Genomic DNA, 109,854 nt, shown 5'->3' with positions numbered 1-109,854 from the left:
GGACAACAGCTCGGCCAGCGCCTGCGCCTTCTTGTCCTCGGCCGCCTTGCGCGCCGCTTCCTGGGCCTTTTTCTTGGCTGCTTCGGCTGCGGCCTTCTTCTTGGCCTCTTCCGCAGCTTTCTTCTTCGCCGCCTCGGCCGCCTTTTTCTTGGCTTCCTCGGCCGCTTTCTTCTTCTCTTCCTCGGATTTCTTCTTGGCGATATCGGCGAGCTTCTTCTGCTCGGCCTTCTTGGCTTCCTCAGCCTTCTTCGCCTCGGCCTTCTTCTCGGCCACTTCCGCCTGTTTGGCCGCCTCGGCTTTCTTTTGTTCCGCGGCTTCCTGCTTCTTCTGTTCCTGCTTCTTCGCCTCGAGCTGCTCGACCTCGTACTGGCGCGCCGCGGTCTTCTTGGCTTCGCCGGCGATCTTCTGGTTGGTCTGGGTGGTGGCCTGGCTCTGCGACTTCAGCTGATACAGGGTCGCCTGGACGATCGGCTTGGCCGGCGGCAAGTCGGGAGCGAAATGGAAGCTGACGAACAGCATGGCAAACATCAGGACGTGCAGAGCCACGGCCCAGATGGTCGGCCAGAAATAGCTTTCCGAGGAGGAGCGCGCGCTCTGCTGCATCAGGGCGCCTCGGTGATCAGCCCGACGTTACCCACGCCGGCCTGCTGCAAGCCACCCATCACGGCCATCACCGAGCCGTAGTCGACCGCCTTGTCGCCACGCACGAAGACCTGCACCTTCTTACCCTGGCGGCTGTTCTCGGCCATGATCCCGGTGGTCGCGGCCACCAGTTGCTCCAGGGTGGACGCGGTCTCGCTGTCCTTGCCCTGGTCCGGATCGACTTCCGAACCCATGGTCCAGTAGTAGGTCTTGTCGGCCTTGATGGAAATGGTCAGCACGCGGGCATCGTTGTCCTGCGGCAGGGCTTCGCTGGACACCTTGGGCAGGTCGACCTTGACCCCCTGGTTGAGCATCGGCGCGGTCACCATGAAGATCACCAGCAGCACCAGCATAACGTCGATATAGGGCACGACGTTCATCTCGGAGACTGGCTTGCGTCTGTTGCGAATTCTGGCCATGGGAAGCCTCAGTCCTCGCTGGTATGCACTTTGCGGTGCAGGATCGCCTGGAACTCGTCAGCGAAGGTGTAGTAACGACTGATCAGGCGGTCGCCACCGGCGGAGAAACGGTTGTAGGCGATGACCGCCGGGATGGCGGCGAACAGGCCGATGGCGGTGGCGATCAGCGCTTCGGCAATACCCGGGGCCACGGTGGCCAGAGTGGCCTGCTGCACCTGAGCCAGACCGCGGAAGGAGTTCATGATGCCCCACACGGTACCGAACAGGCCGATGTACGGGCTGGTCGAGCCGACGGTGGCGAGGAACGGCAGGCTCTGCTCAAGCTTCTCTTCCTCGCGCGAGATGGCCACGCGCATGGCCCGCGCCACGCCGTCCATCACCGCATCCGGATCGACGCCGGACTGCTGGCGCAGACGGGAGAATTCCTTGAAGCCGGCACGGAAGATCTGCTCCACGCCGCAGTCCGGGTCCGGATTGCTACCGGCCTGGCGATACAGCTTGGACAGGTCGATGCCCGACCAGAAGCGCTCCTCGAACACTTCCAGCGACTTCTTCGCGGCACGCAGCATGGTGCTGCGCTGGAAGATCATGATCCACGAGGTGACCGAGGCGGCCACCAGAACGAGCATGACCAGCTGCACCACGAAACTGGCGTTGCTGATCAGGCTCCACATGGACATATGGTCTACGGCGGCGTTAGCTTCCACGCTTACTCTCCTGCTGGGGATAGACCCGTGACACTGGCGAAGGCTGCACGCAGCACTTCGGGAATGGCCCGGGGTTTCAAACTGTCGGCGCGCACACAGGCCACCACGAACTGCCCTTCACAGAGCAGCACCTCGTCCGTGACCCGCCTGACCTGTTGACGAAAGCGCAGGCTGGCACGGTTTAACTCGATTACATCGGCCGTCACCAAAAGTTCGTCGTCCAGCTTGGCGGGCGCGTGATAACGCGCCTCGGCCGAATGCACGACGAACAGCAGGTCCTCCGCCACCAGCGACGACTGGGCAAAACCCAGTTCACGCAGACGCTCGGTGCGAGCCCGCTCCATGAATTTGAGGTAGTTGACGTAATAAACGATGCCGCCGGCATCGGTATCTTCGTAATACACCCGACAACGGTGGGCAAAAGGCTGGGCCTCGATTTGCGCGCGCATACTCTAGTGCTTACTCCCGGCCTTGCCAATCGGCGCAGCCTCTGTTTTTAAACTATTCGTCGCTTCCCGCGAACAGGTCGGCAACCGGCGCCTCGACCATGCGCCCCGGCACATTGAGGCCGAAGTGCAGGTAGGCGTGCCGCGTCACCACCCGCCCGCGCGGCGTGCGCATGATATATCCCTGCTGGATCAGGTAGGGCTCCAGCACGTCTTCGATGGTCCCGCGCTCCTCGCCGATGGCGGCAGCCAGGTTGTCGAGGCCGACCGGCCCGCCGTCGAACTTGTCGATCATGGCCAGCAGTAGACGCCGGTCCTGGTGATCGAAGCCACGTTCGTCGACATCCAGCATGTTCAGCGCCTGATCGGCGACGGCGCGACTGATCCGCCCCCCCGCACGCACCTCGGCGAAATCACGCACCCGTCGCAGCAAACGGTTGGCAATACGCGGCGTGCCCCGCGCACGCCGGGCAATCTCGAACGCCCCCTCGGCATCCAGGGCCAGGCCGAGAATGGCGGCGGAGCGACTGACAATGGTCGCCAGGTCGGCACTGGAATAGAACTCCAGGCGCTGGACGATGCCGAAACGGTCGCGCAGCGGATTGGTCAGCATGCCGGCACGGGTGGTGGCACCGACCAGGGTGAACGGCGGCAGGTCCAGCTTGATCGAACGGGCGGCGGGCCCCTCACCGATCATGATGTCGAGCTGAAAGTCCTCCATGGCCGGGTACAGCACTTCCTCGATGATCGGCGACAGACGATGAATCTCGTCGATGAACAGCACGTCACCGGCTTCCAGATTGGTCAGCAGCGCAGCCAGGTCGCCCGGACGCTCCAGCACCGGACCAGACGTGCTCTTGATCGACACGCCCATTTCCTGGGCGATGATGTTGGCCAGGGTGGTCTTGCCCAACCCTGGCGGGCCGAAAATCAGGGTGTGATCCAGCGCTTCCGAACGACCCTTGGCGGCCTGGATGAACAGCTCCATCTGCTCGCGGACGATGGGCTGGCCGATGTAGTCGGCCAGCGACAGTGGGCGAATGGCGCGATCCAGCTGCTCGTCACGCTCGCGGCCAGTAGCGGTTATCAGGCGGTCGGCTTCAATCACGGGTTAAACCATTCCTTTAAGGGCACGGCGAATCAACTCTTCACTGGAGAGGCCGTCTTCCTGCACCGCAGCCACGGCCTTGCTTGCTTCCTGCGGCTTGAAGCCGAGGGAAATCAGCGCGCTCACGGCGTCGCTCTCCGCGCTTGAGACTGCCACGCCGGCACGGGGTTCCACCACCAGGGTGGCGATGGACGGCACGCTTTCCCAGGCCTTGAAGCGATCCTTCAGCTCGACCAGCAGGCGCTCGGCGGTTTTCTTGCCGACGCCCGGGACTTTCACCAGGGTCGAGGTATCGCCGGCCTGCACGCAGCGCACCAATTCGTCCACTTCCAGACCGGACATCAGCGCCAGGGCCAGCTTGGGGCCGACGCCATTCAAGCGGATCAGTTCGCGGAACAACTCGCGCTCGCGCTTCTCGGCGAAGCCGTAGAGCAGATGAGCGTCCTCACGCACCACCAGGTGGGTGTGCAGGGTCACCGGTTCGCCCAGCGTCGGCAGGCGATACAGGGTGGTCATCGGCACTTCCAGCTCGTAGCCGACGCCGTTCACATCGACCAGCAGGTGCGGCGGCTGCTTTTCCGCCAGGGTGCCTTTCAGGCGTCCGATCACGACTTATCTTCCTTTTATCTATTACAGGCGCAGACGGCCGCCGCGCCGCTTGGCGCCGACCAGACCATGGGGAATCAGACTTTGCCGATGATGGGCATGACACAAGGCGATAGCCAGGGCATCGGAGGCATCGATCTGCGGCTTCTGCACCAGCTTGAGCAGGTGCATGACCATCATCTGCACCTGCTGCTTGTCCGCCCCGCCGGTGCCGGCAATCGCCTGCTTGACCTGGGTGGCGGTGTACTCGCTGATCTCCAGCCCCGCCTCGACCCCAGCGACTATTGCCGCACCGCGGGCCTGGCCGAGCTTGAGCGCCGAGTCGGCGTTCTTCGCCATGAACACCTGCTCGATGCCCATGGTCACCGGGCCGTGCAGGCGAATCACCTCGCTGACTCCGCGAAAGACGATCTGCAGGCGCTCGGGCAACGGGCCGTCGCCGGTACGAATGCAGCCCGAAGCGACATACTCGCAGCCACGACCGGTATCGCGCACCACACCATAGCCGGTGATACGAGAACCGGGGTCGATACCCAAAATCAGCGTCATGCCCTGCCGTTCGCTCCGGGTGCCGGCAAACGCCGCCACACTGTCTATTTATCCAGCCCAGGAGTATACGGGCCGACTACCAGTGGCGTCACCCGGCCCGCACAGATAAAAAAGCCGGAAGCGCCTGAGGCGACTTCCGGCTTTTTTACCCAAGGAGAGGATCAGTCCAGCTGCTCCATGATCTCGTCGGGAATTTCCGCGTTGTGGTAGACCTCCTGCACATCATCGAGGTCTTCCAGCATGTCGATCAGCTTCATGACCTTCTTTGCGGTTTCCAGATCGGCCACCGGCGCACTGATCGAGGGGATCATAGCGACTTCCGCCTCCTCGCCCTTGAAACCGGCTGCCGTCAGCGCCTCGTTGACCGCAAGGAACTCGGCAAAACTGGTCGACACCAGCGCCGAACCGTCCTCGCCCATCTCCACGTCATCAGCACCGGCTTCCAGCGCCGCTTCCATCAGCGCATCTTCGCTGACGCCAGGAGCAAAGCTGATCTGCCCCTTGCGCTCGAACATGTAGGCCACCGAGCCATCGGTGCCGAGGTTGCCGCCGCACTTGGTGAAGGCATGGCGCACTTCGGCGGCGGTGCGATTGCGGTTGTCGGTCATGACCTCGACGATGATGGCCACGCCACTGGGCGCATAGCCTTCGTAGCTGAACTCGACGACATTGTCGGCTTCGTTGTTGCCGGCGCCGCGGGCAATCGCCCGATCGATCACGTCACGTGACATGTTGGCGGTCAGCGCCTTGTCCACGGCCAGGCGCAGGCGCGGGTTGTCCGCCGGCAACGGGCCGCCATGCTTGGCCGCGACGGTCAGCTCACGAATCAGCTTGGTGAAGATCTTGCCGCGCTTGGCGTCCTGGCGCCCTTTGCGGTGCTTGATGTTGGCCCATTTGGAATGACCAGCCATAACTCACTCCGTATCGTTCAATCAGGATCGAGCAAATAAAAGCCGAGATGAGAGCCGTCGCGAGCGCCGGTCAGGCAAGACGGAAAGAGGTGAGAAAGCGCAGTTTGCTGTAGCAAATGAGCATTTCGAACCTCTTTCCAACGCCGCATGACCAAGCGCAGCAGGTTATCACTCGGCTTTGGCTTGCTCGCGCAGACGTATATGCAGCTCGCGCAGCGCCTTGTTGTCCACCACACCCGGGGCCTGAGTCATGACACAGGCCGCGCTCTGGGTTTTCGGGAAGGCGATCACTTCGCGGATCGAGCTGGCGCCGGTCATCAACATGACCAGGCGATCCAGGCCAAAGGCCAGGCCACCATGGGGCGGCGCACCGAATTTCAGCGCATCGAGGAGGAAGCCGAACTTCTCCTGCTGCTCGTCTTCGCTGATGCCCAGCACGCGGAACACGGTCTGCTGCATGGCCTTGTCGTGGATACGGATCGAACCGCCACCCAGCTCGGTGCCGTTGAGCACCATGTCATAGGCCCGCGACAGGGCGGCGGCCGGGTTGGCTTCCAGTTCTTGCGGGCTGCAGCTTGGCGCGGTGAACGGGTGGTGCATGGCGGTCAGGCTGCCGTCGTCGTTTTCCTCGAACATCGGGAAGTCGACCACCCACAGCGGTGCCCACTCGCAGGTCAGCAGGTTGAGATCATGACCGAGCTTGATGCGCAGGGCACCGAGGGCCTCGCTGACGATCTTGGTCTTGTCGGCGCCGAAGAACACGATGTCGCCATCGACAGCACCGACGCGATCGAGGATCACGTTGATGTTGTCCAGCGGGATGTTCTTGACGATCGGCGACTGCAGGCCTTCGACGCCCTGAGCACGCTCGTTGACCTTGATGTAGGCCAGGCCCTTGGCGCCGTAGATGCCGACGAACTTGGTGTAATCGTCGATCTGCTTGCGCGGCATGCTCGCCCCGCCCGGTACGCGCAGCGCGGTGACGCGGCATTTCGGGTCGTTGGCCGGGCCGGCAAACACCTTGAAGTCGACGTCCTTGAGCTGATCCTCGACATCCACCAGCTCCAGCGGGATGCGCAGGTCCGGCTTGTCCGAACCGAAGCGACGCATGGCCTCGGCCAGGGTCATGTGCGGCAGCTCGCCGAACTCGACGTCCAGCACTTCCTTGAACAGGTTGCGCACCATGGTCTCGGTGATGCCCATGATGTCTTTCTCATCGAGGAAGCTGGTCTCGATGTCGATCTGGGTAAATTCCGGCTGGCGGTCGGCACGCAGGTCTTCGTCGCGAAAGCACTTGGCGATCTGGTAGTAGCGGTCGAAGCCGGCCACCATCAGCAGCTGCTTGAACAGTTGCGGCGACTGCGGCAGGGCGAAGAAGCTGCCGGCGTGGGTGCGGCTCGGCACCAGGTAGTCGCGCGCGCCTTCCGGAGTGGCGCGAGTAAGGATCGGCGTTTCCACATCGAGGAAGCCGTTCTCGTCGAGGTAGCGGCGGATGCTCGAAGTGATGCGCGAACGCAGCTTGAGCTTCTCGGCCATTTCCGGGCGACGCAGGTCGATGAAGCGATAGCGCAGGCGGGTCTCCTCGCCCACGTCGGTGTATTCGTTGAGCGGGAACGGCGGGGTTTCCGCTTCGTTGAGCACTTCCAGCTCGTAACCCAGCACCTCGATGGCGCCGGAGGCCATGTTGGCGTTGCGCGCACCCTCCGGACGCAGACGCACCTTGCCGGTGATCTTGACCACGTACTCGCTGCGCACGCGGTCGGCCTTGGCGAAGGTCTCGGCGCGATCCGGGTCGAACACCACCTGAGCCAGACCTTCACGGTCACGGATATCGAGGAAGATCACCCCACCGTGGTCGCGACGGCGATGGACCCAACCGCAAAGGGTGATTTCCTGGCCGTCCAGGCTCTCGTTCAACTGGCCGCAATAGTGGCTGCGCATCATGATGGTGGTTCGCTTCTCTAATCAGTCTGAATTCGTCGGGGCGGCCAACTGGCGGCGCCGGGGCCGTTTACACAGCACTCGTAAGCCGCGCGGGGCTTGCCACAAGGGCCAGGACGAGCATTTTCTTCAATTCGGACGCGGAGCAGGTCAAGCAATCGACCAGCGGTGCAGCAGGCAGGCGCATGCCCGCATCCGGGGCAAGGGGCGGGATTATATATGGTTAATCGACCCGGCGCAGCCGCCCGCCAAACCGCTTTCGTCAGGGCTTTCTATACTCAGAGCCCGAGCCTTGCGGAGACCTGCCATGGCCATGCCCCGCCCCGCCGACCTGTCCAGCGACCTGCTGGAGGACTTCCGCCTCGACACCGCCGAGCAGTTGCCCCGCTGCGAACAACTGCTGATTGAGCTGGAGCAGCAGCCCCGGGACAGCGCACGCCTGCGCGAACTGTTCCGCGTGGTGCATACGCTCAAGGGCAACCTCGGCTACGTCGAACTCAACCAACTGCTGCCCCTGCCGCAGGCCATGGAAGACGTGCTGGCGCGCCTGCGCGAAGGCGAGCTGGAGTTCGACAGCCTGCTCGGCGACATCCTCCTGCTCAGCCTCGACCACCTGCGCAGCCTGATCGACGAGGCCCTCGGCGGCCCGCGCAGCACGCTCGAACCGCGCACGTTCAAGAGCCTGTGCCAGGCCCTGCAGGCCCTGGCCGCCGCCCCGACGACACGCCAGGCGGAAATCCGCCGCACCCTGCTGCAACACCTGGACCCCAGCACCCGCCTGCAGCCGGTCGAGCTGCCGGGACAACCGCAGACGCTCGCCCTGCTGGGCGAGCACGCCATCCCGGCCGACGCCGACCTGCTGTTCTTCAGCGAACTGATGGCGGCCGGCGAGCAGCGCTCGCACTACTGGCACGGTCGCGGCCTGCGCCTGCTGAGCCTGGCCCTGAGCATGAACGCAGTCGCCGACACCCCGGTCGAGCCGGCACAGCTCGCCGCCGCCGTGTGCCTGCACGACCTGGGCATGGCCTTTCTGCCGCTAGAACTGCTGCACAAGACCGAGCCACTGAGCCGCGAGGAGCGCCGCCAGTTGCAAGCCCATCCGCGCCTGGGTTTCGACCTGCTCAGACGCATGCCGGCCTGGACCAGCGCCGCGGAGATCATCCTGCAGCACCAGGAGCATGCCGATGGCAACGGCTACCCGAAGGGCCTGCTGGAGCCCGAGATCCACCCCGGCGCACTGATCCTCGCCATCGCCGACACCTTCGATGCGCGCACCCACGAGCGCGCCCACCAGACCCTGAGCAAGCGCCCGCGCCTGCGCGCCATCCTGGAAATCAACAACCAGGCCGGCAAGCAGTTCAGCCCTTACTGGGTCGAGGTCTTCAACCGCACCCTGCAGCAGCGCCCGCAGCTGGCCCATTTGTGAAGGGGCACGCACCACCCGTGTCATAGGCATAAGCCATCGGATCCATTGACATAAGCCAGGGTCGGCCGGATACCACCCCGTGATAGGCTCCTGCCATCAAGGGGGACGCATAACCCCGGACAACCCAAGAGGAGAAACAAGGCATGGAAATCAACATCGGCATCGCCGAACAGGACCGCGCCGCCATTGCCGAAGGCCTGTCCCGCCTGCTCGCGGATACCTATACCCTGTACCTGAAAACCCACAACTTCCACTGGAACGTCACCGGCCCGATGTTCAACACCCTGCACCTGATGTTCGAGGCGCAGTACACCGAACTGGCCCTGGCCGTCGACCTGATCGCCGAACGCATCCGCGCCCTCGGCTTCCAGGCGCCCGGCACCTACGCCGCCTACGCCCGCCTGTCGTCGATCAAGGAAGAAGAAGGCGTGCCCACTGCCCAGGACATGATCACCCTGCTGGTACAAGGCCAGGAAGCCGTGGTGCGCACCGCCCGCGGGATTTTCCCGCTACTGGAGAAGGTCAGCGACGAACCCACCGCCGATTTACTGACCCAGCGCATGCAAGTGCATGAAAAAACCGCCTGGATGCTGCGCAGCCTGCTGGCCGCCTGATATTCTCCGCACACCCGCAAAGGCCCGGCCCGACCGGGCCTTTTGCCAGGCGCACGGCGCCTGTCTACTCTAATCTCTGCCTACTCACCCCACAGCCACAGTGACGTGCATGAGCCAGCCGCCGAAAGTTCCTTCGATTCTCGAACTCTATCCGGAAGAGACCCGCGAGGCTGCCGCCATCCTGAAGCAGGCCGTGCCGCTCATGATGCGCCACGACATCCCGCCCAACCCCATGCACTATGCGCTGTGGTACACCTACAGCCGCGGTTCGGAGCCGGACCTGAACCGCCGCCTGGACAAGATCGTCAAGGATTTCGACAGCTTCCCGCCGGAAAGCGCAGCCAAGCTGTTTCGCGACTTCGTCATTCGCGGCGAGCTGGAAGAAGCCCGCGCCGGCCAGCAGCAGGTGCTCGAACTGGTCGACGATATCGAGATCGACGTATCGCACAGCGTCAGCGGCAGCCAGCACTACCAGGCCAGCCTCAGCCATGGCCTGGCCGCCCTGCAGGAACCGGTCGTTGAGGATCTGCCCAGCGTCCTCAGCGATCTGCAGCAGAGCACCCAGGAAATGCAGGAACAGCAGGAAAAGTTCCTCTACCGCCTGCGCGCCGCGCAAACGGAGATCCAGCACCTGCGCAGCCAGCTGGAACGCGCGCACATTGCCGCCACCCTGGACAGCCTGACCAACGTATTCAACCGCCATGCCTTCACCCGCCTGCTCGAGCAGGCGCTGACCAACGACACCCACGGCCTGGCCCTGATCATGCTGGACATTGACCATTTCAAGCAGTTCAACGACCAGTACGGCCACCCACTGGGCGATCGTGTCCTGCAACATGTCGGGCAACTGCTGCGCGACCTGCTGCCGGCCCGCGGCATCGCCGCACGCTACGGCGGCGAAGAGTTCTGCGTGATCCTGCGCGACTGCTTCGACCTGCACAGCGCCCACGCCTTCGCCGAGCAGTTGCGCCTGAAGGTCCAGGCCCTGCGCATCAAGGTGCGCAGCACCGACAAGATTCTCGACACCGTCACCGCTTCCTTCGGCCTGGCCCTGGCCTGCAAGGGCGACACCTTCGAAAGCCTGCTGACCCGGGCCGACGACGCGCTGTACCAGGCCAAGCGCAATGGCCGCAACCAGATCCACCCCGCCACCCCGGAAGCGGCGCTAAGCGCTTGATTTGAGTAGCCCTGCGCTTTACGGTTAAATACGCTCCGTGTCTCCGGCAGCCAGGCGCTGCCGCGGCATAGGCGAGTCCGTGCGCCGCCATGGCCCAATCCGCATCAGGGCACCCCACATCGTCCCGCTCTTCCTTTTATTGCCAGCTGTTAACCGTGAGTTCATTGAGCATGTTAAAGATCGTCCATCTGTTCACGGGCGCTGCCGCCCTGCTGCTGTCCTTCATTCCCAGCCTGCACCCCGAAGCCCTGCCCTACCTGCAACAGGCCGATGCGCTGTACCTAGCCCTGCTGGGCCTGGGCAACCTGCTGGTTGCCCCGCTGCTGCCAAGTCGCCAGCCGAACGCCCGCCACCCACTGCAGCCACTGGTATCGGCCCTGCTGGTACTCGCCGTGGTGCTGCAAGCCCTGATCCTGCTGGCTCCGCTGCCACTGATCGGCGGCCAGCCGGCCATCCTGCTGAGCCTGGCCACCCTGGTACTGGCCGTGGTCGTGAACCTGGCGATCAACTGCACCCTGCGCCGCCCGCAGCAAGTTGCCACCAGTCAGGACCTCGGCGATCGCGAAACCGGCACCGTGAAGTGGTTCAACACCTCCAAGGGCTTCGGCTTCATTTCCCGCGACGCCGGTGACGATATCTTCGTGCACTTCCGGGCGATCCGCGGCGAGGGCCACCGCATCCTGGTCGAAGGGCAACGCGTGGAGTTCTCGGTCATGCAGCGCGACAAGGGCCTGCAGGCCGAAGACGTGATTGCCGCCCTGCCCAGTCGCCGCTGAGTCGACACGCAGAAAAGCCCGCCCATTCAGACTGCGTGCAGCCTGGCCGTCTGAGGACGAGTTGAAGAAAATGCCCGTATCGATCGATACGGGCATTGTCGTTTATGGGTTACATCCAGGACGAAGGGCGCCAGCAGAGCAGCCTGTTTCCACCGATGCTGGACGAACTGGTTCCCGAGGATCACCTGATGCGGGTGATCGAGGCCAACGTGGCCTGGCCGGACCTGCCAGCGCTGGGCCTCAGCAAAGCGCAACCACAGAAGACCGACCACCCTGCCTACGATCCAGCGGACCTACTCAAGCGCCAACAAGCCAAGCGGAAGGTGCAGCATGCGAGACTCAGCGGGCGTTGATCTGCTGCTGCAGGTTCTGCACCTGGGCCTGCAGGGTGCTGATGTTGCGGGTCATCTGCGCGCGGAAGGCATCGAACTCGGCGGTGTTCTGGGTCGGCGCAGGGCGGTTGTCCAGTTCGCTGCGCAGCACCAGCAGGTCCTGTTCCAAGCGGCCGATGGCCTGGTTCGGGTTGCCCTGCTTCTTCAGTGCCTCGATATCGCCGCTCAGGCTCTTGAGCTGACCTTCCAGCTGGCCGACTCCGGCCAGGCCGGCCTTCTGCTCGCTGGCCAGCTTGTCCAGCCGGCCGTCGAACTGGCTGGTAGCAGTCTTCTGGCTCTTCAGCTCAGTGGCCAGCTGCTCGATGCGCTTGCCCTGGCCGCTCTGCTGGCCGGCCACGTTCTGCTGCGACTTGCTCAGCTCGGCCAGCTTGTTCTCCAGCTGCTTGACCCGCAGCTTGAGCTGCTCGCTGTCGGTGGTGACGTTGGACTCGGTGGCCACCACCTTGCCTGAGATGTCCTGGATACGCCCGGCGGCATCTTCGCTGATCTTGACGAAGCTCTCCTGGGTCGCCACCAGCTGCTGCTCCATCAGAGAGATCTGCTGCAGGCTCCACCAGCTGAGCGCGCCCAGGGCGATGGCCAGGGCGCCGACCAGTGCCCACAACGCGCCGGTGCCGCCGGAAGACTTGGCCGGCGCCGCCTGGGCACGGCCGTGGTGGGGCTGGACATGATCGGCGGGCGCCGCATGCACCGGCGCGAAATCGTCCTGGTTGCGGCCGCCGGCGGTCAGGCTGGGGATATGGTCGAGTTCGTCGCGGGCATCGTTGCGCATGGGTAAACCTTCAGGGAAAGCACGGCGGCAAAAAACAGAGCCGGCAGTATACCGGTTAGTCGGCTGCGCTTCAGCGTCGCGCCAGGGCAGTGCAACACGCACCAGTGGCGGGCAGCCGCGCAGCCATAGACCTGTGAAAGGCCGCACAGTTCGCGGCTCGGGCTTTTTGGTACGGCGCTTGCAGAAGTCCAGGCGTGGCAACGCGCAGAGGCCGGTCGACAGTTGCCGGCGGGCACGCTTGAACTGCTAGGGGGAAACGGGCATGGAACTGAACAAGGCCGTACTGGATTGCATGCAGGCGCTGCGCCGGCGCTTGCGCGACGAACTCGCCGTGGATATCCACCTCAACCAGGCGGACGCAGTGGAAGCCATGCTGATGGCCTGCCTGCGCTCCGCCGACCAGGATACTCGCAACCTCGGCATTCGCCTGGCCGAGCTCAGCGACTTCCAGAGCGCGGCCGAGCCCAGCACCCCGGCCCGGCAATACCGCGGCCAGGCGCTGGCCGACGAGCCGGCCGCGGCCGCCGCCGCGAGCGACGAAACGCCGCGCGGCACCGTGCGCATGTATCGCGGCCAGCGCGTCTACGCCTGAAACCGCGGGGTCTGCCTGCCGACTGGACGAGTCTGATGCCGCGCGCTACAAGCTAGGCATATAGCTCGCCGCTTCAGGAGACCTCGATGACCCCACGTCCGGCCTGGCTCGACTGCCTGCACGCGCAGCCGCCCGCGCTGTTCGAGGCGGCGCTGCAGATCGCCGCCGAGCATGATCCCGAGCTGCAGCCGGCTCAGGTCCTGCGCGATTTCGCCAACCTGCGCCAGCTGGTAGCCGCCGGGCTGCCGCACCTGCCCGTCGCCGAACAGGCCCAGCCGCTGCTGCGCCGCCTGGGTGAGCTGGACTTCCACGAGGACGACGACCTGCCCACCCGGCCCCAGGCCGCGCTGTTGCACCGGGTGCTGCAACGCCGCCGCGGCCAGCCCCTGTCGCTGGCGCTGATCGCCCTGGAGCTGGCCCGCCAGCTGGACATCCCGTTGCAGGCGGTGAACTTTCCCGGCCATCTGCTGCTGCGCGTGCCTGGCGCCGATCACCTGCTCGACCCATGCAACGGCCGCCGCCTGTACACCCGCGACTGCCGCGAACTGCTGCTGCGCGTCGCCGGGCCGGCGGCCGAACTGCACGCTGGCCATCTGCTGACTTGTGACGCCCACGCCCTGCTGCTGCGCCTGTCGCGCAACCTGTGCCACCTGCATGGCGCCGCCGGCGAGCCCCTGGCCGCACTGAAGGACGCCGAGCGCATCCTCCTGCTGGCTCCGCCGAATGTCGCCGACCACCTGTTGCGCGCGGCCATCTACCGCGAGCTGGACTGCCCGCAGGCCGAGCGCTTCGACCTGGAACGCGCCCTGCTGCTGTGCGACGACGAACCCGAACGACTGCGCCTGGGCCAGCGCCTGCGCGAGCTGGGACGCACGCCGGCGCTGCATTGATGCGCTGTAGCTTGAGTTGAGGAACAACGTGACGAAGCCCAACGATTCGGCTGACCATGCAAAAGGCCGGCATCACTGCCGGCCTTCTGGTCCATCCAACCCGCCCTGCGCCCGCCTCAGCCGGCGTACTTCTGCAGGTTGGCCATCATCTCGCGCAGGGCGGTGACGTTGTCGTCCGGGTGCACGGCGCCTGCGAAGTCGCCGATCTGCTTCCAGCTGGCCGCCACATCCTCCGGGCTGAAGCCGGCCTTGGGGTCGAAGCCGGCGCCCAGGCTGCGCTCCCAGCGCACCTTGCCGATCCAGCCGCCACCCACTTCGTACAGGCCGGAGGTGTCCTGGCACTGCTCGCTGCCCAGATACACCACCAGCGGGCTGACCAGCTCCGGCTTGAGCTGCTCGAACACCTGCGGCGGGATCAGGCCTTCGGTCATGCGCGTGCCGCCGGTGGGGGCGATGGCGTTGACCAGGATGTTGTTCTTGCGCCCCTCGATGGCCAGGGTGCGGGTCAGGCCGTACAGACCGAGCTTGGCCATGCCGTAGTTGCTCTGGCCGAAGTTGCCGTAGATGCCCGAGGTAGAGGCGGTGAAGATCACCCGGCCGTAGTTCTGCTCGCGCAGGTGCGCCCAGGCGGCGCGGGTGACCTTGTAGGAGCCTTCGACATGGACCTTGTAGACCAGGTCCCAGTCGGCGTCTTCCATCTTGTGGAAGGATTTGTCGCGCAGGATGCCGGCGTTGTTCACCAGCACGTCGACACGGCCGAAGCTGTCCAGGGCGTTCTGCACAATCTTGTCGCCGTCGGTCACCGAGTCGTGGTTGGCGATCGCGGTGCCGCCGGCAGCGCGGATCTCCGCCACCACCTTGTCCGCCGCCGAGGCGTTGGCCCCTTCGCCGTGGGTGCTGCCGCCCAGGTCGTTGACCACCACCCGCGCGCCATGTTTGGCGAACAGCAGCGCATGGGCCCGGCCGAGGCCGCCACCGGCACCAGTGACGATCACGACCTTGTCTTCGAAACGGATGGCTTCGCTCATGAAACAGCTACCTCGGCAGGTGGAAAAGGCCTCGAGTGTCCAGCAGACGCTGGCACTCGGCAATCATCTGCGCGGCGACTGAATGGTGCTCAATAAGGCTGCAAGATGATTGCTATAAGCCAAGATCAGGCAGATTGATCAGACTCGCGAATCAGGCTCAGGTGGTTGTACAGGTGCAGCACATGGGCCTGGGTGTACTCGGCATGGCTGAGGGCGCCGTAGGCGAAGTGCGGCTGCAGCTCGCCAGTGTGGGCAGCGAAGCGCAGCAGCGCCGCCTGCAGGCGGGCGATGGCGGCCACCGTGCTGGCCGGTTCGATCAGCGGAGCGGCACCGGGAATCACTTCATCGAGCGGGTGGCGCATGGCGCCGCGGGCGTTGAACACGCTGAAAGCCAGCGGCCCGACGCTGTGGCGGAACCAGGCAGATTTGAGCTGCGGGTAGCCGTCCATGGAGTACTCGACGCTCTGCGCGCAGTGGTTGAACACCTCGCTCGGGCTCCAGCCCTTGAGGCTGGTCAGTTCGCGACTGGCCAGCTCGACCAGCACCTGTTGCGCGCCCTCCAGCGTCAGCGCGGCCGGCGCCACGCCGGTGGGCAATGCCCAGAACCCCGCTCCCAGCACCACTGCACCGCCCACGGCGGCTCCCTTCAAGACAGTACGTCGCTGCATGTTTTGGCCTCCAGCCATTCACGGAACTGCAGATAGTGAGCGAGCACCTCTGCGGGTGCCTCGGTCTGCGGATAGTGGCCTATGGCCGGCAGCAAAACCGTGTCGGGGCTCTCGATCAGCTCGCGGTAGCGCGCCACCATGTGCGCCCCGGAAATCGGGTCGAGTGCGCCATCGATCACCCGCAGCGGCACCCCGCCCTTCTGCATGGCCGCCACCCAGCGTTCGCGCTGCTGGCGGCGCTCGGGCATGTAGCGGATCAGCCGGTGCATCACCGCCGGGCCGTCGTTATGGCTGATCAGGCTCCAGAAGGCATCCAGCTCCACCTCGCTGGGCGGGGTGTGCGGGCCGAATACGCGGGTCAGGTTGGCTTTCAGCTTGCCGCGCGAGAACAGCTTGCCGAGCAGCGGCCCCAGCGGGCTGAGCAGCAGTTTCTGCATCAGCACCGGGCGATGGGTTTCCGGAAACAGCCCGCCATTGAGGAACACGCAACTGGCCAGCTGGATACGCCCCTCGTGGTGCCGCGCCAGCAGCTCCTGGGCCACGCTGTCGCCGTAGTCGTGGGCCAGCACATGCAGCGGCCCGCTAATGCCCAGCTGGGCCAGCAGCGCCTGCTGCAGATCGGCCTGCTCCAGCAGGCTGTAGGCATGTCCGCGCGGCTTGGCCGAATAGCCGAAGCCGAGCATATCGCAGGCCACGACACGGTATTGCTGCGCCAGCGCCTGCCACAGACGGTGCCAGTCCCAGCTGGCGGTGGGGAAGCCGTGGATCAGCAGCAGCGGCTCGGCATCCACCGCCCCCGCCACCCAGTAGCGGATGGCGTGGCCCTTGAAGCTGAAGCCCTGTCCCTGCGCCCGCCATTCATCCAGGGCGATGCCGGGTAGCGTCGTCACGCGGCGTAGCCCGGCATCTGCGCATCCAGCTTGCGCAGCAGGGCCGGCCAGGGCAGCGCACCGCCCATGCCCTGCGGACTCTTCATCACCCCAGCAATCATCGCCCGGGCGCCATCGAGAATCTGCTGCGGAATATGGATCAGCTCGGCGCCGCCGCTCTGCGCCATCACCTGGATCTCGCAGGCGCGCTGCAGGATGAACATCATCAGGAAGGTGTCGGCGATGCTGCCGCCGGCGGTGAGCAGACCGTGGTTGGGTAGGATCATGAAGCTCTTGTCGCCCAGGTCGGCCTGCAGGCGGGCCTTCTCGTCATGGTTCAGGGCCACGCCCTCGTAACCGTGGTAGGCCAGGCTGGCGAGGACGAACAGCGACTGCTGCGACAGCGGCAGCAGGCCCTGCTTCTGCGCGGACACGGCGATGCCCGCCGGGGTGTGGATATGCAGCACGCAGGTGGCATCGTGGCGCACCTCATGCACCGCGCTGTGGATGGTGTAGCCGGCCGGGTTGATGTCGAACGGGCTGTCCATCAGCTTGTTGCCGGCCAGGTCGACCTTGACCAGGCTGGAGGCGGTGATTTCGTGGAACATCAGCCCGTAGGGGTTGATCAGGAAGTCTTCGGTGCCAGGCACCTTGGCCGAGATGTGGGTGAAGATCAGGTCATCCCAGCCGTACAGGGCGATCAGCCGGTAGCAGGCGGCCAGGTCGACGCGGGTCTGCCACTCGGCGGCGGAAACCTGGTCGCGCACATTCAGTTGAGGCAGGGCTTGGGCAGCGGTCATCGGACAATCCTCGGCGAGTTATTGTGCCGAGGAGTCTAGCGCTCAGCGGGTGGCGGGCTAGTCGCCTTGCAGGCCAGCTTAGTGGCCCTGGCGGTCACAGCAGTTCGGGATAGTCACGCACCAGCAGCGGCCAGTCGTGCTGGGCCTGCACATCATCGGCGAGCAGGCAAAAACCCTCGAAACGGAACTCCGGCGCCACCGTACAACCGACCAGGCTGAAGGCGCCGAGGCTGCGCGCCGCCTGCCAGGCATGCGCCGGCACCACCCGTTGCGGCAGCTGCCCGGCCGCCACCGGGCCCAGCCGCTCGACCCGCACCTGCTGCGGGGTCGTGGCGCTCAACAGCTGCAGCGGCTCGCCCTCATGGAAGTGCCACAGCTCGTCGGCATCCACCCGGTGCCAGCGGCTGACCGCGCCGGCCGGCAGCAGGAAGAGGATCGCGCTGGACGCCGCACGGCCGTCGGCCAGCAGCTGCGCCGAAGTGAACAGGCGGCGGTAATAGCCGCCCTCCGGATGGGCGACCAGCTGCAGCTCGCGGATCAGCTCGGCGGCGCGCGGATGCATCAGGCGCGCAGGGCCGCGACCAGCTCGCCCAGCCAGGGCTGGGCGTCGTCTTCCGGGGTCACGCTTTCGCTGGCGTCCAGGCGCAGCATCGGCAGCGCCTCGCGCATGCCCAGCTCGGCGAACAGCTCGCGCATCAGCTCGCCACCGCCGCAGAAGGTGTCGTAGCTGGAATCACCGAGGGCCAGCACGGCAAAGGGTTTGCCGCTCCAGGCCGGGAACAGGTCGCGGGTCTCGTAGTAGAAGCCCTGCAGGTTGCCCGGCAGCTCGCCCATGCCGGTGGTCGAAGTCACCGCCAGCAACGCCTCGGGGGCGAAGGCCTGCACCTCGGCCAGGCTGGCCCCGGCCTTGTGCCAGGCCTCGAAACCGGCGGCATTGAGCAACTCGACGGCGCGACGGGCAACTTCTTCGGCGGCGCCGTAGACCGAGCCGGACAGAATGGCGACTTTCATGCAGAACTCCGAAACATGCTGATAAACGCCGGCCATTATGCCGCAAGTGGACAGCCACCCGGGATGCCATAGAATGCTGCATATATGGATGGGAAACTTGCGCGATGATCAATGCGAAACTGTTGCAACTGGTGGTGAATGCGTCCAACGACGGCATCGTGGTGGCCGAGCAGGAAGGCGACGACAATATCCTGATCTACGCCAACGCCGCCTTCGAGCGCCTGACCGGCTATGCAAGCGATGACATTCTCTACCAGGACTGCCGCTTCCTGCAGGGCAGCGACCGCCAGCAGGCCGGCCTGACCGCCATCCGCGAGGCCGTGCGCAGCCAGAAGCCGTGCCGGCAGATCATCCGCAACTACCGCAAGGATGGCAGCGCCTTCTGGAACGAACTGTCGATCACCCCGGTGTTCAACGAAGGCGACCAGCTGACCTATTTCATCGGCATCCAGAAGGATGTCAGCGAAGAAGTGGAGGCCAAGCAACGGGTTCGGGAACTTGAGGCCGAAGTCAGCCGTCTCAAGGACGAGCTCGCAGCACTCAAGGCTTCCGGCTGAGTCCGGCCAGGACGCCGAGCGCCATGCCTGCAACGGATGCAGATCCGCCGGCAGCCAGCAGGGTGTGATTCTTGCTTGCGACAAAGTAGTCCATGCCCCACGGAGGGCAGCATGTCCGAGCACAATGTCCTGTCCAGCGAAGAGCTGGACTTCATCCGTCAGATCTTCAGCAGCCAGCTGAGCGGCAAGCCTTTGCACGCCTCTGCCGTCAAGGTCGAGGGCGGCGCCCTGGCCGACACCCTGCTCGGCCGCCTGGGCCAGCATGCCCGGCTCAATCTGGAAGCGCATCTGGACAACTACCACATGTCCTTCCCGCTGCATCTGGTGGAGGACGAGCTGCACAGCCTGCAACTGGAGCTCGGTGCGCCGGACATCTACGAAGACGGGGCGACCCGCCGCCCCTGGCGCCTGAGCCTGAAGAAGCCGCTGGTCCTGCTGGATCACACGGGTGCGGCTACCGACCTGCGGGTGCATGAACTCGCCCCCGACAGCCTGCTGGTCGGACGGCGTGGCAAGGCCGCGCTGCCGGATGACTTCGTCCTCTGGCTGCCCCTGCCGAAGCAGGAGCCACTGCAGGTCAGTGCCCGGCGCATCCGCCAGGCCAGTGGCCAGCGAGTGGCCTACAGCCTGCAGTTCGAGGATGGCGAGGATGGCGAGCGCATCCGCCAGTTCATTTTCGAGCAGTACCGCCAGCAGAACCCGCAATTGCAGGCCAGCAGCTGAGCCTGCGCACCCGCCGCGCCATGAACTGCCACAGTTTTCTGCCACACTTGGGCCGCGCCCCGGACTAAGATATAGGCCAAAGCAATCACAACCATGCCCTCAATCAATTAAGAGAATCGGGCCAATGCCGTTAGGATGGCCCCCATCAAATTACCAACCCCCTGAAGGAGTTCACTGATGAACCTCATCAACACCCAAGTTCAGCCTTTCAAAGCCAACGCCTTCCACAACGGCGAGTTCATCGAAGTCACCGAGCAGTCCCTGAAGGGCAAGTGGTCGGTACTGATCTTCATGCCGGCAGCCTTCACCTTCAACTGCCCGACCGAGATCGAAGACGCCGCCAACAACTACGCCGAGTTCCAGAAGGCCGGTACCGAGGTGTACATCGTCACCACCGACACCCACTTCTCGCACAAGGTCTGGCACGAAACTTCCCCGGCTGTCGGCAAGGCTCAGTTCCCGCTGATCGGTGACCCGACCCACGCCCTGACCCGCGCCTTCGGCGTGCACATCGAAGAAGAAGGCCTGGCCCTGCGCGGCACCTTCGTGATCAACCCGGAAGGCGTGATCAAGACCGTTGAGATCCACTCCAACGAAATCGCCCGTGACGTGTCGGAAACCCTGCGCAAGCTGAAAGCTGCCCAGTACACCGCCGCCAACCCTGGCCAGGTTTGCCCGGCCAAGTGGAAAGAAGGCGCAGCCACTCTGGCTCCGTCCCTGGACCTGGTCGGCAAAATCTAAAAATGGGTGTAGTGCTACTGCGCTAGGCATTGCTGCGTTGAACTAAGGCTCGGGCTGCTCATTTACAGCTCGTAAACTCCGCGCCCTCGCCTTAGTTCGCCTTGCACTGCCGTCGCTCGCGACGCACTCCATCCCATTTTCGCCTCACGAAGCCTTACCAGGCTTCCGCAGGCGCCCGAACGCCCGGGCGCGATCCGCCCGGGCGTTTGTTTGTCCGCAATTTGTATAAAAGGAACTTCGTCATGTTGGATGCCACGCTTAAAACCCAGTTGCAGGCCTACCTCGAGAAGGTCACCCAGCCGTTCGAGATCGTCGCTTCCCTCGATGACGGCGAAAAGTCCCAGGAATTGCTCGGACTGCTGCAAGACATCGTCGGCCTGACCGACAAGATCAGCCTCAAGACCGATGGCAGCGATGCCCGCCGTCCGTCCTTCGCCCTGGTGCGCCCGGGCGCCGATATCGGCGTCAGCTTCGCCGGTATCCCCATGGGCCACGAGTTCACCTCGCTGGTGCTGGCCCTGCTGCAGGTCGGCGGCCACCCGTCCAAGCTGGACTTGGATACCATCGCGCAGATCAAGAGCATCGAAGGCACCTTCGAGTTCGAGACCTATTTCTCGCTGTCCTGCCAGAACTGCCCGGACGTGGTCCAGGCGCTGAATCTGATGGCCGTGCTCAACCCCAACATCCGCAACGTGTCGATCGACGGCGCGCTGTTCCAGGAAGAAGTCGAGCGCCGCCAGGTGATGGCCGTGCCGAGCATCTACCTGAACGGTGAAGTGTTCGCCTCCGGGCGCATGGAAGTGAAGGAAATCCTCGCCAAGATCGACACCGGCGCCGCCAACCGCGACGCCGAGAAGATGAGCGCCAAGGACGCCTTCGACGTGCTGGTCATCGGCGGCGGCCCGGCCGGCGCAGCGGCAGCCATCTATGCCGCGCGCAAGGGTATCCGCACCGGCGTGGCTGCCGAGCGCTTCGGCGGCCAGGTGCTGGACACCATGGCCATCGAGAACTTCATCTCGGTCAAGGAAACCGAAGGGCCGAAACTGGTCCGCGCCCTGGAAGAGCATGTGCGCGAGTACGAAGTCGACATCATCAACCTGCAGCGCGCCAGCGCCCTGGTTCCGGCCAGCAGCGCCGGTGGCCTGCATGAAGTGAAGTTCGACAACGGTGCTTCGCTCAAGGCCAAAACCGTGATCCTCTCCACCGGCGCGCGCTGGCGCGAGATGGGCGTGCCCGGCGAGCAGGAATACAAGGCCAAGGGCGTGTGCTTCTGCCCGCACTGCGACGGCCCGCTGTTCAAGGGCAAGCGCGTGGCGGTGATCGGCGGCGGCAACTCCGGCGTCGAGGCGGCCATCGACCTGGCCGGCATCGTCAGCCACGTCACCCTGATCGAGTTCGACAGCCAGCTGCGCGCCGATGCCGTGCTGCAGAAGAAGCTGTACAGCCTGCCCAACGTCACCGTGATCAAGAGCGCGCAGACCACCGAAGTGGTTGGCGACGGTCAGAAGGTCACCGCGTTGACCTACAAGGACCGCACTACCGAGCAACTGCACAGCGTCGAGCTGGAAGGCATCTTCGTGCAGATCGGCCTGCTGCCGAACTCCGACTGGCTGAAAGGAGTGGTGGAGCTGACCCCGCGCGGCGAGATCATCGTCGACGCCAAGGGCGCCACCAACCTCCCCGGCGTGTTCGCCGCCGGCGACGTGACCACCGTGCCCTACAAGCAGATCGTCATCGCCGTGGGCGAAGGGGCCAAGGCTTCGCTGAGCGCCTTCGACCACCTGATCCGCAGCTGATACACGCCTCGCTGCCAGCAAACGCAGGGCTCCCCACGGGCCCCTGCGTTTTTTTGCCCGGGCGGCGGTTATCGTCGGGAAGCGGGTCGGATACCCTAGGGTGGATGGTGTTCTTCTCATCCACCAGAACTGCACGCTGCACCCGACCACCCACCGCCAATCCCGAGCCTGCGATGAACCCCGAAGACCTCCTCCTGCTGGTCACCCGCACCATGCCCTTCGGCAAGTACAAGGATCGCCTGCTCGCCGACCTGCCCGGCCACTACCTCAACTGGTTCGCCCGCGAAGGCTTCCCCAAGGGCGAGATCGGCCGCCTGCTGGCGCTGATGCAGGAGATCGACCACAACGGCCTCAAGCCGCTGCTCGACCCGCTGCGCCAGGGCCGGCGCTGATGCCCCGGCTATAAGCGCCGCAGCCGCGCACCTGTGCCGCTACGGCTGGTGCTGGACCGCCAGTTCGGTGAAGTGCACCTCGCCCTGTTCCTCGGAGCCACCCTCCCCGTCCTGCACGTAGGCGCCGGCCTTGAAGTAGAAGCGCACCTCGCGCCAGGCCGGGTCGCTGGCGTAGAAGTCATGCTGGAAGCGTTCGCCGTTGGCCTCGACGCTGAGCACGCCGTCGCGCACGTCGATGCTGTAGGAAAACAGGTCGTGGTTCACCGCGGTGCCGAACAGGTGGCCGAGGTCGCTGTCATCGCCCTGGGGATGGCGCTTGATCAGTGCCTTGAGCCGACCCTTCTGCCACTGCAGCTTGATCAGCGGGCGGGCATCGTAGCCATGGATCTGGCCGACGATGATCTTCTGCGTACTGGGCGCCTGGATCACCCGGCAGCTGGCCTTGAGCCGGTGCAGGCCGCTGGCGGGCCAGTTGCGCCTGTCGTCCGCCGGATCGAGCAGCTCGCGCAACTCGGCGCGCGGGTACTTGGCGTTTTCCGTGGTGCCGCCGGCCACCGGGGCGACGAAGACCATGGCGCCGCTCTCGCTCAGGTGGAAGTAGCGCGAGGCATAGCCGGCCTGCAGTTCGTCGGGACGGATCTCGCTGGCATCGGCATCCGGCAGGGTCAGCTTCCAGTGCGTCAGGTCGTAGTTGCGCCCCGGCGCGGCATAGTCGCGTTGCGGGTCCGTACTGCAGCTGGCGACCAACAGCAGGCCGGCCAGGCCAATCCATGGGTGACGCATGGGTATGCTCTCCTTCCGGGCCATGGCGAACTGGGCGGCGCAGCGTCAGGCTAGCGCCGCCGCCAGCCTGTTCTTATGCAGCGCGGCGAGCGCCAGGGCAAGCAGCAGTACCGGCGGCGAAGACCAACGGTGGCCGCGCCGTGACCACCCGGGCCGCTCCACGCGATGCGTGAGCCACGCACAGGCGTGGCGCACCGGGGTCTCAGCCCTGCTGAGCGGCCTTCAGCGTCTCGTATGCCGGCGCGGCGTAGATGCCCAGCGCGACAGCCAGTTCCATGACCCGCGGCAGGTCGCTGGTGTACACCAGCACCGCCTGCAGCTCATCGTCCAGCGGCTCGCTGATGTCGAGCAGCACGTAACCGCCCTTTTCCTTGTACATGCTGGAAAGCTGCACCTGGATACGGTTGAGCGCCTTCAGCGGCTCGACCTTGGCCAGCTGCTTGGGCTTGATGTTGAACGGCACATCCGGACCGAAGGATTCGATGATCTGCTGCAGCAGCTCCTCGTAGCTGTCGCCCTGGAACAGCACCGTTTCCGGCAGACTGCCGACCACCACCCACTCGCCCAGCGGGATGGGGAAGCTGTCGTCGTAGTTGATGTCCGGGTTGGCGGCGAGGAAGGCGGCCGGATCGGCGTAGGCCTGCGCGGCCTCGTCGGCGATGCGGGCGATCTCCTCCTCGGTCATGCAGCCGGAGCTGATCAGGGTGATGAATTCGAGGAGTTGCTGTTTCATGGGGGCATCCTGGGACGGGCACGGCCGCACAGGATAGCGCGAAATCCGAGGGCTTTCAGAGCCGGCGCCGGCGCCGGCAAGCAGCCCGGGCTCGGCGGGGAAATGCCGTGCGGCAACCCGCCCGCCCCGCGCCGGTAAAATATATCGGCGTGGTTAGACCCTTGTTTGATTGACAGCAATACTGGCAATCAATCAAATGGCCACAATCACATTTCTACTCGCACACCGGCGAAGGCGCTGGTCGCTTGCGTCACCATAAGGAAATGCTGCGTGATCCTAGAGTTGAGCGCAATTCACACGCAACATCGCAGCTCGATGCGTCTGACCCTGGTGGTGCTGGGGTGCATGCTCGCCGGGCTGCTGCTGATCGAAGTGGCCGCCCCCCTGGTGCCCAACAGCCGCCACTACCTGAGCTGGCACCAGCTGCTGGAAACCCTGTCCATCGTGGTCTCCGCACTGATCTTCGCGGTCGGCTGGACGACCTTCCGCATGCACCGCCAGCGCAACATCCTGGTGGTGGCCTGCGCCTTCCTCGGGGTAGCCCTGACCGACTTCACCCACATGCTGTCCTACCGCGGCATGCCCGACTTCATCACCCCCAACGGGGTCGAGAAAGCCATCCACTTCTGGCTGCTGGCGCGCTACCTGGCGGCCCTCGCCCTGCTGCTGGTGGCCTGGCTGCCCTGGCGCCCGGCCGATGGCGAGCCCCAGGCCAGCGACGGCAGCTGGCGCCTGCTGCCGATGCTCGGCATGTTGCTGCTGGTGGTGCCGGCGTACATCCTGTTCCTCTGGTATCCGCAGTGGCTGCCACGCACCTTCATCGAGGGCCAGGGCCTGACCCCGTTCAAGCTGAACGCCGAGTACGGGGTGATCGCCATCAACCTGCTCACCGTCGCCCTGCTCGCCCGCAACCTGTGGCGGCGCACCAGCTTCGACGTGGCGCTGCTGATCTGCGCCCTGCTGATCATGACCATGAGCGAGCTGCTGTTCACCCGCTACGCCTCGGCCACCGACCTCTACAACCTGGGCGGCCACCTGTACAAGGTGCTGGCCTACCTGATGCTGTACCGGGTGATGTTCGTCGAGACCATCTCCGCGCCCTACCGCGCCCTGAGCGAAACGCGCAAGCACTCGCAGGCGGTGATCGAGGCGATTCCCGACCAGCTCTTCGAACTCGACGCCAGCGGGCGCTGCCTGCAGGTACACACACCGCAGCAACGCCCGCTGTTCGGCCTGCAGCGCTCGCCACTGGGCCACAACCTGCTGCAGCTGCTGCCGCCGGACGCCGCCGACAGCTGCCGCCGGGCCCTCGAGGAAGCGCGCAGCCAGGGCTTAAGCACCGGCCAGCAACTGCAACTGCCCGACGCCGACGCCGGCATGCGCTGCTATGAGCTCTCGGTGTCGACCCTCGGCCACGATGCCCAGGCGCACTTCGTGGTGCTGGCCCGCGACATCAGCCAGCGCCTGCACGACCAGCAGCACATCGAGCACCTGGCGCACTTCGACAGCCTCACCGGCCTGCCCAACCGCACCCTGTTCGCCTCCCGCGTCGAGCAGGCGCTGGGCCTCTGCGAACGCAACCAGCAGCCCCTGGCCGTGCTGTTCATGGACCTCGACCACTTCAAGAACGTCAACGACATGCTCGGCCACCCTGTCGGCGACGCCCTGCTGATCGAGGTGGCGCAACGCATCAAGAACCTGCTGCGCGACGAGGACACCCTGTCGCGCCAGGGCGGCGACGAATTCATCCTGGTCATGCCGTACGCCAACGCCCAGGATGCCGCGCACCTCGCCGAAGGCGTGCAGCAACAGCTCGACGCCACCTGCCAGATCCTCGGCCACAACCTCAAGGTCAACGTTTCGGTGGGCATCGCCATGTTCCCCACCGACGGCAACACGTTCGAGGCCCTCGCCCGCCACGCCGAAATCGCCATGTACCGGGCCAAGCAGGACGGCCGCAACCAGCTGGCCTTCTTCACCGAGGAGATGCAGGCGCAGTCCGCGCGCATCCTGCTGCTGGAAAACGCCCTGCGCGACGCCCTCGCCCAGGGCCAGCTGCAGGTGTACTACCAGCCGCAGGTATCCATCGACGGCAGCCGCCTGGTCGGCGCCGAGGCCCTGCTGCGCTGGCAGCATCCGCAACTGGGCTTCATCAGCCCGGCCGAGTTCATCCCGATCGCCGAGAACAGCGGGCAGATCCTGCGGATCGGCGAGTGGGTCCTGCGCACGGCCGCCGCACAGATGCAGCAATGGCTGGAACAGGGCTATTCGACGGAGATGACCGTCGCGGTCAACCTGTCCATGGCCCAATTCCGTGCCCCCGGGCTGTTCGAGCTGATCGGCGAGGTGCTGCGCCAGAGCGGCCTGCCGGCCCATTGCCTGGAGCTGGAACTGACCGAGAGCGTGGCCATGCACAAGCCGGCCAGCGTGGTGCAGATGGTGCAGCGCCTGCGCAACCTCGGCGTGCGCCTGGCGATCGACGACTTCGGTACCGGCTACTCCTCGCTCAGCTACCTCAAGCAGCTGGAAGTGCACAAGCTGAAGATCGACCAGTCCTTCGTCCACGACATCGACCGCGACGGCCACGACCAGCGCATCGTCCAGGCCATTCTCGGCATGGCCCACAGCCTGGGCATGCTGACCATCGCCGAAGGCGTGGAAACCGCCGAACAGCGCCAGCAACTGCACAAGATGGGTTGCCACGAGGCCCAGGGCTACCTGTTCAGCCGCCCCCTGCCGGCCGCCGAGTTCGATACCCTGGTGCGCAGCAAGGGCCTGTTGCCGACCGCCGCGCAAGCCTGACCAGGCTCACCAGAAAAACCCGGGGAGCCCCGGTGCGCACGGCGCACCCCACCTGGCCGGGCTCGCTGCCGCGCGGGGAGCCCGCCCCCTTAGCGCAGCTTTTCCAGCAGCCCGTAATACCACATGCCCACGGCCAGCATCGGGTTGCCGAACACATCGCCCAGCGGCACCTTGATGTGCTTGCAGCTGGCGAAGGTGTCGAACTGGCCGAGGCTGCCGGTCAGGGCCTTGGCCATGATCTCGCCCATGATGTGGGTGGTGGCGATGCCGTGGCCGGAGTAGCCCTGGCAGTACCAGACGTTGTCCGACAGCTTGCCCAGCTGCGGGATGCGGTTCATCACGATGCCCATGGCGCAGCTCCACTGGAACTCGATGTCCACGCCCTTGAGCTGCGGGAAGGTGCGCTCGATGCATGGGCGCAGTTCGCCGGCGATATCGCGCGAATCGCGCCCGGAGTAGTTGGCGCCGCCGCCGAACAGCAGGCGACCGTCGGCCGTCATGCGGTAGTAGTCGAGCACGAAGCGGCAGTCGTAGACGGCCAGGTTGTGCGGGTTGAGTTCCTTGGCCAGCTCGCCCAGCGGCTTGGTGGTGACGATGCCGCCCATGGCCGGGAAGATCTTGCCCTTGAGCTGCTTGGGTTCCAGCTTGTGGTAGACGTCGCCGGCCAGCAGCACCTGCTTGGCGTCGATGCGGCCCTGGGCGGTGATCACCGCCGGGTTGGCGCCGTGGACGATTTCCAGCACCTCGGAATGTTCGAAGATCAGCGCGCCCAGGCTGGCGGCGGCCTTGGCCTCGCCGATGCACAGATTGAGCGGATGCAGGTGCATGTTGCGGGTGTTCTTCAGCGCGCCCAGGTACAGGTCGCTGCCCAGGTGGGCGCGCACGCCCTCGCGATCGAGCAGGGTCACTTCATCACCCATGCCGCGGCGCTGGGCCTCGGCGTAGGTGCTTTCCAGCTCGCTCATATGCACCGGTTTCATCGCCGCATGCAGGTGGCCGTGGCGCAGGTCGCACTGGATGCCGTACTTCTCGACCCGGCTCTTGATGATTTCGTGACCGCGCCAGCGCAGGTGCCAGATAAAGTCGTCGACTTCGTCGCCGAGCTTATTGCGCATCTGCTTGGTCATCGCCGCATCGCCCGACAGGCTGCCGGTGACCTGGCCGCCGTTGCGCCCGGTGGCACCCCAGCCGATCTTGTGCGACTCGACGATGGCCACCTTGAGGCCGCGCTCGGCCAACTCCACCGCACTGGCCACGCCGGTGAAGCCGCCACCGATGATCACCACGTCGACGCTGACCTGGCCCTGCAGGGTCGGGTAGTCGGTCTCCTCGTTGAGGGTGGCGGTGTAGTACGACTGGCAGCGCTCGGCGGCGGGTATCACGGGTTTGATCGCGGCGTTCATGACGGTGTCCCTTGTTGTATGGGGGTGCGCCTGGCGCACCGGGTGAGCTGAGAATGGGGGATCAGGCTTGCGTGAGATACCAGCGCCAGTCCTGCTCGCCGACCTCGCCCATGAACCGGCGGTAGCCGTTCTCACTGGCGCCCACTGGCCACACCACGCAGTCCTGCTGATCACTAACTAAGCAGGCGCCGTGGCGGGCAATAGGGTCGACCGCGGGGCTGCGGGCATGGTGCAGCAGCCTGGTTCAGTACGAGGCTGAAGCGGCGTCCGGTGGGCGCGCGTGGCGGCAGTGCCAGAGCGCCCAGAAGGCGAGGATTTCGGCAAGCAGGGGCTTGCTCCACTCGGCAGCGAGCCGGACCCGGGCCGGGAACCGGCACGGACTGGGCAAAGGCTGCGGATGCGCGATAGGGGAACTCATGGGCAAGCAGACTCGCACGCCGGCGAGCGTTGGTTAAATCGTATTTTTTACACGCTCAGTTGCGCACCGACTAAACAATACAACGCCCTGCCCCGCCGGCCGCCTCCCGCGCGGGACAGCCCGCGCCACCCAGCCAGACCGGGTGACGCCGGGCCGGCTCACTGGCCGGCAGTCAGGGTGCTGTAGCTGGTGATCAGGTTGCGGTAATCGGGAATGTGGTTGGAGAACAGCGCGCCCAGCCCCTCAATATCGTTGCGCCAGTCGCGGTGCAGTTCGCAGGCCACGCCGAACCAGGTCATCAGCTGCGCCCCGGCGGCGGACATGCGCTCCCAGGCGCTCTGGCGGGTGATCTCGTTGAAGGTGCCGGAGGCATCGGTGACAACGAACACCTCGAAGCCTTCGGCGATGGCCGACAGGGCCGGGAAGGCGACGCAGACCTCAGTGACCACCCCGGCGATGATCAGCTGGCGCTTGCCGGTGGCCTTGACCGCCTTGACGAAGTCCTCGTTGTCCCAGGCGTTGATCTGCCCGGGGCGGGCGATATAGGGCGCGCCGGGGAACTGCGCCTGGAGCTCGGGAACCAACGGGCCGTTGGGGCCGCTCTCGAAGCTGGTGGTGAGGATGGTCGGCAGGTTGAAATACTTGGCCAGGTCGCCGAGCGCCAGCACGTTGTTCTTGAACCTGTCCGGGTCGATATCGCGTACCAGCGACAGCAGGCCGGCCTGGTGATCGACCAGCAGAACGGCGGCGTCATTCTTGTCGAGGCGCTTGTAGGGGGTACTCATGATGGTTCTCCTTGCAGTGGGAGGGCGTCACGGGGCGCAAACACGGCGATGCCGGACCTTCCAGACTAGGCCGCGCCGGCGCCGCCGACTGACCGTTGGTCGGCCACGCCCGGTGCCCGCGCCAGCCCGGAGCACCCTGATCGTCGAATATCGACCAGACGGTCATGCACTGCGGATTCCCTGACTACTATGAATCCGATGCCTAAATCCTATTGGCCCGGTCGCCACCCAGAATCCAAGCTGGACTGACCACTCAGGTGAAGACAACAACAGGAGAGAACCATGTCCAACGATGCGAAATGCCCATTTTCCGGCGGTGCAGGCGCGGTCGCCGGCGGCCAGTCGAATGCGGACTGGTGGCCCAACCAGCTCAACCTGAAGATCCTCCACCAGCATTCGTCCCTGTCCGACCCCATGGGTGAGGACTTCAACTACGCCGAGGAATTCAAGACCCTCGACCTGGACGCCGTGGTCAAGGACCTTACCGCCCTGATGACCGACTCCCAGGACTGGTGGCCAGCCGACTGGGGCCACTACGGCGGCCTGATGATCCGCATGGCCTGGCACGCCGCCGGCACCTACCGCATCGCCGACGGCCGCGGCGGCGCCGGCACCGGCAACCAGCGCTTCGCCCCGCTCAACAGCTGGCCGGACAACGGCAACCTGGACAAGGCCCGCCGCCTGCTGTGGCCGATCAAGCAGAAGTACGGGCGCAAGCTGTCCTGGGCCGACCTGTTTGTCCTCGCCGGCAACGTCGCCCTGGAGTCCATGGGCTTCAAGACCTTCGGCTTCGGCGGCGGACGCAAGGACATCTGGGCGCCGGAAGAAGACACCTACTGGGGCGCGGAAACCCAGTGGCTGGCCACCAGCGACCAGCCCAACAGCCGCTACTCCGGCGACCGCCAGCTGGCCAACCCGCTGGCCGCCGTGCAGATGGGCCTGATCTACGTCAACCCCCAAGGCCCGGACGGCAACCCGGACCCGCTGGCCTCCGGCCGCGACGTGCGCGAGACCTTCGCCCGCATGGCCATGAACGACGAAGAAACCGTGGCCCTGACCGCCGGCGGCCACACCTTCGGCAAGGCCCACGGCGCCGGCGATGCGGCCCTGGTCGGGCCGGAGCCGGAAGCCGCGCCGATCGAGGAACAGGGCCTGGGCTGGATCAGCAAGTTCGGCAGCGGCAAGGGCGCAGACGCCATCACCAGCGGCATCGAGGGCGCCTGGAAACCCAACCCGACCAAATGGGACATGGGCTACTTCGACATGCTGTTCGGCTACGAGTGGGAGCTGACCAAGAGCCCGGCCGGTGCCCACCAGTGGGTGGCCAAGGACGTCAAGCCGGAGCACATGATTCCCGACGCCCACGACCCGTCGAAGAAACACCCGCCGATGATGACCACCGCCGACCTGTCGCTGCGCATGGACCCGGCCTACGAGAAGATCGCGCGGCGCTACCACCAGAACCCGCAGGAGTTCGCCGACGCCTTCGCCCGCGCCTGGTTCAAGCTGACCCATCGAGACATGGGCCCGCGTGCCCGCTACCTGGGCAAGCTGGTGCCCAAGGAAGAGCTGATCTGGCAGGACCCGGTGCCCGCCGTGGATCACCCGCTGGTCGATGCCCAGGACATCGCCGCCCTGAAAGCCAAGCTCCTCGCCAGCGGCCTGTCCATCGCCCAGCTGGTCAACACCGCCTGGGCCTCGGCTGCCACCTTCCGCGGCAGCGACAAGCGCGGCGGCGCCAACGGCGCGCGCATTCGCCTGGCGCCGCAGAAGGACTGGGAAGTCAACCAGCCGGCCGAACTGGCCAAGGTGCTCGCGGCGCTGGAGGCGGTGCAGAAGGACTTCAACGCCTCGGCAGCCGGTGGCAAGAAAGTCTCGCTGGCCGACCTGATCGTCCTCGGCGGCTGCGCGGCGGTCGAAGCGGCGGCGAAGAAGGCCGGCGTCAGCGTCACGGTGCCCTTCACCCCGGGGCGCACGGACGCCTCCCAGGCGCAGACCGACGTCGACTCGTTCGCCGTGCTGGAACCACAGGCCGATGGCTTCCGCAACTACGCCCGCAAGGGGCTGGAAAGCATGGTGGCCGAGCTGCTGATCGACAAGGCTCAGTTGCTGACCCTGACGGCACCGGAAATGACCGTGCTGATCGGCGGCCTGCGCGTTCTCAACGCCAATGCCGGGCAGTCCAAACACGGCGTGTTCACCCAGCGCCCGGAGACACTGAGCAACGACTTCTTCGTCAACCTGCTCGACATGGGCACCAAGTGGCAGAAGTCGGCCAGCGCCGAAGGCGTGCTGGAAGGCCGTGAGCGCAAGAGCGGCGACCTGAAGTGGACCGGCACGGTGGTCGATCTGGTGTTCGGCTCCAACTCGCAGCTGCGTGCCCTCGCCGAGGTCTACGCCACCAGCGACGCCCCGGCGAAGTTCGTCAACGACTTCGTCGCGGCCTGGGACAAGGTGATGAACCTGGATCGTTTCGATCTGGGCTGATTGCCCGAGCCAGCTGTCGGCTAGCCAGCCGCCGATGCGCCGCCGCCATCCAGTCGGATTTCCCGACCGGGTGGCGGCGGCGCATTTTTTCAGCCGCGGGCAACCATCAGCAACAGCGGCAACGCCTGCCCATCCGGGCTCAGGACAGCTTCACGTTCATGGTGATCTGCGCAGTAAACACCTGCTTGCCATCGGCGTCGGTGATGACCACCGGCACGACCTTGTCTCCCTCGCTGGCCCAGTCCAGCGCCGCGCCATCGGCGACCGCGGTCACGCTGCTCTTGGCCTTGGCCTGGTACTCGACCGTCATGCCCTTGGGAATCCAGCGCGCGCCGCTGGGAATGGACACGTTGGTCATCATCCCGGCGGCCAGTTCGGCGGCATTGCACATGGCGATCGCATGCACGCTGCCCAGGTGGTTAGTGATCTCGCGGCTGAAGGGCACCTGGACCGTGGCATGGCCTTCACGCAGCTCGGAGACCAGCGGGTTGATGCTGCTGAAATAGGGTGCCATCTGGCAGGCCATCTTGCTGAACGCTTCCGGGCCTGCGCTGGTGAACATGTTGAGAACCTGACTCATGGTTATGCCTCACGGGAATGCTGGAAATTAAACAGAATATTATTCTGTTAAAGAACAATATTCTGTATCGAGAGCCCACGTCAAGCCGAGCACGGCTTACCCCCGGGCGGCCGTCTGCCTTACCATGGGATTTTTGCCTCGTGTCGAGCATGGAAACGTCAGACCTACTAGAGCGTTGCTACCCCGGAAGAAGGGCCGAGCTCAAACGCAGCATCCTTGGAAAGGCGCTTGCCTGCTTCAACGAGCAGGGCATCGAAGCCACCACCATCGAGATGATCCGCGCCGCCTGCGAGACCAGCGTGGGCGCCATCTACCACCACTTCGGCAACAAGGAAGGCCTGGTGGCGGCGCTGTTCCTCACCGCCCTGGATGACCAGGCCGAGCTGCGCGAGCGCTACCTGAACCAGGCCGCGAGCACCCGGGAAGGCGTGCTCGCCCTGGTGCACAGCTATGTGGACTGGGTCGACAGCCAGCCGGACTGGGCGCGCTTCCAGTTCCACGCGCGCTTTGCCGTGACCAAGGGACCGTTCAAGGACGAGCTGGCCGCGCGCAACAGGACGCGCAACCGGCAGTTGCTGGAGTGGCTGGGCGCGCCGGGGCGCAGCGACGAGCTGCAACACCTGCCCGTCGAGCTGATCCCCTCGCTGATCATCGGCCCGGCCGAAAGCTATTGCCGGGCCTGGCTCTCCGGCCGGGTGCGCAACCGGCCAACGGCCTACCGCGATGCGCTGGCCGAAGCCGCCTGGCGCTCGCTCGCCGCAGATTGAGCGGGCGAGGCTCACCCGCACACGGAAGGGCCGCCCTCAGGGCGCGCCGAACAGCATCGTCCAGTAGATGCCCGCGGCGCTGCGCGGTTGCGCCGCATAGGCCGCCCCCACCTGGGTGAAGCGCGGGTTCATCAGGTTGGCGCAATGCCCGGGGCTGGCCAGCCAGCCCGCCAGCGCCTGGCTTGGCGAGCCCTGCCCGGCGGCGATGTTCTCGCCGATCTGCCGGCCGCGGTAGCCGGCGGCCCGCGCCCGATCCGCCGGCGAATCGCCGTCGGGGTCCTGGTGGGCGAAGTAGCTGGCACTGGCCATCGCCCGGCTGTGTTCCTGCGCCGCCGCCCCCAGGGCGGCATTCCAGGCCAGCGGCCGGGTGGCGGCGAAGCGCCGCCGGCCACACTGGCGCGGCTGCGCCCGAGCCGCGTTGACCTGGCTGAGCAGGGCCTTGCCCGCTGCCCGCCAATCGCCCAATTGCTCGGCGAACTGGGGTTTCGCCAGCACCACCCGCCACTCATGCCCGCGCCGGCTGACGCCGATATCGGCGAACTGCGGGTCGAGCAGGGCCGCACAGTAACTGCTGCGCAACCGGGCAAAGGCGGCCTGGGCATCCGCCGCCCCGCCCAGGCGGATGGTGCGCGCCGCCAGCGCCGGATAGCCGGCCGCCTTCAGGGTCTCCCGCAAGCGGCCGGCATAGCCGACCGGCAAGGCCAGGCTCGCCTTCAGCTGCAACGGTGCCAGCGCGCGGACCTGGCGGTTCTCGCAGCGCCGGGGCTGGCCCCGGTAGTCATTGATGGCCGCCAGCAGCTGCCGCTCGCCGCCGGCCTGGACGGGAGCGGCGAGCAGCGGCAGCAGGGGCAACAGGCAGAGCGCAACGAAACGGGAGGTGCGGGCGGCTTGGGACATGAACGGCAAACGACTCGGCAGGACTGACGACGGCAGAGGCGCCTGCTGGCGGCCTCCTGATGCCGGGGTGAGACTGCCGGGCGCCTGCAAGGTTCACCGGCCGAGCAGAGCCGTTCAGCCCCCAGCCGAAACGACGATGCCGGGCGCCCCTGCGCAGGCGGGCGCCCGGCCGCGCTCAGTCGGCAACCGCCTGGATGCGGATGCCTTGCCGCTCGACGCGCTGCCCCAGGGCGAAGCGGGCGTTGGGCGAGCGGATGACCGCGCGCTCGCCCGCCTGGTTTTCGACCTCGTACGCCGGCTCGCTGAGCCCCGTCTCCTGCTGCACCGCGCGCCCGGCAAAGAAGCCGGCCCCGGCGCCGACCAGGGCACCGACCGGACCTCCGGCGGCACCGCCCAGCATCAGGCCGCTGAGCGAGCCGACCGCCGCACCGGCAGTGTTATCGGTGGTCTCGCGGACCACCTGGTCGGCAAAGGAGAACGAAGCGCAGGTAAGGCTCAGGCACAGAACAATCAGCTTGGACGACTTCATGGTGACTCCAGGGAAAGTGGATTTAACTCACCCAGAACAAACCACTAATCGTGCCAGCAACGAAATTGATAAAAATCAATTACTTGAATCGAGCATGAGTCACTATGACCGTGGAACTACCGTGTTGATTTGACCAAATCGGAGTCAATATGACCAACACCCCACTGCTGCAGGCCATGCTCCCGCTGCTCGACGACCTGACCCGCGAGCTGCCGGACAACGAACGCTTCCAGCGCCTGCTCGCCGCCCTGCTCGAACTGGTGCCGTGCGACGCCATCGCCCTGCTGCGCCTGGAGCAGGACCACCTGGTGCCGCTGGCCGTCAGCGGGCTCAGCGCCGACGCCCTGGGCCGCCGCTTCAAGGTCGACGAACACCCGCGCCTGGCCGCCCTGCTCGAACAGCGCGGAGCGACCCGCTTTGCCGCCGACTGCGAGCTGCCCGACCCTTACGACGGCCTGGTCGAATGCCGCCACGGCCGGCTCGAGGTGCATGACTGCCTGGGCTGCCCGCTGTTCATCAACGAGCGGCCCTGGGGCCTGCTGACCCTGGACTCGCTGGACCCGTCGCGCTTCGGCCAGATCGCCCTGGACAACCTGGAGACCGTGGCGCGCCTGGCCGCCGCCACGGTACAGGCCGGCGAACGGATGAACAGCCTGTCGCGCCGCCTGGAAAACGAGGCCCACCTGACCGAAAGCTATCGCCTCGCCGCCGGGCAGCGACAGCCGGCGCAGATCATCGGTCAGAGCGCGGTGACCCAGCGCCTGCTGGGCGAAATCGCCCTGGTCGCCGGCAGCGATCTGACCGTCCTGATCGGCGGCGAGACCGGGGTCGGCAAGGAGCTGGTGGCCCAGGCCCTGCACCGCCAGTCGCCGCGGGCCGAGCGCCCGCTGATCAGCCTGAACTGCGCCGCCCTGCCCGAGACCCTGGTCGAGAGCGAGCTGTTCGGCCACGTCCGCGGCGCCTTTTCCGGCGCGGTCAGCGAGCGCGCGGGCAAGTTCGAGATAGCCAACGGCAGCACCCTGTTTCTCGACGAAGTGGGCGAGCTGCCATTGCCGGTGCAAGCCAAGCTGCTGCGCGTGCTGCAGAGCGGGCACCTGCAGCGGGTCGGCTCCGACCGGGAGCACCAGGTCGATGTGCGCATCCTCGCGGCCAGCAACCGCGACCTCGCCGAGGAAGTGCGCGCCGGGCGTTTCCGCGCCGACCTCTACCACCGCCTCAGCGTCTACCCGCTGCACGTACCGCCCCTGCGCGAACGCGGTCGCGACATCCTGCTGCTGGCCGGCAATTTCCTGGAACAGAACCGCCCCCGCCTGCGCCTGCGTGGCCTGCGCCTGAGCCGGGAGGCCCAGGCGGCGCTGCTCGACTACGACTGGCCGGGCAACGTGCGCGAACTCGAACACCTGATCGGCCGCGCCGCACTCAAGGCCCTGTCCCGCCATCCGGAACGCCCGCGGATACTGTCGATCGCCGTGGAGGATCTGGACCTGCCGGCCAGCTCAAGCGCGGTGCAGGCGGAGCTGCCCGTCGAGCGCAGCGCGAAGCAGCCGGGGCTGCGCCAGGCCTGCGAGCACTTCCAGCGCCAGCTGATCGGCGCCGCCCTAGAACGCCACCAGGGCAACTGGACCGCCGCCGCGCGCGAGCTGGAGCTGGACCGGGCCAACCTCAGCCGCCTGGCGGCCCGCCTTGGCCTGAAGTGATGCGGCGGCGCAGCGGGGAAAGCCGGGAACCTCTACCTGCAGAAGGTGCGCAAACAAGCTGCTCGTTTTTGCTGGCCCAGGCATGCTGGTCTAACCTGCAGCATCAGATGAGACGCCTTGTGATCACGTTGCAGCCGCGATGCTCGTGCACTCCACGCAGAGCGGACGGCAGCAGCGATGCCCGCTAACCGATCAAACGACGCTGCGGCGTTTAGGTTCAATCTGGCGAGGAGGGGAAGCGATGAAGATATTGCGAATGGGCATGCTGGCATTGATAGCATGCCTGGTAACGCTATCGAGCCTTGCCCAGGCCGACGAGGTGCCCCTGATCACTGGCGAGCACTGGATGGAATCATCGGAACAACTCAAGAAGGTTTATCTCATCGGCATCGCCAACGCGTACCAAGTGGAAGCGGCCTACCATGCATCGAAGCCGCCGGCCGACGACCAGAGCCTGATCCCTCGCTTCAGCAAGGGCTTGAAGGGGCACACGCTTGACTCCGTGCGCGAGGGGCTCAACCGATGGTACGCCGCCAATCCCGACCAAGTGAAACGCCCCGTCATCGAGACCATCTGGTTCGAGATGGTCTTGCCCGGCCTTCAATAGAGCAGGTAGCGGAAATGAACATGAAGCGATTTCTATCGTTTGCCGCAATCCTCACCGTAGCGGGGGTGATCGGCTGCACCTCGATGACTCCTCAGCAGCAGGGAACCTTTAGCGGCGCGGCCATCGGTGCTGCGGCCGGCGCCGGCATTGCCGCAATTTCCGGCGGCAATGGATGGACCGGAGCGGCGATTGGCGCCGTCGCCGGTGGAGTTGTCGGCAACATCAAAGGCAGCAAGCAGAAGTAAGCGGGCCAATCCGCGCTATACGTCGGCCGATCTGGTCGGCGTGCTGGTGCTTGAGGCTTTGCCTTGGAGCTGCAGGAGTTAGGGATACACCCGCGGCCCACGCGCGGGGACAGGGCATGCCGCGTGCGAAGGGCTTGCAGAACGATTCGGCCACTACGAGCCTACGATGTCCGTGATCGATGCCCTCGACGAATTTCAGGGCAGACAGTGACCGAGGCTTGTTCTGCTTGAACTGGGTACGGCCCCGTATGCCAATGCCCCCAGGTGCTCGCTGAAAAACGAACCCCGTCTAAGAAGACGGGGTTCGTCAGCAGCCTGATCGCCCATAAGGGCGGTTTTCCATGCTGGCCTGGCGTTCAGCCGCGTTCCAGTTCTTCCTGTTTGGCCAGGAATTCCTCTTGCAGCAGGGCATCGGTGAGCAGTGGCTCGCCCGGAGCTTCGATGCGGCCGGTGGAGACCACCTTGTTCTCCAGGCGACCGGCCAGGTGTTCCAGGGCGTGGCGCATCTTCTCCACGGCGCCGTCTACGGCGATGCCCATTTCCTCGGATTTGTGGGTGACGGAAATCGGCTGGTGGCCTTTCGGGCGGGCCTCGATGTGGCAGCGCTTGTCGTCGGCGCCGGCCTTGTGTGCGTTTTCGTCGCTGATATGGACGACCACTCGGGTCAGGAACTCGTCGAACAGATCGAGTTTGTCCAATACGGCGGAGCTGACCCACTCCTGAAGCCGAGCACTGCCTTCGATCTGGTTAGTGTGCACTTGAACTTGCATAGGGCTTCCTCGTTTTACTGGGTGTTGTTTCGAGGTGGTGCGGCCGCTGAGGTTCAGGCTGGTGCAACGTCTCCCATGGTGATGCCTGCTGCTGCGGGGAAATGCAGCGTAGAAGCCTGAGCACTTCAGATGCGCTGTCGACTTCCAATCCCCCGGCAGTGCCACACAACATCGAATCAGCTCTGGCTCTTGGGCCAAGGCTGGTTGAATTCAGTCCTTGCCTAAGTCTTACTACAGTCGCGCCGGCCAGGCAAACACTGCGTGCTATTACCCTGGTCGCGACTGTGTCGGCAGATTGCCGCCCCTACTCGCCCGGCCCCGCGCCCCGCAGGTTGGCCAGCACCCGCTCGGCGTTTTCCGTGCACGGCATGCCTTCCGGTTTGCTCTCGATGCCGGCGATGATGCCCAGCAGTTGCGCCTTGTTCTGCGCCAGGCGCTGCTGCATGGCCTCGATCTCGCCGACCTTGCGCCGCAGACTGGCCAGCAGTTCGTCGTGGGCCCAGCCCTGCTGCTCGCTGCCCGGCAGCAGGCGGCGGATCTCCTCCAGACTGAAACCGGACTGCTGGGCGCAGGCGATCAGGCCGAGGGTCTGCACCGTCTGTTCCGCATAGCTGCGGTAGCCATTGGCCTGGCGCTGGGCGGCGATCAGCCCGCTGGCCTCGTAGAAGCGGATACGCGAGGGCGCCAGGCCGGTGCGGCTGGCCAGTTCACCGATCTTCATTTTGTCTGCTCCGGGTATTGACCTTGAAGTTGACTTTAACCTTAGGCTTGCTCCACCTGCTACCCCGGAGTCCGCCATGACCGCCTTCCAAGCCCTGCAACTGCCCAACGGCACCTCCCTCCCCAACCGCATCGCCAAGGCGGCGATGGAAGAGAACCTGGCCGACGCCAGCCAGGGCCCTTCCGCCGAGCTGCTGCGCCTGTACCAGGCCTGGGCCGAGGGTGGTGCCGGGCTGCTGCTGACCGGCAACGTGATGGTCGACCGCCGCGCCATGACCGGCCCCGGCGGCGTGGTGCTGGAAGACGAGCGCCAGCTGGACAAGTTCCGCGAGTGGGCGCGCATCGGCCGCGCCCAAGGCGCGCAGTTCTGGATGCAGATCAACCACCCCGGCCGGCAGATGCAGGCCAACCTCGGCCAGCAGACCGTCGCGCCCTCGGCCGTGGCACTGGAGCTGGGCGGCCTGTCGAAGATGTTCCCGCTGCCCAAGGCGCTCGACGACGAGGAGATCGGCGGGCTGATCCAGCGCTTCGCGCGCACCGCACATCTGGCCGAACAGGCCGGTTTCAGCGGCGTGCAGATCCACGCCGCGCACGGTTACCTGCTCAGCCAGTTCCTCTCGCCGCTGAGCAATCAGCGCACGGACAGCTGGGGCGGCCCGCTGGAGAACCGCGCGCGCCTGCTGCTGGAGGTGGTCAAGGCGGTGCGCGCCGTGGTGGCGCCGGGCTTCTGCGTGGCGGTCAAGCTCAACTCGGCGGACTTCCAGCGCGGCGGCTTCGACGCCGCCGACGCCAAGCGCGTGGTGCAGATGCTCGGCGAGCTGCGGGTCGACCTGGTCGAGCTGTCCGGCGGCAGCTACGAGGCGCCGGCCATGCAGGGTGATGCCCGCGACGGCCGCACCCTGGCGCGCGAGGCCTACTTCCTCGAATTCGCCGGGGAGATCGCCGCTGTGGCGAAGATGCCGCTGATGGTCACCGGCGGCATCCGTCGCCTGCCGGTGGTCGAGCAGGTGCTGGCCAGTGGCGTGGCCATGGCCGGCATCGCCACCGCCCTGGCCATCGAACCGAACCTGCCGCGCCGCTGGCAGACCGGCGAACAGCGGGCCAGCGCCGAGCTGGCGCCGATCCGCTGGAGGCACAAGGCCCTGGCTTCGCTGGCCTACATGGCCATGGTGAAGTTCCAGATGCGCCGCCTCAGTCGTGGCGGCCAGCCCAAGCCGAACGTGTCGCCGCTGCGCGCACTGCTCGCGGAACAGCTGAAAACCGCACGACGCACGCGCCTGTACAAGCGCCTGATGGCTGCCGGCTAAGCCGGCAGATGCCCGGTCTTGACCCAGATCAGGCAGCCTGCATCGCTGAACGGCGTGTGTTCGGACAAGTGCGGACTGCGCAGCCAGCTGCCGGCCGGGTAGTCGCCGAACTCGTCCTGGAAGGTGCCTTCGAGCACCAGGATTTCCTCGCCGCCCCAGTGCCGATGACGGTTGAAGCGCGTACCCGGCGCCCAGCGCACCAGCGCCACGTGCTCGCTGCCATGCTGATGCAGCGGCAGTACCTGCAGCCCCGGCACCAGCCCCGGTAGCCAGGCGGCCGAGTGACTGTCGATCACCACCGGCTGCCGGTCATCGGCGGCGAACTGCATGAGTTTGACGAAGATGGTGCAGCCTTCCCGGCTGAACGGTGCGTGATGGCTGCCGATTGGGTTGCGCACGTAGGTCCCGGCCGGGTAGTCGCCGCGCTCGTCGGAGAACACCCCGTCCAGCACCAGGAATTCCTCGCCCCCCGGATGCCGGTGTTCACTGAAATGCGAAGCGGCGGCATAGCGCACGATGGAGGTGGCCCGCGCCAGCTCCTCGCCGATGCGGTCGAGCATGATGCGCTCCACCCCGGGCATCGGCGATGGCACCCAGGGGCTTTCACCGGGACGGATAACGGCGCGTTGGCTGAAGTCGGCGTTGAGCTGCATGGGCGCTGGAAACCTGAAGTTGATGGATCGCGCAGGAGCATTTTGCCGGCACGGATCAATCCGCCCCCACCCAAGGCTCCTGCCTCATGTTAACGCCAGATCGCCAAATGCAAAGGGCCCGGCATGCCGGGCCCTCGGGGCTCATTGCGCGACCTGGTAGCGCTGCAGCCAGTGCGCATAAGGCGCCGGCAGGACCCAGGTGGGCCGCTCGACCCCCAGTTGCTGCGCCGCCTGCAACGGCCAGTGCGGATTGGCCAGGTGGGCGCGGCCGACCATCACCAGATCCATCTGTTCCTCGGCCACCACGCGCTCGGCATTGGCCGGCGCATCGATGCCCCAGGACGACGCCACCGGCAGTTCCGCCTCGCGGCGTACGCGCTCGGCGACCGACGCCAGGAAGGCCGGGCCCCAGGGGATGCTGGTCTCGCCGATGGTGAAGCCGACGCTGACGCTGAGCAGGTCCAGGCCGCCACGGCGCATGGCCTTGGCCAGTTCGATGGACTCGGCCAGGGTCGCCTCGTCGCGACCGTCATACTCGATCACGCCGAAACGCGCCGTCAGCGGCAGGTTAGCCGGCCACACTTCGCGCACCGCCGCCAGGGTTTCCAGGAGGAAACGGCTGCGCCCGGCGAAGTCGCCACCGTAGGCATCGTCACGCCGGTTGGAGTGTGCGCTGAAGAAGCTCTGCGCCAGGTAGCCGTGGGCGAAGTGCAGCTCCAGCCATTCGAAACCGGCATCGCGGGCACGGCGGGCGGCGGCGACGAAGTCGGCCTTGACCCGGGCGATGTCGTCCAGGGTCATGGCCTGCGGCACCTTGGGCAGGTGCGCGCCGAAGGCCACGGCAGAGGGGGCGATGGTCTGCCAGCCGCGCGCATCGCCCGCGGCGATATGGTCGTCGCCTTCCCAGGGACGGTTGGCACTGGCCTTGCGCCCGGCGTGGGCGATCTGGATGCCGGGCACCGCGCCACCGGCCTTGATCGCCTGGGCGATACGGGCCATGCCCTCGGCCTGCTGGTCATTCCACAGGCCGGTGCAACCGGGGCTGATGCGCCCTTCCGGGGACACTGCGGTGGCCTCGACTATCACCAGGCCGGCGCCGCCACGGGCCAGGCCGGCGTAATGGTGCAGGTGCCAGTCAGTGGTAACGCCGTCGATGGCGCTGTACTGGCACATGGGCGGTACCGCGATGCGGTTACGCAGGGTGACATCCTTGAGCTGGAACGGGGAAAACAGGGCAGACATGGTCAATCCTCACGAAAGTGAATCAGGGGCGCCCAGCGCCTCAGAACCTGCTCACGAACTCCTGACTGTCGGCCATACAGCGTTAAAAACGGCCTCGGAATGCTCATTTACAGCTCGTAAACTCCGCTTCCTCGGCCTTTTTTGCCTTGTCTGGCTCTAATTCAGAAGTTCGTAAACAGGTTCTCAGGTATTGAAAGGGGCCAGGTCGAGGGCAGCGGCGCTGCGCACCTCCACCGGCGCGGCCAGCCAGCCGCCGATCTGCTCGCGCAAGGCCTGGTAGTGGGCGCTGGCACGGTGGGCAGCCACCGCCGCTTCGTCGGCATAGAGTTCGAACAGGTCGAAAGTCGCCGCGTCATCGCCGCGTACGAACAGGTCGTAGCGCAGGTTGCCGGGCTCGCGGCGGCTGGCGGCGACCATCTGGCGCAACGCCTGTTCAAGGGCGGCGCGCTGTTCGGGCTGGGCAGTCAGGCTGGCAAACAAGGCAATCGGCATAGCGGGTTCCCTACGGCTGGAATCTGTGGGGGCATCTTAGAGAGCGAGCCGTGCGGCGATAATTCGAACGTCTTGATGACCGGTATCGATGAATTGAATAGTTCGCCTCCGAGCTCAGCTCAGTAACCAGTCATCTCCAGATAGCCGCGCCCACCGACAGTGCCACGCAGGCGCACCGGTCCTTCCCAATAGGGGAAGGTGGTGCCCATCCAGGCCTGCGGCTGCAGGGCCTCGACCTCGACATCCACGCCATGCTCCGCCACCTGCACGCGCCAGCGGGTCGGCACGCGGCGGCCGTTGTCCAGCTCGGTAGTGGCCAGCGGGCTGAGCCGGATCTGCTCGCCGCGCAGCGCCTCAGCGCGACCGTCGGCGCCGATCCAGGTGCCGGCGCGATAGGGTTGGTCCTCAGCCTGGCGCACCTGGAACAGCATCAGCTTGGCGCCGCCGTCCAGGTGCAGGGAGAACCAGTCCCAGCCCTGCTGCTCGGCGGCCAGCGGCTGGCTGCTCCATTCGCGATCGAGCCAGGCCTGGCCGCTGACCCGGTGGCGCTGGCCGCCCCGCTCGATCTCGCCGCGGACCCGGTAGAACGGCTGGCTGTAGTAATAGGAGGCCTGACCCTGGCCGGATTTCTCGCTGTAACCCTGGGCGCCATGCAGCACCAGCGGGCCATCGGCGCGCAGCTGCAGGTCGTAGCGGAAATCCTTTCCGGCGGCCTGCATCTGCAGCTGCTGCAAGTCCGCGCCGCCGGAGCTGTGCAGTGACCAATCGTCGATCCAGGCATGGAACGGCTGCGCCGCCACCCCGGCCTGGCCGATGCCACCCCGGGCCAGGCGCTCGGCGAACTGGTGGCCGAACGGCCCGCTCAGGCCGGCATGGCCCAGCCACAGGTTGGGGCTGTCCCAGCCGGCCTGCTCGGCGCCGGGGCGCAGCGCCGAGCGGAACAGCGTCCACTGCACGCCCCAGTCGCGGCCCTGCTCGTCAGTCAGGTTGGCGGTGACGTACCACCACTCGATGCGATAGCCGTGGTGGGCGCCGTGGTCGGCCGGGAACTGCAGCGCCCGACCCGGCTCGACCGGGACGAAACCTTCCACCGCCTGGCCAAGTCCGGCGAAACCGGCACTCGGCGCGGGCGCCTCATCGCAACCGCCGAGCAGCACAGCGGCCAGCAGCAACAGCGTCCTAGCGTTCATCGGCGAATTGCCTCAAAAGGTCGGCCGGCTGACGGCGCGCCAGTTGCCACAGCGGCCCGGCAGCGGCCAGCAGGCTGGTGAACAGGCCGAGCAGGCCCAACTGCAATAGTTGGACGGGGAACACATGCAGCGGCAGGCGCCAGCCGAAGGCCTGCACATTGACCACCGCCACCAGGCACCAGGCCAGCAGCAAGCCCAACGGCATGGCCAGCAGCACGGTGAGGCTGGCCAGCAGCAGCGTCTGCCCCAGGCTCAGCCAGGCCAGGCGTACACGCCCCAGGCCTAGGGCCCAGAGCGGCGCCAGCTGGCCCAGGCGGCTCTGGCCGAGAGTCAGCAGGCTGATGAACAGCGCCACGCCGGCCACGCCGAGGGTCAGGCTGTTGAGCGCAGCGGTAGCGGCGAAGGTGCGCTCGAACACCCGGGTCGACCAGCGCTTGAGCGAGGCCTGGTCGATCAGCCGGCTGCCATCCAGATCAAAACGTTGCTCCAGCTCGGCCTTGAGCGGGGCGACCTGTGCGGCCGGCAGGCGCAGGCTGAGGTTGCCCAGGCTGGCGTCCGGCCAGTGGCGGCGCAGCCAGGCGGCGCTCAGCAGCAGATGGCCCTTGGGGTTGCCGTAGTCGGCATACAGGCCGAGTACCGGCAGGCGTTGGTCTCCATCCGCCGCGGGCAGCACCAGCGAATCACCCAGGCGCAGTTTGAGCCGGCGTGCCAGTTGCTCGCTGAGCAGCACGCCCTGCCCCGCCGCCAGCTGCGTCCAGGCGTCGGCCTGCTGTTCCAGCAGCGGCCAGTGCTGGCGGTAGCTGGGGTGATCGACGATGCCCTGCAGCTGCGCCGGCCAGCCCTGCAGGCGCAGCTCGACCCGCCAGTTCGGCAGGGTCGTGATGCCCGGCTGCGTATCGAGCCAGGCGCTGATCTGCTCGGCCTGGGCCGTGTCGCGCGGAGCCAGGTACAGCTCGGCGGACAGGCGCTGGTCGAGCCAACCGCTGAAGGTCCGGCGAAAGCCCTCGGTCATGCTGCCCACCCCGACGCTGGCCGCCAGCGCCAGCAGCAGGGCCATCAGCGCCAGGGCCAGGGCCGGCAGCTGCTGGCGGCTGTCGGCGACAAACCATTCACTCAACGGCCCGCGACAACGCCGGGCGAGCAGCGCCAGGGCGCCATCCAGCAAGGCCGGCAGCAGCAGCGCCGCGGCCAGCAACAAAGCGGCGAGCAGGGCGAAGGCAGTCAGCAGGCTGTCGCCGAAACGCCAGCAGGCCAGCGCCAGCACCAGCAGCCCGGCCGCCAACCAGGCCTGGCGCCGCAGCCACAGGCCCTGGGCCAGGCGCCAGGCCTGCGGCTGGGCCAGCGCCAGCAACGGCAGGTTGGCCGCACGCAGCAGGCTGCTGGCGCCGGCGAGCAAGGCACCGAGCAGGCTGATGGCCAGCCCGGCCAGCCACCACTGCGGCGCCAGGCTCAGCTGGCCGGCCACTTCGGCGCCATACAGGCCGCGCAGGCTGGCGGCGACATCGGCCAGCAACAGGCTGGCCAGCCCATAACCGCTGGCCACCCCGGCCAGGCCGCTGAGCAGGGCGAACAGCCCCAGTTCAATGGCCAGCGCGCCGAGCAGGCCGCCCAGGCTGACGCCACAGGCGCGCAGGGTGCGCAGCAGGCCACGGCGCTGTTCCAGGGCCAGGCCGATGGCGGCATGCACGATGAACAGGCCGACGATGAAGGCCAGCAGGCCGAGGGCCGTGAGGTTGAGGTGGAAGCTCTCGGTGAGGCGCTGCAGGTCGTCGCCGGCCGCGGCCGGTTGCAGCTGCAGCACGGCCTGTAGTTCGTCGGGCAGCGCGCGGGTGGCGAAGTCCGCCGGCAGCAGCAAGCGCGACAGTTGCTCCGGCGCCTGCAGCAAGCGCTGGGCCTGGCCGATATCGACCACGATCACCCCCGGTGCCAGTTGCTCCTGCACCTGCAGCGGCGGCAAACGCTGGCCGTCCGCCGTGAGCGCCTGTTCGCCCACGCGCAAACCTAGGCGTTGCAAGGTGTCGGCGGCAATCCAGGCCTGACCCGGACTGCCGAGGAAGCTGGCGATATCCAGGTCATCGGCGGGGCGCCCGCCCACCTCGCTTCCCTGCGGCAGGCTCAGCGGCTCGATGCCGAGCAGCTGCACGCTCAGCGGTTCCTCGCCGGCGAAACGCAGGCGCCCTTCCAGCAGCGGCGACACCGGCCAGCCGCTGCGGCGCAGCTGCACATAGGCGGCCTGGGCGAAGCGCGGGCCCTGCCGTGCCACCAGCTGCGCCTGCGCCGGGCCGGCCAGCACGGCGCTGGCGCGGGCATAGTCGGCGCGCGCCTGGCTATTCAGCGCCTGCACCCCGGTCCACAGCGCCGTGGCCAGCCACAGGCCGGTGAGGATGCTGAAGAACTGCAGCGGATGGCGGCGCCAGTGGCTGAGCAGCGCCTGCAGGCTGATGCGCAGCATGCTCGTCAGGCCTCCTGCGCCGCCGCGACCCGGCCCAGGTGCAGGTACAGGCGGTATTCCAAGCGCTCGGCCAGGCGCGCGCTGTGGGTGACCATCAGCAGGCTGCTGCCGGCCTCGCCGACCAGTTGCAGGAGCAGCTCGAGCACCGCCTCGCTGCTCGCCTCGTCCAGGCTGCCGGTGGGTTCGTCGGCCAGCACCAAGGGCGGGCGGGCGGCCAGTGCCCGGCCGATGGCCACACGCTGCTGCTGGCCACCGGAGAGCTGTTCCGGGTAGCGCTGCAGCAGCGGCGTCAGGCCCAGGCGCTCGGCCAGGTAAGCGACCCAGGCCGGATCATGACGGCCGGCCAGGCGTGCCTGGAAAGCCAGGTTGGCCGCCACGCCGAGGCTGCTGATCAGGTTGTACTGCTGGAACACCAGGCCGATGCCTTCGCGGCGCCAGCGCGCCAGCTCGGCCTCGCGGCGCCCGTCCAGCGGCACGCCATCGACCAGGATGCGCCCGCTGTCGGGCCGCTCCAGGCCGGCGACCAGGTGCAGCAGGGTGCTCTTGCCGCTGCCCGACTCGCCCATCAGCGCCAGGCTGCTGCCAGCGGGCAACTGCAGATCGACCCCGCGCAGCACCGCCAGGCTGCCCTGGGCGGTGGCGAACGACTTGTGCAGGTTCTCGACTATCAGCCTCAACGGCACGGCCTCCTCGCGATGTAGTACCAGCAATCCCCTACACAGCGTAGGAGCGGCTTGAGCCGCGAACCAGGCGCGCACGCAGCGGAGAAGCCATGGCGGGCCATGAGCGGACTTTGCGCCGCCATGGACCAGCCGCATGCCGGCTGCCGTGCGCGGATCGACCAAGGCCACGCGGCAATTGGTTATGATGGCGCCCTTGTCAGGGCGGACCAGCGCCGCCCGTTTCACTCAGCACCAGCCCTTCACAAGGACGACATCATGACCGGCACATTTGCCCGTACCGCCCTCCTCGGCCTCGGCCTGGCCCTGCTCGCCGCCTGCGCCGGCAACCCGGACAAACCCCGCGAACCCGCTGCCGCCAAGGTGACCGCGAACAGCGAGCCGAGCGCCGACTTCGACAGCCGCTGCGATGCCGACCCGATCCACGACCTGATCGGCAAGACCCTCGACAACCAGCTGGCCAGCGAGGCCCGTGACCAGGCCGACGCCCGCTTCCTGCGCATCACCCGGCCGAACCAGCCGGTGACCATGGACTACAACCCGCAGCGCCTGAACATCGACATCGACAATGCCGGGGTGGTCCTGCAGGTCAGCTGCGGCTGAGCCCGCGCCTTACACCACGGGCGTGCCGGGCACGGCGCGCCAGCCGCGCAGGTGCCGCCCCGGCGCCTCGCGCAAGCGAAACCGGCGCTCATCCTCAACACGCCCTTGGCAGGCGCGACCGCGCCGGGCGGCTTCTCGCCTGCCTCTGCATGGCGCCGAGACCGGCAACTTCTTCGCCGCGAGGCGCTTCCAAGCCGCGCATATGCCGTTATGATCGTCGGCGAGAGTGACCGATGATTTGCCCATGAAGGGCCGGTGGCGAACGGCGCGTATAGCCGCGCCAGACCGCGACCCGCCACAACAACAAGACCTAGAGCACGGGGCGAGAGGGACACGCGTGAAGGAGTTGCTGATAGCAGCGCTATTGCTGTTGCCCGCCGGTTTCGCCACGGCCCGCGACTGGCAGGTCTACACCCACAGCCTGGGCGAACAGGCCTACTTCGCCGACGGCAACCTGCACGGCAAGGAACATGCGGGCAAGCGCGCCTTCTACCTGGAGCTGGTGCACCGCCTGCTGGCCGAACTGGGCCAGCCCGCGCCGATCAGCGAGGTGCCCCTGGCGCGCGGCCTGGTGCTGATGGAAAAGCAGCCATACGTGGTGCTGTTCAACCTCAGCCGCACGCCGGAGCGCATCGATCTGGCGCACTGGATCGGGCCGACCCTGCAGGAAACCGACTACCTCTACGAAAGCCGCCGCGCGCCCACTGGCATCCGCAGCCTGGCCGAGGCCCGCGACCTGCCGGTGTGCATCCTCAACGGCAGCGTCCACGATGAACTGTTGACCAGGCAGGGCTTCCGCCAGCTCAAGCGCCATGCCTCCTACGCCGGCTGTTTCCGCATGCTGGCCGCCGGCCGGGTGAAGTTGGTGGCCTCGGCCGACGCCGGCCTGGCGCAGAAGCTGCACGAGGCCGCGGTCGCCAGCGAGGAGATCCAGGCCAGCGCGGTCAGCCTTGGCCAGGATCAGGGCTATATCGCCCTGTCGAAAAGCACTCCGCCGAGCGAGGTGGCACGCTGGCAGGCAGCCCTCGACAAGATCCGCGGCAACGGCCAGTACCAGGCCCTGTACCGGCGCTACGCGCAATAGTCAGCCGATCATGACCAGTCCAGCTTTAGCCGGCTGTCGAAGCTGCGCTCGACGCCGCTGAGCGGGTCGATGAAGCGCAGGGCCTGGGCCAGCAGCTTGAGCGGGCGGCTGTAGTCGTCCGCCGCATCGCGCGCATCGAGCAGCTCGGGATAGAAGCTGTCGTTGCAGATGCCGGCGCCGAGCGCCGCCATATGCACGCGCAGCTGGTGCTTCTTGCCGGTCACGGGAAACAGGCGGTAGCGCCACAGCTCGCCATTGCGTTCGATGACTTCGATGCGGGTCTCGGTATTCGCTTCGCCCACACCTTCCTGCATGCGGAAGAACGGCTCGCTGGCGACCAGGCGGGTGGCGCGTTGCAGGGGGAACTGCAGTTCGGGCAAGGCCGGGGCGATGGCTTCGTAGCGCTTGTCGATGCGCCGCTCGCGGAACAGCGCCTGGTAGGCGCCACGGCTCTGCGGGTTGGCAGAGAACAGCACCAGCCCGGCGGTGTGCCGGTCGATGCGGTGCAGCGGCACCAGGTGCGGATTTCCCAGGCGCCGGGTCAGGCGCGCCTGCAGGGTTTCCTCGACGTATTCGCCGGCCGGCATCACCGAGAGAAAGTGCGGCTTGTCCGCCACCACCAGGTGCTCGTCCACATGCAGCACGGCTTCCTCGAAGGGGATCCGCGTTTCCGCCAACACTTCGCGGTAGTACTGCACGCGCAGGCCTTCGCGGTAGGGATGCCCGGGGCCGATCGGCTGGTGCTCGGCATCCAGCACGCGGCCGCGGGCCATGCGGTCGAGCCAGGTAGCGCGGCTGATCGCCGGGAAATGCCCGCACAGGCAGTCGAGCACGGTCGGCCAGGGGCCGGCCGGAAGGTGCAGGATGCTCGGGCGAATGCTGGGGGCGGACATGGGCGGGCTCGGCTGACAACAGGACGGCGCGCATTATTCCCCAGCCGCGCGGAAAATGCCCGGCCACCCGTCATCCGTTACAGTCAGGGCGGCAAACGCCACGCGACTGTCACTACAGCGATCACGGCGTTTACCGCAGCATGGCCCGACCTGCACACACCGGGAGCACCGCACGGATGAAAACCATCGGCCTGATCGGCGGCATGAGCTGGGAGTCGACCATTCCCTACTACCGCCATCTCAACGAGACGGTAAAGGCACGCCTGGGCGGCCTGCACTCGGCCAAGCTGGTGCTGCTGAGCGTCGACTTCCACGAGATCGAGCGCCTGCAGCAAAGCGGCGACTGGGACCAGGCCGGGCGCCTGCTGGCGGATGCGGCGCAGGCCCTGGAGCGCGCCGGTGCCGAGCTGCTGGTGCTCTGTACCAACACCATGCACAAGGTGGCGCCGGCCATCGAGCAGGCGGTGGGCATTCCCCTGCTGCATATCGCCGACCCGACCGCGGCGGCGATCCAGGCCGCCGGGCTGAACAGGGTCGGCCTGCTCGGCACCCGCTTCACCATGGAGCAGGCCTTCTACCGCGAGCGCCTGGAACAGCGCCACGGCATCCGCGTACTGATCCCCGACGCGCCACAGCGCGAGGACGTGCACCGGATCATCTACGAGGAGCTGTGCCTGGGTCAGGTGCGCGAAGAGTCGCGGGAAACCTATCGCCGCATCATCGCCAGCCTGGTGGCGCAAGGTGCGCAGGCGGTGATCCTCGGCTGCACCGAGATCGGCCTGCTGGTCGGTGCCGAGGATGCCAGCGTGCCCCTGTTCGACACCACCGCCCTGCATGCCCGGCAGGCGGCCGAATGGGCGCTGGCCGCGGGCTAGCTAGCCGATCGGCTGGACCGCGCCCTCGGCATACAGCAGGACCCGGTCACGCCCGGCGGCCTTGGCCGCATAGAGCGCCTGGTCGGCCGCCTGCACCAGTTGCTGCGGACGATCCCCCGGCTGCGGCAGCAGCACATGCACCCCGGCGCTCAGGCTCACGCGCAACCAGGGGCAGCCGGCATGCACTATGGCTTGCGCCTCGACCATCGCGCGCACCTGCTCGGCCACCTGCAAGGCGCCCCGGGCGTCGGTTTCCGGCAGCAGCAGGCAGAACTCCTCGCCGCCGTAGCGCGCCGCCAGATCGGCCGGGCGCTTCTGCCCGCCGCGGATGGCCTTGGCCACCGCGCGCAAACACTCGTCGCCGGCCGAATGACCGTAGATATCGTTGTACTGCTTGAAGTAGTCGACATCGAACAGCACCAGCGCCAGCGGCCGTTGGTAGCGCGCGGCACGGGCGATCTCGTCGTCCAGGGCACGCATCAGGCGCCGACGGTTGGCCAGGTGGGTCAGCTCGTCCTCCAGCGCCTGCTTCTCCAGGCGCAGGTTGAAGGCGCGCAGGGCATCGCGGGTGGCGCGCAACTCGACCTCGGTCCTCTGCCCGCGCTTGATCAGGCGGATCAGGTAGAAGCCGAGCAGCCAGATCAGGCTGACCAGCACGCCGAGCACCATGAGCTGGCGAGCGGTGTCGGCACGCCAGTCGGCCAGGATGTCCTCCTTGGCCAGGCCGGCGATGACCACCAGCGGGTAGCCCTGGATCTGCCGGTAGCTGAACAGGCGCTCGACCCCGTCCAGAACCGAGGCATGCATCGAGCTGCCCACCGGGCGTTGCGGCAACAGGCTCTTGAAGACCGGGCCGTTGGCAATGCTTGAGCCGATGGTCGACTCGAGGAAGGGCTTGCGCACCAGCACGGTGCCGTCGTTCAGCGCCAGGCTGATGGTGCCGTGCTCGCGGATATCGAAGGTGCCGTAGAACTGCTGGAAATAGCCGATGGACAGGGTCGCCAGGGCCACCCCGGCAAAGTTGCCCTGGGCATCCTCCAGGCGCCGTGACAGCGGAATGATCCACTCGTTGGTGGTGCGGCTGCGGATCGGCGGGCCGACATGCGGGTCGTGGTCGTCCGGATGCTCGCGGTGGAAGATGAAGTATTCGCGATCGGCATTGTTGGCGCCGGGCGGAATCGTGCCGAAGGAAGTCACCAGCCAGTTGCCATCGCGGTCATAGGCGAACAGGCCATGCAGTTCGGCCTGCTCGTAGACATGCTGGCGCATCAGGCCATTGAGGCGCTGCAACTGGGGCTCGGCGGTACCGTCGACCTGCAGGCGCTCGACCAGGTCGAGCAGCACCGTATCGGCCTTCTTCAGGGTATCGGCGGCCTGCCGCGCCAGCGCCGAGGCCAGGTTGGAGGTCTCCACCTGCGCCTCGCGCAACTGCACGTCCCGGGCCTTCCAGATCAGCCAGGCATCGGTGGCCAGCAGCGCCAGGCCGACCAGCACCACGAAGACCCGCGCCAACGGCAGCACGGCCGGTTCGAGCAGCCAGCGGCGCCATACTGGCACGGCCTTGCGCTTGACTGTCATCGCTGGCTACCCGCTCCTGAGCAAAAACCCTACTGCCTGAATAGAAGAAAGGGCCGCCCCGGTCAATACGACTGACGGACCAGGTGCACCAGCAGGCCGAGCGCGGCACTGGCCAGCAGCACCTCGATCACCCCACGCTTGAACCCCAGCAGCGCCACCCCCGCCGCCACGGCGAGCAGCGCCGAGGGCCAGTCGAAGGCAGCGGCGAAGCCCGCGGGCCAGAGCACGTGGTAGGCAAAGAACAGCGCCAGGTTGAGGATCACCCCGACCACCGCCGCGGTGATGGCGGTCAGCGGCGCGGTGAAGCGCAGCTCGTTGTGGGTCGCCTCGACCAGCGGCCCGCCGATCAGGATGAACAGGAAGGACGGCAGGAAGGTGAACCAGGTCACCAGGCTGGCCGCCACGGCGCCGCTGAGGAAGGCCGAGTCGCCACCGAACACCGGCTGCAGGTAGGCGCCGACGAAACCGACGAAGGCCACCACCATGATCAGCGGCCCCGGCGTGGTCTCGCCCAGGGCCAGGCCGTCGATCATCTGTGTCGGGGTCAGCCAGCCATAGTGGCCGACCGCGCCCTGGTAGACGTAGGGCAACACCGCATAGGCGCCGCCGAAGGTCAGCAGCGCCGCCTTGGTGAAGAACCAGGCCATCTGCGTCAGGGTGCCGTCCCAGCCGTACAGGGCCGTCAGCAGCCCCATCGGCAGCAGCCACAGGGCCGCACCGAGCAGCAGCAAGGCAAGCAGGCGCGACCAGCGAAAGCGCACATGGGCCGGTGCCGGCGTGTCGTCATCGATCAGCGCCGGGCCGAACGACGAGGCCGCGGCGGCATGCCCGCCGCCGACGGCGAAATACTGCGGCGCCAGGCGCCCGCCGAGCAAGCCGAGCACGGCGGCGCCCAGCACGATCAGCGGGAACGGCAGGTTGAGGGCGAAGATGGCGACGAAGGACGCCGCGGCGATGCCCCACAGCCAGTTATTTTTCAGCGCCCGTGAACCGATGCGATGGGCGGCCTGCACCACGATGGCGGTCACCGCCGGCTTGATGCCATAGAAGATCCCGGCCACCAGCGGCACGTCGCCGAAGGCGATGTACAGCCAGGACAGGGCGATCAGGATGAACAACGAAGGCAGCACGAACAGCGCCCCGGCGATCACCCCGCCCCAGCTGCGGTGCAGCAGCCAGCCGATATAGGTGGCCAGTTGCTGGGCTTCCGGACCGGGCAGCAACATGCAGTAGTTGAGGGCATGCAGGAAACGCCGCTCGGAAATCCAGCGGCGCCGTTCGACCAGCTCCTGGTGCATGATCGAAATCTGCCCCGCCGGCCCGCCGAAGCTGATGAAGCCGAGCTTGAGCCAGAACCACAGGGCCTGCAGCAGGCTCACACTGGCCGGTTTGTCCGTTGCCTCGGTCACTGCTCGCGCCTCCCCCATCGCCTTTGCCCCCATCCGCCCCAGTTGCCATGCATGCTGGCGAATGGTCGCACAAAGCCGTGACAGTCGCTCGACGCGGCAGGCGCGGACGGCAAAATGGCATGTTCGGCAGGGACGCCGACACCGCGGCTGCATACACTATGGTTCTGCCTTTTCTGCCCGAGGTTCCCCATGACAGACGCTGCATCTTCCACCGCCATCATCATCGGTGCCGGCCACGCCGGCGGCGAACTGGCCGTCAGCCTGCGCAACGAAGGCTGGAGCGGACGCATCCTGCTGATCGGCGAGGAAGCCCACCTGCCCTACCACCGCCCGCCGCTGTCCAAGGCCTACCTGGCTGGCAGTGTCGAGAAAGCCAGCCTGGCCATCCGCCCGCAGGCGGCCTACGACAGGGCCCAGGTGGAAATTCTCAGTGGCGTGCGGGTCGAGGCCATCGACCGGGCCAGCAAGTGCGTGCAACTGGCCGACGGCCGCCGCCTGGCCTACGCCAAGCTGGTGATCGCCACCGGCGGCCGACCGCGCCCGCTGAGCGTGCCCCAGGCCAAGGCCGCCGAGGCCTGCGGCAACTTCCACTACCTGCGCACCCTCGACGATGTCGAGCGGATCCGCAGCCAGTTCGCCGCAGGCAAGCACCTGGTGATAGTCGGCGGCGGCTACATCGGCCTGGAAGTGGCCGCCTGCGCCGTGCAGCAGGGCCTGCAGGTACAGGTGCTGGAGGCCATGCCGCGGGTGCTGCAGCGGGTCACCGCCGCCGAGCTGTCGGCCTACTACGAGCGCAAGCACCGTGAAGCCGGTGTAGACATTCGCACCAACGTGCAGGTCAGCGACCTGGAGCTGGACGCCACCGGCCAGGCCGTCAGCGCCGTGCTGTGCAGCGACGGCACGCGCGTCCCGGCCGACCTGGTGCTGGTCGGCATCGGCCAGATCGCCAACACCGAACTGGCCGCAGCCGCCGGCCTTGCGGTGGACAACGGCATCCTGGTCGACCAATACGCACAGACCTCGGACCCGGACATCTACGCCGCTGGCGACTGCACCAACCACCCCAACGCCCTGCTCGGCCGCCGCCTGCGCCTGGAGTCGGTGCCCAACGCCCTGGAACAGTCGCGCTGCGCCGCTGCGGCGATCAACGGCACGCTCAAGGCCTACGCCTCGGTGCCCTGGTTCTGGTCCGACCAGTTTGAGCTGAAACTGAAGATGGTCGGCCTGTCCCAAGGCTACCAGCAGCTGGTGCTGCGCGGCACGCCGGACAGCGACAGCTTCTCGGCCTTCTACCTGAAGGACGGCAAGGTCATCGCCGCCGACACGGTCAACCGCCCCCAGGACTTCATCGCCGCCAAGCGCCTGATCGCCGAGGGCATCGTCCTCGACGCCGCGCAACTGGCCGATGACAGCAGGCCACTGAAGGAACTGCTGCCACCGGCGGCTTGAGCCGGAGCGCGGCGCCCACAAGGAAACCGTCCAATACCGGCAGCAGATCGCGACCGATAGCCAATGGCTGGAAGCCATCTTCATCGACCTGGCGGACGCGGCCCCATGTGGCCAGCGGGCAACAGAACCGGGAAGAGCACTGAACGGACACTTGCGAGGAACCGACCATGCGCATCACGTTACCCAGGCCCCTGCTGTCGAGCCTGTTGCTCCTGCTGCTGGCCCCGCAGGCGGTACAGGCCGCCAAGCCGGAAGGCCAGCTGCTCGATGTCACGGTGGCCGGCAGCATCCGCAGCTACAAGCTGTTCGTTCCCGCCAATGCCGGACAGGGTGAACTGCCGCTGATGATCGTCATGCACGGCGGCCTCGGCAACGCCGACGAGACCGAGCGTACCACCGGCATGAACCGGGTCGCCGCCAGCAACAGGTTCATGGTCGCCTACCCCAACGGCACCGGCTCGCGTCTGCTGCACAATCGTCGCACCTGGAATGCCGGCAAGTGCTGCGGCCCGGCCGTCGAGCAGAATGTCGACGACGTGCGGTTCATCCACGCCATGCTCGCGGACATCGCCCGCCAGCACCCGCTCGACCGCTCGCGGGTCTATGCCACCGGCATGTCCAATGGCGCGATGATGGCCTACCGCCTGGCCTGCGAAGCGCCCCGGGACATCGCCGCGATCATCCCGGTGTCCGGCACCCTGGCCCTGGATAGCTGCGCCGGGGCGCAAGGCGTAGCGGTCCTGCATATCCATGGCTCCAAGGACAGCAACGTGCCCTACGCCGGCGGCATGGGCGAGAACGCGATCGCCGGGGTGGCCCATCGCTCGGTGCCGGAAACCCTGCAGATCATGGCCAAGACCCACAGTTGCGGAGGCTCCAGCGAGCAAGCGCTACCCGACGGCTCGCAGTTGACCAGCTGGAGCTGCCCGAGGCAGGCGCCCGTAGAGCTGCGTCTGATTCCCAACGGCGAACATGCCTGGCCCGGGGGCGACAGCCGCCGCAACCGCAAGCTGTACGCCGGCCACTTCTCCGCCAGCCAGGCCGCCTGGGACTTCGCCAGGCAGTTCCGCAAGAATCACTGAAAACCGCTTCCAAGCCATATCGACGGGACGACATGCTGCACTTATCTCGCCATTGCGTGGCGAACACGAACTGGCGCGCAACTTGGTCGAAGCGGGCGAGTTCATCGAGATATTTGTCGATACGCCATTGGCCGAAGTGCAAAGACGCGACCCCAAGGGTTTGTACAAGAAAGCCCGGCGCGGCGAACTGAAGAACTTCACCGGAATCGACTCTCCCCATGAAGCACCGCAAACAGCGGAAATTCATATTGAAACCAGCTGCTACAGCGCCGAACAGGCCGCCGACTATATAGTTGAACAACTGCGCAAACGTGGCCTGCTGCACTGAGGAGCGCCGCAGCCTTGACGCAGGGGCGGTGCCGGTACCGCCGCTGCATGGGGCAACGAATGAGTTGCGGGCATGTTTTTTCTGCCGACCCGGTCAGTTTAACTGGCACCGATGGGAACTTTGGCGCGCCCAGATAAACACGCGGCAAAATACCGCCCGGCACTATCTGGCAAATATGAAACAGCTGGTTATAATCTCCCCGCGCATTGCAGCAACATTACTTTGTTGCAATGGCCTCGGCTCAAGCAGAGCCCTCCTCGCCGGTTAAAAGCCTTTTATTGGTGGCAGCATAAGCCCCTGGCCGACGAGCCCAGCCAATTTGGCGATCAGCAATATTCTGGATAATCACGTGACGAAAGATGAACTGCGCGCGGAACTAGAGCGCCAGGCACAACGTTACAAGGATGTATACGGCGGAGAAGTCATTACCTACGCCGCTCAACCGGACCCCGAGCGCAAACCCTGGCGCAAGAAACCCAGCCTGCTCGACCAGGCATTCCAGCAAGAACTGCACAAGATCGAACAGGCCCGCGAAAGCGAGTGAGCCTCGCCAGCGAGCCGAGTGCCCGGCATCCGCACCCCGCGACCCCGGCAGGATAAAGGCGCCATCAGGCGCCTTTATCCTCAGGCGAAGCCACTCAGCGCCGTTTACCGCCCAGCAACGAACCCATCAGGCCACGCACCAGTTGCCGACCGAGCTGATTGGCGGCCTGGCGCACCGCGGTTTTCATCACCTGGCTGGCGAGACTGCCAAGCAGCTCGCCGGCCATGCCACCCAGACCGGCGGTGTCGCCCGACTTGTCGGCTGCCTTGGGCTGTTCGCCAGGAACCTCGAGCGACTGCTGCTGGGCTCGCGCCATGAGCATTTCATAGGCCGACTCGCGATCCACCGCCTTGTCATAGCGCCCGGCCTGCGGCGAGGCGCGCAACAGGGCGGCCCGCTCGCCTTCGTTCAGCGGGCCGATGCGCGATTGCGGCGGGGCAATCGCCACCCGCTGCACCATGGCCGGCGTGCCTTTTTCTTCGAGGGTGCCAACCAGGGCCTCGCCGATGCCCAGCTCGGTGAGCACGGTGAGGCAGTCGAACTCGGGATTTGGGCGGAAGCCGTCGGCCACCGCACGCAGGGACTTCTGCTCCTTGGTGGTGAAAGCGCGCAAGCCGTGCTGGATACGCAGGCCCAGCTGGGCCAGCACGTCATCGGGCAGGTCACCGGGGGACTGGGTGACGAAATAGACCCCGACGCCCTTGGAGCGGATCAGCCGCACCACCTGTTCCAGGCGCTCCTGCAGGGCCTTGGGGGTATCGGCGAACAGCAGGTGCGCCTCGTCGAAGAACAGCGCCAGCACCGGTTTCTCCGCATCGCCACGCTCGGGCAGCTGCTCGAACAGTTCGGCCAGCAGCCAGAGCAGGAAAGTCGCATAGACCTTGGGCGCCTCGTGCACCAGCTGGCTGGCATCGAGCAGGTGGATACGGCCGCGACCATCGTTGTCCGGACGCAGGATGTCCTCGAGCTGCAGCGCCGGCTCGCCGAACAGCGCCTCGGCGCCCTGCTGTTCGAGCGTGGCCAGGCGGCGCAGCAGGGCCTGGGCCGAGGCGCCGGCAAACAGGGCACGATCCTCGCCAAGCAGCTCGGGGTGATCCTTGAGGTGGTTGAGCAGCGCCTTAAGGTCTTTCAGGTCGAGCAGCAGCAGACCCTCGCGATCGGCCACCTGGAAGGCGGCATAGAGCGCGGCCTGCTGGCTGTCGGTCAGCTCCAGCAGGTTGGCCAGCAGCAGCGGGCCCATTTCGCTGAGCGTGGTTCGCAGCGGATGCCCACTGCGACCAGCCACATCCCACAGCGTCACGGGATAGGCCCGCGGCTGATGATTCAGCCAGGGCATGCTGGCGATCCGCTCGGCCACCTTGCCTTGCGGGTTGCCTGCGGCCCCGAGGCCACAGAGATCGCCCTTGATGTCGGCGGCAAATACCGCCACGCCGGCATCGCTGAACAGTTCGGCAAGCCGCTGCAGGGTCACCGTCTTGCCGGTGCCGGTGGCGCCGGCCACCAGGCCGTGGCGATTGGTCAGGCGCAGCGCCTGGCTGACGGGCCGTCCCTGCGGATCGGCACCCAGTACAAATGCATCGGAAACAGGCATCTTGCCATCCCTCGGGCTAAAGCTTTACTGCATAGAGGTCGTTATAAGCGGTGTACAGCACGGTCCAGGTGAAAACCACCTGCCGCTAATAACTAGAGACTGCTGCCAGAACTCACCGGACGCAAGCAACCATGACCCAGAATCTGAAGTTCAGCCACAAGATCCTGATCGCCGCCTCATTGGTGGTGATTGCGGCATTTTCCCTATTCACCCTCTACAACGACTACCTGCAGCGCAATGTGATCAAGGCTGATCTGGAAAGTGAATTGCAAAGCCTGGGGACGGTCACCGCCAGCAACATCCAGAACTGGCTGTCCGGACGCATCCTGCTGGTGGAGAACCTCGCCCAGTCGATCGACAGCGCCACCACACCGGACAGCCTGGCGAGCACCCTGGAACGCCGCAGCCTGGCGTCGACCTTCGCCTTCACCTACCTGGGCGCGGCCGACGGCAGCTTCACCATGCGTCCGAATGACGAGATGCCGGCCGACTACGACCCGCGCACCCGCCCCTGGTACAAGGACGCCATGGCGGCCGGCGGTTCGACCCTGACCGAGCCCTATGTCGACGCCGCCACCAGCGAACTGATCATCACCATTGCCACCCCGGCCGGCAGCGCCGGGGTGGTTGGCGGCGACCTGAGCCTGAACACCCTGGTCGAGATCATCAACTCGCTGGACTTCAACGGCATGGGCTATGCCTTCCTGGTCAGCGCCGACGGCAAGATCCTGGTGCACCCGAACAAGGATCTGGTGATGAAATCGCTCACCGAGGTCTACCCGAAGAACACTCCGCAGGTCAGCAGCGGCTTCAGCGAAGTCGAGCTGGATGGCACCCCGAGCCTGCTCACCTTCACCCCGGTCAAGGGCCTGCCCTCGGTCAGCTGGTACGTCGGCCTGTCCATCGACAAGGGCAAGGCCTATGCCCCTCTCAACGAGTTCCGTGCCTCGGCGATCATCGCCACGGTGATTGCGGTGGTCCTCATCATGCTCCTGCTGAGCATGCTGATCCGCGTGCTGATGCAGCCGCTGCACGTGATGGGCCGTGCCATGCAGGACATCGCCCAGGGCGAGGGCGACCTGACCAAGCGCCTGGCCATCCACTCACAGGACGAGTTCGGCCGCCTGGCCAGCTCATTCAACCAGTTCGTCGAGCGCATCCATGCCTCGATCCGCGAAGTGTCCTCGGCCACCCAGCAGGTCAACGAAGTGGCCAAGCTGGTGGTCAACGCCTCCAACTCGTCGATGGTCAACTCGGACGAACAGGCCAACCGCACCAATAGCGTGGCCGCGGCGATCAACGAGCTGGGTGCCGCCGCCCAGGAAATCGCGCGCAATGCCGCGCAAGCCTCGCATCAGGCCTCCGACGCGCGCCGCCTGGCCGAGGATGGCAGCCAGGTGCTGGAGAAGACCATTGCCGCCATGAACGAGCTGTCGAACAAGATCAGCGACTCCAGTGGCAACATCGAGAAGCTCAACGGCAAGACGGTCGACATCGGCCAGATCCTCGAAGTGATCAAGAGCATCTCCGAGCAGACCAACCTGCTGGCGCTCAACGCGGCGATCGAGGCGGCGCGAGCCGGCGAGGCCGGCCGCGGCTTCGCCGTGGTGGCCGACGAGGTGCGCAACCTGGCCCACCGGACCCAGGAGTCGGCCCAGGAAATCCAGAAGATGATCGAGGAGCTGCAGGTCGATGCCCGCGACTCGGTCAGCACCATGACCGAGAGCCAGCGCTACAGCGCGGACAGCGTCGCCATCGCCAACCAGGCCGGCGAGCGCCTGGGCAGCGTGACCCAGCGCATCGGCGAAATCGACGGCATGAACCAGTCGGTCGCCACTGCCACCGAGGAGCAGACCGCGGTCGTGGATTCGCTGAACATGGACATCACCGAAATCAACACCCTCAACCAGGAAGGCGTGGAAAACCTGCAGGCCACCCTGCGCGCCTGCGGCGACCTGGAGCAGCAGGCGACGCGCCTGAAGCACCTGGTGGACAGCTTCCGCATCTGAGCAGCCTACTGGGGCGCAGGTGACTCCTGCGCCCGCTCAGGCTCGCCCGCCGGCGTGCCCTCCTGCAGCTGCGACCACAGCTCGGCGGCACCGGGAAACTCGGTGCCGTCCTCCTCGCTCAAGGCATCCGGATCATAACGACTGGTACAGCCCTCCCCCAGCGTGGGGGGCGGATGGGCCGTGCCCGGCTTGCGAGGATGCGGCATGGTTTCTTAACCCTCGGTCTGCAGCCCCGACTCATGCTGGGCGAATTGTTTGACCGCGCGCAGCACATCCTGGCAACTGATCTGCCCGAGCAGCCGGCCGTCGGCGACCACGGGCAAATGATGGTGACCACCCTGCAACAAGCGCTCGGCCACCTCGATCACGCTGAGCTCGGCCGCCACCGTTTCCACCCGCGTCGTCATGCAGGCGCTGACCGTACCGCCGGTTTCCTCGTAATAGGCACCGGAGAGGATGCCGCGCAGGCAGTCGATCTCGGTCAGCAGGCCGATAAGCTCGCCCTGCCCGTCAACCACCGGAGCAGCCGAAAGCCGGTGTTCGAGGAGCAGATCGATAGCCGTATACAAATCCGTATCGGCATGAAAGGTGACCTGGTGCGTGGTCATGTAGTCGCGCACCTTGATCGACTTGAGCATCGCTGAACGCCTCCATCGCGGCAGACCCGGGGTACCCGCCGACAACCGTCAGTCGAACACCACCGTCTTGTTGTCGTGCACCAGCACACGATCTTCCAAGTGATAGCGTAGCCCACGGGCAAGGGTCATTTTTTCCACATCCCGGCCGAGGCGGACCATGGTTTCGATGCTGTCGCGATGGCTGACGCGCACCACGTCCTGCTCGATGATGGGGCCGGCATCCAGCTCCTCGGTCACATAGTGGCAGGTGGCGCCGATCAGCTTGACGCCACGCAGCGAAGCCTGGTGGTAGGGCTTGGCGCCGACGAAGGACGGCAGGAAGCTGTGATGGATGTTGATCACCCGCCCGGCGAAGTCCTTGCACAGCTGCGGCGGCAGGATTTGCATGTAGCGCGCCAACACAACGGCATCGGCATCGCACTGGCCGACCAGACGCGCCACCTCGGCGAACGCCGGGGCCTTGTCCTTGGGATCGACCGGCACGTGATGGAAGGGAATGTCGTGCCATTCGACCATGCTGCGCAGGTCGTCATGGTTGGAGATGACGCAGGGGATGTCGCAATCCAGCTCGTCGCTGTGCCAGCGGTGCAGCAGGTCGGCCAGGCAGTGCGACTCGCGACTGGCCATCAGCACCACGCGCTTCTTCTGGGCGGAGTCGGTCACCCGCCATTCCATGGAGAACTCGCGGGCAATCGGGGCGAACGCCTGGCGAAAGCCAGCGAGATCGAACGGCAGCGAGTCGGCGCGAATCTCATGGCGCATGAAGAACCAGCCACTCTGGTTATCCGAGTGGTGGCTGGCTTCGCTGATCCAGCCATTGTAGGTAGCCAGGAAATTGCTGACTTTGGCAACGATGCCAACGCCGTCCGGGCAGGCGATGACCAGCCGAAAAGTGCGCATATGGGAGACTCCAGAAACTTCGCGAGGGCGCCATTCTAGCCAGAGCGAGGGAAAACTTCAGTATCCGCTTGCCCCGGTTAAAGTACCCGGTATCAGCCGAACAAACCGCCACGATGTAGCCGACTCCAACCCTGTCACGCCCATGCCGGTGCTGGCGGCATTAGCCCAAGGCCGGCGAAACATCAGCCCGGCGGCATCCGGCAACTGCAAAGCGATTAACCTCAGCGCAAACTTGCACTCCCGGCAGCCGCAACATGCGGCACCCCAGCGATAAGCACCGGCGCGCAAGAACTTGCGCAACCGCCAACTTGCACGGGGCTGCAGTTAATCCGCCAGATATGCAGCAGCGAACGGCAGCAGACTTTCCGTTACCCCCGGAAGGCCCCGGGCATATATTCCACGAAATAATTTCGGCAAAACTTTTCCAACGTATTTACTTGCCTCCGAGTGCCTGTCTATTATTACCTTCAATCCATCTCGTATCCGCCCCTGTCAAGGTAGAGCACAATGTCCCTGATCAACGAATACCGCGCCACCGAAGAAGCCATCAAGGAACTTCAAGAGCGCCTGAAGAACCTCTCGCAAGATGACAAACTGAAAAAAGAACTGGAATTCGAAGGCAAACTGCGCACCCTGATGGGCGAATACCAGAAATCCCTGCGCGACATCATTGCCCTGCTCGACCCGGAAGCCAAGCTGAACAAGGCTCCGCGCGCCGCCAAAGCCACCGGCACCAAGCGTGCCCGCAAGGTCAAGCAGTACAAGAACCCGAACACCGGTGAAGTGATCGAAACCAAAGGCGGCAACCACAAGACGCTGAAAGAGTGGAAAGCCAAATGGGGCGCCGCCGTTGTTGAAGGCTGGGCCACCCTGCTCGGCTAAGTCGACAGCACTTCAGCCAATAAAAAATGCCGGCAACTTGCCGGCTTTTTTTATTCCATCGCCCAAGCCCCTCACAGGCGGTATTTCTCCCGCAGCGCGGCGACATGTTCGCGCCAGACCTGCAATACCTGCTGCTGCGCCGCATCGGCCTGCGGCCATTCATTGATCAATGCCGCCTCGAACTGTTCCAGGGTATTCGGCGCCCCCGCCTCGGCACTACTCAGGCGAGTACGGCAGAAGGCCTGCCACGTTGCCGCCTCCTGCTGCGACAGGGATGCCGGAAAATTGCGGGCCCGGTAGCGAAACAGCAACTCGGGCAAACGGGCATCGAGAAAACCCCAATTATCGCGCGCCAATTGCAAGGCACTGGCCTGGCGCACCTGTTCGCATAAACGTCGATCGCGGTCACCGAGGAAACCGCCATACAGTTGTTGCTCCGGATCATCCAGCGCAGCGAACTCTTCCTCCGCATAGATGTGCGCCAACTTCTCCTGCCATTGCGCCACGCCGTCACGCAACAACTGCGCGCGCGTCTCGCACTCCGCCAAGTTCAACTGCAGGCGCTGAGTATCTTCGGCGCGCAACACCTTGAGCGACGCCACCACCGGGCAGCGATTGATATGCAGCAGTTTCAACGGCACCGGCAACTCGCCTTCGGCCAACTGATCGCGCCGGGTATACAGACGCTGACGCAGGGTCTGGGCATCCAGCTCCAGCAGCGGCCGCACCTCGGCCTGCAAGTCGCAGACGATCAGGGCATTGCGATTGCGCGGGTGCCAGGCCAACGGCAGCACCACGGCCAGGTAATTGCGGCTGCCGGCAAAGCGTCCGGAAACATGCACCAACGGCTGCAGCAGGCGAATCTGCTCCATGACCTTGTGCTTGCTGCGCAACTGGAACAGGTAGTCGTACAGCTTGGGTTGCCGTTCGCGCAGCAGGCGCGCCAGGGCGATGGTCGCGCGCACATCCGATAGCGCATCGTGCGCCTGGCCATGCTCGATGCCGTTGGCCTCGGTCAGGCGCTCGAGCTTCAGCGATGCCCGCCCTTCTTCGTCATGCGGCCACGCGATCCCTTCCGGGCGCAGGGCGTAGGCGGTGCGCACCAGGTCGATCAGGTCCCAGCGGCTGTTGCCGTTCTGCCACTCGCGGGCATAGGGGTCGTAGAAGTTGCGGTACAGGCTGTAGCGCGTCATCTCGTCGTCGAAACGCAGGCTGTTGTAGCCCGCGCCGCAGGTGCCGGGAAGCGCCAGCTCGGCATGCACGCGCGCCATGAACTCGGCCTCGCAGAGGCCCTGATCGCACAGGATCTGCGGGGTAATCCCGGTGATCCGGCAGGCCGCCGGATGCGGCAGGATGTCGTCGCTCGGCTGGCAATAGATGTTCAATGGCTCGCCGATTTCGTTGAGCTGCTCGTCGGTACGGATGCCCGCGACCTGCAGCGGTCGATCGCTACGCGGGTTGATCCCGGTGGTTTCGTAGTCGTACCAGAAGATGCTTGAGCTCACGGCGGTTTCCATCGAGAAGAGGCCCACGCAGTCTAACAGGCGTATACGGCGCACAAAAAACGCGAAAAAGCATGATTGCGCTCACGGGCACACAGGTCCAACTTGCTGCCGCCCCGCCACTGTCGCTAGGATGCGTCGCTGGTAATGGTGTCCCACTACAACAAGGAAGTACTCATGACTGACACAACCCTACAGAACCCCTATGCCATGCCGGGCAGCGCCCTGCAGGAAACCACCGCCCCCGGGCAGGCGCCTTCGCTCGAGCAGGCCCTGAGCCGCGGCTACGACTTCTCCATCGGCAGCCTGCTCGGTGAGGCCTGGAGCAAGACCAAAGGCACCAAAGGCGTGATCTGGGGCAGCTATCTGGTGTTCTGCGGCGCCATGATGGTCGCCTCCTTTCTCCTCTCGATCATCCTCTCCGTCTTCGGCGTACTCGGTGCCCTGGGCGCCTCCAGCCTGGGCGACAGTGCCGGCGGCGGCCTACTGGCCGCAGGCGTGTTCGGCTTCTTCGTGATCGGCCTGGGCGCCGGCCTGGTCATGCTCGCCGTGGTCTACCCCTTCGTGGCCGGCATCAACATGGTCGGCATCCGCCAGGCTGCCGGCCAGCCGGTACGTTTCGGCGAAGTATTCAGCCACTTCGGGCGCACCCTGCCGCTGCTGCTGGCGGCGATCCTGATGGGCATCCTGGTGAATGTCGGCTTCTTCCTGTTCGTCATCCCGGGCATCTACCTGGCCGTCGCGTTCCTGCTGACCATCCCTCTGATCGTCGAGCGCAAGCTGTCGGCCTGGGACGCCATGCTGGTGTCGTGCAAGGCGATCAACCAGCACTGGTTCAAGGTGTTCTTCCTCTACCTCCTACTCGGCGTGATCATGATGATCAGCATGATTCCGCTGGGCATCGGCCTGATCTGGACCGTGCCGATGTTCATCGTGGCCCAGGGCATTCTCTACCGCACCATCTTCGGTGTGCTGCCCGCACCGGCCAACTGATTTGCCAGCCAGCACTCGGGCCGCCGCGGCGGCCCGATTGCCTTCCCTCCTGCTGCTGGCTAGCATCAGGCTTTCTTCGATGCAGTTGACGAATGCAGCCCACCCCGCCGAGCGTCGCCCATGAGCCATCCCGCACCCGCCACAGGCTGCTGGATACGCGCCACCATGTCGAAACCCCGGAAGGCATTGACCTGGTCCTGCGCCCGGCCGGCGCGCTGCCGCGCATCCTGGCCTTCGGCCTCGACCTGCTGATCCGCGGCGCCATCCTGCTGCTGATGTTCATCGTCATGGCCTTCCTCGGCCAGCTCGGCGTGGGCCTGGGCAGCATTCTGCTGTTCCTGGTCAACTGGTGGTACATGGTGCTGTTCGAGGTATTCAACCAGGGCCGCTCGCCGGGCAAGCAGATCATGGGCCTGCGCGTGGTGCATGACGACGGCACCCCGGTCGGCTGGGGCGCTTCGCTGACCCGCAACCTGCTGCGCTTCGTCGACATGCTGCCGGTCGGCTACTGCCTGGGGCTGGTCAGCTGCCTGAGCCATCCGGCCTTCAAGCGCCTGGGCGACCTGGCCGCCGGCACTCTGGTGGTCTACCGCGACGAGAACGGCAGCCGGCCGCTGATTCCGCCCGGCGACAGCGAGCGCCCGCCGTTCCGCCTCAGCCTCGCCGAACAGCGCGCCCTGCAAGGCTTTGCCGAACGCCAGGGCGGCCTGTCCGCGGCCCGCCGCCAGGAACTGGCCGGCATCCTCGCCGAGCCCCTGCAAGTACCGCCGGAGCAGGCCGAGGCCCGCCTCAACAACATCGCCCGCGGCCTGCTGGGGGCGACATGAAACAGCACCTGTTCGAGCAAAAGCACGCCGCCGACTGGCAGCGCTTCACCCAGCTGCTCGGCCAGCTGGAGCGCGGCAAGGCCGACAGCAAGGCCTGCGAAAGTTTTGCCGCCGATTACCGCCATCTGTGCCAGCACCTGGCCCTGGCCGAGGAGCGTGGCTACAGCAGCCACCTGATCGACCAGCTGCAACAGCTGGCGATGCGCGGCCACCAGCAGTTCTACCGCCACCGCAGCCACCTGCTGGCGCAGATGATCCGCTTCCTGATCAGCGGCTTCCCGCAACTGATCCGCAGCGAATGGCGCTGCGTGCTGGCCGGCTGCCTGCTGTTCTTCGGCAGCCTGATCGGCATGGGCCTGCTCACCTGGCAGTTCCCCGAGCTGATCTACGGCCTGCTCGACCCGGCCCAGGTCAGCGACATGGAGCGCATGTACGACCCCGACGCCCGGCGCATCGGCCGCTTCAGCGAGCGCGACTCGGGCGACGACTGGATGATGTTCGGCTTCTACATCATGAACAACATCGGCATCGCCTTTCAGACCTTCGCCAGCGGCCTGCTGTTCGGCCTCGGCAGCCTGTTCTTCCTGCTGTTCAACGGCCTGATGATCGGCGCCGTCGCCGGCCATCTGACCCGCATCGGCTACAGCGAAACCTTCTGGTCCTTCGTCATCGGCCATGGCGCCTTCGAGCTGACCGCCATCGCCTTCGCCGGCGCCGCCGGGCTCAAGCTCGGCTGGGCCCTGCTCGCCCCGGGCCGCCTGCGCCGCGGCGAGGCCCTGCGCCAGGCCTCCGGGCGCAGCATCCAGCTGGTCGCCGGGGTGATCCTGTTCCTCGTCATCGCCGCCTTCGTCGAGGCATTCTGGTCGTCGATGACCTACACCACGCCGACCATCAAGTACCTGGTCGGCACGGCCCTATGGCTGCTGGTGATCGCCTATTTCGTTTTTGCCGGACGCCACCGCCATGCGCCTGACTGACGCCAGCGTCGCCATCCGGCCGCGCAGCGCCTGGGAAGCCGTCGACCTCGGCGTGCTCCTGGCGCAGCGCCACGCCGGCCTGCTGATGGGCAGCTGGGCCATCGTCACCCTGCCGGTGTTCGCCCTGCTCAGCCTGCTGCTGTGGCAATACCCGACGCTATCCGTGCTGATCTTCTGGTGGCTCAAGCCGGCCTGGGAGCGCCTGCCGCTGTATATCCTGTCGCACGCCCTGTTCGGCGACACGCCTTCGCTCAGGCAGGCACTCAAGGCCCTGCCCGGCCTGCTCAAGCCTCAGCTGCTGGCCAGCCTGACCTGGCGCCGGCTCAGCCCGACCCGCAGTTTCGACCTGCCGGTGCTGCAGCTCGAAGGCCTCGCTGGCGAGGCCCGCAGCAAGCGCCTGGTGGTACTGGGGCTGGGCAACAGCGGCGGGCCGACCTGGCTGACCGTGCTCGGCGTGCACCTCGAAGGGGTGTTCTGCTTCGGCCTGATCGGCCTGCTCTACCTGCTGCTGCCGCAACAGATGGAGATCGACTGGGACTGGCAGAGCATGCTCAGCGGCGGCCAGGCCGAGTGGCTGTGGCTGGAACACCTGTCCAACCTGCTCTACGCCCTGGTGCTGGTGTTCTGGGAGCCGATCTACGTGGCCTGCGGCTTCACCCTCTACCTCAACCGGCGCACCGCGCTGGAGGCCTGGGACATCGAGCTGGTCTTGCGCCGCCTGCGCCAGCGCCTGACCGGCAGCGCCTACGCCCTGCTCCTGGTTGGCGCCCTGTTCGCCCTGGTTCCCAGCCCGCCGGCCTGGGCCGAGGACGCCGCCGGCAGCTGCCCGATTCCCGTCGAAGACCCGAACGGCCCGGACGCCCCGCGCCTGCTCAAGCAGCCTTTGACCAGCCAGGCCGCCCACGACAGCATCACCCGGCTGCTCGACCAGCCGCCGTTCGAGCACCGCGAGACGGTGACCCGCTGGCGCTTCGGCGATGAGCAGAAACCGGACAAGAAGCAGGACGACAACCAAGGCCTGCTCGAAGCCCTGCAGAACCTGGGTGCGCTGAGCGACTACCTGAAGAAGCTGGAAATCGTCGCACTGGTCTTCGAAGTGCTGCTGTGGAGCGCGCTGATCGGCCTGATCCTGCTGCTGGTGTGGCGCTACCGCGAATGGCTGGGTACCTTCGCCGGCCGCCTTGGTCTGCCGCAACGCCGCAGCCGCGAGATGCCGAGCCAGCTGTTCGGCCTGGACGTGGCCCCGCAGAGCCTGCCCGACGACGTTGCCGGCGCGGTCGAGCAGCTCTGGGCCGAGCAACCGCGCGAGGCCCTCGGCCTGCTCTACCGCGCCCTGCTCAGCCGCCTGCTGCACGACTTGCGCCTGCCGCTGAAGGCCTCGCACACCGAAGGCGAAGTGCTGCAACTGGTACAGGGCCTCGACCAGGCCGAGCTGAGCCGCTTCAGCACGGTCCTGACCCGCCACTGGCAGAACCTCGCCTACGGCCATCGCCTGCCACCGGCGGCACTCAAGCAAGGCCTGTGCGATGCCTGGCGCCGCCTGTTCCAGACGGGAGCAACGGCATGAGCCGGACCGCCAGATTCGCCCTCGGCGGCCTTCTCGTCCTGGCGCTCGGCCTGCTGGCCATCAATGTCCTGGGCCAGCTGCAACCCTACGAGAAGACCCTCAAGCTCGGCCCGGCACCGGAGGTCGACGCCGATCCCTACCTGGCCGCCGAACACTTCCTGCGCGAGCGCAAGATCGCGGTCAGCCGCGCCGACGGCCTGGCCGTGCTGCGCCAGCTGCCGGCGCCCGGGCAGACCCTGATGCTGCTCAGCAGCCGCGAAGACATGACCCCGCGCCAGGCCCGCCAGGTGCTGGAATGGACGGCCAAGGGCGGCCATCTGCTGTTCGTCGCGGAAAGCCTGTGGGACGAGGAACAGGGCAAGAGCGACGACCTGCTGCTCGACAGCCTGGGCATCCAGCAGCACCTCACCGACGACCTCGACGAGGAACAGGGCGACGAGGACAACGGCACCAGCTCAGCCGACGAGCAGGCCGACGCGGACAGCGAAGCGGCGGAACTCGACGAAGAGCCCGGCGCAGACCAGGAAAACCTCGGCGAGGCGGTCGCCGCCCAGGTCGAGGCCGAGGATGAAGACCGCTATCCGGAGCTGACCAAGCTCTACCTGGAGAACGAGGAGGCCCCGGCCTACGTCGACTTCGACACCGACTTCCACCTCTACGACGCCAAGAACCGCGCCCATGCCTGGGCCAACAGCGGCGCAGCCACACACATGCTGCAGCTGTACCACGGCGACGGCCTGGTCACCGTGCTCACCGACGCCTGGCTCTGGCAGAACGACAGCATCGACGCCTACGACAACGCCTGGCTGCTCTGGTACCTGAGCCAGGACAGCAGCGTCACCCTGCTCTACAGCAAGGTGCGCGACAGCCTGCTCAGCCAGCTGGTCGAGCACTATCCCGCCGCGCTCACGGCCCTGGCCCTGCTGATCGCCCTGCTGCTGTGGCATGTCGGCCTGCGCCACGGCCCGCTGCAGGGCCCGCCCAGCCATGCCCGCCGGCAACTGGAGGAACACCTGCGCGGCAGCGCCGACTTCCTGTTACGGCGTACCAGCCAGCAGCACCTGCTGCACAGCCTGCAACGCGATATCCAGCGCCGCGCCCGCCACCGCCACCCGGGCTTCGAGCGCCTGCCCGTGGCCGATCAATGGCAAGTGCTCGGCCGCCTCACCCGCATCCCCACCAGCGCCATCAGCCAAGCCCTGCGCCCCGCGCCTGCGCACAAGCTGTCCGCTGCCGACTTCACCCGTCAGGTCGCCAACCTGCAAACCCTCAGGAATGCCCTATGAGCGAACACACGCCGGACCAACCCACCGCCAGCCCAGCCCCGGCAGCCCCGGTCGCCACCCCGGCGCCCGCTGCCGCCGCGAGCAACCCGGCCAGCCAGCGCCAGCGCGCCACCCAAATGCTCCAGGCCCTGCGCCTGGAGCTGCAAAAGGCCGTGGTCGGCCAGCACGCGGTGATCGACGACGTGCTCACCGCCCTGATCGCCGGTGGCCACGTGCTGGTCGAGGGCGTACCCGGCCTGGGCAAGACCCTGCTGGTGCGGGCCCTGGCCAGGTGCTTCGGCGGCGAGTTCGCGCGCATCCAGTTCACCCCCGACCTGATGCCCAGCGACGTCACCGGCCACGCCGTGTACGACCTGCAGAGCGAGCAGTTCAAGCTGCGCAAGGGCCCGGCCTTCACCAACCTGCTGCTGGCCGACGAGATCAACCGCGCCCCGGCCAAGACCCAGGCCGCCCTGCTGGAAGTCATGCAGGAGCGCCAGATCACCCTCGAGGGCCGCGCCCTGGCCGTGCCGCAACCCTTCCTGGTGATGGCCACGCAGAACCCCATCGAGCAGGAAGGCACCTACCCGCTGCCGGAAGCCGAGCTGGACCGCTTCATGCTCAAGCTGCGCATGGACTACCCGCAGGCCGATGAAGAAATGAGCCTGGTGCGCCAGGTGACCCGCTCGGCCAAGGCCGACATGCTCGAAGTGGCGCCGCTGCGCACCCTGCTGCAGGCCAAGGACGTGCTGGCCCTGCAGAAGATCGCCAGCGAACTGGCCATCGATGAGCAGGTGCTCGACTACGCCGTGCGCCTGGCCCGCGCCACCCGCACCTGGCCAGGCCTGGCCATGGGCGCCGGGCCGCGCGCCTCGATCGCCCTGGTGCGCGGCGGCCGCGCCCGTGCCCTGCTGCGCGGCGGCGATTTCGTCCTGCCGGATGACGTGAAAGGCTGCGCCCTGGCCGTGCTGCGCCACCGCGTGCGTCTGGCGCCGGAACTGGATATCGAAGGCCTGTCGGTCGACCAGGTGCTGCAGCAGCTGCTCGACCAAGTCCCGGCGCCGCGCCTGTGATGCGGCGCCAACCGCTGCTGCGAGGCCCGCGCCCGGCATGAAACCTTCGCGCCTCCTGCTCGGCCTGCTCGGCGTGCTGCTGGCCCTGGCCATCGTCCTGGGCAGCCTGCCGCTGCTCAGGGTCCAGCTGCCGCCAACCCTGCAACCGCTGTGGTGGAGCCTGCTGCTGTGCCTGCTGCTGGTCGCCGCGGTCGACGCCCTGTGGCTGCGCCGCCTGCCCTCGCCGCGCCTGCAGCGCCAGCTGCCGGGCAACCTGCCGCTGGGACGCTGGAGCGAAGTGCGCCTGACCCTGCAGCACGATTACCCCCAGGCGCTGACCATTGAGCTGTTCGACCATGTGCCCGAACGCATGGACTTCGAATACCTGCCGCAGCGGGTCGAGCTGCGCCCCGGCGAGCAGACCCAGTGCGGCTACCGGGTGCGCCCGCTGCAGCGCGGGCACTTCCGCTTCGCCCGCTGCGAACTCAACCTGCCCAGCCCGCTGCGACTGTGGCAGGGCCGGCGCTACCTGGAGCTGGCGGGGGAAACCCGCGTCTATCCGGACTTCGCCCGCCTCTACGGCGCCCAGCTGATGGCGGTGGACGACTGGCTCAGCCAGCTCGGCGTGCGCCAGCGCCAGCGTCGCGGCCTGGGCCTGGAGTTCCACCAGCTGCGCGAGTTCCGCGAAGGCGACACCCTGCGCCAGATCGACTGGAAGGCCACCGCGCGCAAGCGCACGCCGATCGCCCGCGAATACCAGGACGAGCGCGACCAGCAGATCGTCTTCCTGCTCGACTGCGGGCGGCGCATGCGCAGCCATGACGGCGACCTGTCGCACTTCGACCATGCCCTCAACGCCAGCCTGCTGCTCAGCTACGTAGCCCTGCGCCAGGGCGATGCCGTGGGCCTGGCGACCTTCGCCGGCGACCGCGACCAGTTCGTCCCGCCGGTCAAGGGCCAGGCCCACATCAGCAGCCTGCTCAACGCCGTGTACGCTCTGGACAGCACCCGCCGCCCGGCCGACTACGCCGCGGCGATCAACCAGCTGCTGATGCGCCAGCGCCGCCGCGCCCTGGTGGTGCTGGTGACCAACCTGCGCGACGAAGACGACGAAGAGCTGCTCGGCGCGGTCAAGCGCCTGGGCCGCCAGCACCGCGTGCTGATTGCCAGCCTGCGCGAGGAAGTGCTCGACCAGCTGCGCCAGACCCCGGTCGACAGCTACGAGCAGGCGCTCGGCTACTGCGGCACGGTGAACTACCTGAATGCCCGCGCCGGCCTGCACGAACGCCTGCTGGCCAACGGCATTCCGGTGCTCGACGCGCGCCCCGGCGAACTGGGCCCGCAGCTGGTCAGTCGCTACCTGGAATGGAAAAAGGCCGGGGTGCTCTGAGCACACCGGCCTTCCTGGAACCCTGGAGCGCGCGCTGCTCGCGCGCTTTCCACCTATACGCTAACGGGGAAGCGCCTCAGCCAAGCAGGATCACCGCCCAGACCACGGCGATCAGGCTGAGGGAGACGAACTGCGCCGCGCTGCCCATGTCCTTGGCGTTCTTCGACAGCGGGTGGCGGTCCAGCGAGATGCGGTCGATCGCCGCCTCCACCGCCGAGTTGAACAGCTCGACGATCAGCGACAGCAGACCCACGGCGATCATCAGCGCACGCTCCACCGGGCTCACCTCGAGCCAGAAGGCCAGCGGCAGCAGCACCAGGTTGAGCAGCACCAGCTGGCGGAACGCGGCCTCGCCGGTGAAGGCGGCCCGCAGGCCGTCCAGCGAATAGCCGGCCGCATTGAGGATACGTTTCAGGCCGGTCTGGCCCTTGAATGGCGACATTGCTTGGATACCTGAAGCTGGGGATGCCGGAGCTTAGGCCCGGCCCGGTCAAAAAATCGTGAATATGCCCGGCGCCGGTGCGTGGCGACAACGGCGGCCGCCGTCACTGCCCGGGGATCGACTCCATCTGCTGCAGCAACAGCGCCGCCTGGGTGCGGGTGCGCACGCCGAGCTTGCGGAAGATCGCCGTGACATGGGCCTTGATGGTCGCTTCCGAGACGTTCAGCTCATAGGCGATCTGCTTGTTCAGCAGGCCCTCGCAGACCATGGTCAGCACCCGGAACTGCTGCGGCGTGAGGCTGGCCAGGCCTTCGCTGGCGGCCTTGGCCTCGGCCGAGACACTGACCGCCTCGGCGGACAATGGCGGCCACCAGACATCGCCGTCGAGCACCTGGCGCACGGCCTGCTGGATGGTTTCCAGCGAACTGGACTTGGGAATGAAGCCGCTGGCGCCAAACTCGCGCGAACGCACCACCACGGCCGCCTCTTCCTGGGCCGAGACCATCACCACCGGCACCTGCGGGTATTGCCCACGCAACAGCACCAGGCCGGAAAAACCGTAGGCACCGGGCATGTTGAGATCCAGCAGGACCAGGTCCCAGTCGCTTTTCTCGGCCAGGCGGGCTTCCAGTTCGGCGATGCTGGCCGCTTCCACCAGCCGCACATCCGGGCCCAGGCCCAGGCTCAGCGCCTGTTGCAGGGCACTGCGGAACAGCGGGTGATCGTCAGCGATGAGAATTTCGTAAGCGGCCATTGGTATTCCCTGTTCTTGTTGTGGGCCGAAGCAATCCGGGCAGCACGGCGTTGCGAGCGGCGCCAAGCATGCCCAGCTGTGACGGGGTGGTCAAGTTGCGCGCTTTGCGGCAAAGTCGCGCCTTTTTATTGCCGAGATTTCGCATGCCTAGCCAAGCCCTGCGCGCCGACCTGCTGATGTTACTCACCGCAATGATCTGGGGCTCCGCCTTCGTTGCGCAACGCCTGGGCATGGATGCCATCGGCCCCTTCCTCTACACCGGCCTGCGCTTCGCCCTGGCCACCCTCGCCGTGCTGCCGCTGGTGATCCTGCTCGGCCGCCGCGGCACCGCCAAGGCACCGGAGCCGGTCAACCGCGGCCTGCTGTTCGGCGGCCTGATCATGGGCCTGGCGCTGTCGCTGGGGATCAACCTGCAACAGGTCGGCCTGCTGTTCACCAGCGTGACCAACTCCGGCTTCATCACCGGCCTGTACGTGATCGTGGTGCCGCTGCTCGGCCTGTTTCTCGGCCACAAGACCGGCCTGGGCACCTGGCTGGGCGCCGGGCTGGCCGTGGCCGGGATGTTCCTGCTCAGCGTCGGCGAAGGTTTCCACGTCGCTTCCGGCGACTGGCTGCAACTGGCCGGCGCCTGCGTCTGGGGCGTACACGTGCTGCTGGTGAGCTTCTTCGCCAGCCGCCACGACCCGCTACGCCTGGCCCTGCTGCAGTTCGCCACCTGCGCGGTGATCAGTCTGATGCTGGCCCTGATCCTCGAGGAGATCAAGCTCGATGCCATCCTCGCCGCCGGCCCGGCCATCCTCTACGGCGGCCTGTTCGGTGTGGCGGTCGGCTTCACCCTGCAGGTGGTGGCGCAGAAGCATGCCATCGCCTCGCACGCGGCGATCATCCTGTCCCTGGAAGCGGTATTCGCCGCGATCGCCGGCGCCCTGTTCCTCGGCGAGGCACTGGCGCTGAAGGGCTACTTCGGCTGCGCGCTGATGTTCATCGGCATGCTGATTGCCCAGCTATGGCCGAAGAAGGCCCTGGCCGGCTAGCCGGCCGTTGAAAAACTACCTGCGTTGCCGATACTGCGTTAAAAACGGCCTAAAAATGCTCATTTACAACACGTAAACTGCGCTTTTTCGGCCGTTTCTGCCTTGTCTCGGCGGCCTCGCCAACGTTTTGCAACGGCCGGTTAGTCCTGGAGGAAAGCCTTGACGGCCAGGTGGGCGGGGCTCTGTTCGTCCACCGGCCAGCGGTGCTTGGCGCCCAGGTAGCGCTCGCTGAACAGGTCCAACCAGGCATCCAGGGCCCGTGCCGCGCGCGGCTCGCCGCCCAGTTCCAGGCATAGCGCCGCCACCTCCGCGGTGCACAGGTGCTCCTCGCGCTTGGAGCGTCGCAGGCGGTAGCGCGACAGCTGCTCCGGCTGCAGGCTGAGCACCGGGAAGCGATCCAGGTAGGGGCTCTTGCGAAACATCTTGCGCGCCTCGGTCCAAGTCGCATCGAGCAGGATGAACAGCGGGCGCTTGCCCGACGCCGCCGGCAACTCGCCGATCACCCGCTGCGGCGCCGCATATTCGCCGGGGAACACCACGCAGGGCTGCCACTGCGGGTCGTCGAGCAGCGCCAGCAGGCCGGGGTCGACCGCCGTGCGCTGCCAGGTGAAGGCGAAGGTGTCGGCTACCAGATCGGCGATCAGCCAACCGGTGTTGCTCGGCTTCAACGCCTCGACATCGTGCATCAGCAGGCACACGCCGGCGCGCACCTCGACCTGCGGCTTCCAGGCGCACAGGCAGTAGTTGCCCAGCACCCGGCACTGCGGGCAGCGCGGCGCACGCGAGCCGCGGGCGACAAAGGGCTTGAGGCTGCGCGCCAGGCGTTCGGCACGGAGCCGGGCAACGGCATGGGTCATCGGGAAACCTGCGGACAAAGGCATGGGGGCGCGCAAGTCTAGAGTAAGATGGCACGCGACTGAACCGGCCCGGCACTGGCCGGTCGAAGGATTCAGCCTTATTTGTGGAGATTGTTCATGCTGCGCCTCGCTTCCCTGCTCGTCCTCAGCCTTGCCCTGCCAGCCGTTCACGCGGCCTCCCTGAAGGATTACGAGCTGACCCGCATGCTCGGCCAGGTAGCCAAGGACAGCAGCGTCGGCACGCCACGGGCGATCAACGAGGACATCCTCGATCAGGGCTACACGGTGCAAGGCAACGAGCTGGTCAACCACCTCAGCGTCCGCAGCGCCCACGCGGCGCAGATGCGCGGCAACCCGGACGCCGTGCGCCAGCAGCTGGCCAGCAGCGTCTGCAGCAACACCGGCTACCGCCAGTTGCTGGCACGCGGTGCGGTGCTGCGCTACGAATTCAGCGAATATCAGAACAACCGCCCGGTGACCACCGAGCGCTTCAGCAAGGCCGACTGCGGCCTGCAGTAGGAGCCTGTTCACGATCTGCTGCGCGTCGGCTCTACTGCGTTAAAAACAGGCTCGGAATGCTCATTTACAGCTCGTAAACTCCGCTTCCTCGCCTGTTTTTGCCTTGTTTAGCTCTAGCTCGCGAGATCGTGAACAGACTCTAAGCCGCCTCACGCCTGTTCGGCGCGCGGCGGCTCCTCGTTCGCGCGCAGTTCGGCGAGCAGCGCCTCCATGTAGCGCGAGCGGCGCGCGCCGCCTTCCAGGCGCCGCCGACATTCGTCGGCCAGGCTCAAGCCATTGCTGCCGGCGGCCTGCACCAGCAGGCGATACAGATCGAGATCCAGCTCCAGTACCAACTTGGGCATACCTGCCCCTCCCATCCCTGAGTCAATCCACACCGACTGGCGCCGGCTAGCGCAGGCAGGCCGGGTCACCCTCGCCCTGCACCGCCGCACGTTCCTGCACGTTCAGCAGCTCGTCCAGGCCTACACCCAGCAACTCGCTGGCGGCCAGCAATACATGGGCCCAGCTGCAGCGGTTGGCGAACAGCATGCCCGCCTCGTCCAGCGTGCCGCCGCGGTTGCAGTAGCCCAGCACACGCTGGCGGGCGGCATCGCCGAGGATCGGCCAGAGATGACCGCGCGCCACTTCCGGGCGCATGTGGCTCAGCAGTATGCGCCGGCCATGGCGCTGCGGGAACAGGCGCTCCAGCGTCGCCCCGTCCGCCACCGCGGCGGCCTCCCAGACATCGCGCGGGGCGCGGAAGCGCCCCGGCTCCTGCAGGTAGATCAGCTGCCAGGCATGCCCGGCCGCCGTCAGGCGCTGCGCCGCGCGGCGCATCTCGGCCAGCTGGTAGCTGCCACAGGCGATCAGCAGCAGCGGATCGGCACCGGGCGCCTGCTCTAGCAGGATCGCACCGTCGCGAGCCAGGTCTTCGGCCTGCTGGCGATCGAACTGGACGGGGCGCTCGCGCTTGGGCACTACCAGGCAGGCCAGCTGGCCGCGTGCCTGGTAGATCGCCGGCAGCAGGGCCAGCAGCGCATTGTGGTCGGCGGGGAACAGCACCCGCACCATGTCGCCCATTTCGCCGAGCAGGGCCTCGCAGAACGTGGTGTCCTGGTGCGACTGCTGGTTCTTGCCGTTCTCCCAGGTGTGCGAGGTGGCGACCAGCGGCCAGCCGAGCCAGCCGGCCGGACGCCCGACCTCCTTCTGCTGGCGGGCGAAGATCAGGCTCTGGCGCACGGCGCCGAGCATCTTCACGCAGAAGGCCTCGTAGCTGGCGACCAGGTTCAGGCCGCCCTGGTTGGCCAGGCAGGCGGAGACCACCGCCTCCTCGTTGAGCGCGGTAATGATCGCGCCCTGCACGTCCTCCAACTCGCACTCCGGGTTGCTGACCCGATGCTTGAGCGCCTTCAGCACGCCGCCCAGGCGGTTGCTGGCCAGCTCGTCGGGATTGCCGACCCGCGGCCGCAGCCCCGGGTTGGCCTGCACCAGGTCGACGAAGAAGCGGTCCAGGGCGGCCATCGGCGAACAGCTCTGCGCCTGGTAATGCAGCGCGGGCAGCTGCGGCAGCGCCGGCTGGCGCACGGCCAGGACGTGCTCGCGCTCGGCCGGGCGTGCGCTGCGCGAGGTGATGAACAGCGCGCAGGCCTGCGCCAGCTCGTTCGGCGCCACCCACAGCTGCGCCGCATGCTGGTTGAACAGCGCCCGGGCCGCGGCATCCCCGTGCGGGTTGGCCGGCAGCGGCAGGTTGTGCGCAGCATTGCTGCCGGCGCCGTAGAAACCGAAGCCCTTCTGCGTTTCGGCGATGCCGTAGGGCATCGGCAGCGGGTAATGGAGAATCTCGTTGTGCAGTTCCTGCACGCGATGGCCGAGGCGCTGCTCCATCTCCCACAGCGCGCAGGCAAACGCCGCCGGGTCGCGGCCGTCGAAGCTCAACGGGTCGAAGCCGCAGCGCTGCAGGTGCTGGCGAAAGCCGTCCAGCCCCTCATGGGTGCCCAGCTCGGTGCGCTGCTCGATGCGCCGACCATTGGCGATCATCACCGGCAGCGCCACCCCGCAATCTTCGGCGCGCCACCAGCGCGGCATCCAGTCGCTGCCGCGCTGCTCTTCGGCCGCGCCATCGGAGAGGAACGCCACCAGCTTCTCGCCGGGCAGCGGCATATGGGTGTACTGCAACTCGGCGAAGCCGAGGTAACCGCCCTCGGCAATGCCACCGCCGGTGTGCGGGTTGACGTGGCTGCCCAGCGGCACGCCCGGGCCGCCATCCGGGGCTTGGGCATAGCTGTAGAAGTCGGTCACCAGGCGGCTCATCCCGGCCTCGTCGCGGCTGTAGCGCTGGGCCTGCTGCGGATGCTGGTTGGCGGTGAGCAGGTTGAGCGCCTCGATGGCCGCCACACAGTGGCCCTGCCCCATCAGCCAGCCGCGGGTCTCGCCACTCAGGGCATTCAGGGCCAGATAGCCGGCATAGGCCGGCACCATGTTCAGCGCGCCGCCGGTGTGCCCCTCGGGCTGCGCCTTGAAGTCCTCGGCCGACAGGGCCGTGCCATCCACGCGCACGCGCCGGGCGTAGGTCATGTGTACCACCAGCCACAGCCCGGCGGCATTCAGACGATCCAGTGCCCGCAGGAAGCGGTACACGCTGGCCAGGTCGGGCTGCCGGCCGGCCTGCACCAGCTGATGGGCCAGGCGGTAGACGGCCGCCTGGGTCGCTGGACTATGCTGAACAGGGCCGTAACCTCGCTGCCATTCGGCAAAGGCAGGCTCGTGCAGAGCGTGTTCGGTCAGCTCGGCGATACTGGGAATGATCTGGGACATGGCCTGGCTCCTGACATTTCTAGCAGTCTATAACAGGCAATGGTGCCCCGGCTGACCTGCATCAAGACCGGGCCGCGGCCGGCACGCCAGACTTCGTCCATTCACTCCGCAAGGATACTTCCATGGCTCTGCTCAGCTTCCTCGGCGCCATTCAACAAGTCACCGGCTCCTGCTACCTGATCGAAAGCCGTGACGGTGCCCGCGTATTGCTCGACTGCGGCCTGCGCCAGGGCCGTCGTGAGGAAGAGCAAGGCAACTACGAGCCCTTCGCCTTCGACCCGCTGAGCCTGGATGCCGTGGTGATCTCCCACGCCCACCTCGACCATACCGGCCTGCTGCCCAAGCTGGCCGCCAGCGGTTACCGCGGGCCGATCTTCGCCACCGACGCCACCTGCGAGCTGATGGAGCTGATGCTGCTGGATGCCGCGCACATCCAGGAAAACGACGCCGAGTGGGAAAACAAGTGGCGCGCGCGCCAGGGCAAGGCGCCGATCAAACCCCTGTACACCACCCAGGATGCCGAGCAGGCGCTCAAGCTGCGCCGCCCCCTCGTCTATGGCCAGACCCACGAGGTGGCCAAGGGCGTGCAGGTCACCTTCCACGATGCCGGGCATATCCTCGGTTCGGCCATCGTCGAGATCGAAGTCCAGGACCACCACCTGAAACGCCACCTGGTGTTCTCCGGCGACCTGGGCAACGACTGCTCACCGCTGATGCGCGACCCGAGCTTCCTCAGCAAGGCCGATGTGGTGCTGCTGGAGTCCACCTACGGCGACCGCGACCACCGCTGCAGCAGCGACACGATCGAAGAACTCGCCGGGATCCTGCAGAAAGCCCACCGCGAAGGCGGCAACGTGCTGATCCCGTCCTTCGCCGTCGGCCGCACCCAGGACCTGATCTACTACCTCGGCCGCTTCTACCAGGAAGGCCGCCTGCCGCAGCAGGCCGTGTTCCTCGACAGCCCCATGGCGATCCGCGCCAACGCCATCTACTCGCGCTTCCATGAGCAATTCTCGCCCGAGGATCGCGCGATCCTGGCCGCCAAGGGCGTCAAGCGGGTCGAGGACTGGCTGCCGATCCTGCGCTGCACGCCCACCCCGGAAGACTCCATGGCGATCAACCGGATCAAGAGCGGCGCCATCATCATCGCCGGCAGCGGCATGTGCACCGGCGGGCGCATCGTCCACCACTTCAAGCACAACCTCTGGCGCAGCGAGTGCCACCTGGTGTTCCCCGGCTTCCAGGCCGCCGGCACCCTGGGCCGCAGCATCGTCGACGGCGCCACTTCGGTGAAAGTGTTGCACCAGCGCATCGCGGTCAAGGCGCAGATCCACACCCTGGGCGGCTTCTCCGCCCATGCCGGGCAATCGCAGCTGCTCGACTGGGTCAGCCACTTCGACCATCACCCGGAGCTGTACCTGGTACATGGCGAACTGGAGAAGATGCAGGCGCTGCAGCAGGCCCTGCGCGAGAAGCTCAACTGGATCGCCAACATCCCCGAGCCCGGCGAACAGATCGCCCTCTGACCCCCGCCCCACGCCGCTAGCCCGCAGCCGCGGGCTGCTGCCGATCAATCCGGTTACAAAAGCCAGGTGGCGTCATGCAACCTGCGGCACCGTTCGTCCGTCAAACCGTCACGAGCCCAGCCATACTCAGCATAGGGTCGGGCGTTTCAAGGATGTGAAATGACCCGGTCCGCATCAAGCAAGGAGAAACAACATGCCTTATGAATCGGACGACTATCTATCCAGGCACTTCCAGACCGGCGGGATCGACCTGACCGACAAGATCGAGGAACTCGCCAGCCTGGTGGTGCCACCCGCCAGCCCCAACCTGCCGCTGTACCAGGAAATGCTCACCACCGTGGTACGCATGGCACAGGCCGACCGCAACCGCTGGGACGCCAAGATCATGCTGCAGACCCTGCGCGAAATGGAGCACGCCTTCAGCGCCCTGGAACAGTTCAAGCGCCGGCGCAAGGTCACGGTCTTCGGCTCCGCCAGAACCCCCAGCGACCACCCCGCCTACCAGCTGGCCCGCGAGCTGGGGCAGACCCTGGCCCACCTCGACCTGATGGTGGTCACCGGCGCCGGTGGCGGCATCATGGCGGCGGCCCATGAAGGCGCCGGCCTGGAGAACAGCCTTGGCTTCAACATCACCCTGCCCTTCGAACAGGGCGCCAACGCCACCGTGCATGGCAGCGACAACCTGCTGTCGTTCCACTTCTTCTTCCTGCGCAAGCTGTTCTTCGTCAAGGAGGCCGACGCCCTGGTGCTCTGCCCCGGCGGTTTCGGCACCCTGGACGAGGCCCTGGAAGTCCTGACCCTGATCCAGACCGGCAAGAGCCCGCTGGTGCCCATCGTTCTGCTCGACGAGCCCGGCAGCAACTACTGGGAAGAGGCCCTGCGCTACATCCGCGAGCAGCTGCTGGAGCGCCACTACATCCTGCCCAGCGACATGCAGCTGATGCGACTGGTGCACAGCGCCCAGGAGGCCGGCCAGGAAATCGCCCGTTTCTACCGCAACTACCACTCGACCCGCTGGCTCAAGGGCAGCTTCGTGATCCGCATGAACCACCCGCTCAACGATGCGGCGCTGCGGGCTCTGAACAAGGAGTTTGCCGACCTGTGCCTGAGCGGCGGTTATCTGCAGCAGGGCTATTGCGAGGCGGAAAGCGACGAGCCGGAGTTCTGCGAGCTCACGCGCCTGGCCTTCCGCTTCAACGCCCGCGACCACGGCCGCCTGCGCGAGCTGGTCGACTTCATTAACCTGCCGCAGAACTGGGCGCAGAACAGCTGAGGCGCAGATCTGCCGCCAACCGAGGATCGTCCAAAAAAGAAAGCCCGGGGTCGGGGAGCGCCGGGCTTAAAGGGGATTCAGTCCAGATCGGCGCCGCGCAACAGGCGGCCGATCTGTTCCTGGGAAAAACCGCGATAGGCGAGAAACCGCCCCTGCCTGGCCCGCTCGCGGGCATCGCCGGGCAACTCGCCGGCAAACTTGCGCTGCCAGAGCTCGCGCAACTGCGCCGACCAGTCGACATCGGCGCCAGCCAGGGCCTGCTCGATGGCCGCGCGCGGCAGGCCGCGCTGCGCCAGCTCCTCACGGATGCGCAAGGGGCCGAAGCCGGAACGGGCCTTGCTGCCGACGAAACTGTCGAGGTAACGCGTCTCCGACAGCAAGCCTTCTTCGGCCAGGCGATCGAGGGCGCTGTCGATCAGCTCCTGCGGGGCGCCGCGCTGACGCAGCTTGCGCGTCAACTCGACGCGCCCATGCTCGCGCCGCGCCAGCAGATCCATCGCCGTGCGGCGTACCGCCACCAGGGTATCGAGCATCGCCGCCATATTGAAACGCTACCGGCTGCCGAGGATCAGGCGTCGAGATCGGCCAGGTCGTCGGCTTCGGCAGTTTCCTCGGCACGAGCCGGGCCGGAAGCCACCAGCAGTTTCTCGCGGATGATTTTCTCGATGGCGCTGCCCACTTCCGGGTTGTCTTCCAGGTACTTGGCCGAGTTGGCCTTGCCCTGGCCGATCTTGTTGCCCTGGTAGCTGTACCAGGCGCCCGACTTCTCGATCAGGCCGAGCTGCACGCCGAGGTCGATGACTTCGCCAGTACGGTAGATGCCCTTGCCGTAGAGAATCTGGAACTCGGCCTGGCGGAACGGCGGGGCGACCTTGTTCTTCACGATCTTGACGCGGGTTTCGCTGCCGACCACTTCGTCGCCTTCCTTCACCGCGCCGGTACGGCGGATGTCCAGGCGCACCGAGGCATAGAACTTGAGGGCGTTGCCACCTGTGGTGGTTTCCGGGCTGCCGAACATCACGCCGATCTTCATGCGGATCTGGTTGATGAAGATCACCAGGCAGTTGGCGTTCTTGATGTTGCCGGTGATCTTGCGCAGGGCCTGGCTCATCAGGCGCGCCTGCAGCCCGACGTGCATGTCGCCCATTTCGCCTTCGATCTCGGCCTTCGGCACCAGGGCGGCCACGGAGTCGACGATGATCACGTCGACGGCGTTGGAGCGCACCAGCATGTCGGTGATTTCCAGAGCCTGTTCACCGGTATCCGGCTGCGACACCAGCAGATCGTCGACATTCACACCGAGCTTGCCGGCATAGTCCGGGTCGAGGGCGTGCTCGGCGTCGACGAAGGCGCAGGTGGCGCCAAGCTTCTGCGCTTCGGCGATCACCGACAGGGTCAGGGTGGTCTTACCCGAGGATTCCGGGCCATAGATCTCGACGATCCGGCCTTTCGGCAGGCCGCCGATGCCGAGGGCAATGTCGAGGCCCAGGGAGCCGGTGGAAATGGCCGGAATCGCTTGGCGCTCATGGTCGCCCATGCGCATCACGGCGCCCTTGCCGAATTGTTTCTCGATCTGGCCCAGGGCTGCCGCCAGCGCGCGCTTCTTGTTGTCGTCCATTTCCATCCTCACGTGATCAAAGGGAGCCAACCGCTCACCAACAACTGTATAAGTAGACAGTAGTATTCCATAAGGCAAGTCGCTCGCCTACCCCTATCAGGGTTTTTCTCCTGCCGTCAGTCGGAGCACGCCCTGCAGCGCGCGTTCGACCGTCTGCCGGCGTACTGCGCTGCGGTCGCCGGCAAACTGACAGCGCTGGCTGTACAGCTGGCCGGCGTCGCTCCAGGCCAGCCAGACCGTACCCACCGGCTTCTCCGGCGAGCCGCCAGCGGGGCCGGCCACGCCGCTGACCGCCACGGCGAAACGCGCCCCGCTGCGCTGCTGGGCACCGCGCACCATGGCCTCGACCACCTCCCGGCTGACCGCGCCGACGCGCTCGAACAACTCGGCCGGCACCCCCAGCTGGGCGGTTTTCTGCCGATTGGAATAGGTGACATAGCCGGCCTCAAACCAGGCCGAGCTGCCGGCAATGCGGGTGATCGCCTCGGCGATGCCGCCGCCAGTACAGGACTCGGCAGTGCTGACCTGGGCGTGTGCGGCTTGCAGGCCCTGCCCCAGGCGGGCGGCCAATGCAGTTAGGGAGTCCATGTGCGCTCCAGGGTGAAACGAAACAGGGGGATACCCTACACTACGCGCTTTTGCGAATTAAGCCGGACAGCCAGAACCATGAGCGATCTCTCCGCCCACACGCCGATGATGCAGCAGTACTGGAAGCTGAAGAACCAGCACCCGGATCAACTGATGTTCTATCGCATGGGCGACTTCTACGAGATTTTCTACGAAGACGCGAAGAAGGCCGCGGCGCTGCTCGACATCACCCTGACCGCGCGCGGCTCCTCGGCCGGCCAGTCGATTCCGATGTGCGGCATCCCGCACCACTCGGCCGAAGGCTACCTGGCCAAGCTGGTCAAGCTCGGCGAGTCGGTGGTGATCTGCGAGCAGATCGGCGATCCGGCCACCAGCAAGGGCCCGGTGGAGCGCCAGGTGGTGCGCATCATCACCCCCGGCACCATCAGCGACGAAGCCCTGCTCGACGAGCGCCGCGACAACCTGCTGGCCGCCGTGCTGGGCGACGAGCGCCTGTTCGGCCTGGCCACCCTGGACATCGCCAGCGGCCGCTTCACTGTGCAGGAGCTCAAGGGCTGGGAAAACCTGCTGGCCGAGCTGGAGCGCCTGAGCCCGGCTGAGCTGCTGTACCCCGATGACTGGCCACAGGGTTTGCCTGTCGAGAAACGCCGCGGCAGCCGTCGCCGTGCGCCCTGGGACTTCGACCGCGACAGCGCGCGCAAGAGCCTGTGTCAGCAATTCGCCACCCAGGATCTGAAAGGCTTTGGCTGCGAGAACCTGAGCCTGGCCATCGGCGCCGCCGGCTGCCTGCTCGGCTATGCCAAGGAAACCCAGCGCACCGCCCTGCCGCACCTGCGCAGCCTGCGCCACGAACGCCTCGACGACACGGTAATCCTCGACGGCGCCAGCCGCCGTAACCTGGAGCTGGACACCAACCTGGCCGGCGGGCGCGACAACACCCTGCAGTCGGTGGTCGACCGCTGCCAGACCGCCATGGGCTCGCGCCTGCTGACCCGCTGGCTGAACCGTCCGCTGCGCGATCGCGCCGTGCTGGAAGGCCGCCAGGACTCCATCGCCTGCCTGCTGGATCGCTACCAGTTCGAACTGATCCAGCCGCAGCTCAAGGACATTGGCGACATCGAGCGCATCCTCGCCCGCATCGGCCTGCGCAACGCCCGCCCGCGCGACCTGGCGCGCCTGCGCGATGCCCTGGCCGCCCTGCCGCAACTGCAGGACGGCATGGCCACGCTGGACGTGCCGCACCTGGCCGAACTGGCGGTGAATATCCGCACCTACCCGGAACTAGCCGACCTGCTGGCCCGCGCCATCATCGACAACCCGCCGGCGGTGATCCGCGACGGCGGCGTGCTGAAGACCGGCTACGACGCCGAGCTGGACGAACTGCAGTCGCTCAGCGAGAACGCCGGCCAGTACCTGATGGATCTGGAAGTACGTGAGAAGGCCCGCACCGGCCTGGCCAACCTCAAGGTCGGCTACAACCGCGTGCATGGCTACTTCATCGAGCTGCCGAGCAAGCAGGCCGAATCAGCCCCCGCCGACTACATCCGCCGGCAGACCCTGAAGGGTGCCGAACGCTTTATCACTCCGGAGCTCAAGGAGTTCGAGGACAAGGCGCTGTCGGCCAAGAGCCGCGCCCTGGCGCGCGAGAAGCTGCTGTACGACGAACTGCTGGAACGCCTGATCGGCCACCTGGCGCCGCTGCAGGACACCGCCGCGGCCCTCGCCGAACTGGACGTGCTGAGCAACCTGGCCGAGCGCGCGCTGAACCTCGACCTCAACCGCCCACGCTTCGTCGACGAGCCGTGCATGCGCATCAGCCAGGGCCGCCATCCGGTGGTCGAGCAGGTGCTGGATACGCCGTTCGTGGCCAACGACCTGGGGCTGGACGACAACACGCGCATGCTGATCATTACCGGCCCGAACATGGGCGGTAAGTCGACCTACATGCGCCAGACCGCGCTGATCGTACTTCTCGCCCATATCGGCAGCTTCGTGCCGGCAGCCAGCTGCGAGCTGTCGCTGGTCGACCGCATCTTCACCCGCATCGGCTCCAGCGACGACCTGGCCGGCGGGCGATCGACCTTCATGGTCGAGATGAGCGAAACCGCCAACATCCTGCACAACGCCAGCGAGCGCAGCCTGGTGCTGATGGACGAAGTTGGCCGCGGCACCAGCACCTTCGACGGCCTGTCGCTGGCCTGGTCGGCCGCCGAGCAACTGGCCAGCCTGCGCGCCTGGACGCTGTTCGCCACCCACTACTTCGAGCTGACCGTGTTGCCCGAGAGCGAGCCGGTAGTGGCCAACGTGCACCTCAACGCCACCGAGCACAACGAGCGCATCGTCTTCCTGCACCACGTGCTGCCCGGCCCGGCCAGCCAGAGCTACGGCCTGGCGGTCGCGCAACTGGCCGGCGTGCCGGCACCAGTGATCGCCCGCGCCCGCGAGCACCTGGCGCGCCTGGAAACCACCAGCCTGCCCCACGAAGCACCACGCAGCCTGGCCGGCCAGGCGGCCGCGCCACTGCAGAACGACCTGTTCGCCAGCCTGCCGCACCCTGTGCTGGAGGAATTGGCCAAGATCAATCCCGATGATCTGACACCGCGCCGAGCCCTGGAGCTGTTATATACATGGAAGACGCGCATCTAACGCCAAGCGGCGCAAGCTGATAGAATCGCGCGCAATTTTACGACTGCCCGGTTTACAGCCTGAGCCGCGGCCAATACAGAGCGCCTGCAAGCCCTGCGCAGAAAGGGATCAGGCCGCCGCCCGAGGAGAGAATCGAACCATGACCTTCGTCGTTACCGACAACTGCATCAAGTGCAAATACACCGACTGCGTGGAAGTCTGCCCGGTTGACTGCTTCTATGAAGGCCCGAACTTCCTGGTAATCCACCCGGACGAGTGCATCGACTGCGCCCTGTGCGAGCCGGAGTGCCCGGCCCAGGCTATCTTCTCCGAAGACGAGGTGCCGGAAGACCAGCAGGAGTTCATCGAACTGAACGCCGACCTGGCCGAAGTCTGGCCGAACATCACCGAGAAGAAGGAAGCCCTGGCCGACGCCGAAGAGTGGGATGGCGTGAAGGACAAGCTGCAGCACCTGGAGCGCTAAGCGCTTCGCTGCAACGCAAAAGGCCCGCACGATGCGGGCCATTTGCTGTGTGCAGCTTTTCTGCGGGCAAAAAAAGGGGCGGTGATTAACCGCCCGCTCTTTTTTCCCTACTCCCTCTGTTTCCTGCTCATCATCCTGATGAACCGCATCCTGCGGTGGTTCCTGACCCTCGTCCCTGACGGCCTGCGCATTTCCCTTTGCACGGGGTTCATACTAGCGCCTCGCACCGCGCGAACAAGCCCTTCAGCCAGCCTGGGCAGGCGTGAACGCGGCTTCTAGCTAAAGAATAAATCTTTAAATATCATCAACTTATAAATATTCAGCGGTTAAGAGCGGTGCGCTTCCTGCACCACGCGCCTGCGATCTCCTACAGCCCGCGTAAGCAATTACTTACATGAGCGCGCACAAAAAACCCGGCCGAGGCCGGGTTCTTGCTGGCGCGCAGGCATCACTGGAACAGCGCATCGCTCGACAGGCCATTCTTCTCGAGGATTTCCCGCAGGCGCTTGAGCGCCTCGACTTGGATCTGCCGGACCCGCTCGCGGGTCAGGCCGATTTCCTGGCCGACTTCCTCCAGGGTGCAGCTCTCATGACCGCGCAGGCCGAAGCGGCGGATCACCACCTCACGCTGCTTGTCGGTGAGCTCCGACAGCCACTGGTCGATGCTCTGCGAGAGGTCGTCGTCCTGCAGCAGCTCGCAGGGGTCGGTCGGTTTCTCGTCGGTCAGGGTATCGAGCAGGGTCTTGTCCGAATCCGGGCCCAGGGAAACATCCACCGAAGTCACCCGTTCGTTGAGGCCGAGCATGCGCTTGACCTCGTTCACCGGCTTTTCCAGTAGGTTGGCGATTTCCTCCGCCGAGGGTTCGTGGTCGAGCTTCTGCGTCAGCTCGCGGGCCGCCCGCAGGTAGACATTGAGCTCCTTGACCACATGGATCGGCAGGCGAATCGTACGGGTCTGGTTCATGATCGCCCGTTCGATGGTCTGGCGAATCCACCAGGTCGCGTAGGTCGAGAAACGGAAGCCGCGCTCGGGGTCGAACTTCTCCACCGCGCGGATCAACCCGAGGTTGCCCTCCTCGATCAGATCCAGCAGCGACAGCCCCCGATTGACATAACGTCGGGCAATTTTCACCACCAGGCGCAGATTGCTTTCGATCATGCGCTTGCGCCCAGCAGGATCGCCCTTCTGCGCCAGACGCGCGAAGTGCACTTCCTCCTGCGGGGTCAGTAGCGGGGAAAAACCGATTTCGTTGAGATAGAGCTGAGTGGCGTCGAGCGCCCGGGTGTAATCGATGTACTTGTGCTGTTTGAGACTAGTGGTCGAGTTTCTGGATTTGGCGCTGGAGATAGGTAGCTCGGAATCCTCGCTTAACACATCGTCCAGGACGAGACCGGGCTCCATGAGCAGCACGTCATCGTCGACGTCAAACTCCGGCGCTTCTTTATTGAGTGCCATTGTTGTTGTCCTTTGCTGAGTTCGACAACAAGCCCTGGCGGCGCCCAGTCCGTTTCGCATCAGGGAGATCGGCCCCCCAAGCCTGTCGCAAGACAGACCTGTCGCCGCTCACTGCATACCCGATGGGAAAACGATCAAATCCCTGGCAACACCCGAGCCCGTTCCTCCCACGTCAATGGAACAGGCTTGCTCGCAAGGTCAACGACGAGGCAGATATTGCAGGGGGTCTACGGGCTTACCCTGACGGCGAATCTCGAAATGGAGTTTCACCCGGTCGGCTCCCGTGGAGCCCATCTCGGCGATAGTCTGTCCGACTTTGACCTGCTGCCCCTCCCGCACCAGTAGCCTACGGTTATGTCCGTAAGCACTTACGTAGGTATCGCTGTGCTTGATGATCACCAGTTCGCCGTAGCCCCGTAAACCACTTCCGGCGTACACAACGGAACCATCAGACGCAGCCAAAACAGGCTGGCCCAATTCCCCTGCGATATCAATTCCTTTATTCAAACTGCCGTTTGAGGAGAATTTTCCGATCAGCACGCCGTTGGTCGGCCAGGCCCAGCCCTTGGCCGAGCGGGCAACCGGCTCGATTTTGCCGGGCGCAGGGGTAGCCGCCAGCGGGGGTTTGCCGGCCGTCACCGGCTGGGATGGCGTGCTGGCCGTTGCCGGTTTTGCCGGGCGGCTGGCCGCCTGCGTGGCCGGTACGACCACGGCCGGCTGGCTCGCCTGGGCCACGCTCGGCGCGCTGGCGCCAGGCTGGTCGAAGCGGATGATCTGCCCCGGTCGGATCACGAACGGCGCCGCGATGTTGTTGCGCGCCGCCAGCGCCTTCCAATCCCAGCCGAAACGGAAGGCAATGGAATAGAGGGTATCGCCGCGCTGCACGATGTATTGCCCGCCGCGGGCCTGGGGACGCTGCTGCGCCTGGCCGCCTGCGCCATGATTGCGATCGACCACCTGCACCTGCGTGGAAGAGGTGCTGCTGCAACCCGCCAGCGCGACAGCGAAAACCATTGCGCCCAGACCGAACAACCCGGGAAGGCGAGTTCGCTGCAGTTTGGCTGTGAGTCTCACCCCGTGCTCCTATTGCCGGTGCTTCTTCGATTGGCGGCTATTGTGCCGCAATTATTCGCTGGAACCAGCCGTTCGCTGCTTGCGCCCGGCCAGCCATTCCAACCCCAGCACCAACCCCACACCACCGATGGCAAGAAGGATGGCCAGCCAGAGCTGGGCATCCTGGCCATTGAGCTGAGCGAACTGGACTGGCAGCAGATTGTCCTGCAGCAGTGGCGTCTGCTGTCCATGACTGTCGGTACGCCAAGTCAGCGTCTGCTTCCACGGCCAGACCTTGTTCAGCGAACCGAGCATCAGGCCGACCAGGAACGCCAGGGTCAGATCGCGCCAGCGTGCCAGCAGCCAGCTGAGCAGACGGGAAAAACTCAGGATGCCAACCAGGCAGCCGGCAGCGAAAACTGCCAGCACGCCGATATCCAGGGTCTTTACCGCGCCCAGCACCACGGCATACAGGCCCATCAGCACCAGCAGAAAACTGCCGGAGATACCCGGCAAAATCATCGCGCAGATGGCAATGGCCCCGGCCATGAACAGGCTCAAGGGATCGCTGCCCCACTGCACCGGCGAGGCCACGGTGATCCACCAGGCGAAGGCAACGCCCAGCACGAAGCTGACCAGGCGCGTCCAGTTCCAGCGCGTGATCTCGCGTGCCACCAGATGACTGGACACCAGGATCAGACCGAAGAAGAACGACCAGACCGGTATGGGATGTTCGGCCAGCAGCCAGGTGATCAGCCGCGCCAGGCTGAAGACGCTGGTCAAAATGCCGCTCAGCAGCACCAGCAGGAAGGTCGCATTGGCCGTCTGCCAGGCTTTGACAATGCGCCCGCGCAGCAACTGCAACAAGGCTTCCGGAACGCTGGCAATCGAGCGAAGCAGCTCATCGTAGATGCCGCTGATAAAAGCCACGGTGCCACCGGAAACGCCCGGCACCACATCGGCGGCCCCCATCGCGATACCCTTGGCGAAGAGCAGCAGGTAATTTTTCATACAGCTTTCCTTGGCAGATCGGTCAGGCCACCGGGCCGTTGAGCAGCGGCACGAAACGCACCGCATCCAGCACATGCCGGGAGTAGCCGTCTTCTTCGCGAACGATCAGCAGCAACTCCTGCACATCGCCGACGCCGACCGGAATCACCAGGCGCCCGCCCAGGGCCAGCTGCTCGAGCAGCGCCTGCGGCACTTCGGCGGCGGCCGCGGTGACGATGATGCCGTTGTACGGGCCCAGGGCGTTCCAGCCCTCCCAGCCATCGCCCCAGCGGAACACCACGTTGCGCAGATTGAGCTCGGCCAGACGCTCCTTGGCCCGCTCCTGCAGACTCTGGATGCGCTCGACCGAGAACACCCGCTCGACCAGTTGCGCCAACACGGCGGTCTGGTAGCCGGAGCCGGTGCCGATCTCCAGCACCTTGTCCAGCGGCCCGGCCGCCAGCAGCAGCTCGGTCATCCGGCCGACCATGTACGGCTGGGAGATGGTCTGGTTGTGGCCGATGGGCAGCGCGGTATCCTCATAGGCGCGATGGGCCAGCGCCTCGTCGACGAACAGGTGGCGCGGGGTGCGGCGAATGACCTCCAGCACGCTCGGATTGGACAGGCCTTCCTCGTACAAGCGCTCGATCAGCCGCTCGCGGGTACGCTGCGAGGTCATGCCGATGCCGTGGCGCTGCAGATGATCCTGGCCGCGCATCAGAGCAGCCCCTCCAGCCAGCCTTCGAGGCTGGCGAAGGCATCGTTGAAAGTACGATCGAGCTGCAGCGGAGTGATCGACACGTAGCCCTGCATCACCGCATGGAAGTCGGTACCCGGGCCGCCGTCCTCGGCGTCGCCGGAAATCGAAATCCAGTAGCCTTCCTTGCCACGCGGGTTGACCACCTTGACCGGCGCCGCCGCACGAGCACGATGCCCCAGGCGGGTCAGCTGGATGCCGCGGATGCGCTCGAGCGGCAGGTTGGGCACGTTGACATTGAGCACGCTGCGCGGCGGCAGGTCGAGCTGCTCATGGGCCTCGACCAGCTTGCGGGCGAAATAGGCGGCGGTCGGCAGGTTCTCGGTCTGCCGCGACAGCAGGGAAAAGGCGAATGCCGGACGACCGAGGAAGCGCCCTTCCAGGGCCGCGGCGACGGTGCCGGAATACAGCACGTCGTCGCCCAGGTTGGCGCCCAGGTTGATCCCCGACACCACCATCTCCGGCACCTGTTCGAACAGGCCGTTGAGACCCAGGTGCACGCAGTCGGTCGGCGTGCCATTGAGGGCGATATAGCCGTTGGGCAGGCGCGTCGGATGCAACGGGCGGTCGAGGGTCAGCGAGCTGCTAGCGCCGCTCTTGTCCTCGGCTGGAGCCACGATGACGCAGTCGGCGTAGTCGGCCAGCGCGCCATGCAGCGCGGCGATACCGGGCGCCATCACCCCATCGTCGTTGGAAATCAGAATTCGCATGGATTATCCGTCTGCCCTGCCGGCAGTAGATCGACCAGTTCGCGCACCACCACGGTGGCGAAGCATCCGGCCGGCAGGACGAAGTGCAGTTGCAGAATGTCAGGCTCCGGATAATGCCACGACAAACCGCCGATGGGGAGGCGCAGGATGCGCCGTTCGTGCGCCATGCCCGCTTCGACCAGCCAGTCCGCCAGTGCCTGCTCGCTCGCCGCCACGCCCTGTTCCAGCGCGTGCGCCGCACCGGCTGCCGGTGACGGCCCGGCGCCCCACAACGGGCCGGTGGGATGCAGATCGAGAATGGCCAGGCGCGGGTCCGTGCACTCGGCTTCGCCGGCCATGAAGAAACTGCGGCTGTCGGTGAACGCCAGCAGGTCGCCGACCGCGACCTGGTTCCAGTTGCCCGCCGCCACCCGTTCGGCCAGAGCCCGGTTGAACAGGTAGCTGCGCGCCGCCGAGAGCAGGCGCGAACGCAGGTTGCGCTGTTCCGGCAGCTCGTGGCGCTCGGCGAACTGGCGCGCCTCGAAGACGTTGCCGCCCTGGAAGCCGAAGCGCTGCAGACCGTAATAGTTGGGCACGCCCTGGGCCTGGATCTGCCGCAGGCGCTGTTCCAGCGCCTCCTTGTCGCCGTCGAACTGGGTCAGGCGCAGGGTGAAGCCATTGGCCGAATGGGCGCCGCGCTGCAGTTTGCGCGAGTGCCGTGCGCTCTTGAGGATGCTCAGGCTGTGACCTTCGGCAGCGCTCAGGTCGGGATCGGCCTTGCCCGGCAGGTGCAGACTGAACCACTGACGGGTCAGCGCCTGGCGATCCTTCAACCCGGCATAGCTGATATTGCGTTGCGACACGCCAGCGGCCCGCGCCAGGCGGCGCGCCGCTTCCTCGGTATTCAGCCCGCGCTTCTCCACCCACAGCCAGAGGTGTTCGCCCTGGCCGGACAGCGGAATGTCGAGTACTTCGTCGACCTGGAAGTCTTCCGCCGTGGCCTTGAGCACGGCGCGCCCGCAGGCCTCGCCATGGGCGCGCGGGCCGAGCAGCTGCAATTCGTTCATGCTCTCACCAGCAGTGCCACGGCATGCACTGCGATGCCTTCTTCGCGCCCGGTGAAGCCGAGCTTCTCGGTGGTGGTGGCCTTGACGTTGACCTGATCCAGCTCGACCTGCAGGTCGGCGGCGATCAGAGCGCGCATGGTTTCGATATGCGGCGCCATCTTCGGCGCCTGGGCGACGATGGTGGCGTCGACGTTGCCGACCAGCCAGCCCTTGGCGTGGATCAGGCCGAGCACATGGCGCAGCAGCGCGCGACTGTCGGCGCCCTTGAAGGTCGGGTCGGTATCGGGAAAATGCCGACCGATATCGCCCAGCGCCGCGGCGCCGAGCAGTGCGTCGGACAGGGCGTGCAGCAGCACGTCGCCATCGGAATGGGCCACCAGGCCGAATTTGTGGGGAATACGCACGCCGCCGAGGGTGATGAAATCGCCCGCGCCGAAGCGGTGTACGTCGTAGCCGTGGCCGATACGCATAGAGAAGAACGCCCTGCAGATGTCAGGGCGTGATTCTAACCGGATCAGCCTCTTAGCGCCGCCGCATGATGACGCAGATGGTCGTCGATGAAGCTGGCGATGAAGTAGTAGCTGTGGTCGTAGCCTGGCTGCAGGCGCAGGGTTAGCGGATGGCCGGCGGCCTTGGCCGCGGCCTGCAAGGCCTCGGGCTTGAGCTGGCTGGCAAGGAAGTCGTCGCGATCGCCCTGATCGACCAGGATCGGTAGCTTCTCCGTCGCTTCGGCCAGCAGCGCACAGGCATCCCACTCGCGCCAGCGCGAACGATCCTCGCCCAGGTAGTTGGAAAACGCCTTCTCGCCCCAGGGGCACCCGCTCGGGTTGCTGATCGGCGCGAAGGCCGACAGCGAGCGGTAGCGCCCCGGATTGCGCAAGGCGCAGACCAGCGCGCCGTGGCCGCCCATGGAGTGGCCACTGATGCCGCGCCGATCCGATACCGGGAAGTTGGCCTCGATCAGCGTCGGCAGCTCGTGCACCACGTAGTCGTGCATGCGGTAGTGGCGCGCCCAGGGCTCCTGGCTGGCGTTGAGGTAGAAGCCGGCGCCGAGACCGAAGTCCCAGGCGCCCTGCGGATCGCCCGGCACCTCGGCGCCGCGCGGGCTGGTGTCCGGCGCGACTATGACCAGGCCCAGCTCGGCGGCCAGACGCTGGGCCCCCGCTTTCTGCATGAAGTTCTCGTCGGTGCAGGTCAGGCCGCTCAGCCAGTACAGCACCGGCAGCCGGGCGCCCTGCTCGGCCTGCGGTGGCAGGTACACGGCGAACTGCATGTCGCAGTTCAGCATGCTGGAACGATGCCGATAGCGCTTATGCCAGCCGCCGCAGCTCTTGTTGCTGGAGACGATTTCCAGGCTCATGGGCAATCCTCGAATGCAACGGCGCCCGGGCGACAACCCGGGCGCCGTTCGCGCTTAGAAGTGGATGACGGTACGGATGCTCTTGCCTTCGTGCATCAGGTCGAAGGCCTGGTTGATCTCGTCGAGCGGCAAGTTATGGGTGATAAAGGTATCCAGCGGAATCTCGCCCTTCTGCGCCTTCTCCACGTAGCTCGGCAGCTCGGTGCGGCCACGCACGCCGCCGAAGGCCGAACCGCGCCAGACGCGCCCGGTCACCAGCTGGAACGGCCGGGTGCTGATTTCCTCGCCGGCACCGGCCACGCCGATGATCACCGACTCGCCCCAGCCCTTGTGCGCACACTCCAGCGCCGCGCGCATCAGCTTGACGTTGCCGACGCACTCGAAGCTGTAGTCGACGCCGCCATCGGTCATCTCGATGATCACGTCCTGGATCGGCTTGTCATGGTCCTTGGGATTGACGAAGTCGGTGGCACCCAGCTCGCGGGCCACCTCGAACTTGGCCGGGTTGATATCGATGGCGATGATGCGGCTGGCCTTGGCCATCTTGGCGCCGATGATCGCCGCCAGGCCGATGCCGCCCAGGCCGAAGATCGCCACCGTGGCGCCCTCTTCCACCTTGGCGGTATTGAGCACCGCGCCGATGCCGGTGGTGACGCCGCAACCGAGCAGGCAGACCTTTTCCAGCGGCGCCTCCTTGGGAATCTTGGCCAGGGAGATTTCCGGCAGCACGGTGTACTCGGAGAAGGTCGAGCAGCCCATGTAGTGGTAGATCGGCTGGCCCTGGTAGCTGAAGCGGCTGGTGCCGTCCGGCATCAGGCCCTTGCCTTGGGTGGCGCGGATTTTCTGGCACAGGTTGGTCTTGCCGGACTTGCAGAACTTGCACTCGCGGCATTCGGCCGTGTACAGCGGGATCACGTGGTCGCCGACCGCCAGCGAGGTCACGCCCTCGCCCACTGCTTCGACGATGCCGCCGCCTTCGTGGCCGAGGATGGCCGGGAACACGCCCTCGGAGTCGGCGCCGGACAGGGTATAGGAGTCGGTATGGCACACGCCGGTGGCGACGATGCGCACCAGCACCTCGCCGGCCTTGGGCGGCGCCACATCCACTTCGACGATTTGCAGCGGCTGGTTCGGGGCGAAAGCCACGGCGGCGCGGGACTTGATCATGAGGGTTCTCCGACAGGCTGATGGAAAGTGGCGCAGAGTGTAGATCAGTGCGTTTTGCTGGATAATCCGCCGCCAAGCAAAACATTATTGCCAACCAGGGATAATCCACACATATGAAGCGTTGGGCATGAACCGCTGGGAAGGCCTGGATGAATTCGTCGCGGTCGCCGAGTGCGGCCAGTTCAGCGCTGCCGCCGAGCGCCTGGGGCTGTCGTCCTCGCAGGTCAGCCGCCAGGTGGCCAAGCTGGAAGAGCGCCTGCAGACCCGCCTGTTCTACCGCAGCACCCGCCGCGTGGCGCTGACCGAGGCCGGGCAGACCTTTCTCCAGCACTGCCAGCGCCTGCAGGACGCCCGCGAGGAAGCCCTGCGCGCGGTCGGCGACCTGGCCGGCGAGCCCAAGGGCCTGCTGCGCATGACCTGCGCGGTGGCCTACGGCGAGCGCTTCATCGTGCCACTGGTCAACGACTTCATGCAGCGCCATCCGCAGTTGCGGGTGGAGATCGAACTGAGCAACCAGACCCTCGACCTGCTGCACGGCGGCCTGGACCTGGCCATCCGCCTCGGCCGCCTGCAGGACTCGCGCATGCTGGCCACGCGCCTGGCGCCGCGGGTCATGCACCTGTGCGCGGCGCCGGCCTACCTGGAGCGCTACGGGCGGCCGCATTCGCTGTCCGAACTGGCACGGCACAACTGCCTGATCGGCAGCAGCGACAGCTGGAACTTCCAGCAGGACGGCCGCGAGCTGGCGCTGCGGGTGCAAGGCAACTGGCGCTGCAACAGCGGCGAGGCGGTACTGCAGGCGGCGCTGCGCGGCTTCGGCCTGTGCCAATTGCCCGACTACTACGTGCAGGCGCACCTGCGCAGCGGCGCGCTGGTCGACCTGCTGGAGCAGCACCGGCCACCGCATACGGCGGTGTGGGCGCTGTATCCGCAGCAACGGCACCTGTCGCCCAAGGTGCGCCAGCTGGTCGATCTGCTCAAGGAAGGCCTGGCGCAGCGCCCGGAATACCAGCAGCTCGCCTGAATCGTCGTGCGCGAGCGCCCTGCGAAAAGCATGCTGCCGGCGCCGCTGTCACGCCGGCGTCAGGCACTCCGGCGCATCGAACTTGGGGTCGTTGACCAGGTTGGCCAGCACCCGCTCGCGCAGCGGCGGAGTCGGCATCAGCAGCAGCGCCTGCAACTCGGCGGCCGGCGTATCGGCGGCCAGCCAGGCGCGTTGCTGCACCTCGTCGAGGATCAGCGGGCGGCGCAGATGGGCCGCCGCCTGGGTGACCATGGCCACGCTGAGGTACACCTGCCCGCCAATCGGGTAGGCCTCCCACACCGCGGCGAAGTGCATCAGACTGCCCTCGGCGGTCAGCCAGAACGGGCGCTTGCGCAACTCGCCGCGCCACTCGTAGAAGCCGTTGGCCGGCAGCAGGCAACGGCGTTTCTGGAAGGCTTCGCGAAACATCGGCTGCTCGGCGAGGGTTTCCGCCCGCGCATGGGCCGGCGCCGTGTTGAGATCTTTCAACCAGGCCGGCGTCAGCCCCCAGCGCCCGCTGGCGGCCTGCAGCTCGCCGTCGACCTGGCGCAGAAACAGCACCTGGGCGCCGGGCGCCAGGTTCCAGTGCGGCGCCTGGCCGGCGGGGAAACCGGGCAGCCCGGACAAACTGGGCGACCAACGGAACAGGGCGTAACGACCACTCATGCAGCAGGGCTCATCGGCTAAGGGAACGGGAACCGGCCCGGGTGGCTAGCACAGCAGGGTGCCGGGATGCTGCTCCGGCTCATCGCCGGGCAGGGGCGCGGCGGCATTGTACGCATCGATCAGCCGGCGTGCGTGCTCGGCATCGCGGTCGTCCACCAGCAGGCCGAGCAGGCCCAGCGCCGGCAGCTCGCCGATCGCCCCGAGCAGATGCTGCCCGGCCAGGTGGGCCGCCACGCCTTCGCTGGCGAGCATACCCAGGAGCATTTCGCCTTCCAGCAGGTCGAGCGGTTCATAGATGCGCTGCATCAGTCGTTCTCCGTCCGCACGTGCAGGGCCCAGTCCTGGCCATCGGTGCGCAGGTCGAAGACGATCGGCCGGCAGCACACCGGGCAGTCCTCGACATATTCCTGGTCGCCGGCGGACAGGTCGAGTACGGCCTCCACCTCTTCGCCGCAATACGGGCATTGATAGCGCTGTGCCTCCAGCATCACGACCTCCACTGTGACTTGCGGTTACAATCACCGGTCTACTGCACGGCCTTTGCCGGGCCAGAACGCCATTCCCGCTCCTGAACAACGAGAACATGATGGGCGAATTCGATTCCATCCGACCCTACGCCGACCACGAAGTCCCCGCCGTACTGGCCCGCCTGCTGGCCGACCCGACCTTTCTCGGCATGCTCACGCGCTTTCGTTTCCCGCGCCTGGCCGGGCCGCTGGGCTGGCTGCTTAAACCTCTTATAGCCCATCGCCTGCACCAGCAGCTGGCCGATGTGCATTCGGTGGAAGCGCTGCAGGCGAAAATCGAGTCCTACGTCGATCGCACCATCGAGCATGCCACCGACGGCGTGACCTACTCCGGGATCGAACAGCTCAAGCCGGGCAGCGCCTACCTGTTCCTCGCCAACCACCGCGACATCGTCATGGACCCGGCCTTCGTCAACTACGCCGCCTTCCATGCCGGCCTGCCGACGCCGCGCATCGCCATCGGCGACAACCTGCTGCAGCGCCCCTTCGTCAGCGACCTGATGCGCCTGAACAAGAGTTTCATCGTGCACCGCTCGCTGACCGGCCGGCGCGAGAAGCTGGCGGCCTTCCAGCTGCTGTCGGCCTACATCAACCACTCGATCCGCGTCGACGGCCAGTCGGTGTGGATCGCCCAGGCCGAGGGCCGCGCCAAGGACGGCGACGACCGCACCGACTCGGCGATCCTCAAGATGTTCCACATGAGCCGCAAGGACGAGCCGTTTGCCGAGGTGCTGGCCTCGCTCAACCTGATCCCTGTCTCGATCAGCTACGAGTACGACCCCTGCGACCAGGCCAAGGCCCGCGAACTGTCGATCCGCGCCACGACCGGCAGCTACGAGAAGGCGCCGGGCGAGGACGACGCCAGCATCGCCCTGGGCATCACCGGCTACAAAGGCCGCGTGCACATCCACTTCGGCGCCCCGGTGACCAGCGGCTTCGAGGATGCCAAGCAACTGGCCAGCCTGATGGACCAGCACATCCTCGGCGGCTACCGCCTGTTCCCGGTGCACTACCTGGCCTACGCCCAGTGGAGCGAGCGCGACCCGGCCCTGGCCGTGCCCGCCGCCGAGCAGCTGTTCGCCGCCGCCGAACTGGCCAAGGCCGGCAGCGAGTGGCAACGCCGCCTGGACGCCTGCCCGGCCGAGCAGCGTCCGTGGCTGATCCAGCAGTATGCCACCCCGGTGCGCAACCAGTACCGCATCCAGGCCGGCCTGCCGCTGTAACCCGCCGCGCAAAAAAAACGGCAGCCCGCGGGCTGCCGTTTTTCATTGGCCAGGCCTCAGAGCCCGGTGCTGTACCAGCTCAGCAGCAGTGCCAGCAGCAGGGTGCAGATCGCGAAGCGATAGAAGAAGCGATTGAGGCGCAGACCCGGCTCGTCCAGCAGGGAGGCCGTATCCAGCTCCAGCGGGCTCTGCGAGGCCAGGCGCGCCAGCGAACGCTGCTCGCGCACGCGGGTGGCCAGCAGCAGCCAGCTACCGGCACCGGCGAAGAACAGGGCCAGCGCGTTGAGCGCCTGGGCCGGGTGATTGAGGAACAGCGACCAGAGAGCCTGCAGCGACATCATCAACCTCTGCTTCAGGTGGCCGGCGCGGCGAGCCACGCAGCCGGAGCACGAACGGGAGCGGCGGCATGCAGCCGGCGCTCTGAATACGGTCGCGGAGTCTACCGGAGCGGCCTGGGCGGCGCCGTTGATTCCGACGAATGTGCGCGCCCTTCATCGCCCGGTCACATCGGCCTGTCAGGCTTGCCCGCCTGCACTCAGAGGAGCCCGCCATGTTGCACGCCGATGTCCAGGATCACCTTTACCAAATCGCCCACAGTGAAGAGCAGCAGGCGCTGATCGACGCCTTCGCCGTCAACGTGCAGGATCGCCAGTGGCTGGTGTACTGCGCCCTAGGCGGGCACGGCCACCCGGAGTTGCCGGAACGCGACCCGGATACCGGCTTCAGCCTGCCGCAGCTCTACCAGCAAGCCGCCTGAATGGCCGCAGCGGCCTTGCTGCACCCACAAAAAAACCGGCCAAGGCCGGTTTTTTTTGCGTAGCGCGCAGGCCTTACTGGGCCAGCATCTGCGCGATGGTCGGGTCCTTGAAGGCGCGGGTCAGGGCATCGCTGAGCACATCGCTGACCAGCTTGGTGTTGGTCTCCTGGTTCGGCGCCATGCCGAAGCGCTGGTTCAGCGAGGCGCCGTAGCGGCCGCTGTAGCGACGGCCACCGCTTTGCACGTCGACGCGGAAGGTCGCGCGGATATCGGCCTCGGTGACATACATGCCTTCCTTCGGCGACTGGTACTGCAGGTCGGCCAGGGTCAGGGTCAGCTGCGGGGCGTTGTAGGCATTCGGGCTGGGGGTGAAGCCGAGCAGGCGTACCGCCGCCTCGGCCTCGGCCTGCAGGCGCGGCAGGATGTCCTGGCCCTGCACGCTGATCGCGCTGGTTTCCGGATACAGGCCGCCACGGGTGCCCAGCTTGGGCGACGGACGCCCATCGGCGACCCGCACGACGACCGGCTGGCCCTGGCCGACGGCCACCAGGGCGGCATTGAGTCTCGGCTGTGGCTTGAGCTGCTGCGGGCTGTGCGCACAGCCGACCAGGGACAGGCTGAGCAGGGCGATCAGGCCGAGCAGGGCACGGTTCATCATGCTTGATCTCTCCAGAAAGGGGGTGGCGGAAACGGCCGGCAGTATAACCAGCGGCCTGGCGGGCTGACAGCTGGTTTTTCTGACCGCGGCAGGGCTGCTGCAGTTCCTGTCACGGCGTTGTCACCCGGCCGTGCGATAAGGTTCGGGCACACCAAGAGGACAGCCGAATGATGAGTCTGTGGAGCCTGCTCACCCCGCGCCGCGCGATGCGCCGCTATGCCCTGCTGGATGCCGCCGGCGTCTGCCGCGCCTTGCGCGAGGCGCACAGCGCACCGAGCCAGCCGGGCTGGATCGAAGTCGAGGAAATCTGCCCGAGCTGGCTGGGCCGGACGCTGCCGAGCCACGCCATCGCCCAGCCCCGCCAGCCCGTAAGCCAGCCACACTCGGCCCTGGCGGCGTAACTCCGCGACGGCCGCCAACACCCGCGCATGAAAAAACCGCCCCGTGGGGCGGTTTTCTCATGACGCGTCAGCCGGCTCAGGCATTCAGCTGCAGGCGGTCGGCCGATTGCGCGCTGACCTCGCGGTACAGCTCGGCATTCTGCTCCAGCACGGACTCGCGGGCCGGGAAGATTTCCTGCAGCTTGCGCGCCCAGGCCTCGCTCTTGGCCTGCTCGGCGAAGCAGCGCTCGATCAGGTTGAGCATGATCGACACGGTCACCGAAGCACCCGGCGAAGCGCCCAGCAGGGCGGCGATGGAACCATCCTCGGCCGACACCAGCTCGGTACCGAACTGCAGGATGCCGCCTTTCTTGGCGTCCTTCTTGATGATCTGCACGCGCTGACCGGCCACTTCCAGGCTCCAGTCTTCGGCCTTCACTTGCGGATAGAACTTGCGCAGGGCATCCAGGCGCTGCTCCTGGGACTGCAGCACTTCCTTGATCAGGTAGCGGGTCAGGTCCATGTTGTCGCGGGCCACGGCCAGCATCGGGCCGATGTTGCTCGGCCGCACCGACAGCGGCAGGTCGAGGAACGAACCGTGCTTGAGGAACTTGGTGGTGAAGCCGGCATAGGGGCCGAACAGCAGCGAGGTCTTGCCGTCGACCACGCGGGTGTCGAGGTGCGGCACCGACATCGGCGGCGCGCCGACTTCCGCCTGGCTGTAGACCTTGGCCTGGTGCAGCTTGACCACTTCCGGGTTGTCGCAACGCAGCCACTGCCCACTCACCGGGAAGCCGCCGAAGCCCTTGCCTTCCGGGATGCCGGACAGCTGCAGCAGCGGCAGCGCGCCGCCACCGGCGCCGAGGAAGACGAACTTGGCCGCCACATCGCGGCAGGCGCCGCTCTGGGTGTTCTTGATCTCGACGTTCCAGCCATCGGCAGTGCGCTTGAGGCCGGTGACCTTCTGGTTGTAGCTGACACTGACGCCGCCCTGGCTGGCCAGGTACTGCAGCAGCTGATTGGTCAGCGCACCGAAGTTGACGTCGGTACCGTTCTGCGCGCAGGTGGCGGCGATGCGCTCGCCGGCGGCACGCCCCTGCATCATCAGCGGCATCCACTCGGCCATGGTGGCCGCGTCTTCGCTGTACTGCATATCGGCGAAGGCGTGATGCTGGGTCAGCTGCGCATGGCGGGTCTTGAGGAAGCTGACGTCCTTCTCGCCACGCACGAAGCTCAGGTGCGGCACCTGGTTGATGAAGGTCTTCGGCGAACCGAAGGCGCTCTTGCCGCACAGGTAGGACCAGAACTGCTTGGAGACTTCGAACTGGGTGTTGATCTGCACGGCTTTCTTGATGTCCACCGAACCGTCGGCCGCTTGCGGCGTGTAGTTCAGTTCGCACAAACCGGCGTGGCCGGTACCGGCGTTGTTCCACGGGTTGGAGCTTTCGATCGCCCCCGACTCGCGCAACTCTGCGATTTCCAGCTTGAGGCCGGGATCGAGCTCCTTCAGCAGCACCGCCAGGGTGGCGCTCATGATGCCGGCGCCGACCAGCAGCACATCCACAGTTTCGTGATTGTCTTGCGTCATTAACGCTTCTCCAAGATCTGCAGTACCAAATTGATGGCATCGGCCTTTTGAGCCGCGCATCAACCACTAATCACTGACAGCCAGACAGGTGCCTGGAATATCGGAGGGGCGATCACCAGGGGCCGGTTCGCCAGCCTGACCCGATTTCTCGCAACCTCATTGTTGCTACGCGCCACCTGTGGGCAGCCCGCACGCTGAAACTTCACCCTCGCCCCCACCGCCGAGCCTGCAAGCGCTCTAGGCTGGTGGTTCGCGCCGGCCCGGCGAGCAGGCGCAAGGCGACCTTTGCCGGGCAGGGTTTTTCGGCGCGCACAATACCATTAATGACGCATTTTCAGACGCTAAAATTGCGCCGAAGGCATCCGTCGAGCCTGTTTTTTGGCCGAATCAGCCGCGCGCCGCCTTGATCGCCTCGACATAGGGCTCGGCCAGGCGCTGATCCTGAATCAGCGCAACGAAGTCGCGCCCCTGGGCATCCGTGGCATTCAGGTCGTAACCGGCGGCCTTGAAGAAGCCGAGGAAACGCTCGAAATCGTCGATGCGCAGGCCCCGGTAGGCCTTGACCAGCTTGTGCAGGGATGGCGGCGTGGCGTCAGCCGGCTCGACCGCGAGGAACAGCTTGATCGAGTCATCGCTGATTTCTTCGCCAATCACCTGTTTCTTGTCTTTACGCATCACGCACTCCAGCTCGGCGGGTATTACGGGCCGGCAGTTTACCCTCGCCCGCCAGCGCGCTCAACGCGACTAAAAGATCCGCTGCCGAACGCACCCCGGCGCTCGCCAGCTTTTATACTGCTGCCAAGCAATGCGGAGCCTGCGATGCCCTTACCCCAACTGTTTGCCGCCTGGCGCCAGGTCTGGCGTAGCGGATACTCGTGGCAAGCCCTGCGCGGCGATATCGGCGCCGGGATCACCGTGGGCATCATCGCCATTCCCCTGGCCATGGCCCTGGCCATCGCGGTCGGCGTGCCGCCGCAGCACGGCCTCTACACCGTGCTGGTCGCCGCCCCGCTGATCGCCCTGACCGGCGGCTCGCGCTTCAATGTCTCCGGGCCGACCGCCGCCTTCGTGGTGATCCTGCTGCCGATCACCCAGCAATACGGCCTCGGCGGCCTGCTGCTGTGCACCCTGCTGGCCGGGCTGATCCTGATCGCCTTAGGGCTCGGGCGCGCCGGCAAGCTGATCGAGTTCGTGCCCTACCCGGTGACGCTGGGCTTCACCGCCGGCATCGGCATCGTCATCGCCATGTTGCAGGTCAAGGACCTGCTCGGCCTGCGCCTGGCCGGCACCCCGCAGCACTTCCTCGACCAGCTGGCCCTGCTCGGCCAGGCCCTGCCGGACTTCCGCCCCGGCGACAGTCTGGTCGCCGCGGCCAGCCTGGCGACCCTGCTGCTGTGGCCGAAACTGCTGCCCAAGGTGCCCGGCCACCTGGTGGCCCTGGCCGTCGGCGCCCTGCTCGCCCTCGCCCTGGAATCGCTCGGTTTGCCGGTGGCGACCCTCGGCGAGCGTTTCAGCTACAAGGTGGACGGCATCAGTCATCCGGGCATCCCGCCGTTCCTGCCGGATTTCGCCTGGCCCTGGCAATTGCCGGGGGCCCACGGCCAGCCGCTGCAGCTGTCCTTCGAGCTGTTCCGCCAGTTGCTCGGCCCGGCCTTCGCCATCGCCATGCTCGGCGCCATCGAGTCGCTGCTGTGCGCCGTGGTCGCCGACGGCATGACCGGCAGCAAGCACGACCCCAATGCCGAGCTGATCGGCCAGGGCCTGGGCAACCTGGTCGCCCCGCTGTTCGGCGGCATCACCGCCACCGCCGCCATCGCCCGCAGCGCCACCAACGTGCGTGCCGGCGCCGCCTCGCCGCTGGCGGCGATCATCCATGCCGGCGTGGTGCTGCTGGCCATGCTGCTGCTCGCGCCGCTGTTCAGCTACCTGCCGATGGCGGCGCTGGCCGCCCTGCTGCTGGTGGTGGCGTGGAACATGAGCGAGCCCGGCCACGTGCTGCACACCCTGCGCGTGGCGCCACGCAGCGATGTACTGGTGCTGCTGACCTGCCTGGTGCTCACCGTACTGTTCGACATGGTGCTGGCCGTGGGCGTCGGTCTGTTGCTGGCCACCGGCATCTTCATCAAGCGCATGAGCGAACTGACCGACACCGCCGTGCTGCCGCGCAACCAGTTGCAGAGCCTCGGCGAACTGCCGGAACAGGTGCTGGCCTATAGCATTCGCGGGCCGCTGTTCTTCGGCGCGGCGGAAAAGGCGCTAAGCGTGCTGCGCCGCTTCAATCCGGAGGTGCGGGTGGTGATAGTCGAGATGAGCGCGGTGCCGCTGCTGGACATGACGGCCCTGGCCGCCCTGGAGAACGTGCTGCACGACTACCGGCAGCATGACATCGGCCTGGTGCTGGCCGGCGTATCGCCGCGCCTGCGCCTGAAGCTGCGCCGCGCCGGGGTGCAGCGCGACAACGGCCGCCTGGCCTATGCCCGCGACCTGCCGCAGGCGCGGGCCAAGGCCCTGAGCTGGCTGGCAGCGCAATAGCGCCGCAGCGGTCTGGGCCTGTTCTTACAGGCCTTTGACCGCGTAGATGCCCGCGGCATTGCGCCAGTAGCCCTTGTAGTCCATGCCGTAGCCGAAGATGTAGCGGTCGATACACGGCAGGCCCACGTAGTCGGCCTTGAGGTCGGGGCGCGCCTTGCGCCCGTGCTCCTTGTTGATCAGCACCGCGGTGTGCACCTTGCTGGCGCCGGCGTGTTTGCAGAAGTCGATGATCGCCGCCAGGGTGTGCCCCTCGTCGAGGATGTCGTCGATGATCAGCACTTCGCGGTCGATGAACGACACTTCCGGCTTGGCCTTCCAGAACAGCTCGCCGCCGCTGGTTTCATTGCGGTAGCGGGTGGCGTGCAGGTAGGACAGCTCCAGCGGGAAGTCCAGCTTGGAAACCAGCTTGCCGGCGAAGATCAGGCCGCCATTCATCACGCAGAACACCACCGGATTGCTCTCGGCCAGCTCGCCGTTGATGGCGGCGGCCACCCGGTCGATGGCGTCTTCGATCTGGGCATTGCTGTACAGGCAGTCGGCTTCGGCCATGACTTGGCGGATATGGGCGAGATCGGCGGACATGGCAGGCTCCAGATAGGTAGGGGGCTGGTTAAAAATTGCCGGGCGCAACTTTCAACGTCGCGCCAGCGACGGCCCGAAAGAGCCGCCAGGGATGATAGGTCGTAAAAAATGGTCGGCAAAGGTACTCAGAGTCATGCGCCAGGGCAAGCCTGGACGCAGATTTTCTGACCACTTGTTCAGCTAGCCGGTAAACTTGGCGCCTTCTTGCTGGCATGACCAGTGCTTTACTCTAGCCAATACCCGCTGCCTTTCCCGGAGACCCTGCATGCCCATCCGCGAGATCCGCCACCCCCTGATCCGCCACAAGCTCGGCCTGATGCGCCGCGCCGACATCAGCACGAAGAATTTCCGCGAACTGGCCCAGGAAGTGGGCGCCCTGCTCACCTATGAGGCCACCAACGACCTGCCCCTGGAAAACTGCGAGATCCAGGGCTGGGCCGGCACCGTGCAGGTGGAGAAGATCGCCGGCAAGAAGATCACCGTGGTGCCGATCCTGCGCGCCGGCATCGGCATGCTCGACGGCGTGCTCAGCCTGATCCCCGGGGCCAAGGTCAGCGCCGTCGGCATCGCCCGCAACGAGCAGACCCTGGAAGCGCACACCTACCTGGAGAAACTCGCCCCGGAAATCGACGAGCGCCTGGCGCTGATCGTCGACCCGATGCTGGCCACCGGCGGCTCCCTGGTCGCCACCATCGACCTGCTGAAGAAGGCCGGCTGCAAGGAAATCCGCGCCATGGTGCTGGTCGCCGCCCCGGAGGGGATCAAGGTGGTCAACGACGCCCACCCGGACGTGATGATCTTCACCGCCTCCATCGACCAGCGCCTCAACGAACACGGCTACATCATTCCCGGCCTCGGCGATGCCGGCGACAAGATCTTCGGCACCAAGCAGAAGGACGCCTGAGCATGCGCGATGAATTCAACGACCCGCTCTGGCGCCAGGTGATCTCCGGCGCGCAGATGCTCTTCGTCGCCTTCGGCGCCCTGGTGCTGATGCCGCTGATCACCGGCATGGACCCCAACGTGGCGCTGTTCACCGCCGGCATCGGCACCCTGCTGTTCCAGCTGGCCACCGGGCGCCAGGTGCCGGTATTCCTGGCCTCATCGTTTGCCTTTATCGCACCGATCATCGCCGCCAAGGGCGAGTTCGGCCTGCCCGCGGTGCTCGGCGGGGTGGTGGCCGCCGGCTTCGTCTACACCTTCCTCGGCCTGGCCGTCCGACTAAAGGGCCCGGGCTTCGTCGACCGCCTGCTGCCGCCGGTGGTGATCGGCCCGGTGATCATCGCCATCGGCCTGGCCCTGTCGCCGGTGGCGGTGAACATGGCAATGGGCAAGACCGGCGATGCCAGCGCGCAACTGGTGCCCTACCAGACTGCCATGTTCATCTCCATGCCGGCGCTGGTCACCACCCTGCTAGTGGCCGTGCTCGGCCGCGGCCTGCTGCGCCTGGTGCCGATTCTTGCCGGGATCGTCGTCGGCTGCGTGATGGCGGCCTTCTTCGGCGTAATCAACACCGCCGGCATCGCCGCCGCGCCCTGGCTGGCCGTGCCCGCCTTCGTCACCCCCGAATTTCACCTGGGCGCCATTCTCTATATGGTGCCGGTGGCCCTGGCCCCGGCCATCGAGCACATCGGCGGAGTGATCGCGGTCGGCACCGTGACCGGCAAGGATTTCGTGCGCAAGCCCGGCCTGCACCGCACCCTGCTCGGCGACGGCCTGGCCACCTCGGCCGCCGGCCTGTTCGGCGGCCCGCCCAACACCACCTACGCCGAAGTCACCGGCGCGGTGATGCTGACCAAGAGCTTCAACCCGAAGATCATGACCTGGGCGGCCGTGTTCGCCATCAGCCTGGCCTTCATCGGCAAGTTCGGCGCGGCCCTGCAGAGCATTCCGGTGCCGGTGATGGGCGGCATCCTCTGCCTGCTGTTCGGCTCCATCGCCGTAGTCGGGCTGAACACCCTGATCCGCCACCAGGTCGACCTGGCCGAGGCGCGCAACCTGATCATCGTCTCGGTGACTCTGGTGTTCGGCATCGGCGGCATGGTCATCGGCGGCCAGGAATTCGCCCTGTCCGGCATCTCCCTGTGCGCCATCAGTGCGCTGGGGCTCAACCTGGTGCTGCCGGGCGGCAGCGCCTGGCACAAGCACCCGCCGCTGGATCCGGAAATCTGAGCCCCACCTGAAACAATCAGCCCCGCAGATGCGGGGCTTTTTTCATGCGGTTCGCCTATGGCTGGCGCCACAGGCCAGGCCGTCAGAACGGCTCGGCAATATATTTGAAGGGATAATTGGCCGCCTTGTAGGTGCCGATCTTGCGCTTGGGCAGCTTGACCTTGGGCTGCGGGACCTCCTCGTAGGGAATCTGCTGCAGCAGGTGGCTGATCAGGTTCAGGCGCACGCGCTTCTTGTCCTCGGAGCGGGCGACGAACCAGGGCGCCCAGGACGAGTCGGTGGCCTCGAACATCTCGTCACGGGCCTCGGTGTAGGCATCCCAGCGGTTGTAGGACTTGATGTCCATCGCGGTCAGCTTCCAGGTCTTGCGCCCGTCTTCGATACGCGCACGCAGACGTCGTTCCTGCTCATCCGGGCTGACTTCCAGCCAGTACTTGAGCAGGATGATCCCCGACTCGACCATGTTGCGCTCGACCAGTGGCGCGCCACTGAGAAACTTCTTCAGCTGGGTCTCGTTGCAGAAGCCCATCACCCGCTCGACGCCGGCGCGGTTGTACCAGCTGCGGTCGAAGATCACCACTTCACCGGCAGCCGGCAGGTGCTGGATGTAGCGCTGTACATACATCTGGCTCTTTTCCCGCTCGGTCGGCGCCGGCAGCGCCACCACGCGGAAGATGCGCGGGCTGACCCGCTCGGTCAGCGCCTTGATGGTACCGCCCTTGCCCGCCCCATCGCGGCCCTCGAACACCACCACCACCTTGGCGCCGGTGGCCACCACCCATTGCTGCAACTTCACCAGTTCGACATGCAGATCATGCAACTGCTGCTCGTACTCCTTGCGCGACAGCTTGGCGCCGGCAGCCTCGGCTGCTGCGGCGGTTCCCTGTTTGCTCTTGCCCTTATGCTTGCTCATGTCGAATCCCGTCGTTGATGGTGAACTTCCACTAGCCTAGATCGCCAATCGCCTCCCTTCCATGCCCTGGATCAACAGCCGGCCGATACGCCACAGCGCTGGCGCCACGCGCCAGTGGCGCGCTATGGTCAGCCCCCCCATTGTGCTAGTCCCCGGCCACCCCATGCTCGCTACCCTTTCCCGCGTCTTCGGTTTCACCCAGCTGCGTCCCGGCCAGGAGCGCGTGGTCAATGCCGTGCTGGCCGGCCGTTCGGCGGCGGCGATCTTCCCCACCGGCTCGGGCAAGTCGCTGTGCTACCAGCTGCCGGCGCTGCACCTGCCGCACCTGACCCTGGTGGTCTCGCCCTTGCTGGCGCTGATGCAGGACCAGCTGGCCTTCCTCCATGCCCGCGGCATCAGTGCGGCCAGCATCGACTCGGCGCAGAGCCGCGAGCAGACCGCCGAGACCATGGCCCGCGCCAAGTCCGGTGAGCTGAAGATCCTGATGATCTCGGTCGAGCGCCTGAAGAACGAACGCTTCCGCCACTTCATCGGCCAGGTACCGATCTCCCTGCTGGTGGTCGACGAAGCGCACTGCATCTCCGAATGGGGCCATAACTTCCGCCCCGACTACCTCAAGCTGCCCGACTACCAGCGCCAGTTCGGCATTCCCCAGGTGCTGCTGCTCACCGCCACGGCCACTCCGCCGGTGATCGCCGACATGCAGCGCAAGTTTGCTATTTCCGCAGATGATGTGGTCACCACCGGCTTCTACCGCGCCAACCTCAACCTGCTGGTGGAGCCGGTGGCCGGGCGCGACAAGCAGCGGCGCCTGGTCGAGTGGCTGGGAGCCAAGGCCGGTGAGCCGAGCATCGTCTACGTCACCCAGCAGAAGACCGCCGAGCAGGTGGCCGAGCAGCTCGGCCAGCGCGGCATCGCCGCCAGCGCCTACCACGCCGGCATGCCCCATGAGGCGCGCGAAGCGATCCAGCGCCAGTTCATGGACGGGCGGATCAACTGCATCGTCGCCACCATCGCCTTCGGCATGGGCATCGACAAGGCCGACATCCGCAACGTGGTGCACTTCGACCTGCCCAAGTCCACCGAGAACTACAGCCAGGAGATCGGCCGCGCCGGGCGCGACGGCCAGCCGTCCGACTGCCTGGTGCTGGCCAACCGCGACAGCCTCAACGTGCTGGAGAACTTCGTCTACGGCGACACGCCGGAGCTTTGCGGCATCCGCTGCGTGCTGGACGAACTGCTTAGTGCCGGCCAGAACGGCGAGTGGGAGCTGATGCTCAACCAGCTCTCCGAGCAGAGCAATATCCGCCAGCTGCCGCTGAAGACCCTGCTGGTGCAACTCGAACTCAAGGGCATCATCGCCCCGCGTTACGCCTACTTCGCCGAATACCGCTTCAAGTACCTGATCGAGCCCGAGGCGCTGCTGGGCAAGTTCGACGGCGAACGCCGCCAGTTCGTCGAGGCCATCATCGCCACCTCGGCACGGGCACGCACCTGGTGCACGGTGGACTTCGACAGCCTGTACAACCAGCACCAGGCCGAACGCG

113 protein-coding genes and 2 pseudogenes (2 of these 115 cut by a window edge) are annotated in these 109,854 nt (G+C 66.4%); 50 read left to right on the top strand and 65 right to left on the bottom strand.

What is annotated here, in order from left to right:
- From tolA to aspS, 9 genes are all read right to left on the bottom strand, one after another.
- A protein-coding gene (gene tolA / locus GV001_RS07360) for a cell envelope integrity protein TolA (protein ID WP_178091849.1) crosses the window boundary here: on the bottom strand, window positions 1–606 show its 5' portion. 342 nt of this gene lie to the left of the window's left edge; the window shows 606 of its 948 coding nt (coding positions 1–606); it begins with the start codon at window positions 604–606; its stop codon lies off the left edge, out of view.
- Window positions 603–1,061 (bottom strand): protein TolR, encoded by a 459-nt coding sequence (tolR, locus tag GV001_RS07355; RefSeq protein WP_160078992.1) that lies wholly within the window; start codon window positions 1,059–1,061, stop codon window positions 603–605. Before tolR ends, tolA begins: the two co-directional genes overlap by 4 nt.
- Before the next feature lie 8 nt (window positions 1,062–1,069).
- Window positions 1,070–1,768: a protein TolQ gene (gene tolQ, locus GV001_RS07350; RefSeq protein ID WP_160078991.1), complete on the bottom strand. Its 699-nt coding sequence runs from the start codon at window positions 1,766–1,768 to the stop codon at window positions 1,070–1,072.
- Window positions 1,769–1,770: 2 nt separating this feature from the next.
- Window positions 1,771–2,217, bottom strand: coding sequence for a tol-pal system-associated acyl-CoA thioesterase (ybgC, locus tag GV001_RS07345; protein ID WP_160078990.1), 447 nt, complete (start codon window positions 2,215–2,217; stop codon window positions 1,771–1,773).
- 52 nt (window positions 2,218–2,269) lie between these two features.
- A complete protein-coding gene (gene ruvB, locus GV001_RS07340; protein ID WP_160078989.1) occupies window positions 2,270–3,322 on the bottom strand; it encodes a Holliday junction branch migration DNA helicase RuvB in 1,053 nt (350 codons plus the stop codon).
- Between the two features lie 3 nt (window positions 3,323–3,325).
- Window positions 3,326–3,931: a Holliday junction branch migration protein RuvA gene (gene ruvA / locus GV001_RS07335; protein ID WP_160078988.1), complete on the bottom strand. Its 606-nt coding sequence runs from the start codon at window positions 3,929–3,931 to the stop codon at window positions 3,326–3,328.
- Window positions 3,932–3,952: 21 nt separating this feature from the next.
- Entirely contained in the window at window positions 3,953–4,477 is a 525-nt protein-coding gene (gene ruvC / locus GV001_RS07330; RefSeq protein ID WP_160078987.1) for a crossover junction endodeoxyribonuclease RuvC, read from the bottom strand.
- A gap of 161 nt (window positions 4,478–4,638) precedes the next feature.
- Window positions 4,639–5,388 (bottom strand): YebC/PmpR family DNA-binding transcriptional regulator, encoded by a 750-nt coding sequence (locus GV001_RS07325; protein WP_160078986.1) that lies wholly within the window; start codon window positions 5,386–5,388, stop codon window positions 4,639–4,641.
- A gap of 168 nt (window positions 5,389–5,556) precedes the next feature.
- Window positions 5,557–7,332, bottom strand: coding sequence for an aspartate--tRNA ligase (aspS, locus tag GV001_RS07320; protein WP_160078985.1), 1,776 nt, complete (start codon window positions 7,330–7,332; stop codon window positions 5,557–5,559).
- 304 nt (window positions 7,333–7,636) lie between these two features.
- On the opposite strand from aspS, the gene GV001_RS07315 reads away from it, so the two are divergent.
- From GV001_RS07315 to GV001_RS07295, 5 genes and pseudogenes are all read left to right on the top strand, one after another.
- Window positions 7,637–8,755 carry an HD-GYP domain-containing protein gene (locus tag GV001_RS07315; protein WP_160078984.1) on the top strand — a complete coding sequence of 373 codons (1,119 nt, stop codon included), beginning with the start codon at window positions 7,637–7,639 and terminating at the stop codon, window positions 8,753–8,755.
- 143 nt (window positions 8,756–8,898) lie between these two features.
- Complete coding sequence (locus tag GV001_RS07310; protein ID WP_160078983.1) at window positions 8,899–9,369, top strand: Dps family protein; 471 nt, start codon at window positions 8,899–8,901, stop codon at window positions 9,367–9,369.
- Window positions 9,370–9,478: 109 nt separating this feature from the next.
- Window positions 9,479–10,546, top strand: a complete 1,068-nt coding sequence (locus tag GV001_RS07305; protein ID WP_160078982.1) for a GGDEF domain-containing protein — start codon at window positions 9,479–9,481, stop codon at window positions 10,544–10,546.
- A gap of 170 nt (window positions 10,547–10,716) precedes the next feature.
- Window positions 10,717–11,322, top strand: coding sequence for a cold-shock protein (locus GV001_RS20330; protein WP_160078981.1), 606 nt, complete (start codon window positions 10,717–10,719; stop codon window positions 11,320–11,322).
- Between the two features lie 104 nt (window positions 11,323–11,426).
- A pseudogene (locus tag GV001_RS07295) lies at window positions 11,427–11,624 on the top strand (IS5/IS1182 family transposase); the annotation flags it as partial.
- A 37-nt stretch (window positions 11,625–11,661) separates the two neighbouring features.
- Here GV001_RS07295 and GV001_RS07290 read toward each other — a convergent pair.
- On the bottom strand, window positions 11,662–12,486 hold the full coding sequence (locus tag GV001_RS07290; protein WP_160078980.1) for an ATPase: 825 nt from the start codon (window positions 12,484–12,486) through the stop codon (window positions 11,662–11,664).
- A 262-nt stretch (window positions 12,487–12,748) separates the two neighbouring features.
- Between GV001_RS07290 and GV001_RS07285 the strand changes: the two genes are divergently transcribed.
- Complete coding sequence (locus GV001_RS07285; protein WP_160078979.1) at window positions 12,749–13,078, top strand: hypothetical protein; 330 nt, start codon at window positions 12,749–12,751, stop codon at window positions 13,076–13,078.
- Window positions 13,079–13,164: 86 nt separating this feature from the next.
- Window positions 13,165–13,968 (top strand): SirB1 family protein, encoded by an 804-nt coding sequence (locus GV001_RS07280; RefSeq protein ID WP_160078978.1) that lies wholly within the window; start codon window positions 13,165–13,167, stop codon window positions 13,966–13,968.
- 116 nt (window positions 13,969–14,084) lie between these two features.
- Here the strand turns inward: GV001_RS07280 and GV001_RS07275 are convergent, their stop codons facing one another.
- From GV001_RS07275 to GV001_RS07250, 6 genes are all read right to left on the bottom strand, one after another.
- Window positions 14,085–14,996 carry an SDR family oxidoreductase gene (locus tag GV001_RS07275; RefSeq protein WP_160078977.1) on the bottom strand — a complete coding sequence of 304 codons (912 nt, stop codon included), beginning with the start codon at window positions 14,994–14,996 and terminating at the stop codon, window positions 14,085–14,087.
- 125 nt (window positions 14,997–15,121) lie between these two features.
- Window positions 15,122–15,664 (bottom strand): DUF1569 domain-containing protein, encoded by a 543-nt coding sequence (locus GV001_RS07270; protein ID WP_160078976.1) that lies wholly within the window; start codon window positions 15,662–15,664, stop codon window positions 15,122–15,124.
- Complete coding sequence (locus tag GV001_RS07265) at window positions 15,643–16,554, bottom strand: alpha/beta fold hydrolase (protein WP_160078975.1); 912 nt, start codon at window positions 16,552–16,554, stop codon at window positions 15,643–15,645. The genes GV001_RS07270 and GV001_RS07265 overlap by 22 nt, the downstream gene beginning before the upstream one ends.
- A complete protein-coding gene (locus GV001_RS07260) occupies window positions 16,551–17,333 on the bottom strand; it encodes a class II aldolase/adducin family protein (protein ID WP_160078974.1) in 783 nt (260 codons plus the stop codon). The genes GV001_RS07265 and GV001_RS07260 overlap by 4 nt, the downstream gene beginning before the upstream one ends.
- Window positions 17,334–17,427: 94 nt before the next feature.
- Window positions 17,428–17,895, bottom strand: coding sequence for a cupin domain-containing protein (locus GV001_RS07255; protein WP_160078973.1), 468 nt, complete (start codon window positions 17,893–17,895; stop codon window positions 17,428–17,430).
- Entirely contained in the window at window positions 17,895–18,344 is a 450-nt protein-coding gene (locus GV001_RS07250; protein WP_160078972.1) for a flavodoxin, read from the bottom strand. The genes GV001_RS07255 and GV001_RS07250 overlap by 1 nt, the downstream gene beginning before the upstream one ends.
- Window positions 18,345–18,448: 104 nt before the next feature.
- Between GV001_RS07250 and GV001_RS07245 the strand changes: the two genes are divergently transcribed.
- The 5 genes from GV001_RS07245 (at window position 18,449) to GV001_RS07225 (ending at window position 22,553) form a co-directional block, all read left to right on the top strand.
- A complete protein-coding gene (locus GV001_RS07245; protein ID WP_160078971.1) occupies window positions 18,449–18,901 on the top strand; it encodes a PAS domain-containing protein in 453 nt (150 codons plus the stop codon).
- Between the two features lie 111 nt (window positions 18,902–19,012).
- On the top strand, window positions 19,013–19,624 hold the full coding sequence (locus tag GV001_RS07240) for a PilZ domain-containing protein (protein WP_160078970.1): 612 nt from the start codon (window positions 19,013–19,015) through the stop codon (window positions 19,622–19,624).
- Window positions 19,625–19,801: 177 nt separating this feature from the next.
- Entirely contained in the window at window positions 19,802–20,365 is a 564-nt protein-coding gene (gene ahpC / locus GV001_RS07235) for an alkyl hydroperoxide reductase subunit C (protein ID WP_160078969.1), read from the top strand.
- Between the two features lie 242 nt (window positions 20,366–20,607).
- On the top strand, window positions 20,608–22,161 hold the full coding sequence (gene ahpF, locus GV001_RS07230; protein ID WP_160078968.1) for an alkyl hydroperoxide reductase subunit F: 1,554 nt from the start codon (window positions 20,608–20,610) through the stop codon (window positions 22,159–22,161).
- A gap of 173 nt (window positions 22,162–22,334) precedes the next feature.
- Window positions 22,335–22,553, top strand: a complete 219-nt coding sequence (locus tag GV001_RS07225; protein WP_160078967.1) for a DUF3820 family protein — start codon at window positions 22,335–22,337, stop codon at window positions 22,551–22,553.
- A gap of 39 nt (window positions 22,554–22,592) precedes the next feature.
- Here the strand turns inward: GV001_RS07225 and GV001_RS07220 are convergent, their stop codons facing one another.
- Together GV001_RS07220 and GV001_RS07215 are read right to left on the bottom strand one after the other, a co-directional pair.
- Window positions 22,593–23,336, bottom strand: a complete 744-nt coding sequence (locus GV001_RS07220) for a polysaccharide lyase family 7 protein (RefSeq protein ID WP_160078966.1) — start codon at window positions 23,334–23,336, stop codon at window positions 22,593–22,595.
- Window positions 23,337–23,538: 202 nt separating this feature from the next.
- Window positions 23,539–24,069 carry a hypothetical protein gene (locus tag GV001_RS07215; protein WP_160078965.1) on the bottom strand — a complete coding sequence of 177 codons (531 nt, stop codon included), beginning with the start codon at window positions 24,067–24,069 and terminating at the stop codon, window positions 23,539–23,541.
- Between the two features lie 270 nt (window positions 24,070–24,339).
- Between GV001_RS07215 and GV001_RS07210 the strand changes: the two genes are divergently transcribed.
- A complete protein-coding gene (locus GV001_RS07210; RefSeq protein WP_218582997.1) occupies window positions 24,340–26,871 on the top strand; it encodes an EAL domain-containing protein in 2,532 nt (843 codons plus the stop codon).
- 89 nt (window positions 26,872–26,960) lie between these two features.
- Here the strand turns inward: GV001_RS07210 and GV001_RS07205 are convergent, their stop codons facing one another.
- The gene (locus GV001_RS07205; RefSeq protein ID WP_160078964.1) at window positions 26,961–28,274 is read right to left on the bottom strand and encodes an FAD-binding oxidoreductase; all 1,314 of its coding nucleotides are present in this window, start codon (window positions 28,272–28,274) and stop codon (window positions 26,961–26,963) included.
- Window positions 28,275–28,850: 576 nt separating this feature from the next.
- Window positions 28,851–29,477 (bottom strand): isochorismate family cysteine hydrolase YcaC, encoded by a 627-nt coding sequence (gene ycaC / locus GV001_RS07200; protein ID WP_160078963.1) that lies wholly within the window; start codon window positions 29,475–29,477, stop codon window positions 28,851–28,853.
- A gap of 282 nt (window positions 29,478–29,759) precedes the next feature.
- Between ycaC and katG the strand changes: the two genes are divergently transcribed.
- Entirely contained in the window at window positions 29,760–31,964 is a 2,205-nt protein-coding gene (gene katG, locus GV001_RS07195) for a catalase/peroxidase HPI (RefSeq protein WP_160078962.1), read from the top strand.
- A gap of 139 nt (window positions 31,965–32,103) precedes the next feature.
- On the opposite strand, the gene GV001_RS07190 is transcribed toward katG, so the two are convergent.
- Entirely contained in the window at window positions 32,104–32,544 is a 441-nt protein-coding gene (locus GV001_RS07190; RefSeq protein WP_160078961.1) for a hotdog fold domain-containing protein, read from the bottom strand.
- Between the two features lie 149 nt (window positions 32,545–32,693).
- Between GV001_RS07190 and GV001_RS07185 the strand changes: the two genes are divergently transcribed.
- On the top strand, window positions 32,694–33,311 hold the full coding sequence (locus GV001_RS07185; RefSeq protein WP_160078960.1) for a TetR/AcrR family transcriptional regulator: 618 nt from the start codon (window positions 32,694–32,696) through the stop codon (window positions 33,309–33,311).
- A gap of 36 nt (window positions 33,312–33,347) precedes the next feature.
- Here the strand turns inward: GV001_RS07185 and GV001_RS07180 are convergent, their stop codons facing one another.
- Together GV001_RS07180 and GV001_RS07175 are read right to left on the bottom strand one after the other, a co-directional pair.
- Window positions 33,348–34,208: a CAP domain-containing protein gene (locus GV001_RS07180; protein ID WP_160078959.1), complete on the bottom strand. Its 861-nt coding sequence runs from the start codon at window positions 34,206–34,208 to the stop codon at window positions 33,348–33,350.
- A gap of 175 nt (window positions 34,209–34,383) precedes the next feature.
- On the bottom strand, window positions 34,384–34,737 hold the full coding sequence (locus GV001_RS07175) for a YMGG-like glycine zipper-containing protein (RefSeq protein ID WP_160078958.1): 354 nt from the start codon (window positions 34,735–34,737) through the stop codon (window positions 34,384–34,386).
- Window positions 34,738–34,886: 149 nt separating this feature from the next.
- Here GV001_RS07175 and norR point away from each other — a divergent pair, with 149 nt between their 5' ends.
- From norR to GV001_RS07160, 3 genes are all read left to right on the top strand, one after another.
- A complete protein-coding gene (norR, locus tag GV001_RS07170) occupies window positions 34,887–36,434 on the top strand; it encodes a nitric oxide reductase transcriptional regulator NorR (protein ID WP_160078957.1) in 1,548 nt (515 codons plus the stop codon).
- Window positions 36,435–36,675: 241 nt separating this feature from the next.
- The gene (locus GV001_RS07165; protein ID WP_160078956.1) at window positions 36,676–37,041 is read left to right on the top strand and encodes a hypothetical protein; all 366 of its coding nucleotides are present in this window, start codon (window positions 36,676–36,678) and stop codon (window positions 37,039–37,041) included.
- A gap of 14 nt (window positions 37,042–37,055) precedes the next feature.
- Window positions 37,056–37,286 carry a YMGG-like glycine zipper-containing protein gene (locus tag GV001_RS07160; RefSeq protein WP_256664880.1) on the top strand — a complete coding sequence of 77 codons (231 nt, stop codon included), beginning with the start codon at window positions 37,056–37,058 and terminating at the stop codon, window positions 37,284–37,286.
- A gap of 356 nt (window positions 37,287–37,642) precedes the next feature.
- Here GV001_RS07160 and GV001_RS07155 read toward each other — a convergent pair whose 3' ends face one another.
- Window positions 37,643–38,056: an HPF/RaiA family ribosome-associated protein gene (locus GV001_RS07155; RefSeq protein WP_160078955.1), complete on the bottom strand. Its 414-nt coding sequence runs from the start codon at window positions 38,054–38,056 to the stop codon at window positions 37,643–37,645.
- Window positions 38,057–38,360: 304 nt separating this feature from the next.
- A complete protein-coding gene (locus GV001_RS07150) occupies window positions 38,361–38,777 on the bottom strand; it encodes a MerR family transcriptional regulator (protein WP_160078954.1) in 417 nt (138 codons plus the stop codon).
- A gap of 76 nt (window positions 38,778–38,853) precedes the next feature.
- On the opposite strand from GV001_RS07150, the gene GV001_RS07145 reads away from it, so the two are divergent.
- On the top strand, window positions 38,854–40,083 hold the full coding sequence (locus GV001_RS07145) for an NADH:flavin oxidoreductase/NADH oxidase family protein (protein ID WP_160078953.1): 1,230 nt from the start codon (window positions 38,854–38,856) through the stop codon (window positions 40,081–40,083).
- Here the strand turns inward: GV001_RS07145 and GV001_RS07140 are convergent.
- The 6 genes from GV001_RS07140 to GV001_RS07115 all read right to left on the bottom strand — a co-directional run bounded on the left by GV001_RS07140 (window position 40,080) and on the right by GV001_RS07115 (window position 46,789).
- Window positions 40,080–40,736 (bottom strand): cupin domain-containing protein, encoded by a 657-nt coding sequence (locus GV001_RS07140; protein ID WP_160078952.1) that lies wholly within the window; start codon window positions 40,734–40,736, stop codon window positions 40,080–40,082. The genes GV001_RS07145 and GV001_RS07140 overlap by 4 nt on opposite strands.
- A gap of 141 nt (window positions 40,737–40,877) precedes the next feature.
- Complete coding sequence (locus tag GV001_RS07135) at window positions 40,878–41,978, bottom strand: NADH:flavin oxidoreductase/NADH oxidase (RefSeq protein ID WP_160078951.1); 1,101 nt, start codon at window positions 41,976–41,978, stop codon at window positions 40,878–40,880.
- Between the two features lie 183 nt (window positions 41,979–42,161).
- Window positions 42,162–42,470, bottom strand: coding sequence for a putative quinol monooxygenase (locus GV001_RS07130; RefSeq protein WP_160078950.1), 309 nt, complete (start codon window positions 42,468–42,470; stop codon window positions 42,162–42,164).
- 119 nt (window positions 42,471–42,589) lie between these two features.
- Complete coding sequence (locus GV001_RS07125) at window positions 42,590–43,660, bottom strand: lipocalin-like domain-containing protein (RefSeq protein WP_160078949.1); 1,071 nt, start codon at window positions 43,658–43,660, stop codon at window positions 42,590–42,592.
- Complete coding sequence (locus tag GV001_RS07120) at window positions 43,650–46,112, bottom strand: ABC transporter permease (protein ID WP_160078948.1); 2,463 nt, start codon at window positions 46,110–46,112, stop codon at window positions 43,650–43,652. The genes GV001_RS07125 and GV001_RS07120 overlap by 11 nt, the downstream gene beginning before the upstream one ends.
- Window positions 46,113–46,117: 5 nt before the next feature.
- Window positions 46,118–46,789, bottom strand: a complete 672-nt coding sequence (locus GV001_RS07115) for an ABC transporter ATP-binding protein (RefSeq protein WP_256664987.1) — start codon at window positions 46,787–46,789, stop codon at window positions 46,118–46,120.
- A gap of 261 nt (window positions 46,790–47,050) precedes the next feature.
- Here GV001_RS07115 and GV001_RS07110 point away from each other — a divergent pair, with 261 nt between their 5' ends.
- Together GV001_RS07110 and GV001_RS07105 are read left to right on the top strand one after the other, a co-directional pair.
- Window positions 47,051–47,395, top strand: a complete 345-nt coding sequence (locus GV001_RS07110; protein ID WP_160078946.1) for an I78 family peptidase inhibitor — start codon at window positions 47,051–47,053, stop codon at window positions 47,393–47,395.
- Window positions 47,396–47,732: 337 nt separating this feature from the next.
- The gene (locus tag GV001_RS07105) at window positions 47,733–48,479 is read left to right on the top strand and encodes an ABC transporter substrate-binding protein (protein ID WP_160078945.1); all 747 of its coding nucleotides are present in this window, start codon (window positions 47,733–47,735) and stop codon (window positions 48,477–48,479) included.
- An 8-nt stretch (window positions 48,480–48,487) separates the two neighbouring features.
- Here the strand turns inward: GV001_RS07105 and GV001_RS07100 are convergent, their stop codons facing one another.
- Window positions 48,488–49,372, bottom strand: a complete 885-nt coding sequence (locus GV001_RS07100; RefSeq protein WP_160078944.1) for a pseudouridine synthase — start codon at window positions 49,370–49,372, stop codon at window positions 48,488–48,490.
- A 176-nt stretch (window positions 49,373–49,548) separates the two neighbouring features.
- Here GV001_RS07100 and GV001_RS07095 point away from each other — a divergent pair, with 176 nt between their 5' ends.
- Window positions 49,549–50,247 (top strand): aspartate/glutamate racemase family protein, encoded by a 699-nt coding sequence (locus GV001_RS07095; protein WP_160078943.1) that lies wholly within the window; start codon window positions 49,549–49,551, stop codon window positions 50,245–50,247.
- On the opposite strand, the gene GV001_RS07090 is transcribed toward GV001_RS07095, so the two are convergent.
- Complete coding sequence (locus tag GV001_RS07090) at window positions 50,248–51,825, bottom strand: sensor domain-containing diguanylate cyclase (RefSeq protein ID WP_160078942.1); 1,578 nt, start codon at window positions 51,823–51,825, stop codon at window positions 50,248–50,250.
- Window positions 51,826–51,887: 62 nt separating this feature from the next.
- Window positions 51,888–53,234, bottom strand: coding sequence for a chromate efflux transporter (chrA, locus tag GV001_RS07085; RefSeq protein WP_256664879.1), 1,347 nt, complete (start codon window positions 53,232–53,234; stop codon window positions 51,888–51,890).
- Between the two features lie 189 nt (window positions 53,235–53,423).
- Here chrA and GV001_RS07080 point away from each other — a divergent pair, with 189 nt between their 5' ends.
- The 4 genes from GV001_RS07080 (at window position 53,424) to GV001_RS07065 (ending at window position 56,637) form a co-directional block, all read left to right on the top strand.
- Complete coding sequence (locus tag GV001_RS07080) at window positions 53,424–54,683, top strand: NAD(P)/FAD-dependent oxidoreductase (protein ID WP_160078940.1); 1,260 nt, start codon at window positions 53,424–53,426, stop codon at window positions 54,681–54,683.
- A 167-nt stretch (window positions 54,684–54,850) separates the two neighbouring features.
- Window positions 54,851–55,765 carry a PHB depolymerase family esterase gene (locus tag GV001_RS07075; protein ID WP_160078939.1) on the top strand — a complete coding sequence of 305 codons (915 nt, stop codon included), beginning with the start codon at window positions 54,851–54,853 and terminating at the stop codon, window positions 55,763–55,765.
- Window positions 55,656–56,093 (top strand): adenylyl-sulfate kinase, encoded by a 438-nt coding sequence (locus tag GV001_RS07070; RefSeq protein WP_160078938.1) that lies wholly within the window; start codon window positions 55,656–55,658, stop codon window positions 56,091–56,093. The genes GV001_RS07075 and GV001_RS07070 overlap by 110 nt, the downstream gene beginning before the upstream one ends.
- 349 nt (window positions 56,094–56,442) lie before the next feature.
- On the top strand, window positions 56,443–56,637 hold the full coding sequence (locus GV001_RS07065; protein ID WP_160078937.1) for a hypothetical protein: 195 nt from the start codon (window positions 56,443–56,445) through the stop codon (window positions 56,635–56,637).
- Window positions 56,638–56,731: 94 nt separating this feature from the next.
- On the opposite strand, the gene GV001_RS07060 is transcribed toward GV001_RS07065, so the two are convergent.
- The gene (locus tag GV001_RS07060; protein WP_160078936.1) at window positions 56,732–58,228 is read right to left on the bottom strand and encodes a helicase HerA-like domain-containing protein; all 1,497 of its coding nucleotides are present in this window, start codon (window positions 58,226–58,228) and stop codon (window positions 56,732–56,734) included.
- 131 nt (window positions 58,229–58,359) lie between these two features.
- On the opposite strand from GV001_RS07060, the pseudogene GV001_RS20325 reads away from it, so the two are divergent.
- Together GV001_RS20325 and GV001_RS20320 are read left to right on the top strand one after the other, a co-directional pair.
- Window positions 58,360–59,382: pseudogene (locus tag GV001_RS20325) on the top strand (cache domain-containing protein); the annotation flags it as partial.
- 90 nt (window positions 59,383–59,472) lie between these two features.
- Window positions 59,473–60,237, top strand: coding sequence for a methyl-accepting chemotaxis protein (locus tag GV001_RS20320; protein ID WP_372238578.1), 765 nt, complete (start codon window positions 59,473–59,475; stop codon window positions 60,235–60,237).
- Between the two features lie 5 nt (window positions 60,238–60,242).
- On the opposite strand, the gene GV001_RS20050 is transcribed toward GV001_RS20320, so the two are convergent.
- The 3 genes from GV001_RS20050 to purU are packed head-to-tail and all read right to left on the bottom strand — an operon-like array spanning window position 60,243 to window position 61,775.
- Window positions 60,243–60,443, bottom strand: a complete 201-nt coding sequence (locus GV001_RS20050; protein ID WP_160078934.1) for a hypothetical protein — start codon at window positions 60,441–60,443, stop codon at window positions 60,243–60,245.
- Between the two features lie 6 nt (window positions 60,444–60,449).
- A complete protein-coding gene (locus tag GV001_RS07045) occupies window positions 60,450–60,875 on the bottom strand; it encodes a CBS domain-containing protein (RefSeq protein ID WP_160078933.1) in 426 nt (141 codons plus the stop codon).
- Window positions 60,876–60,923: 48 nt separating this feature from the next.
- The gene (purU, locus tag GV001_RS07040; protein WP_160078932.1) at window positions 60,924–61,775 is read right to left on the bottom strand and encodes a formyltetrahydrofolate deformylase; all 852 of its coding nucleotides are present in this window, start codon (window positions 61,773–61,775) and stop codon (window positions 60,924–60,926) included.
- A gap of 507 nt (window positions 61,776–62,282) precedes the next feature.
- On the opposite strand from purU, the gene mvaT reads away from it, so the two are divergent.
- On the top strand, window positions 62,283–62,657 hold the full coding sequence (gene mvaT, locus GV001_RS07035) for a histone-like nucleoid-structuring protein MvaT (RefSeq protein ID WP_160078931.1): 375 nt from the start codon (window positions 62,283–62,285) through the stop codon (window positions 62,655–62,657).
- 71 nt (window positions 62,658–62,728) lie between these two features.
- Here mvaT and sbcB read toward each other — a convergent pair whose 3' ends face one another.
- The gene (gene sbcB / locus GV001_RS07030) at window positions 62,729–64,162 is read right to left on the bottom strand and encodes an exodeoxyribonuclease I (protein ID WP_160078930.1); all 1,434 of its coding nucleotides are present in this window, start codon (window positions 64,160–64,162) and stop codon (window positions 62,729–62,731) included.
- Window positions 64,163–64,336: 174 nt separating this feature from the next.
- On the opposite strand from sbcB, the gene GV001_RS07025 reads away from it, so the two are divergent.
- The 7 genes from GV001_RS07025 (at window position 64,337) to GV001_RS06995 (ending at window position 72,230) form a co-directional block, all read left to right on the top strand.
- On the top strand, window positions 64,337–65,152 hold the full coding sequence (locus GV001_RS07025) for a hypothetical protein (RefSeq protein WP_160078929.1): 816 nt from the start codon (window positions 64,337–64,339) through the stop codon (window positions 65,150–65,152).
- Window positions 65,153–65,244: 92 nt separating this feature from the next.
- Entirely contained in the window at window positions 65,245–65,979 is a 735-nt protein-coding gene (locus GV001_RS07020) for an RDD family protein (protein WP_160078928.1), read from the top strand.
- Complete coding sequence (locus GV001_RS07015) at window positions 65,976–66,956, top strand: stage II sporulation protein M (protein WP_160078927.1); 981 nt, start codon at window positions 65,976–65,978, stop codon at window positions 66,954–66,956. Before GV001_RS07020 ends, GV001_RS07015 begins: the two co-directional genes overlap by 4 nt.
- Window positions 66,943–68,523, top strand: coding sequence for a DUF4129 domain-containing protein (locus tag GV001_RS07010; protein WP_160078926.1), 1,581 nt, complete (start codon window positions 66,943–66,945; stop codon window positions 68,521–68,523). The genes GV001_RS07015 and GV001_RS07010 overlap by 14 nt, the downstream gene beginning before the upstream one ends.
- The gene (locus tag GV001_RS07005; RefSeq protein WP_160078925.1) at window positions 68,520–69,809 is read left to right on the top strand and encodes a DUF4350 domain-containing protein; all 1,290 of its coding nucleotides are present in this window, start codon (window positions 68,520–68,522) and stop codon (window positions 69,807–69,809) included. The genes GV001_RS07010 and GV001_RS07005 overlap by 4 nt, the downstream gene beginning before the upstream one ends.
- On the top strand, window positions 69,806–70,861 hold the full coding sequence (locus GV001_RS07000; protein ID WP_160078924.1) for a MoxR family ATPase: 1,056 nt from the start codon (window positions 69,806–69,808) through the stop codon (window positions 70,859–70,861). The genes GV001_RS07005 and GV001_RS07000 overlap by 4 nt, the downstream gene beginning before the upstream one ends.
- Window positions 70,862–70,898: 37 nt before the next feature.
- Window positions 70,899–72,230 carry a DUF58 domain-containing protein gene (locus GV001_RS06995; protein ID WP_160078923.1) on the top strand — a complete coding sequence of 444 codons (1,332 nt, stop codon included), beginning with the start codon at window positions 70,899–70,901 and terminating at the stop codon, window positions 72,228–72,230.
- Window positions 72,231–72,306: 76 nt separating this feature from the next.
- On the opposite strand, the gene GV001_RS06990 is transcribed toward GV001_RS06995, so the two are convergent.
- Window positions 72,307–72,672 carry a diacylglycerol kinase gene (locus tag GV001_RS06990; RefSeq protein ID WP_160078922.1) on the bottom strand — a complete coding sequence of 122 codons (366 nt, stop codon included), beginning with the start codon at window positions 72,670–72,672 and terminating at the stop codon, window positions 72,307–72,309.
- Window positions 72,673–72,775: 103 nt separating this feature from the next.
- A complete protein-coding gene (gene erdR / locus GV001_RS06985; protein ID WP_160078921.1) occupies window positions 72,776–73,426 on the bottom strand; it encodes a response regulator transcription factor ErdR in 651 nt (216 codons plus the stop codon).
- Window positions 73,427–73,569: 143 nt separating this feature from the next.
- On the opposite strand from erdR, the gene GV001_RS06980 reads away from it, so the two are divergent.
- Entirely contained in the window at window positions 73,570–74,460 is an 891-nt protein-coding gene (locus tag GV001_RS06980; protein WP_160078920.1) for a DMT family transporter, read from the top strand.
- 140 nt (window positions 74,461–74,600) lie between these two features.
- Here the strand turns inward: GV001_RS06980 and GV001_RS06975 are convergent, their stop codons facing one another.
- Complete coding sequence (locus GV001_RS06975; RefSeq protein WP_160078919.1) at window positions 74,601–75,317, bottom strand: tRNA-uridine aminocarboxypropyltransferase; 717 nt, start codon at window positions 75,315–75,317, stop codon at window positions 74,601–74,603.
- 117 nt (window positions 75,318–75,434) lie between these two features.
- Here GV001_RS06975 and GV001_RS06970 point away from each other — a divergent pair, with 117 nt between their 5' ends.
- Window positions 75,435–75,836, top strand: a complete 402-nt coding sequence (locus GV001_RS06970) for a quorum-sensing-regulated virulence factor family protein (RefSeq protein ID WP_160078918.1) — start codon at window positions 75,435–75,437, stop codon at window positions 75,834–75,836.
- Between the two features lie 149 nt (window positions 75,837–75,985).
- Here the strand turns inward: GV001_RS06970 and GV001_RS06965 are convergent, their stop codons facing one another.
- Both GV001_RS06965 and GV001_RS06960 read right to left on the bottom strand, forming a co-directional pair.
- A complete protein-coding gene (locus GV001_RS06965) occupies window positions 75,986–76,180 on the bottom strand; it encodes a hypothetical protein (protein WP_160078917.1) in 195 nt (64 codons plus the stop codon).
- Between the two features lie 46 nt (window positions 76,181–76,226).
- Window positions 76,227–78,632 (bottom strand): xylulose 5-phosphate 3-epimerase, encoded by a 2,406-nt coding sequence (locus GV001_RS06960; RefSeq protein WP_160078916.1) that lies wholly within the window; start codon window positions 78,630–78,632, stop codon window positions 76,227–76,229.
- 122 nt (window positions 78,633–78,754) lie between these two features.
- Between GV001_RS06960 and GV001_RS06955 the strand changes: the two genes are divergently transcribed.
- Window positions 78,755–80,158: an MBL fold metallo-hydrolase RNA specificity domain-containing protein gene (locus tag GV001_RS06955; protein WP_160078915.1), complete on the top strand. Its 1,404-nt coding sequence runs from the start codon at window positions 78,755–78,757 to the stop codon at window positions 80,156–80,158.
- Between the two features lie 193 nt (window positions 80,159–80,351).
- A complete protein-coding gene (locus tag GV001_RS06950; RefSeq protein WP_160078914.1) occupies window positions 80,352–81,431 on the top strand; it encodes an LOG family protein in 1,080 nt (359 codons plus the stop codon).
- A gap of 77 nt (window positions 81,432–81,508) precedes the next feature.
- Here GV001_RS06950 and recX read toward each other — a convergent pair whose 3' ends face one another.
- From recX to GV001_RS06935, 3 genes are all read right to left on the bottom strand, one after another.
- Complete coding sequence (recX, locus tag GV001_RS06945; RefSeq protein WP_160078913.1) at window positions 81,509–81,973, bottom strand: recombination regulator RecX; 465 nt, start codon at window positions 81,971–81,973, stop codon at window positions 81,509–81,511.
- A 26-nt stretch (window positions 81,974–81,999) separates the two neighbouring features.
- On the bottom strand, window positions 82,000–83,049 hold the full coding sequence (gene recA, locus GV001_RS06940; RefSeq protein WP_160078912.1) for a recombinase RecA: 1,050 nt from the start codon (window positions 83,047–83,049) through the stop codon (window positions 82,000–82,002).
- 96 nt (window positions 83,050–83,145) lie between these two features.
- A complete protein-coding gene (locus GV001_RS06935) occupies window positions 83,146–83,637 on the bottom strand; it encodes a CinA family protein (protein WP_160078911.1) in 492 nt (163 codons plus the stop codon).
- A 78-nt stretch (window positions 83,638–83,715) separates the two neighbouring features.
- On the opposite strand from GV001_RS06935, the gene mutS reads away from it, so the two are divergent.
- Both mutS and fdxA read left to right on the top strand, forming a co-directional pair.
- Window positions 83,716–86,283, top strand: a complete 2,568-nt coding sequence (gene mutS, locus GV001_RS06930; RefSeq protein WP_160078910.1) for a DNA mismatch repair protein MutS — start codon at window positions 83,716–83,718, stop codon at window positions 86,281–86,283.
- Between the two features lie 139 nt (window positions 86,284–86,422).
- Window positions 86,423–86,746 (top strand): ferredoxin FdxA, encoded by a 324-nt coding sequence (gene fdxA, locus GV001_RS06925; protein ID WP_160078909.1) that lies wholly within the window; start codon window positions 86,423–86,425, stop codon window positions 86,744–86,746.
- A 448-nt stretch (window positions 86,747–87,194) separates the two neighbouring features.
- Here fdxA and rpoS read toward each other — a convergent pair whose 3' ends face one another.
- The 9 genes from rpoS to GV001_RS06880 all read right to left on the bottom strand — a co-directional run bounded on the left by rpoS (window position 87,195) and on the right by GV001_RS06880 (window position 95,285).
- Window positions 87,195–88,202: an RNA polymerase sigma factor RpoS gene (rpoS, locus tag GV001_RS06920; RefSeq protein ID WP_160078908.1), complete on the bottom strand. Its 1,008-nt coding sequence runs from the start codon at window positions 88,200–88,202 to the stop codon at window positions 87,195–87,197.
- Between the two features lie 198 nt (window positions 88,203–88,400).
- Window positions 88,401–89,276, bottom strand: a complete 876-nt coding sequence (locus GV001_RS06915) for a peptidoglycan DD-metalloendopeptidase family protein (protein ID WP_372238515.1) — start codon at window positions 89,274–89,276, stop codon at window positions 88,401–88,403.
- Between the two features lie 51 nt (window positions 89,277–89,327).
- Window positions 89,328–90,266: a DUF368 domain-containing protein gene (locus GV001_RS06910; protein WP_160078907.1), complete on the bottom strand. Its 939-nt coding sequence runs from the start codon at window positions 90,264–90,266 to the stop codon at window positions 89,328–89,330.
- Between the two features lie 22 nt (window positions 90,267–90,288).
- Window positions 90,289–90,924, bottom strand: a complete 636-nt coding sequence (locus GV001_RS06905) for a protein-L-isoaspartate(D-aspartate) O-methyltransferase (RefSeq protein ID WP_178091848.1) — start codon at window positions 90,922–90,924, stop codon at window positions 90,289–90,291.
- A 38-nt stretch (window positions 90,925–90,962) separates the two neighbouring features.
- Complete coding sequence (gene surE, locus GV001_RS06900; protein ID WP_160078905.1) at window positions 90,963–91,712, bottom strand: 5'/3'-nucleotidase SurE; 750 nt, start codon at window positions 91,710–91,712, stop codon at window positions 90,963–90,965.
- Complete coding sequence (truD, locus tag GV001_RS06895; RefSeq protein WP_160078904.1) at window positions 91,700–92,758, bottom strand: tRNA pseudouridine(13) synthase TruD; 1,059 nt, start codon at window positions 92,756–92,758, stop codon at window positions 91,700–91,702. The genes surE and truD overlap by 13 nt, the downstream gene beginning before the upstream one ends.
- The gene (gene ispF, locus GV001_RS06890) at window positions 92,755–93,228 is read right to left on the bottom strand and encodes a 2-C-methyl-D-erythritol 2,4-cyclodiphosphate synthase (RefSeq protein WP_160078903.1); all 474 of its coding nucleotides are present in this window, start codon (window positions 93,226–93,228) and stop codon (window positions 92,755–92,757) included. The genes truD and ispF overlap by 4 nt, the downstream gene beginning before the upstream one ends.
- Window positions 93,229–93,272: 44 nt before the next feature.
- Window positions 93,273–94,124, bottom strand: coding sequence for an S-formylglutathione hydrolase (gene fghA, locus GV001_RS06885; protein ID WP_178091809.1), 852 nt, complete (start codon window positions 94,122–94,124; stop codon window positions 93,273–93,275).
- A gap of 48 nt (window positions 94,125–94,172) precedes the next feature.
- Window positions 94,173–95,285 carry an S-(hydroxymethyl)glutathione dehydrogenase/class III alcohol dehydrogenase gene (locus GV001_RS06880; protein ID WP_160078901.1) on the bottom strand — a complete coding sequence of 371 codons (1,113 nt, stop codon included), beginning with the start codon at window positions 95,283–95,285 and terminating at the stop codon, window positions 94,173–94,175.
- Between the two features lie 127 nt (window positions 95,286–95,412).
- Between GV001_RS06880 and GV001_RS06875 the strand changes: the two genes are divergently transcribed.
- Entirely contained in the window at window positions 95,413–96,309 is an 897-nt protein-coding gene (locus GV001_RS06875) for a LysR family transcriptional regulator (RefSeq protein WP_178091808.1), read from the top strand.
- Window positions 96,310–96,357: 48 nt separating this feature from the next.
- On the opposite strand, the gene GV001_RS06870 is transcribed toward GV001_RS06875, so the two are convergent.
- Genes GV001_RS06870 through GV001_RS06860 form a run of 3 tightly spaced genes read right to left on the bottom strand, consistent with a single transcriptional unit; the run spans window position 96,358 to window position 97,463 of the window.
- Window positions 96,358–96,975 (bottom strand): SOS response-associated peptidase, encoded by a 618-nt coding sequence (locus GV001_RS06870; protein ID WP_160078899.1) that lies wholly within the window; start codon window positions 96,973–96,975, stop codon window positions 96,358–96,360.
- Window positions 96,976–97,020: 45 nt separating this feature from the next.
- Window positions 97,021–97,281 (bottom strand): putative signal transducing protein, encoded by a 261-nt coding sequence (locus GV001_RS06865; RefSeq protein WP_160078898.1) that lies wholly within the window; start codon window positions 97,279–97,281, stop codon window positions 97,021–97,023.
- Window positions 97,281–97,463 carry a CPXCG motif-containing cysteine-rich protein gene (locus GV001_RS06860; protein WP_160078897.1) on the bottom strand — a complete coding sequence of 61 codons (183 nt, stop codon included), beginning with the start codon at window positions 97,461–97,463 and terminating at the stop codon, window positions 97,281–97,283. Before GV001_RS06860 ends, GV001_RS06865 begins: the two co-directional genes overlap by 1 nt.
- Window positions 97,464–97,558: 95 nt before the next feature.
- Between GV001_RS06860 and GV001_RS06855 the strand changes: the two genes are divergently transcribed.
- Window positions 97,559–98,725 (top strand): 1-acyl-sn-glycerol-3-phosphate acyltransferase, encoded by a 1,167-nt coding sequence (locus GV001_RS06855; RefSeq protein ID WP_178091807.1) that lies wholly within the window; start codon window positions 97,559–97,561, stop codon window positions 98,723–98,725.
- 56 nt (window positions 98,726–98,781) lie between these two features.
- Here GV001_RS06855 and GV001_RS06850 read toward each other — a convergent pair whose 3' ends face one another.
- Window positions 98,782–99,063 carry a hypothetical protein gene (locus GV001_RS06850; RefSeq protein ID WP_160083216.1) on the bottom strand — a complete coding sequence of 94 codons (282 nt, stop codon included), beginning with the start codon at window positions 99,061–99,063 and terminating at the stop codon, window positions 98,782–98,784.
- A 212-nt stretch (window positions 99,064–99,275) separates the two neighbouring features.
- Here GV001_RS06850 and GV001_RS06845 point away from each other — a divergent pair, with 212 nt between their 5' ends.
- Complete coding sequence (locus GV001_RS06845; RefSeq protein WP_160078895.1) at window positions 99,276–99,482, top strand: hypothetical protein; 207 nt, start codon at window positions 99,276–99,278, stop codon at window positions 99,480–99,482.
- 73 nt (window positions 99,483–99,555) lie between these two features.
- Here GV001_RS06845 and GV001_RS06840 read toward each other — a convergent pair whose 3' ends face one another.
- On the bottom strand, window positions 99,556–100,140 hold the full coding sequence (locus tag GV001_RS06840) for a YajG family lipoprotein (RefSeq protein WP_160078894.1): 585 nt from the start codon (window positions 100,138–100,140) through the stop codon (window positions 99,556–99,558).
- A 167-nt stretch (window positions 100,141–100,307) separates the two neighbouring features.
- On the opposite strand from GV001_RS06840, the gene GV001_RS06835 reads away from it, so the two are divergent.
- Window positions 100,308–100,541, top strand: a complete 234-nt coding sequence (locus tag GV001_RS06835; RefSeq protein WP_256664877.1) for a hypothetical protein — start codon at window positions 100,308–100,310, stop codon at window positions 100,539–100,541.
- Between the two features lie 76 nt (window positions 100,542–100,617).
- Here the strand turns inward: GV001_RS06835 and mqo are convergent, their stop codons facing one another.
- Complete coding sequence (mqo, locus tag GV001_RS06830) at window positions 100,618–102,108, bottom strand: malate dehydrogenase (quinone) (RefSeq protein ID WP_160078893.1); 1,491 nt, start codon at window positions 102,106–102,108, stop codon at window positions 100,618–100,620.
- A gap of 387 nt (window positions 102,109–102,495) precedes the next feature.
- Window positions 102,496–102,783 carry a PA4642 family protein gene (locus GV001_RS06825; protein ID WP_160078892.1) on the bottom strand — a complete coding sequence of 96 codons (288 nt, stop codon included), beginning with the start codon at window positions 102,781–102,783 and terminating at the stop codon, window positions 102,496–102,498.
- Between the two features lie 144 nt (window positions 102,784–102,927).
- Here GV001_RS06825 and dauA point away from each other — a divergent pair, with 144 nt between their 5' ends.
- The gene (gene dauA / locus GV001_RS06820) at window positions 102,928–104,640 is read left to right on the top strand and encodes a C4-dicarboxylic acid transporter DauA (protein WP_160078891.1); all 1,713 of its coding nucleotides are present in this window, start codon (window positions 102,928–102,930) and stop codon (window positions 104,638–104,640) included.
- Between the two features lie 24 nt (window positions 104,641–104,664).
- On the opposite strand, the gene GV001_RS06815 is transcribed toward dauA, so the two are convergent.
- A complete protein-coding gene (locus GV001_RS06815; RefSeq protein WP_160078890.1) occupies window positions 104,665–105,222 on the bottom strand; it encodes a hypoxanthine-guanine phosphoribosyltransferase in 558 nt (185 codons plus the stop codon).
- A 265-nt stretch (window positions 105,223–105,487) separates the two neighbouring features.
- On the opposite strand from GV001_RS06815, the gene upp reads away from it, so the two are divergent.
- Together upp and GV001_RS06805 are read left to right on the top strand one after the other, a co-directional pair.
- A complete protein-coding gene (gene upp / locus GV001_RS06810; protein WP_160078889.1) occupies window positions 105,488–106,126 on the top strand; it encodes a uracil phosphoribosyltransferase in 639 nt (212 codons plus the stop codon).
- Window positions 106,127–106,128: 2 nt separating this feature from the next.
- Entirely contained in the window at window positions 106,129–107,394 is a 1,266-nt protein-coding gene (locus GV001_RS06805; RefSeq protein WP_160078888.1) for a uracil-xanthine permease family protein, read from the top strand.
- 82 nt (window positions 107,395–107,476) lie between these two features.
- Here GV001_RS06805 and ppk2 read toward each other — a convergent pair whose 3' ends face one another.
- Window positions 107,477–108,307 (bottom strand): polyphosphate kinase 2, encoded by an 831-nt coding sequence (gene ppk2 / locus GV001_RS06800; protein WP_160078887.1) that lies wholly within the window; start codon window positions 108,305–108,307, stop codon window positions 107,477–107,479.
- A gap of 163 nt (window positions 108,308–108,470) precedes the next feature.
- Between ppk2 and GV001_RS06795 the strand changes: the two genes are divergently transcribed.
- On the top strand, window positions 108,471–109,854 hold the 5' portion of the coding sequence (locus GV001_RS06795; RefSeq protein WP_160078886.1) for an ATP-dependent DNA helicase RecQ. 545 nt of this gene lie beyond the right edge of the window; only the first 1,384 of its 1,929 coding nucleotides appear in the window; the start codon lies at window positions 108,471–108,473; the stop codon falls past the right edge of the window.

The organism is Pseudomonas sp. 8AS (genome assembly GCF_902506505.1).
Lineage (GTDB): Bacteria > Pseudomonadota > Gammaproteobacteria > Pseudomonadales > Pseudomonadaceae > Aquipseudomonas.
Note: the sequence above shows the minus strand (reverse complement) of the source record. Positions and strands in the feature narration are given on the sequence as shown.

What these genes read in the sequence shown, in the direction of transcription:
- tolR (WP_160078992.1), bottom strand. Translation starts at nt 1,061, where the DNA reads ATGGCCAGAATTCGCAACAGACGCAAGCCAGTCTCCGAGATGAACGTC.
- ybgC (WP_160078990.1), bottom strand. Translation starts at nt 2,217, where the DNA reads ATGCGCGCGCAAATCGAGGCCCAGCCTTTTGCCCACCGTTGTCGGGTG.
- ruvC (WP_160078987.1), bottom strand. Translation starts at nt 4,477, where the DNA reads ATGACGCTGATTTTGGGTATCGACCCCGGTTCTCGTATCACCGGCTAT.
- GV001_RS07325 (WP_160078986.1), bottom strand. Translation starts at nt 5,388, where the DNA reads ATGGCTGGTCATTCCAAATGGGCCAACATCAAGCACCGCAAAGGGCGC.
- aspS (WP_160078985.1), bottom strand. Translation starts at nt 7,332, where the DNA reads ATGATGCGCAGCCACTATTGCGGCCAGTTGAACGAGAGCCTGGACGGC.
- GV001_RS07315 (WP_160078984.1), top strand. Translation starts at nt 7,637, where the DNA reads ATGGCCATGCCCCGCCCCGCCGACCTGTCCAGCGACCTGCTGGAGGAC.
- GV001_RS07310 (WP_160078983.1), top strand. Translation starts at nt 8,899, where the DNA reads ATGGAAATCAACATCGGCATCGCCGAACAGGACCGCGCCGCCATTGCC.
- GV001_RS07305 (WP_160078982.1), top strand. Translation starts at nt 9,479, where the DNA reads ATGAGCCAGCCGCCGAAAGTTCCTTCGATTCTCGAACTCTATCCGGAA.
- GV001_RS20330 (WP_160078981.1), top strand. Translation starts at nt 10,717, where the DNA reads ATGTTAAAGATCGTCCATCTGTTCACGGGCGCTGCCGCCCTGCTGCTG.
- GV001_RS07290 (WP_160078980.1), bottom strand. Translation starts at nt 12,486, where the DNA reads ATGCGCAACGATGCCCGCGACGAACTCGACCATATCCCCAGCCTGACC.
- GV001_RS07285 (WP_160078979.1), top strand. Translation starts at nt 12,749, where the DNA reads ATGGAACTGAACAAGGCCGTACTGGATTGCATGCAGGCGCTGCGCCGG.
- GV001_RS07280 (WP_160078978.1), top strand. Translation starts at nt 13,165, where the DNA reads ATGACCCCACGTCCGGCCTGGCTCGACTGCCTGCACGCGCAGCCGCCC.
- GV001_RS07275 (WP_160078977.1), bottom strand. Translation starts at nt 14,996, where the DNA reads ATGAGCGAAGCCATCCGTTTCGAAGACAAGGTCGTGATCGTCACTGGT.
- GV001_RS07270 (WP_160078976.1), bottom strand. Translation starts at nt 15,664, where the DNA reads ATGCAGCGACGTACTGTCTTGAAGGGAGCCGCCGTGGGCGGTGCAGTG.
- GV001_RS07260 (WP_160078974.1), bottom strand. Translation starts at nt 17,333, where the DNA reads ATGACCGCTGCCCAAGCCCTGCCTCAACTGAATGTGCGCGACCAGGTT.
- GV001_RS07255 (WP_160078973.1), bottom strand. Translation starts at nt 17,895, where the DNA reads ATGCATCCGCGCGCCGCCGAGCTGATCCGCGAGCTGCAGCTGGTCGCC.
- GV001_RS07250 (WP_160078972.1), bottom strand. Translation starts at nt 18,344, where the DNA reads ATGAAAGTCGCCATTCTGTCCGGCTCGGTCTACGGCGCCGCCGAAGAA.
- GV001_RS07245 (WP_160078971.1), top strand. Translation starts at nt 18,449, where the DNA reads ATGATCAATGCGAAACTGTTGCAACTGGTGGTGAATGCGTCCAACGAC.
- GV001_RS07240 (WP_160078970.1), top strand. Translation starts at nt 19,013, where the DNA reads ATGTCCGAGCACAATGTCCTGTCCAGCGAAGAGCTGGACTTCATCCGT.
- ahpC (WP_160078969.1), top strand. Translation starts at nt 19,802, where the DNA reads ATGAACCTCATCAACACCCAAGTTCAGCCTTTCAAAGCCAACGCCTTC.
- ahpF (WP_160078968.1), top strand. Translation starts at nt 20,608, where the DNA reads ATGTTGGATGCCACGCTTAAAACCCAGTTGCAGGCCTACCTCGAGAAG.
- GV001_RS07225 (WP_160078967.1), top strand. Translation starts at nt 22,335, where the DNA reads ATGAACCCCGAAGACCTCCTCCTGCTGGTCACCCGCACCATGCCCTTC.
- GV001_RS07220 (WP_160078966.1), bottom strand. Translation starts at nt 23,336, where the DNA reads ATGCGTCACCCATGGATTGGCCTGGCCGGCCTGCTGTTGGTCGCCAGC.
- GV001_RS07215 (WP_160078965.1), bottom strand. Translation starts at nt 24,069, where the DNA reads ATGAAACAGCAACTCCTCGAATTCATCACCCTGATCAGCTCCGGCTGC.
- GV001_RS07205 (WP_160078964.1), bottom strand. Translation starts at nt 28,274, where the DNA reads ATGAACGCCGCGATCAAACCCGTGATACCCGCCGCCGAGCGCTGCCAG.
- ycaC (WP_160078963.1), bottom strand. Translation starts at nt 29,477, where the DNA reads ATGAGTACCCCCTACAAGCGCCTCGACAAGAATGACGCCGCCGTTCTG.
- katG (WP_160078962.1), top strand. Translation starts at nt 29,760, where the DNA reads ATGTCCAACGATGCGAAATGCCCATTTTCCGGCGGTGCAGGCGCGGTC.
- GV001_RS07190 (WP_160078961.1), bottom strand. Translation starts at nt 32,544, where the DNA reads ATGAGTCAGGTTCTCAACATGTTCACCAGCGCAGGCCCGGAAGCGTTC.
- GV001_RS07185 (WP_160078960.1), top strand. Translation starts at nt 32,694, where the DNA reads ATGGAAACGTCAGACCTACTAGAGCGTTGCTACCCCGGAAGAAGGGCC.
- GV001_RS07180 (WP_160078959.1), bottom strand. Translation starts at nt 34,208, where the DNA reads ATGTCCCAAGCCGCCCGCACCTCCCGTTTCGTTGCGCTCTGCCTGTTG.
- GV001_RS07175 (WP_160078958.1), bottom strand. Translation starts at nt 34,737, where the DNA reads ATGAAGTCGTCCAAGCTGATTGTTCTGTGCCTGAGCCTTACCTGCGCT.
- norR (WP_160078957.1), top strand. Translation starts at nt 34,887, where the DNA reads ATGACCAACACCCCACTGCTGCAGGCCATGCTCCCGCTGCTCGACGAC.
- GV001_RS07165 (WP_160078956.1), top strand. Translation starts at nt 36,676, where the DNA reads ATGAAGATATTGCGAATGGGCATGCTGGCATTGATAGCATGCCTGGTA.
- GV001_RS07160 (WP_256664880.1), top strand. Translation starts at nt 37,056, where the DNA reads ATGAACATGAAGCGATTTCTATCGTTTGCCGCAATCCTCACCGTAGCG.
- GV001_RS07155 (WP_160078955.1), bottom strand. Translation starts at nt 38,056, where the DNA reads ATGCAAGTTCAAGTGCACACTAACCAGATCGAAGGCAGTGCTCGGCTT.
- GV001_RS07150 (WP_160078954.1), bottom strand. Translation starts at nt 38,777, where the DNA reads ATGAAGATCGGTGAACTGGCCAGCCGCACCGGCCTGGCGCCCTCGCGT.
- GV001_RS07145 (WP_160078953.1), top strand. Translation starts at nt 38,854, where the DNA reads ATGACCGCCTTCCAAGCCCTGCAACTGCCCAACGGCACCTCCCTCCCC.
- GV001_RS07140 (WP_160078952.1), bottom strand. Translation starts at nt 40,736, where the DNA reads ATGCAGCTCAACGCCGACTTCAGCCAACGCGCCGTTATCCGTCCCGGT.
- GV001_RS07135 (WP_160078951.1), bottom strand. Translation starts at nt 41,978, where the DNA reads ATGTCTGCCCTGTTTTCCCCGTTCCAGCTCAAGGATGTCACCCTGCGT.
- GV001_RS07130 (WP_160078950.1), bottom strand. Translation starts at nt 42,470, where the DNA reads ATGCCGATTGCCTTGTTTGCCAGCCTGACTGCCCAGCCCGAACAGCGC.
- GV001_RS07125 (WP_160078949.1), bottom strand. Translation starts at nt 43,660, where the DNA reads ATGAACGCTAGGACGCTGTTGCTGCTGGCCGCTGTGCTGCTCGGCGGT.
- GV001_RS07120 (WP_160078948.1), bottom strand. Translation starts at nt 46,112, where the DNA reads ATGCTGCGCATCAGCCTGCAGGCGCTGCTCAGCCACTGGCGCCGCCAT.
- GV001_RS07110 (WP_160078946.1), top strand. Translation starts at nt 47,051, where the DNA reads ATGACCGGCACATTTGCCCGTACCGCCCTCCTCGGCCTCGGCCTGGCC.
- GV001_RS07100 (WP_160078944.1), bottom strand. Translation starts at nt 49,372, where the DNA reads ATGTCCGCCCCCAGCATTCGCCCGAGCATCCTGCACCTTCCGGCCGGC.
- GV001_RS07095 (WP_160078943.1), top strand. Translation starts at nt 49,549, where the DNA reads ATGAAAACCATCGGCCTGATCGGCGGCATGAGCTGGGAGTCGACCATT.
- GV001_RS07090 (WP_160078942.1), bottom strand. Translation starts at nt 51,825, where the DNA reads ATGACAGTCAAGCGCAAGGCCGTGCCAGTATGGCGCCGCTGGCTGCTC.
- GV001_RS07080 (WP_160078940.1), top strand. Translation starts at nt 53,424, where the DNA reads ATGACAGACGCTGCATCTTCCACCGCCATCATCATCGGTGCCGGCCAC.
- GV001_RS07075 (WP_160078939.1), top strand. Translation starts at nt 54,851, where the DNA reads ATGCGCATCACGTTACCCAGGCCCCTGCTGTCGAGCCTGTTGCTCCTG.
- GV001_RS07070 (WP_160078938.1), top strand. Translation starts at nt 55,656, where the DNA reads ATGCCTGGCCCGGGGGCGACAGCCGCCGCAACCGCAAGCTGTACGCCG.
- GV001_RS07060 (WP_160078936.1), bottom strand. Translation starts at nt 58,228, where the DNA reads ATGCCTGTTTCCGATGCATTTGTACTGGGTGCCGATCCGCAGGGACGG.
- GV001_RS20320 (WP_372238578.1), top strand. Translation starts at nt 59,473, where the DNA reads ATGGTCAACTCGGACGAACAGGCCAACCGCACCAATAGCGTGGCCGCG.
- GV001_RS20050 (WP_160078934.1), bottom strand. Translation starts at nt 60,443, where the DNA reads ATGCCGCATCCTCGCAAGCCGGGCACGGCCCATCCGCCCCCCACGCTG.
- GV001_RS07045 (WP_160078933.1), bottom strand. Translation starts at nt 60,875, where the DNA reads ATGCTCAAGTCGATCAAGGTGCGCGACTACATGACCACGCACCAGGTC.
- purU (WP_160078932.1), bottom strand. Translation starts at nt 61,775, where the DNA reads ATGCGCACTTTTCGGCTGGTCATCGCCTGCCCGGACGGCGTTGGCATC.
- mvaT (WP_160078931.1), top strand. Translation starts at nt 62,283, where the DNA reads ATGTCCCTGATCAACGAATACCGCGCCACCGAAGAAGCCATCAAGGAA.
- GV001_RS07025 (WP_160078929.1), top strand. Translation starts at nt 64,337, where the DNA reads ATGACTGACACAACCCTACAGAACCCCTATGCCATGCCGGGCAGCGCC.
- GV001_RS07020 (WP_160078928.1), top strand. Translation starts at nt 65,245, where the DNA reads ATGCAGCCCACCCCGCCGAGCGTCGCCCATGAGCCATCCCGCACCCGC.
- GV001_RS07015 (WP_160078927.1), top strand. Translation starts at nt 65,976, where the DNA reads ATGAAACAGCACCTGTTCGAGCAAAAGCACGCCGCCGACTGGCAGCGC.
- GV001_RS07010 (WP_160078926.1), top strand. Translation starts at nt 66,943, where the DNA reads ATGCGCCTGACTGACGCCAGCGTCGCCATCCGGCCGCGCAGCGCCTGG.
- GV001_RS07005 (WP_160078925.1), top strand. Translation starts at nt 68,520, where the DNA reads ATGAGCCGGACCGCCAGATTCGCCCTCGGCGGCCTTCTCGTCCTGGCG.
- GV001_RS07000 (WP_160078924.1), top strand. Translation starts at nt 69,806, where the DNA reads ATGAGCGAACACACGCCGGACCAACCCACCGCCAGCCCAGCCCCGGCA.
- GV001_RS06995 (WP_160078923.1), top strand. Translation starts at nt 70,899, where the DNA reads ATGAAACCTTCGCGCCTCCTGCTCGGCCTGCTCGGCGTGCTGCTGGCC.
- GV001_RS06990 (WP_160078922.1), bottom strand. Translation starts at nt 72,672, where the DNA reads ATGTCGCCATTCAAGGGCCAGACCGGCCTGAAACGTATCCTCAATGCG.
- erdR (WP_160078921.1), bottom strand. Translation starts at nt 73,426, where the DNA reads ATGGCCGCTTACGAAATTCTCATCGCTGACGATCACCCGCTGTTCCGC.
- GV001_RS06980 (WP_160078920.1), top strand. Translation starts at nt 73,570, where the DNA reads ATGCCTAGCCAAGCCCTGCGCGCCGACCTGCTGATGTTACTCACCGCA.
- GV001_RS06975 (WP_160078919.1), bottom strand. Translation starts at nt 75,317, where the DNA reads ATGACCCATGCCGTTGCCCGGCTCCGTGCCGAACGCCTGGCGCGCAGC.
- GV001_RS06970 (WP_160078918.1), top strand. Translation starts at nt 75,435, where the DNA reads ATGCTGCGCCTCGCTTCCCTGCTCGTCCTCAGCCTTGCCCTGCCAGCC.
- GV001_RS06965 (WP_160078917.1), bottom strand. Translation starts at nt 76,180, where the DNA reads ATGCCCAAGTTGGTACTGGAGCTGGATCTCGATCTGTATCGCCTGCTG.
- GV001_RS06960 (WP_160078916.1), bottom strand. Translation starts at nt 78,632, where the DNA reads ATGTCCCAGATCATTCCCAGTATCGCCGAGCTGACCGAACACGCTCTG.
- GV001_RS06955 (WP_160078915.1), top strand. Translation starts at nt 78,755, where the DNA reads ATGGCTCTGCTCAGCTTCCTCGGCGCCATTCAACAAGTCACCGGCTCC.
- GV001_RS06950 (WP_160078914.1), top strand. Translation starts at nt 80,352, where the DNA reads ATGCCTTATGAATCGGACGACTATCTATCCAGGCACTTCCAGACCGGC.
- recX (WP_160078913.1), bottom strand. Translation starts at nt 81,973, where the DNA reads ATGGCGGCGATGCTCGATACCCTGGTGGCGGTACGCCGCACGGCGATG.
- recA (WP_160078912.1), bottom strand. Translation starts at nt 83,049, where the DNA reads ATGGACGACAACAAGAAGCGCGCGCTGGCGGCAGCCCTGGGCCAGATC.
- GV001_RS06935 (WP_160078911.1), bottom strand. Translation starts at nt 83,637, where the DNA reads ATGGACTCCCTAACTGCATTGGCCGCCCGCCTGGGGCAGGGCCTGCAA.
- mutS (WP_160078910.1), top strand. Translation starts at nt 83,716, where the DNA reads ATGAGCGATCTCTCCGCCCACACGCCGATGATGCAGCAGTACTGGAAG.
- fdxA (WP_160078909.1), top strand. Translation starts at nt 86,423, where the DNA reads ATGACCTTCGTCGTTACCGACAACTGCATCAAGTGCAAATACACCGAC.
- rpoS (WP_160078908.1), bottom strand. Translation starts at nt 88,202, where the DNA reads ATGGCACTCAATAAAGAAGCGCCGGAGTTTGACGTCGACGATGACGTG.
- GV001_RS06910 (WP_160078907.1), bottom strand. Translation starts at nt 90,266, where the DNA reads ATGAAAAATTACCTGCTGCTCTTCGCCAAGGGTATCGCGATGGGGGCC.
- GV001_RS06905 (WP_178091848.1), bottom strand. Translation starts at nt 90,924, where the DNA reads ATGACCTCGCAGCGTACCCGCGAGCGGCTGATCGAGCGCTTGTACGAG.
- surE (WP_160078905.1), bottom strand. Translation starts at nt 91,712, where the DNA reads ATGCGAATTCTGATTTCCAACGACGATGGGGTGATGGCGCCCGGTATC.
- truD (WP_160078904.1), bottom strand. Translation starts at nt 92,758, where the DNA reads ATGAACGAATTGCAGCTGCTCGGCCCGCGCGCCCATGGCGAGGCCTGC.
- ispF (WP_160078903.1), bottom strand. Translation starts at nt 93,228, where the DNA reads ATGCGTATCGGCCACGGCTACGACGTACACCGCTTCGGCGCGGGCGAT.
- GV001_RS06880 (WP_160078901.1), bottom strand. Translation starts at nt 95,285, where the DNA reads ATGATCAAGTCCCGCGCCGCCGTGGCTTTCGCCCCGAACCAGCCGCTG.
- GV001_RS06875 (WP_178091808.1), top strand. Translation starts at nt 95,413, where the DNA reads ATGAACCGCTGGGAAGGCCTGGATGAATTCGTCGCGGTCGCCGAGTGC.
- GV001_RS06870 (WP_160078899.1), bottom strand. Translation starts at nt 96,975, where the DNA reads ATGAGTGGTCGTTACGCCCTGTTCCGTTGGTCGCCCAGTTTGTCCGGG.
- GV001_RS06865 (WP_160078898.1), bottom strand. Translation starts at nt 97,281, where the DNA reads ATGCAGCGCATCTATGAACCGCTCGACCTGCTGGAAGGCGAAATGCTC.
- GV001_RS06860 (WP_160078897.1), bottom strand. Translation starts at nt 97,463, where the DNA reads ATGCTGGAGGCACAGCGCTATCAATGCCCGTATTGCGGCGAAGAGGTG.
- GV001_RS06855 (WP_178091807.1), top strand. Translation starts at nt 97,559, where the DNA reads ATGATGGGCGAATTCGATTCCATCCGACCCTACGCCGACCACGAAGTC.
- GV001_RS06850 (WP_160083216.1), bottom strand. Translation starts at nt 99,063, where the DNA reads ATGTCGCTGCAGGCTCTCTGGTCGCTGTTCCTCAATCACCCGGCCCAG.
- GV001_RS06845 (WP_160078895.1), top strand. Translation starts at nt 99,276, where the DNA reads ATGTTGCACGCCGATGTCCAGGATCACCTTTACCAAATCGCCCACAGT.
- GV001_RS06840 (WP_160078894.1), bottom strand. Translation starts at nt 100,140, where the DNA reads ATGATGAACCGTGCCCTGCTCGGCCTGATCGCCCTGCTCAGCCTGTCC.
- GV001_RS06835 (WP_256664877.1), top strand. Translation starts at nt 100,308, where the DNA reads ATGATGAGTCTGTGGAGCCTGCTCACCCCGCGCCGCGCGATGCGCCGC.
- mqo (WP_160078893.1), bottom strand. Translation starts at nt 102,108, where the DNA reads ATGACGCAAGACAATCACGAAACTGTGGATGTGCTGCTGGTCGGCGCC.
- GV001_RS06825 (WP_160078892.1), bottom strand. Translation starts at nt 102,783, where the DNA reads ATGCGTAAAGACAAGAAACAGGTGATTGGCGAAGAAATCAGCGATGAC.
- dauA (WP_160078891.1), top strand. Translation starts at nt 102,928, where the DNA reads ATGCCCTTACCCCAACTGTTTGCCGCCTGGCGCCAGGTCTGGCGTAGC.
- GV001_RS06815 (WP_160078890.1), bottom strand. Translation starts at nt 105,222, where the DNA reads ATGTCCGCCGATCTCGCCCATATCCGCCAAGTCATGGCCGAAGCCGAC.
- upp (WP_160078889.1), top strand. Translation starts at nt 105,488, where the DNA reads ATGCCCATCCGCGAGATCCGCCACCCCCTGATCCGCCACAAGCTCGGC.
- GV001_RS06805 (WP_160078888.1), top strand. Translation starts at nt 106,129, where the DNA reads ATGCGCGATGAATTCAACGACCCGCTCTGGCGCCAGGTGATCTCCGGC.
- ppk2 (WP_160078887.1), bottom strand. Translation starts at nt 108,307, where the DNA reads ATGAGCAAGCATAAGGGCAAGAGCAAACAGGGAACCGCCGCAGCAGCC.